This is a genomic window from Kitasatospora kazusensis, assembly GCF_039529945.1.
Classification (GTDB): domain Bacteria; phylum Actinomycetota; class Actinomycetes; order Streptomycetales; family Streptomycetaceae; genus Kitasatospora; species Kitasatospora kazusensis.
On the sequence record NZ_BAAANT010000033.1, the window covers coordinates 1 to 80,884 of the forward strand.

Below are 80,884 nucleotides of genomic sequence, written 5' to 3' on the forward strand. Positions count from 1 at the left end.
GTGCGGCGCCGCACCGACCGCCTCACGCCCCTTCGGCGCGCCGTCGGCTGGGCGGGCCGGGGCCTCAGGCGGTGAGGTAGCCGCCCGGGAGGGCGGTGAAGAGCGGGCCGGTGGGGCCGGTGACCGCCCAGGGCTCTTCGGTGGTGTCCGGGGGGACGGTGAGGGTCAGGCCGCAGTCGAAGGTGAGGTGGAGGCCGCCGGCCGGCGTGGTGGCGACCGCGGTGATCCGGGCACCGGGGAGCTTCAGCAGGCCGCCCCCGGCCTCCGAGGTGAGGCCGGGGAAGAAGTGCTCCACCAGGGCCGGGCCGGCGGCACCGGTTTCGGCGGTGGCGAGGCGGAAGTCGCTGCCGATCGTGACGGCGAGCCCGTCGGAGAGTTCCAGGACGAACCGGGACCCGCCCTGGACACAGGCGACCCGGCGGTCGCCGAGCACGGACGCGAGCGAGTGGGGCATGAGTCCTCCGGGAGTGCGCGGGTCCAGCGGACCCATTGTGGCCCGCTGACGTGCCCGGATCACGTAGTCCCCGATTCCCCGCGCGTCGACGGCCCCGCACCCTCGGGGCGTACGCCGCGTACCAGCTCGACCGGTGCGCCGCCCGCCGCGCGGGCCGTCAGGCAGGCGTGCAGGGTGGCCTGGTCCGGCTCCAGCAGCAGCGTGTGCACCTCGGCCGGGGCACAGAGCCGCGGGTCGGCCGGTCCGGGCCGGACCTCCGGCACGGCGCCCCCGTCGAAGACGTAGACGAGCCGGGCCGGGCCGTCGTCGGCGGGCCGCCAGTCGAGCCCGAGCAGCCGTCCCGGCGACCGCTCCGCACCCAGCGCCGCCAGCTCCCGCCGGGCCGTCTCGCGCGGCAGCTCCCGGTCGGCACGGACCACACCGCCGGGCAGCGTCCAGCCCGCGCGCGCGGCCCGGGCCGGGAGCAGGAGCACCCGGCCGTCCGGGTCGGTACAGACCAGCCGGACCTCGGCCCGGATCCGGGGCAGGCCGGCCAGGTACGCGGAGTGCTCCAGCGGGGGCCGGCGCTCCGGCGGACCGCCGCCCGGTGGCAGCCCGAGACCGGCGGTCCGGGTGTACGGCGGCGCGGGGGAGTGCCGGGGGAGATGGGCCAGCGAGTGGCCGGCCGGGAGACTGTCCTCCAGTTCCAACGGCGCGGCCGTGCGCGGGGCGGTCAGACAGGCCGTCACCCGCCGCGAGAGCTTGGGCGGCAGCGCCGAGGCCGCCCGGTCCGCGGGCAGGAACCCCCACCACCCGACCTCCTCGGCCTGCGGTCGCAGGGCCGCCAACTGCTCCGGCCGCAGCGGGGCGGCCCAGTACAGCAGTGCCGCGATCGGCGGCCGGACCGGATCGAGCGACCAGTCGACGCAGGCCAGCGGCCCGAGCTCCGGGGTCACCCCGAGCTCCTCGCGGATCTCACGGACGGCCGTGGCGCGCGGCGACCCGTCGGCGGGCTCCCACCCACCGCCGGGGATCGCGATCGGGTGCTTGCGGTCGTACGGCAGACGCACCACCAGCAGCCGCCCGGACCCGTCCAGGAACAGCACCCCCGCCGCCGCGAGCAAACCCCCGCCGTCGCCGTCCGTACCGCGCACGTCCCGCTCCTCTTCCTCGGCCACCGGGCGGATGCCCCGGACGGCGGACGGACGCGGCGTGGCGGATACGCGGTTCCCCGCGGTGCACGGGCGACGATCGGATCAGGCCACTCCCGCCGCCCGCCACCCCGAAGAGAATGGGGACCAGGATGCCCGTCCGGTACCGCAGGATCCACGCCGAACCCGGACCCGCCGAGGGCGTCCGCGTCCTGGTGGACCGGCTCTGGCCGCGCGGGCTGCGCAAGGAGGACGCGGGGTTCGACGAGTGGCTGCGGGAGGTCGCGCCGTCGACCGAACTGCGCCGCTGGTACGGCCACCAGCCCGAGCGGTACGCCGAGTTCCGGCGGCGCTACCTGGCCGAACTGGCCGCCGGACCGGCCGCCGAGGCACTCGGGCGGCTCCGGACCCTCGCGGCCGCCGGCCCGCTGACGCTGCTCACCGCGACCCACGACGCGGCGCTGAGCCACGCGGCCGTGCTCGCGGAACTGCTCGCGCGGCCCGCCGGACAGGCGGCGGGCCGGCCCCCGGCCGGAGCCGGGGAGCCGACCTGCGCGACGGCGGGGCTACGCCGGGGCGGTCGCGTGGTCCTGGACCTGCGCGTACGGCGCGAGCTTCCTGATCGACTCGATGCTCTTCAAGCACAGCTCCTTCGACTCGTGGGCGTCGCCGGTGACGACGACCGAGCCGTTGCTCGCCTTCAGCCGGAACCGGTGCATGCCCGACTCGTCGGTGTAGAGCTCGAACTTCCCTGCCATGGACTTTCACCTCTCGGATGTGGTCAGCCCCCTCCTGACGCACCGTAGGACTGAAACCCTTGCAGCGCATGCCAGATGGACTGTCTGGGCTAATCCGAAAGGATCACTGGGAGCCGCTGCGCGGTCGTAGGAAGGATCTCGATGGGGCTGTGATGGGGCTGAGGCTGCGGTGGGTGAAGCTCGCACGGGGAAGCCAAGAACGGAGAAGGGTGGTGACCGGCGCCGTGCCGTCACCACCCTCTGCGGCGCTTCACGCAGAGAGAGGCCGACCCAGCCGTCAACGAGTAGCTGATGAAGGTTGGCGAAACTCTGCGTGCAGGGAGAGAACTCGACCCAACACAACGTCAGTTCGGCAGGTCCACAAGGGGACGGGCTGGAATCACCTGCACAAGGATCAGGACTGGTAGGTGGGCTACGCTGACCTACCCCGGCTGCCCGACCAGGGCGAATCCGGGTGGAACATCGTGCGCGATGTGCCCCGTTGTTTTGAGGAGAGCACGATTAACCGACACTGGAAAACCACTGCGGGCGCCCTGCTGTCCGCAGTGCTCGGCTTCGGGTCGCTGACGCTGTCCGCGGCCGCCCCGGCGCACGCGGACAGCTCTATGAGCACCCCGTCATACGAAAGCCTGAGTTCCGCCACAGCGGGCTCGGACTGGATGAAGCGCGTTCCCGACGGCACGAATCTGGGTGCCATGTCCGTACCCGGGACCCACGAGTCGCTGGCCACCTTCGGCGGCGACACGACGCAGACGCAGGAAGGCGACTCCACCCAGGCCGGCAACCTGGCCGGGCAACTGGCGGCCGGCATCCGGGCTTTCGACATCCGGGTCCGGGTCGTCGGCGGGCAGACCAACTCGAACGGCGACTACCTCGCCGGCTCGTACGCTGTCCACCATGGAATCGTCTATCAGAACGCGATGCTGGGCGACGCCCTCAACCAGTTCCAGACGTTCTTGGCAAGCCATCCCGGCGAGACGCTCCTGCTCCGCCTGAAGGCCGAGTGCACCGGTTCAGGCACTTCGTGCACCGACGACCTCACGGAGACTGATGCACCCGGTCCCTCCGACGCCGTCAAAACCACCTACCGGCAGAATCTCTTCAGTCACTATCTGACGCTGTACCCCAATCTGTTCTACGGCCCTTCGGTCGCCTCGACGGCCACCACGACGAACCAGGCCGAGGTTCCGACACTCGGCGCCGCCCGCGGGAAGCTGGTGCTGACGGCGTTCTACGGCCCGGGGGGCGGCGATTACGGCTGGGGCCTGAAGCAGGTTTCCGGCCTGACGAACAATGCAGGCGCCAGCCTCGCCAACGGGGACTGCGGAGACAGGACCGACTCCAGCGACCACAGCTGCTTCGTCCAGGACCAGTACAACGTCCCCAACATGATGGCCATAGCCAGCAAGCGCGACTACGTGCGGCGGCAGCTGGACCGTCAGAACAGCGACCCCGACCAGGACAAGAAGCTGTACATCAACTACACCAGCGGAGCATCAGCCACGGCTTACCCCTACTCGGTCGCCAGCGGCTGCGCCGCCCAGATCTGCACGAGCCAGGGTGTCAACGACTTCCTGCTGACGTATCTCAACCAGGCCACGGGCACTCACGCCCCGGTGGTCCGCACCGGCGTCGTGATGATGGACTTCCCCGGCGGCGCCCTCATCGACAAGATCGTCGGCTATAACTTCTTCAACCCCGGCACGGGCAGCACCGCGTCCCCGAGCGGCTCGACGCGCAAGGCCGACTCCTTCCTGCTGAACGCCATCGACCAGCACGGCTCCCCGGACGCCCTGCGGGTCCCGCAGAGCTACACGGGCGGCTTCTTCGGGCCCGGAGCCACGTTCGGCCCGACCGGATACCAGTCGTCGTTCACCTACGACAACGCCGTGACCGTCACGGCGCTCCTGACGAACCACTCCGGTACCGACTTCACCCACGCCATCGCCCTCGGCGACAGCCTGTTGTACGCCCAGGATCACGACCCGGCGAACGACGGCCGGATCCGGGCTTCCTACCTGCCGACCCCGTTCATCACCACCCTCGGCCGGGACTACCCCGCCGGCACCCCCTACATCGCCGGCTGGTCGGTCTACACCGGGAACATGGCCTGGGCAGGGATGGCGTTCTGCCACCTGTACAAGGCCACCGGCGACAGCAGATACCTCAACGGCGCGCTGCGCGCAGCGAACTGGATCCAGGCCAACTCCGCCGATGCCCGCGGCGCCGGCGGTTACACCGGCGGCTTCGCCGACACCTCCGCCCTCGGGGACGGCAGCGCCATGGTCCAGCGGACCTGGAAGGCCACCGAGCACAACATCGACGTCGGCGCGTTCTTCACCATGCTGAACCAGCTCACCGGCGACCAGACCTGGAAGGGCCGGGCCGACAACGCCTTCGCGTTCGTCACAACCATGCGGGCCTCCAACGGCTCCCTGTGGACCGGCACCGGCCTGGACGGAGTCACCACCAACCAGGACGCCGTCCCCGAAGACGTCCAGACCTGGAGCTACCTGGCCACCCTGGACCCGGCCTCCGCGCCCTCCGTCGACTTCGCCGCCGGACGGATGGCCGCCACCGACGGGCCGTTCAGCGGCGTCAGCTTCAGCAGCGCCGACACCTCCAAGGTGTGGTTCGAAGGCAGTGCGCACCTGCTCGCCGCCTACAACCAGCGCAAGGCCCCCGGCGACGCCGCCAAGGCCGCCGCGCTGCTGTCCACACTGCAACTGGCGCAGGCCAGTGCGCCCAACGCCGACGGCAACGGCATCGTCGCGGCTTCCAGCGACGGCCTGGTCACCGGCGAGGGCGACACGTACTACGCGTCCCTGCACACCGGCGCGACCGCCTGGTACCTCATCGCCGCCCTGGGGGGGAACCCCTTCCGGCTCTGACCGGGGCGCTTCCACCCTGCGCGTGCCCGGCCCGGGAACGGATCCGGGGCCGGGCACGCGCAGGGGCACGGGAGGCCGGACGAATCCTCGGCCGACTCAGCCGGCCGCCAGGATCTCCACGCCGTGCGCGGCGAGCCGTTCGAGGACCGGGTGGCGGGGGTCGGCATCGGTGATCAGCCCGCTGACGTCCTCCCAGGGCAGTACCCGGAACCGGGAGGCCGTGCCGATCTTCTCGGACGAGGCGAGGACGTAGGTGTCCGCGGCCCGTGCGGCGAGGGCGCGCTTCATCGCGGCCTCCTCGGCGTCGCCGGTGGTCAGTCCCGCTTCCGGGTGGACACCGGTGACGCCGAGCAGGCAGAGGTCGGCGGAGATGTTCTGGGCGGCCTCGGCCGCGGCCGCGCCGCAGGTGACCGCGGAGTGCTTGAAGAGGCGGCCGCCGAGGAGGAAGACCTCGGCCCGGGGGTGGTCGAGCAGTGCGACCGCGATGGTCGGGCTGTGGGTGATCACGGTGCAGGCGAGGTCCGGCGGGAGCGCGTGGGCGACGGCGAGGGCCGTGGTGCCGCCGTCCAGGATCAGGGCGCTGCCGGGCCGTACGAGCGCGGCCGCCACCGCGGCGACCTGCCGTTTGCCGTCCGGGGTGACGGTCTGCCGGGCGCCGTAGTCGGCGACGGCCGGGGAGACGGGCAGGGCTCCGCCGTAGACCCGCTGGCACAGTCCTTCGGCGGCCAGGTCGCGCAGGTCGCGGCGCACGCTGTCCTCGGAGATGCCCAGGTCGGCGGCGACGTCCTTGGCGACGATCTTGCCCTCGCGGGAGAGCAGGCCCAGCAGGTGGTCACGTCTCTCGGCAGCCAGCATTCGTACTTTCTCCTGTTCTTGCACGTTTCTGCATGTATCGTAGCGCGCCATGACCGACAAGCCCATGCTCATCCTCATCGCCGGCCCCTACCGCTCCGGCACCGACGGCGACCCGCAGGCCATGGCCGACAACCTCGCCCGGCTCGAAGCCGCCGCCTGGCCCGTCTTCGCCGCCGGCCACCTGCCGATGATCGGGGAGTGGGTCGCGCTGCCCGTCCTGCGCTCGGCCGGCGCAGGGCTCGCCGACCCCCTCGCCGACCAGGTCCTCTACCCGGCCGCCGAGCGCCTGCTCGCCCACTGCGACGCCGTACTCCGGCTCCCCGGCGACTCCACCGGAGCCGACGGGGACGTCGCCACCGCCCGCCGCCGGGGCCTGCCCGTCTACCACGACGTCAGCGAGATCCCCCGCCGCATCCCGCAGGAGACCCGGTGAACACCCGCCCCGGCATCGACACCCCCGACCACCGCGGCCGTACCGGCCTCGACCGGGCCGGCCGGGACCTGGACCGCAACCCCGACGTCGTGGTCCGCGACGTCGAACTCACCTCCCAGGGCTGGCACGTCCTGCGCCGCACCACCTTCGACCACCGGCGCCGCGACGGAGGCTGGGTCACCCAGCAGCGCGAGACCTACGACCGCGGCAACGGCGCGGTCGTCCTGCCCTACGACGCCGAACGCGGCCATGTGCTGCTCACCCGTCAGTTCCGCTACCCGGCCTACGTCAACGACCACCCGGACGGCATGCTCGTCGAGGCCGCGGCCGGGCTGCTCGACGGTGACGACCCGCTCACCGCCATCCGGCGCGAGAGCGCCGAGGAACTCGGTGTCACGCTCGGCCCGCTCATCCATGTCCTCGACGCCTACATGAGCCCCGGCTCCGTCACCGAGCGCCTGCACTTCTACGCCGCCCCCTACACCCCGGCCGACCGGACCGGACACGGCGGCGGGGTCGAGGAGGAGGGCGAGGACATCCAGGTGCTCGAACTGCCCTTCGTCGAGGCCCTCGCCATGGTCCGCGACGGACGCATCGTCGACGGCAAGACCATCCTGCTCCTGCAGTGGGCTGTTCTGGACGGGCCTTTCGCCGCCGTGGGTACCCGCTGACAGTGTCCCGGCCCCTCGGGTCAACCGGCAGACGCAGAACGGGAGTACGGGCCGCACTCGCCGGTTCGGCGGGTGCGGCCCGTACTCCCGTTCCCATGGCCGAGAGCCGCGGCCGAGGGGGATGCCGGTGACCGGTTCATCCCCGTCCCGGCGGCCTCGGTGCGGGCTCCTGCGTCCAGGGCCCACTGAGAGGACGTGCGACGGACCGATGGACCGTCAGCAGGTGAAGTCGATCAGGTAGAACGAGGCGTAGTGGTCGGAGGTGTAGTAGTCCTCCTGGTCCCCGCTGCCGGTGATGATGCGGCGGGCGCCGCGGGTGGGGGAGTTCGGAGTGACCACCGTGTACTCGTGGTAGTACCCGTAGGACTCGCCCGGCAGGACGCCCTCGCGGTTCTGGAAGACCACGCCGTCCTGGGAGAACGGGAACGGGCCGCCGTTCGCGATCTCGTTGAGGGTGTCGTCGGCCTGGCTCGGCAGGGAGCTCTGGCAGATGCTGCCGCTCACGTCGGCGTGGGCGTCGGTGGCGACCAGCGCGGTGGGGGCCAGGGTGAGCAGGCCGACGGTCAGGGCAGTGGCGGTACGCGACTTCAACGCGCGTAGAAAAGTGTGCATGCCAGAAGTCTGAGGCTGGGCCGGGATTCCTGGGAAGAACCTGGGAGAGTCTTCGCTTCCGCTTAACCGGGTCGGCACGCGGGTGATTTGCAGTGGTTGCCGGCCGGTTGCGAAATGACCGGCGAAGGGCTTTCAGGTGACGGACGAGCCGCGCAGCATTTGTTCGGTGTTCATCAATTCATCGGATGTACCGTCACTTCGCGGTCGGGGCGGGAGCCGTGGGTGCGGTGGAGTGGCGGTGCGAGGGCCCGGCGCTCCTGGCTGGCCCCAGGTGCTCGCCCATGGACGACGACCTCACGACAGCGTTGCGTGCCAGGCTCCGAGCGCCAGCCAGGGCATCAGGGGTGCGGCCAGTGCGCAGCACCACCGGACCGCCCGGTCGCTGCGGTGGTGCCAGGCGGCGGTGAGGGCCAGCAGCACGAGTTCCAGCAGGAAGCCGATGCCCAGGAAGACGGCCGGCGGCCGGAGTTCGAATCCGCAGGATCCCGATGCGCAGGAATCGGCGGGCATGAGGGCGAAGAAGAAGGAGACGGCCGGGACGCCGGAACTGAGGAAGCCGACGACGGCGCCGGTGGCAAGGGCCCACCAGGCGGTCGGATCGTCGGGATCCGCCGACTCGTCGTCGTCGGTCCGGTCGGCCTCCGCTGCCCAGCCGGTCTCGTCGGCGGTGCCCGGCCTGCCGGCAGGGCCTTGCTCGTCGGCGGTGCCCGGCTCGTCCTGTCTGTCGGTGTCCATGCGCGCAAGTGTGGCCGATGTGCGGAGAGCCTGGCGATCCGGCCGGCCCCGACGCTTGCGGCCCGCCGTCGGCCCGTCGGCGGCAACTGGTGTCCGGTGACGCTCCGGTGGGCGTCGTCCCGCCACCGGCGGCCGAGCGGCCCGAGGCTGCCCGACATCGGGTTCCGCGAGGCTGCCCGGCGTCAGCTGCCGAGCCGGGCGGCGGCGTCGGTGAGTCGCCTCTCGATGTCCTCCAGGGTGCGCAGGGCGGCGGCCTGTTCGTCATCAGTGGTGTCGCCGACCGTGGCGTCTTCGAGCTGACGCCAGAGCTGTTCGACCTCCTTGCGCAGCGCCTGGCTGGCGGCGGTGGCCTCGATGCGGGAGGCGCGCTTGTCGTCCGCGCAGGGGGACCGCCGTACGAAGCCGGCGTGTTCGAGGCGTCGGACGGTGCGGGTCATGGTCGCGGCGTCGGAGTCGAGCAGGCGGACGAGGTCGATCTGGCGCTGTGGTCCGAGCTCCCAGAGCTGCATCATCACCAGTTCCTGGCCGGGGTGCAGGCCGACGCGGCGCAGGAGGTGTCCGGCGATCATGCGGTGGGTGCGGGCCACCCGGAAGATCGCGTGGCTGATGGGTCCTCCGCCGGCGGCCGCAGGCAGGGCGGCGGCGCCGCTTGTCCCGGCCGGGGGGCAGCTGTCGTTGCTGCTCGTGGACTCCGCCATGGTCTGCATGCTCCTGTCCCGCTGTGAATGTTGCTTGAACAGGATACTTGTTCGGTGTCGCAGCGCCGCCCGATCCGGCCCCTGGGTTGGGTCCGCAGCGGATCGGCAGGGCCAGAACTCCAAAGTGACGTGACGGGCGTCACATCGTTCGGGGAATGCCGCTGGACCTTTTACTGTTCGGACAGGTAATCCGGTTCGGGCCCAGCAAGGCCCGGCCGACAGGGGCCGCCGGCCTCTGCAGCACCCACTGTCCGAAAGGCTTCAGCCATGACCACCGCTTTCGATCCGATCGTCCTGGGCGGCCGCCGCCTGGCCAGCCGCGTCGTGATGGCGCCGATGACCCGCAGCCGCGCCTTCGGCCCCGGCGCGGAGCCGACCGAGCTGATGGCGACGTACTACGCGCAGCGCGCCGGCGCCGGGCTGATCGTCACGGAGGGCATCCAGCCCTCGCCGGTCGGCCAGGGCTACCCCGACACCCCCGGCCTGCACACGCCCGGACAGGTGGCGGCCTGGCGGACGGTGACCGACGCCGTGCACCGCGAGGGCGGCGTGATCTTCGCGCAGCTGATGCACACCGGCCGGATCGGCCACCCCGACCTGCTGCCCGACGGCCTGGTGCCGGTGGCGCCGTCGGCGGTGGCGGCCAAGGGCCAGGTCTTCACCCACGAGGGGCCGAAGGACTACGTGACCCCGAAGGAGCTGAGCGAGGCCGAGATCCGGCAGACCGTCGCCGACTTCGCCGCCGCGGCCCGGGGCGCCGTCGAGGCAGGGTTCGACGGTGTGGAGATCCACGGCGCCAACGGCTACCTGATCCACCAGTTCCTCGCCCCGAACAGCAACCGGCGCACCGACGCGTGGGGCGGCGACGTCGACGGCCGGATCCGCTTCGCCGTCGAGGTGGTCACCGCCGTGGCCGAGGCGATCGGCAGCCACCGGGTGGGCCTGCGGATCTCGCCTGGAAACCCGTACAACGACATCGCCGAGGACCAGCCGGCCGAGTCCTACGAAGCACTGATCGAGCGGCTCGCCGGCCTGGACCTGGCCTACCTGCACCTGCTGGAGGGCCCGGACCGCGAGCTGACCGGCCGGCTGCGCAAGGCCTGGCCCGGCGCGTTCGTCCTCAACCCGTTCACCCACCCCGCCGCCACCGGCCCCGAGGCCCTGGCGCTGGCCGAGGACGGCACCGCGGACCTCGTCGCCTTCGGCGCGCTGTTCCTCGCCAACCCCGATCTGCCGGCCCGCCTGGCCGCCGACGGTCCGTTCAACACGCCCGACCCGGCGACCTTCTACGGCGGCGACCACCGCGGTTACACCGACTACCCCACCCTCGACCGCTGACCGCTGACCGCTGACCGTCGGCCGCTGACGGCTCATCGCCGGCCGCCGCCGTCGACGGCTCACCCCTGACCGTGACGCCCGTACGGCACCCGGACCCACCTACGGCCTGCCGCCGGGCCGTCCCGCCGCTTCGACCTCATCCTGGTGGCACGGACCGCTTACCTCCCCCCATGCCTTCCTTCCTTCTGGAGTTCCCGATGTCCAACGCGATCACCTATTCGAGTTACGGCAACCCCGAGGTGCTGACCCTGACCGAGGTCGACGTCCCCGAGCCGGGGCCGGGCCAGGTCCGGATCAAGGTCCGGGCGGCCTCCGTGAACCCGCTCGACCTGAAGCTGCGCTCCGGGCTGATGGCCGCCGTCCGGCCGGCGGAGTTCCCGGTGCGGCCGGGCCTGGACGTGGCCGGCGTGGTCGACAAGACCGGGGAAGGCTCCGAGGCCTCGGCCGGCGAGGAGGTCTTCGGAGTCGCCGTGGGCGGCGGCTACGGGGAGTACGCGCTGCTGGGCCGGCCGATCGCCAAGCCGGAGCAGGTCTCGTTCGAGACCGCCGCCGCGCTGGTGACCGTGGGGGAGACCGCCTACCGCGGTCTGCACCACCTGGGTCCGGTGGCGGGCGAGACCCTGCTGGTGCACGGCGGTGGCGGCAGCGTCGGCATCATCGCCGTCCAACTCGCCGTCGCCCGTGGCATCACCGTGATCGCCACCGCCGGCGAGCGCGACCTCCAGCGGCTCACCGAACTCGGCGCCACCGCCGTGCGCTACGGCGACGACTGGTCGGAGCGGGTGCGGGCGGCCGCGCCGCAGGGTGTGGACCGCGTCTTCGACACGTCCGGCGCGGGCGTGCTGGCCGACTCCGTCGCCCTGACCGGCGATGCGGCCCGGGTGATCACCATCGCCGACCCGGCCGCCGCCCAGCACGGGGTGCGGTTCAGCGCCGGCGGCCCGGCCGACCGTTTCGAGCAAGCCCTGCCGGAGCTGGCGGCCCTCGCTGCCGCCGGGAAGCTCGACCTCCCGATCGGCGCCGACTACCCGCTGGCCGAGGCCGCCCGCGCCCACGCGGACATCGAGGCCCGCCGGGTCAGTGGCAAGGTCATCCTCCTGCCCTGACCCGACACCGCCGTCCCGCCGCCCGCTCCCGAGAGGTCGGCACCGCGACGACCCCGGCCGCGTGTCCGGGGTCGTTAGGGACGTCCGGAGACGGCGCGGCGCCGAACCGGTCGGCGACCAGGCGGCTCGCCCAGCGGCGGAGCAGGTCGTCCACGGGCGGGTGCCGCAACCCGGCGGCTGCGGCCAGCCGGTCGGCTGAGGCGGTGTCGTAGCGGTCCGAGGAGAGGAACGAGAGCGTTTCGGCCTCCACGCCGGTCAGCGCGCGGGGCAGCCGCCGGACCAGCCCGGCCGGCAGCAGCAGGCGGGGTGCCCGGACCTTCAGGTGGCGGGCCAGCAGGGCGACCAGTTCCGGCAGTTCGGGAGTGGCCGGGTCGAGGACGACGTGCCGCCGGACCGGCCCCTGGTCGTACTCGGGCGCGGCGACGGCCAGCCGGGCGAGGTGGTCGATCGCGACGACGGGGACGAACGTGCGCCGGCCGCCCGCGAGGGCCGGGAGCCGTCCGGTCCACAACTGTTCGACCAGGCGCGCCAGGCCGAGGTACTGGCCCGCCTCCCCGCTGACGGAGTGTCCGATCACCGTGCTCGGGCTCACCACCGTGAGCGGCACCCCGAGCCGGGGAGCCAGGACCCGGACGGCCGCATCGCCTTCGGTCTTGGAAGCCTCGTACGCGCCGACCGTCCGGTAGAGCCGGTCGGCCTCCGCGTCCGGCAGCGGGAAGACCGGGTCGGCCCGCTGCCCGACGCGGTAGCCGGAGAGGTGCACCAGCCGGCGCAGGGCCGGGCGGGTGGCGGCCCAGCGGACGGTGTGCACGGCGCCGGTCACGTTGGCCGCGACGGCGTCCGGCCGGGTGAGGCCGAAGCGGTACAGCGCGGCCGTGTTGTGGATGTCGCGGACGCCGCCGAGCAGTTCCTCGTCGGCGGGGGAGAGGCCGAGTCCGGGGCGGGTGACGTCGGCCGCGACGGTGGTGAGGGCGCGGTCGTCGGCGCCGTGGTCGCGCAGCCAGTGCCGCAGCTCCGCGTCGCGTGAGCCGCAGCCGCGCAGGCCGGCGGCCACCGTGCCGCCCTGGCCGAGGAGTTCGAGCACGAGCCAGCGTCCGACGAAGCCGTTGGCGCCGAGGACGAGTGTGCTGGGGTGGGGCGTGGGTGACACGAGTGACTCCTTAGCAATAGACCGGTCTGCATATTTTCTGAGGACGAAAGAGTGACGGAAGGGGGGCGTAGGGGCCCGCCGCCCGGTCAGGCGAGCAGGGCTGCCGCCGCCCGGGCCCCCTGGTCGAGCGGCGTGCGGCTGCGCTGGACTCGGGCCAGCAGGAGCGAGCCCTCCACCAGGGCCAGTACGGCACCGGCCGAGGCGTCGGCGCGCGCGGGGTCGTACCCCTCGTCCACGAGCAGCTCGGCCAGTGACTGCTGCCAGCCCGCGTAGCCGTCGGCGCAGGCGCGGCGGAGCGGTTCGTTGCTCGCGGAGACCTCCAGGGCCACGATCGCCAGCGGGCAGCCCTTGGTGTAGCCGGACTGCTCCATCCGGTCGCCGAGTGCCGTCATCAGCCGGCCGACCAGGGCCGCCGCGCCGTCGGTGCCGGTCATCGCGGCGGTCAGGGTGGCGATCAGTGTGCCGATCTCGCGCCCGGCCTCGGTGAGCGCCTCGCCGACCAGCTCGTCCTTGCCGCCGGGGAAGTGGAAGTAGAGCGAGCCGCGCGGTGCGCCGCTCTCGGTCAGCACCTGGTTGAGGCCGGTGCCGGAGTACCCCTGTGCCTCCATCAGGTCCCGGGTCGCCCGGACCAGCCGTGCCCGTGTCTCCTCGCCCTTGGCTCCCATGGGCGAAACGCTAGACCGACCGACATATTTTTGTCCAGTCCGCCGAGTCGGGCAGTCGGGCGGTGGTCCGAGGGGCTCGGGCGGCCGTTGCGGCCACTTCTGAAACGGACGGGAAACGGCCCCGGAATGCGGCGGCAGCAATCCGGGAGGAGTGTGGCGAAAAGCGATTTCCGGGGGCGGTTCGGGAGGGGATGCGACCGGGCAATTGTAAAGATTCTGTTCCTCATAAGAAGTGAACATCACCCCGCGCGTCGAGGTCTCTCCAGGTGACGGTGGGTGGACGGGGCCCGGCGGGTCCGGAAATCATTTGCCGTGGCAAAGTCATCCGCCACTTCCCCGGCGGTCGCGGGCAGTTGGGTAAAGAGTTGCCCGACACGCCTGGTGGGCACCCTGACGCGGGAAACACTCCGTCGGTTACGGTGTCCCCGAAATCCTCCAGCGTGCGGGCCGGAGGACGGCGCCGACGGGCCGTTCCTGCCGTCTGCCCCCACCTGTCCGCCAGGAATGCCGCGCGCTCGGGACCGCCCTGCGGCACATCGTCGTGCCCGCTCCGTGACCTACCACCAAGGTTCGCAGATGAGGCTCACCCCCCACGAGCAGGAGCGCCTGCTCATCCACGTCGCCGCTGACGTGGCCCGTGGCCGTCAGGCCCGTGGCCTGCGGCTCAACCACCCCGAGGCGGTCGCACTGATCACCTCGCACGTCCTGGAGGGAGCGCGCGACGGGCGGACCGTCGCCGAGCTGATGAAGTCCGGACGCCACGTCCTCACCCGTGCGGACGTGATGGACGGGGTGCCGGAGATGATCTCCGACGTCCAGGTCGAGGCGACCTTCCCGGACGGCACCAAGCTCGTCACCGTCCACGGGCCGATCCTGTGACGGCCGCCCAGTCCCCGGCGGCAGCGCCCGGCCCGTCCGCCGCGCCCACCTCGCCCGCCGCGCCCTTCACGCCCGGCGAGATCCTCTACGGCGACGGCGACATCGGCCTGAACGCGGGCCTGCCCGTCACCCGGCTGGCCGTCGTCAACGGCGCCGACCGCCCGGTGCAGGTCGGCTCGCACTACCACTTCGCCGAGGTCAATCCGGGTCTGGAGTTCGACCGGACGGCCGCGTACGGACTGCGGTTGAACGTCCCGGCCGGGACGGCCGTGCGCTTCGAGCCCGGCATCCCGGCCGAGGTCGAGCTCATTCCCATCAGAGGCCGCCGCGAGGTGGCCGGACTGCGCGGCGAGACCGGAGGCCCCCTCGATGCCTGAGACCGACCACCCGCTCACCGCAGCGTACCCGCTCACCGTCACCCGCCGCCGGTACGCCGCGCTCTACGGGCCGACCGCCGGGGACCGGATCCGGCTCGCCGACACCAACCTGCTGATCGAGGTCGAGGAGGACCGCTGCGCCGGCGGCGACGAGGTCGTCTTCGGCGGCGGCAAGGTGATCCGCGAGTCGATGGGCCAGGCGCGGACCAGCCGCGCCGAGGGTGCGCCCGACACCGTGATCACCGGCGCCGTGGTGCTCGACCACTGGGGCGTCGTCAAGGCCGACATCGGCATCCGCGACGGCCGGATCACCGCGCTCGGCAAGGCCGGCAACCCCGAGACCATGGACGGGATCCACCCCGAGCTGGTGATCGGACCGGAGACCGAGATCATCGCGGGCAACGGGAAGATCCTGACGGCCGGCGCGATCGACACCCACGTCCACTTCATCTGCCCGCAGTTGGTGGACGAGGCGCTCGCCTCCGGCATCACGACCCTGGTCGGCGGCGGCACCGGGCCCGCCGAGGGCTCCAAGGCCACCACCATCACGCCGGGAAGCTGGCACCTGGCCCGGATGTTCGCCTCGATGGACGACCTGCCGGTCAACATCGGCCTGACCGGCAAGGGCAACACCGTCAACACCGCAGCCATGCACGACCAACTGCGCGGTGGTGCCCTCGGGTTCAAGATCCACGAGGACTGGGGGGCGACCCCCGCCACGATCGACGCCTGCCTGCGGGTCTGCGACGAGACCGGCGCCCAACTGGCCATCCACACGGACACCTTGAACGAGGCCGGGTTCGTCGCGGACACCCTGGCCGCGATCGCCGGACGCGGCATCCACGCGTACCACACCGAGGGCGCTGGCGGCGGGCACGCACCGGACATCATCACCGTGGTCTCCGAGCTCAACGTGCTGCCCAGCTCCACCAATCCGACCCGCCCGCACACCGTCAACACCATCGAGGAACACCTCGACATGCTGATGGTCTGCCACCACCTCAGCCCGCACGTGCCCGAGGACCTGGCCTTCGCCGAGTCCCGGATCCGGCCCTCGACCATCGCGGCCGAGGACATCCTGCACGACCTCGGCGCCATCTCGATCATCAGCTCGGACGCCCAGGCGATGGGCCGGATCGGCGAGGTGGTGATGCGCACCTGGCAGACCGCGCACGTGATGAAGGCCCGCCGGGGCACGCTCCCGGGCGACGGCCGGGCCGACAACCACCGGGCCCGCCGCTACGTCGCGAAGTACACCATCAACCCCGCCACCGCCCAGGGTCTGGACGGCGAGGTCGGCTCGGTCGAACCCGGCAAGCTCGCCGACCTGGTGCTCTGGTCGCCGGCCTTCTTCGGGGTCAAGCCGGACGTGGTCGTCAAGGGCGGGCAGATCGCCTGGGCCCAGATCGGCGACGCCAACGCGTCCATCCCGACCCCGCAACCCGTGCTGCCGCGCCCGATGTTCGGCGCGATCGGCCGGGCGGCGGCGGGCAACTCGGTCAACTTCACCTCCGAGGCGGCCATCGCCGACGGACTGCCCGAGCGGCTCGGCCTCGGCAAGCCCTTCACCGCGATCCGCAACACCCGCGGCGTCACCAAGGACCGGATGGTCAACAACTGGGCCCGCCCCGACGTCCGGGTCGACCCCGACACCTTCACCGTCACCATCGACGGCGAGACCGTCACCCCCGCCCCCGTCTCCGAAGTACCGCTGGCACAGCGGTACTTCCTCTTCTGACCGTGATGTCGACCGCTGCGTTCCTGCTGCTCGCCGACGGTCGCTTCCCGGCCGGCGGCCACGCCCACTCCGGTGGCGCCGAGGCCGCCGTCAAGGCCGGCCGCATCCACGACGCCGCCACCATGGCGGCGTTCCTCGCCGGCCGCCTGCACACCACCGGGCTGACCTCCGCCGCCCTCGCGGCGGCCGCCGCGGCCGGCCACGACCTGGCCGCGCTCGACGAGGCGGCCGACGCCCGTACACCCTCACCCGCCCAGCGGGCGACCAGCCGCCGCCTGGGCCGGCAGCTGCTGCGCGCGGCCACCGCCGCCTGGCCGCACCCGCTGCTGGACGAGCTCCGCACGCGGTACCCCGGCGGCGCCCACCAGCCCGTCGTCCTCGGAACCGCCGCCCGTGCCGCCGGGCTCACCCCCGCCCAGGCGGCGGCCGTCGCCGCGTACGAGAGCGTCAACGGCCCGGCCACCGCCTGCGTCCGGCTGCTCGGCCTCGACCCGTACGAGGTCGCGGCCCGGCTCGCCGCGCTCGCCCCACAGCTCGACACCGTCGCCGCGCGCGCCGCCGAGGCGGCCCGCGCCGGACTCGACGAGCTGCCCGCCGCCTCGGCCCCCCTGCTCGACGTCTACGCCGAGCAGCACCACTCCTGGAAGGTGCGTCTCTTTGCATCGTGACCACGTCGACCCCTACGACGCCCCCGTCCACCACGCCTTCACCGCCCCGACCCGGGCCCGCGCGATGCGGATCGGGCTCGGCGGCCCGGTCGGCTCCGGCAAGACCGCGACCGTCGCGGCGCTCTGCCGGGCGCTGCGCGAGGAGCTCTCGCTCGCGGTCGTGACCAACGACATCTACACCACCGAGGACGCCGAATTCCTGCTGCGGCACGCCGTCCTGCCGCCCGAGCGGATCATCGCCGTCGAGACCGGCTGCTGCCCGCACACCGCGATCCGGGACGACATCTCCGCCAACCTCGAAGCCGTCGAGGAGTTGGAGGCCGCGCTCGGGCCGCTCGACCTGATCCTGGTCGAGTCCGGCGGCGACAACCTCACCGCCACCTTCAGCCGAGGTCTGGTGGACCACCAGATCTTCGTCATCGACGTCTCCGGCGGGGACAAGATCCCCCGCAAGGGCGGGCCGGGGGTCTCCACCTCCGACCTGCTGGTGGTCAACAAGACCGATCTGGCCCCGCTGGTCGGCGCCGACCTCGGCGTGATGGCCCGCGACGCGAAGGCCCAACGCGGCGAACTGCCCACGCTGTTCTGCTCGCTGGCCGCACCCGACGGGGTGGCGCCGATCGCGGCCTGGATCCGCGAACGCCTGTCCGCCTGGCAGGCGCGGTGACCGCCGGCGCCCTGTCGGCCACCGCCCGGATCACCGCCGTCCGGGACGGGCGGGGCGGCACCGCGCTGCCCGTCCTGGACGGCGCCGGGCCGCTCGCGCTGCGCCGCACCACCGGCGAGGGCGCGGCGGCCCGGGTCGTGGTGGTGGGCTCGATGGCCGCGCCGCTCGGCGGTGACCGGCTGGCGGTGCACGCCCGGGTCGCCGCCGGGGCGGACCTGCGGGTGACCAGCGCCGCCGCGACGATCAGCCTGCCCGGCCGCAGCGGCGGCCCCGCCCACTACGACCTCGACCTGACGGTGGAGGAGGACGCCCGGCTCGACTGGCTGCCCGAGCCGGTGGTCGCCGCCACCGGCAGCCACCTGGTCATGACCACCAGGATCACCCTCGGCCCCGGCGCCCGGCTGCGCTACCGCGAGGAGCAGGTCCTCGGCCGGCACCACGACTGGGCCCGCCAGGCACCGCCGGGCCGGCTCACCTCCCGGCTGACCGTCCGCCGGGCCGGCCGGTTGCTCCTCGACCAGCAGACCGACCTCGGCCCGGGCGCCCCCGCCTGGAACGGGCCGGCCGCTCTCGCCGAGCACCGCACGGCGGGACAGCTCCTCACGGTCGGCCTGCCCGCCGGGCCGCCGCCCCCGGCCGCCGACGCCGCCCTGCTCACCCTGCCGGGCGCCGCCGCCACCCTGCTGACCGCGCTCGCCCCGGACGCCCTGACGCTCCGCCGCCTGCTGGACGGCTCCGGAGCGGGTGCGGCCACGGCGGCGGGTGCGGACGCGGTGCGGGAGCCCCGCGAGGCGATGGTCTGAGGGCCGCGGTCCGACTGCCGGAGTCCGACGGCCGCGCGCTGCCGGCCGTGGCCGCACAGGCGCCAGGGCCCGGCGTCAGCGGGCCGGGGCCTTCGGGCGCCGACGGTGGACGAACACCGCGGAGGCGGCCACCGACACCAGACCGGACACACCGAGCGCCAGCGAGGCGGTGGAGCCGCTGCCGACCGCCGCGGCCCGCAGGGCCGGTGCGGGTGCGGCGGCGGGGACGTCGCCGCCGTGGCCGTGGTGGTTCACCGTGGACTTCGCGTAGCCCGCGGTGATCTGCCGGTCGCTCGGGGCGGCCGGGGCGGCCTGCGCGGCGGCCGCCGCCGGTGCGGCGCCCTGGCCGTACACGATGTCGGAGCAGCTGTAGAAGGCCTCGGGGCTGTCGGTGCGCTGCCAGACCAGGTAGAGCAGCTGACGGCCGGTGCGGTTCGGCAGGGTGCCGGTGAAGGTGTAGTGGCCGCTCGGCGCGGTGCTGGTCACCGAAGTCCGGGCGACCGGGGTGGCGAGGTCGAGGTCCGACCACTTCAGCGGCTGGGTGGGGTCGTAGCCCTGCTTGGTGATGTACGTGGTCATCACGCCCATGTGCGGGGCGGTGACGCGGAAGTCGAAGGTGTACGGGCCGGCGGCCACGGCGGTGGCGGGCCAGTCGGCGCGGGCCATGTCCAGGGCCCGGTACTTGTCGCGGTCGGCCGAGCAGAGGTGGCCGTCCGGGATCAGGCTCTGGCTCCGGCCGTCGGCGTTCGCGATGTTGACCTCGTTCCAGTCGTAGAGCGGCTGGGTGCCGCTGGACGCGACGAGGTCCTTGCACACCTGGGACTTGGGGTTCTCGGGGCCCTCGGCGTAGCAGGTGGCGACCCTGCTGACCGGGCCGTACATCGAGCCGTGGGCGCTCGCGCTGCCGACCGCCACGGAGGCGGTCAGCAGGACGGTGGCGCCGACGACACCGACGGCTGGGAGGCGGCGGATTGACGACATGGGGGTGTCTCCTCGACCGTACTGGGCGGGTCCGGGCGTGGGGGAGGACGGCCCGGGACGCCCCGGGCGAGGCCGCACGGACCCGTCGGCGCGGCCTCGCCCGAGCGTACGATTGGACTAGACCATACGGCAATACCGTTGCGGTGGAAGAAATCTGACGGATCGTCAGAAATGGCCTGTCACTGTCCGCGCTGGAGCTGCTCGCCGAGGACGGCCGGCAGCCCGGTCCAGTCGCAGGAGACGAACGAGGCGTGCGCGGCGGCCAGCCGGGCCACCCGGGCGGTGGCGTCGGCCAGGGCGGGGGCGGTGTCCGAGAGTGCCGGGGTGACGTTCTGGGCGTCGGTCATCACCAGGAGGTAGTGGTTGGTGTCGTACCAGGAGGTGTCGACACCCCCGTCGACGTAGGCGTGCGCGTCACCGTCGAAGACCACGAACCACTGCCGCAGCGAGGCGTCCGGGTAGCGCGTCCGGGGGTCACCGGCGGCCGCGCCCAGGACGGACGGGAAGATCTGGGCCTGCCCGATCGCTCCGGCGGCCTGCAGGCCGTTCAGGTACTGCGCGTACTCGGTGTCCGTCCACAGGTGGTCGAACGGGTTGCTCTGCTCGAACGTACCGGGGATGGCCTCCAGGATGACCTTGCCCGCGAGCGCGGCGCGGGACGGCCAGTTGCCCGCCCGGGCGGCGGCGTCCAGCGAGGGGTAGCCGCCCAGCAGGTCGGCCGGGCGGAAGACCGCACCGCCGAGGTGGGTGCGGACCAGCGCGTCGAGCTGCGCCGGGCCGAGGCCGACCGTGGCGTCGAAGCCCGCCTTCAGCTCCAGCTTCACCATCACCGGGGCGTGCCCGGGGTGGGCGCCGAGCCAGATCCGGAGGTCGTCCAGGCAGCTGCCGAGGTCCTTGTTGGTGCCGCCCCGGTAGAGGTCGGCGGGGCCGGCCGCGTCGACGCAGTTGTTCTTGTTCCCGAGCGGGTTCGCGTGGCTCACCTTCCACTCGTGGGTGAAGGGGTCGACCCAGGTGTCCAGCTCGATCAGGGAGGCGCCGGTGTCCAGGGCGTCGGCCAGGAAGGGGAACTGCGCGGTGTCGCCGTAGGTGTTGTGGATGCCGACCGAGGTCCCCTCGGCCAGCGACGGCCCGCCGGCGGCGGCGGCCGCCCGCGGGCCCGGCAGCAGGACGCCGACGGCGGCCGCCAACAGGACGGCCAGCACGCGGAAGGGGTGGTTCGCGGCAGCGCGGGGGAAGGACATCGGGCCTCCGTGATCGCCGGCGGACGGTCCGCCGGGTACACCGGGCAACGCTAGCCAGCATCGGTGACGTATACATGACGACCCATGAAACTGCTCAGGTACGCGCAGACTTCACCGCACACGAGTCGGGCCGCCCCCGGTGGCGTGGTGTCCGGCCCCGGCCCGCACTCGCTCCTAGACTCGCCGGATGACCGACCGTCAGCCCGTCGCGGCGCGCCGTCCGCGACACCGCCCGCTCTCCCCGCTGCGGGAGCACCTGCGGGAGGCGTTCTGGTTCGCGCCGCTGCTCGCCTGCCTGGGCGCGATGGCACTGGCGGTCGCGACCAGCTGGCTGGACACCGAACTGGTCAACGAGGCTTTCCGGGTGGAGGGGAACGCGGCCGGCCTGATCTCCTTCGCCGGGGCGGCCAAGAGCGTGGTCTCGACCGTCAGCTCGGCGATGCTCACCTTCATCGGTGTGGTCTTCTCCATCTCGCTGGTGTCCCTGCAGATGGCGGCCAGCCAGTTCAGCCCCCGGGTGCTGCGCCTGTACGTCCGCAGCCGCCTCACGAAGGCCACCTTCTCGGCCTGCCTGGCCACCTTCCTGTTCACCCTGCTGGTCCAGTTGAGCTACGAGGACACCACCGACCCCGCCCAGGTCACCTCCGTCCCGGTGGCCTCGACCCTGGTGGCCCTCCTGCTCGTCCTGCTCAGCCTCGGGCTGTTCGTGCTGTACGTGCAGGCGACGCTGCGCCTGCTGCGGGTGCCGCACGTGATCGACCGGGTCACCGGCGAGTCCCTGGCCGTCATCGCCCACTACCGCTGGATGGCCCCCGAGGCCGGCGCGCCGCCGGCCGGCCCCGGGGAGGCGGTGACCCTGCTGCACGAGGGGCGCTCCGGCGTCCTGCGGGACATCGACGTCGCGCGGCTGGTCCGGGTGGCGCGCCGCCACGGCACCGTGCTGCACCTGGTCCCGAGGATCGGCGACTTCGTCACCCCGGGCACCCCGACGGTACGGGTGGCCGGCGGCAGCCCGCCCCGGCCGCGCCGGATCGCCTCGGCCCTGAACATCGGGGTGGACCGCACCATGCACCAGGACCTCAGCTTCGGCTTCCGCCAGCTGGTCGACATCGCGATCCGGGCGCTCTCCCCGGCGGTCAACGACCCGACCACGGCCGTCCAGGCCCTCGACCGGATCCACCAGCTGCTGGCGATGCTGGTGCGGTACCCCTTCGGCGAACTGGTCTGCCGGGACCGGGACGGCGTCGTCCGGCTGGTCCAGCCGGTGCCTGACTGGCAGCGCGTCGTCGACCTCGCCTTCACCGAGATCCGGATCTGCGGCGCGGGCCAGCCCCAGGTCACCCGGCGGCTCACGGCGGCGCTGGACGACCTGCTGCGGCTCACCGAGGAGGACCGCCGCCCGGCCCTGCTGCTCCAGCGGGAGCTGCTGGCCCGCGCGGTCGCGGAGCACGTACCGGACCCGGAGAACCGGGCCTTCGCCCTCACCCCGGACCGCCAGGGCATCGGCTGAGCAGCCGCACGGAAAACGCCCGCCCCCCGGGAAGCGGGGAGTCGGGCGTTCTTGGTGCGGCTGCTCAGCCGGCGTCGGCGATCCGGCGGCCGCGTTGCTCCAGCGAGGCGAGGTAGGCGTTGTAGGCGTTCAGCTCGGCGTCGCCGTCGCGGTCGGCGGCCCGGTCCTGGCGGCGGGCCTGCCGCTCCTCCGACTTCGCCCACTGCAGGGTCAGCGCGATCAGCACGACGGCCGTCGGGATCTCGCCGAAGGCCCAGGTGATGCCGCCGGCCATCTTCTGGTCGTCGATCAGGCTGGTGCCGGCCGGGGCCGCAGCGGTGTTGAACGTGGTGACCAGCTGCCCGGTGGCCATCATGACCGCCACGCCGAAGAAGGCGTGGAACGGCATGCCCATGAACAGCTCCAGGATCCGCATCACGAAGCCCGGCCGGTTCGGACCGGGGTCGACACCCATGATCGGCCAGAAGAACAGCATCCCGGCGGCCAGGAAGTGCAGCATCATCGCGATGTGCCCGATCCGGTACTGCATCAGGAAGTCGAAGAGCGGCGTGAAGTACAGCCCGTACAGGCTCGCGATGAACAGCGGGATGGTGAAGGCCGCGTGCGAGACCACCTTGACGAACCGGCTGTGCAGCAGCGCCACCAGCAGCTCGCGCGGCCCCCGCCCCCGGCCCTTGCCCGCCGGGCGCAGCGCGCGCAGCGCCAGCGTGATCGGCGCGCCGAGCAGCAGCAGGATGGGGGAGAGCATCGAGAGCACCATGTGCTGCATCATGTGCGCGCTGAACAGGACCATGCCGTAGTCGTTCAGGCCGCTGCAGGTCACCGCGACGATGCTGCCCACCCCGGCCAGCCAGGCGACCACCCGGCCGATCGGCCAGCGGTCGCCGCGCCGCCACAGCCGGACCACGCCGGTGCCGTACAGCGCGAGCGCGACCAGGCAGCCGACCAGGAACGGCCAGTCCGGGGACCAGGTGAGCGCGGCGGAGGCGGAGAACGGTTCGAGCGCGCCCATACCCCCGTGGTGGTGCATCCCTGCCATGCCGTCGCCCATCGGCGCGTCCCGCTTTCCGTCGTCCGTCCGCACGTGCCGGGCCGCGCGGTCCGGTTCGTCCGTTTTGCTTCGGCTCTCAGGGTAGGCGCCGCTTATCCCGCCGACGCAGCCGACCCCGCCGAAGCCGGCCGCGCCCCGCCGCGCGTCGGCTCCGCCGGGCCGCCGGTTTCGGCTTCAACGGGCCGGATGGACTGCGTCTTCTGCGCGATCGTCGCCGGCACGGCCCCCCCGGGGAGCCCGGCCGGCCGGGTCCGGCACAGGCGGTCGGTCTAAGGTTGGTGATCATGCAGACCACACCTGACCGGACGTCACCCGTCCCCCCGGCCGAGCTCCTGGGCGACCCGTACGGCAGCTACGCGCTGCTGCGCCAGGACGGCCCCGCGCACCGGATCACCGGCCCGGACGGGCTGCCGGTCTGGCTGGTCAGCCGGTACGCCGACGTCCGGCAGGCGCTCGCCGACCCCCGGCTCTCGCTGGACAAGAGCCACTCCCTGCCCGGCAACTACCGCGGCTTCGCGCTGCCCGCCGCGCTGGACGCCAACCTGCTCAACATGGACCCGCCGGACCACACCCGGATCCGCCGCCTGGTCTCGCAGGCGTTCACCCCACGCCGGGTCGAGCGGCTGCGCGAGCCCGTCCAGCGGATCGCCGACCAGCTGCTCGACGCCGTCGCCCCGCTCGGGCGCGCGGACCTGATCGCCGACTACGCCGCGCCGCTGCCGATCACCGTGATCTGCGACCTGCTCGGCGTCCCGCCCGAGGACCGGCGCGACTTCCGCGCCTGGACGGACGAACTGGTCACCCCCGACCGGGCCCGGCCCGAGGCCGCGAAGGCCGCGGTGGCCGCGATCGTCGGGTTCTTCGCCCAGCTGATCGCCCGCAAGCGCGCCGAGCCCGCCGACGACCTGCTCTCCGCCCTGGTCGCCGTCCGCGACCAGGAGGACCGGCTGACCGAGGACGAGCTCACCTCGCTCGCCTTCCTGATCCTGTTCGCCGCGTACGAGAACACCGTCCACCTCATCGGCAACGCCGTGCTCGCACTCCTCGACCACCCGGAGCAGCTGGTCGCGCTGCGCGCCGAGCCCGCGCTGATCGGCTCCGCGATCGAGGAGTTCGCCCGCTACGACGGCCCGGCGCCGCTGGCGATCCGCCGCTTCCCGGTCGAGGACCTGGCGATCGGCGGCGTCACCGTCCCGGCGGGCGAGACCGTGCTGCTGGTGCTCGGCTCGGCCAACCGCGACCCCCAGCAGTTCACCGAGCCCGACCGCCTCGACCTCTCCCGCACCGAGAGCGGCCACCTCGCGCTCGGCCACGGCATCCACTACTGCCTCGGCGCGCCGCTGGCGCGCCTGGAGACCGAGATCGCCCTCGCCACCCTGCTGCGCCGCTTCCCCGCGCTCGCCCTGGACGTCCCCCGGGACGAGCTGCGCCACCGGCCCTCGCTGCGGGCACGCGGCCTGCTGGCCCTTCCCGTCCGGTACTGAACCCGTCCCGTCTGCCGTCCGTATGCGGAGTCACAGGGATTCCACAAGGTCGGCCGCTACCGTGCGCGCGGGTCTCGCCGCCGCCGAGGGGGTGGGGAGCGGAGAGGACGGGAAGGCATGGAGCACGCGCAGGCCGTCGGCGGCCGGTACCTGGTGGACGGGCTGCTCGGGCACGGCGGCATGGCGGAGGTCCACCGGGCGCGGGACCTGCGCCTGGACCGGGTCGTCGCGGTGAAGGTGCTGCGGCCCGAGCTGGCGGCCGACCCGGCCTACCGGGAACGCTTCGGCCGGGAGGCGAGATCGGCCGCCGCGCTGAACCACCCCGGCATCGTCGCGGTCTTCGACAGCGGCGAGGGCGCCGGGCCGGGCGCGGACCTCCCGTACATCGTGATGGAGCACCTGCGCGGCGAGACGCTCGCCGAGCTGGTCCGGGACGGCCGCGCCCCCGGACCGGAGGGCGCGCTGCTGATCTGCGCCGAGATCCTGGACGCGCTGGCGCACGCGCACCGCAGCGGCACCGTGCACCGCGACATCAAACCGGCGAACGTCATGGTCACCGACCGGGGCGTGGTCAAGGTGATGGACTTCGGCATCGCCCGCCCGCTCGACCCGGCCGCGGGAGTCACGCTGACCGGCACCGGCATGGTCCTGGGCACCGCCGAGTACCTCTCCCCGGAGCAGGCCCGCGGCAGGCAGGTCGACGCCCGGTCCGACCTGTACTCCACCGGCTGCCTGCTGTACGAACTCCTCACCAGCAGACCGCCGTTCAGGGCCGAAACCCCGCTGGCCACGGTCTGGCTGCACCTGGAGGAGGCCCCCGCGCCGCCCTCGCGGTACGTACCCGGGCTGCCCGCGGCCGTGGACGCCCTGGTCCTCACCGCCCTGGCCAAGGAACCGGACCGGCGCTTCGCCGACGCGGCCTCGATGCGCGCTGCCGTCGGCCGGGCCCTGCGCGAACTCCGGCAGGCGGTGCCCGCCCCCGGTACCGCCGCCGCGCCCACCGCTGCCACGCCCACCGCCGCCGCGCGCGCCGTCAGCGCCGCTCCCACGCTCGCCGCCGCCGTGCCCGCCCCGTCGCCCGCTCCGTCGCCCACCCCCGCGCGGCGGCGCCGGATGCCCCGGGTGGCGCTTGTCCTGCTCGGGTGCGCGGTGCTGGCCGGCGGCGGTGTGGCGATCGCGTCCGCCCGCGGCGGCGCCGCGGCCACCGTCCCCGCACCCGACCTGCGGGGCAAGACCCTCGCCGAGGCCCGCCGCACCCTGCAGGGAGCCGGCCTGCACGTCGGACGGATCGCCACCGGCGACTGCGCCGTGCCGGTCGCCGCCGGGCGGGCGGTCTGCGGGCAGCAGCCGGTCCCGGGCGCCGGCGTCACCCGGGGCGGCGCCGTCGCGCTGCGGATCCCGGCCGATCCGGCGGCGGTGCGCTGAGCCGCACGGGCGGCCCGGACGGGCCGCCCCGGCGTGGCCGCGACCACCCGCGCTGCGCGGCCCCCGGGCCGGGTGAAGACTGGGACCGGACCAGGCGGCGGTGAACCGCCGCCCCGACCGCCCAGGGGAAGCATGCTTCTCGGACTCGTCACCGCCCTGCTCGCCACCCTCTGCTACGGCTTCGCGTCCGTACTGCAGGCCCGTGGCGCCCGCGAACTGCCCGAACAGAACCGGCCCGGGCTGCGCCTGCTCGGCGGCGTCGCCCGCTCCCCGCAGTTCCTGCTCGGGACGGGTCTCGACATCGCCGGGTTCGGCCTGGTCGTGGTCGCACTGCTCAGACTGCCGCTCTTCCTGGTGCAGGCCGTCACCAGCGCCAGCCTGGCGGTGACCGCGGCGGCGGCCGGCTGGCTGCTCGGCGGCCGGCTCGGGCGGCGCGACGTCCGGGGCATCGTCACCGTCGTCGCGGGGCTGGCCATGCTGGCGCTCAGCGCCGGGCCGGAGGGACACCGGTCCGGCGGTGCCGGGTTCCACCTCGGACTGCTGGCCACCGGGGGAGCCGTCCTGCTGCTCACCCTCCCGCTCGCGCACCGGCGCGGGAACGCGGTGGCGGCCGCGCTCGGACTGCTCGCGGGCACCGGCTTCGGCGTGGTCAGCCTGGCGGTCCGGGTGCTCGACCACTCCTCCCCGGCGGCGCTGCTCACCGACATCGCCACCTACGCGCTGGTGGTCGGCGGCCTGGGCGGGTACCTCTGCTACGCGCTGGCCCTGCAACGCGGCTCGGTGACCGCCGCGACCGCTGCCATGGTCGTCGGCGAGACCCTGGCACCTGGGCTGGTCGGGGTGCTGCTGCTCGGCGACCGGGCCCGGGCGGGGGCCGGCTGGCTGGCGGTGCTGGGCTTCGCGGTCGCGGTCGGCGGCGCCTTCGTGCTCGCCCGGTTCGGCGAGATCGAACCGCCCCCGCCGCCGGGCGGACCCGCCGTGCGACCGGGCGGCCACCGTGCGACGGTGGGGCTACCTGCGGACGACGGCCCTCCCGGCCCGGCCCGTCCGGGGGGCCCGAGCCCGGATGAGGTGGAGCGCATGACGACGGACCCCGCAGCCCCAGGCGAGCCCGCGGCGCCCTGGACGGCAGGATGAACACCGCCCCGGCGGGCGCCGGGCGGCCGGTCGCGCTGGTGACCGGCGCGTCCTCCGGCATCGGCGCCGCGACGGCCGTCCGGCTGGCCCGGGCGGGCTGGTACCCGCTGCTCTCCGGCACCGACCCCGCCCGGCTCGACGCGGTGGCCAGGAAGACCGGCGGCACGGCGCTGCCCGGCGACCTGGCCGAGCCCGGCGGCCCGACGGAGCTGGCCCGCCAGGCGCTCGCGCTGTCCGGCCGGGTCGACGCGCTGATCGCCAACGCGGGCATCGGCTGGCGCGGGCCGTTCACCGGGATGCCGCTCGACCTGCTCGACCACATGGTCACGCTCAACCTGACGGCGCCGCTGCGGCTGGCCCGCCTGCTGCTGCCCGCGATGGTGGAGCGCGGCAGCGGGTGCCTCGTCCTGACCGGCTCGATCGCCGGCCGGGTCGGCGTCCGCGAGGAGGCCGTGTACGCGGCGACCAAGGCGGCGCTGGGCATGTTCGCGGAGAGCCTGCGCTACGAGCTGCACGGCACCGGGGTCCGGGTCCGGCTGGTGATACCGGGGGTGGTCGACACCGCGTTCTTCAGCCGGCGCGGCACCCCCTACCACCGCGACCGGCCCCGCCCGGTGTCACCCGAGCGGATCGCCGACACCGTGCACGCCCTGCTGACCGGACGCCGGGAGGAGGCGACGGTGCCCGGCTGGTTGCGACTGCCCGAACGGGTGCACGGCACCGTCCCCGCGCTGTTCCGGCGGATGGCCGGCCGGTTCGACTGATGGCCGCCCGCCTGCTGCTCGCCGGGGCGGGCGCCGCCACGGCGGTGCAGCTGCTGCACCTGGCCCCCGCCGCCGCCCGGCTCCCGCCGGTCCGCCGCACGCTCTGCCGGGGGCTGGCCGGGTACGGCACCCGTACCCACGTGGCGCTGACCTTCGACGACGGGCCCGATCCGCGCAGCACCCCGCGCTTCCTGGACACCCTGGACGCCCTGGAGGTCCGGGCCACCTTCTTCCTGCTCGGCAGCATGCTCGAACGCGCCCCGGAGCTCGGGCGCGAACTGGTCGGGCGCGGCCACGAGGTCGCGGTGCACGGCTGGGACCACCGGCCGCCGTGGTGGCCGGACCCGGCCCGCGACCTGGCCGAGCTGCGGCGCGCCACCGAGGCGGTCACCGACCTCTGCGGCGTCCGCCCGCTCTGGTACCGCCCCCCGTACGGGGTCCTCACCAGCGGGCTGCTGCGGGCCGCCCGGCGGTCGCGACTGCGGACGGTCCTCTGGACGGGCTGGGGCCGGGACTGGACGGCCCACGCCACCCCGGCCTCGGTCCACGCGACCCTGCGCCCCCACCTGCGCGGCGGCGCCACCCTCCTGCTGCACGACTCCGACTGCACCTCCGCCCCCGGCGCCTGGACCTCCGCCCTCGGCGCCCTCCCCCTGCTGGCAGCCCACTGCCACGCCGCAAACCTCCAGCTCGGCCCCCTACGCGACCACGGCCTGACCCCCTGACCCGCTCGTCAGGGGCGCGTGGGGGTACCTCCCGGCCGAAGGATGGGGGAGAACTGCGCGAATCCGGGAGCGACGGCGCCGCACTCACCGCAAAAGTGCACCAGGCACCCCCAGGGGCGTGAGCACTGCCGAGCCCCTACGGGAGGAGTTCTGCGAGCGCAGCGCCGAACGCTGAGGCCCAGGGCCCCCGGGACGGGGTCAGGTCGGGCGGGGGCGGTGTGCCGTCCAGGAGGGCGAGGGCGCTGCGGACCACGTCGGCCGGGTGGGCGGAGGTGACGGCGGCCCGGCCGAGTTCCAGTTCGTGCTGGAGGTTGTCCCGGCCGTGGCCCTGGACCACGTCGAGCAGCAGCAGCGGGCGGCCCAGGGCGCGGGCCTCGCTGCAGGTGTCGCCGGAGCTGGTGACCACCAGGTCGGCGGCGGCCATCAGCGTCGGGACGCGTTCGGTGTAGCCGATGGGGTGGAGTCTGGGGTCCCGCCGCGCCGCCGTCCGGAGCCGGGACTCCAACGCCCGGTTACGGCCCGCGACCGCGAGTACGTGTGTCCCGGCGGCGGCCAGCGCGCGGGCCGTCCCGGCGACTGGGCCGAGACCCCAGGCGCCCGACATCAGCAGCACGCAGCGGGCGTCCGCCGGGATGCCCAGCTCGGTGCGCGCCTCGGCCCGGGTGGGCGGGGTGTAGAAGCCGGCCCGCAGGGGGGCGGGGACGACGGCGATCCGGGCCCGCGGGCGGTAGCGCCGCACCGCACAGGCCGCGACCTCGGAGGTGACCAGGAAGAGGTCGGTGGCGTCCTGCACCCACAGCCGGTGCGGTGTGACGTCGGTGCAGAAGACCGCGTGGACCATCCCCGGCCACCGCCGCCGCAGCCGGTTCACGGCGGACGCGGCGGTGGGGAAGACGGACACGACCAGCTCGGCCGGGCGGTCGTCCAGCAGCCGGCCCACCTCCGGGACGAGCCGCCTGCGGGCGGCGGCCTCGGCGAGCAGCGCGAGCCGCGTCCCGGGCCGCAGCGCGGCGAAGTGGAAGGCGTCGTACAGGCCGGGCAGCGCGAGCATCCGGCGGAAGACCGCCTCCCCGGCGGCGGCGCCCGCCGATCCGAGCAGGGCCATCGCGTCGACCGTCGCGGTGGTCCAGCCCAGGTCGTGCAGGGTGTCGGCGCAGGCCCGGGCCATCACGTCGTGGCCCTGGCCGAGGGAGCCGGTGAGCAGCAGCGCGTGCGGCATGTCGTCAGCCGCGGCCGGCTTCGGTGGACCGGTACCAGTCGATGTAGCGGCCGACCCCGTCGGAGAACGGGGTCTTGGGTGACCAGCCCAGCAGCCGTTTGGCCTTCGCGTTGGAGATCGCCCGGCCCGCGTAGTCGGCCGCGCGGGCCGGGACGTGTTCGATGGTGACCGGGCCGAGCAGCCCGCTCACGGTGTCGGCGACCTCCCGGATCGACACCGCCGTGCCGCCCTCCAGGGCGAAGGTCTGGTCCTGCGCGGCCGGGGAGAGCGCCCGGACGTGGGCTTCGGCGAGGTCTTCCACGTAGACCCAGTTGCGGGTCTGGCCGCCGTCCCCGGCGATGGTGATCGGGCGGCCGGCCAGGGCGGCCTGGACGAACCGGGCGATCACCAGCTCGTCCCGCATCCTCGGTCCGTACGGGATGCCGTACCGCAGGATGGTGAAGTGCTGGCCGTACAGGTCGTGGTAGCTGTGCACCGCCAGCTCGGCGGCGAGTTTGCCCGCCACGTAGAGGTGGCCGGTGCGGCCGAGGTCGATCGGGGTGTCCTCGGTCAGCTCCACGTCGTCCGCGCCGGGCGGGTCGTACGCGGCGCCGTAGACCCAGACGGTGCTGGCCAGCACCACGCGGGCGGAGCCGGCCCGGCGGGCGGCCTCCAGCACGCTGACCGTGCCGTCGACGTTCATCCGGGTGGCCTGCACGGGGTCGGTGGCGACCTGGTCCACGTTGGCGGTGGCGGCGAGGTGGAAGACCACGTCGCTGCCGGCCAGCGCGGCGGTCAGGCCCGCCAGGTCGAGGATGTCGGTGCGGACGTACTCGGCGGAGGGGTTGGTCCGGACGGCCGGGCCGCCGGCCGGTGCGCTGTCGATCACCAGCACCTCGTGACCCGCACCCAGCAGCCGGTCCACCACGTGGGACCCGATGAATCCGCACCCGCCGGTGACCACGGCTCTCATGGCGTCCCCTCAGTTGATCAGATCGGCGTGGACGGCGGAGAGCGCGGAGAGCACCTGGTCGACCTCGTCGTCCCGCATGTCCGAGTGGACGGGCAGGCAGACGTGGCGGGCGCAGACGTCCTCGGCGACCGGCAGCGGACCGTCCGCGTACGCGGCCAGCACCGGTTGGTGGTGCAGCGGCAGGTCGTAGACCTCGCCGGGGAGCCGGACGCCGAACCGCTCGCGCATTTCGCTCTTGAAGAGCGCGCGGTCCACTCCTTCCGGCAGCAGCACCATGTACTTGTAGTAGTTGCTCCGGCAGCCGGGGGGCTCGGCCAGCGGCTGCAGGCCGGGCAGCCCGGCCAGTGCGACGTGGTAGCGGTCGGCCACCTCGCGGCGGGTCTCGATGAACTCCTTGAGGCGGCGCAGGTGCACCTCGCCGATCGCCGCGTGCACCTCGCTCAGCCGCCAGGAGTAGCCCTGGCGGACGTGGTGGTTGGTGAGGAAGGAGCCCTTGCCCTGGTCCCGGTAGATCCGGGCCTCGTCGCGCAGCCGGTCGGAGGCGGTGACCAGCATGCCGCCCTCGCCGCAGGTGGTGACCTTGGTGGCGTAGAACGAGAACGCCCCGGCGGCGCCGAAGGACCCGGCGAACCGGCCGTCGTAGCTGCAGCCGTGGGCGTGCGCCGCGTCCTCGATCAGCTGGATGCCGCGGTCGTCGCAGAGCCGCCGGATCGCGTCCACCTCCGGGGTGATCAGCCCGCCGATGTGGACCAGCAGGACGGCGGCGGTGGCGGGGGTGAGGGCCGCCTCCAGGGTGGCCGCGCTCAGCGCGAAGGTGTCGGCCGCGACGTCGGCGAAGACCGGCCGGCCGCCCGCGTGCAGCACGGCCGCCGCGGTGGCGTAGAAGGTGTTGGCGGGCACCACGACGTCCCGCCCGGCCACCTCCGTGATCCGCAGGGCGATCTCCAGGGCCGCCGTGCCGCTGGTGACCGCGACGGCGTACGGCACTTCGTGCGCGTCCGCGAAGGCGGCCTCGAAGCGCTCGGTGCGTGGCCCGAGGGTCATCGCACCGGTGGCCAGAATTTCCGTGACCGCGTCGGCGACCGCCGACCGGTCGTCCTCCGGGTACACGACTCGCGCGGCGGGAACATCCACGCGCCACCTCCGACACTCGGCGGGATCGGTCAGGGCCCAGGGCATCCGGGGCGCATGTCACGTTACCCGGGAAAGCCGACGAAGCATTGGATATGCGGCCAAAAGGGACAGTGCCGCTCCCGGTGTCGGACGGTCGGCGGGGCCGACATCGCGCCATCCCCGCGATGTGAGGGCGGCCACTGAAATCGCTCTCTGTCCGAACGATTTCCTGCATTTCGGGTGCCAGGGGCGCAAATCTCCTGCGAGATCCCCGATCCGCCGACGGGTGGAGGAGTTCCTTCGGTGACGATCGATCGGCTCCTCCGGCGGAACTGTCCGGAAATGTGGCCAACTCGTGGACCCCCGCCATTCGGCTGTTACGACCAGTGCACCGGCTCTGCAAACATGGATCCGGACGAGCCGATCATGAAATATGCCAGCGGCATAGTGGCCAACGCGGCTTCTCCCGCGTGGTTCTGACGGTCCGTCGAATCCTCAGACACATCTGTTCGCGCGCCCCGCCACCGGCGGGGCGCCAAAGGGGGGTAAAGCCATGTCCGAATCCAGCCGAGGATCCGACCTCACGCGCCGCCGCATGCTCCAGGGCGCGGCCGTCGCGCTCACCGCCGCCGCCGGGACGGCGCTGATCGGCCTGACCGGGCCCACCGACCGGCCCGCCGCGGCCGCCGGCCTCGCCGGGTCGGACGAGTTCGACGAGGTCTACCAGGGCCGCCGGATCCAGGGGCGGCCCGTGACGGACGGCGCCGCCGCGGGCCACCACCACGGCGGGGGCTACGCCGTGCTGATAGACGGCCGGCCGCTGCACATGATGCGCAACTCCGACGGGACGTGGATCAGCGTCGTCAACCACTACCAGACCTTCACCACGCCGCGCGGGCTGGCCCGCGCCGCCGTCAACGAGCTCCAGGGCGCCACGCTCGTCTGACCCGTCCGACCCGTCTAACCCGGCCGGTGCGACCGGCCACCGAAAAGCAGCTCATCCCACGAGGGGGACACATGGCAGTCCGCAAGAATCAGGCGACCCTGACGGCCAAGGAGAAGCGCGACTTCGTCAACGCCGTACTGGAGCTCAAGCGTGCCGGGGGGTACGACGACTTCGTCAGCACCCACGACTCCTTCATCAAGAGCGACTCGGACGACGGTCCGCGGACGGCCCACCACGCGCCGTCCTTCCTGCCGTGGCACCGCAGGTTCCTGCTCCAGTTCGAGCAGGCGCTGCAAGGCGTGAACCCGGACGTGACGCTGCCGTACTGGGACTGGACGGCCGACCGCACGCCGACCGCCTCCCTGTGGGGCAGCGACTTCCTGGGCGGCGACGGCCGCCGCAGCGACGGCCAGGTGACCACGGGTGCCTTCGCCTTCAGCGGCGGCAAGTGGCCGCTGAAGGTCAGCCCCGACAACCGGACCTTCCTGCGCCGGGCGATGGGCCGAGGCGTGGCCGAGCTGCCCACCCGGGCGGAGGTGAACTCGGTGCTCGCGCTCCCCGACTACGACGCGGCGCCGTGGAACGGCTCCTCCGAGGGCTTCCGGAACAACCTGGAGGGCTGGCGGGGCGTCAACCTGCACAACCGGGTGCACGTCTGGGTCGGGGGCCTGATGCTGACCGGCATGTCGCCCAACGACCCGGTGTTCTGGCTGCACCACTGCTTCGTCGACAAGCTGTGGGCCGAGTGGCAGAGCCGCCACCCCGGCCAGGGCTACCTGCCGGCCGACAGCACCGACAACGTGGTCGCGCTGGGCGACGCCATGAAGCCCTGGAACGACACCACCCCGGCCGACATGCTCGACCACACCGGCCACTACACCTACGACACCGGCTTCTGACAGCGGCCTGCCCCGGTCTCCGTGGGGGAGACCGGGGCAGGCGGCGCGGCTCAGGCCGACCGGCACATGGAGGTCGGCCTCAGATGACGGTCTCGGCCTCGATGTAGCGCTCGGCGGGGACGGTCTTCAGGTCGGCCACCGCCTCGGCCAGCGGCACCAGGTTGATCTGGGTGCCCTGCAGTGCGGTGATGTGCCCGAAGGCGCCCTTGTGGACGGCCTCGACGGCGTGCCAGCCGAAGCGGGTGGCGAGCACGCGGTCGTACGCGGTCGGGGTGCCGCCGCGCTGGGTGTGGCCGAGGATGACCGGCTTGGCCTCCTTGCCCAGGCGGTGCTCCAGCTCGCGGGAGAGTTGGTTGGCGACACCGGTGAAGCGCTCGTGGCCGTAGATGTCCTTGACGCCCTCCTCCCAGTGCATGGTGCCGGGCTCGGGCTTGGCGCCCTCGGCGCAGACCACGATGGCGAACTTCTTGTTCCGGTCGAAGCGCTCGCGGACGACCTCGGTCAGCCGGTCGATGTGGAACGGGCGTTCGGGCACCACGATCGCGTGCGCGCCGGCGGCCATCCCCGCGTGCAGCGCGATCCAGCCGGTGTGGCGGCCCATCAGCTCGACCACCATCACCCGCTGGTGCGACTCGGCGGTGGTCTTCAGCCGGTCCAGCGCCTCGGTGGCCACCGAGACGGCGGTGTCGAAGCCGAAGGTGACGTCGGTGCAGGCGATGTCGTTGTCGATGGTCTTCGGCACGCCGACCACCGGCAGGCCCGCGTCGCTCATCAGCTTCGCGGCCTTCAGGGTGCCCTCGCCGCCGATCGGGATCACCGCGTCGATGCCGAGGTCCGCGCAGTACTTCTTGGCGCGCTCGACGCCGTCCCGCAGATGGCTCGGCTGGACCCGGGACGAGCCCAGGATGGTGCCGCCCTGGGCCAGGATGCCGCTCACCGACTCGATGGTGAGGGGACGATGGACGCCTTCGAGCAGACCGCGCCAGCCGTCCTGGAACCCGATGATCTCGTCGCCGTGGTCGACCACCCCCCGGTGGACCACGGACCGGATCACGGCGTTCAGGCCGGGGCAGTCACCGCCGCTGGTCAGCACACCAATACGCATTGCTTTGCAACTCCCGAGCAGTACCGGACGGCCGGACTTCCACCTTGGTGCTTGCCCCTAAAGGACGGCTCGTATCAGACATAAGTCGTCGAATCGGGCCATAGAGCAGCATACGGCCCCTGCGTCCGGCCGGGCAGGCGCCAACGAGGGAGCGACGTCGTCGGCGCACCCGCGCGGAACTGCGGCTGGACACCGAGGAGGGTGTGCGTCCAGCTTCCGTATTGTCGTACGAAGAGTGGCCCCGGGGTACCGGGTGACCGCCATGCGGTCACCCGGCACCCGCGCGTGGGTCGGCCGTGGGTCAGGCGGGCTGGCGGGTGGCGGTGATCCGCTCGTTGCGCAGCGCGTCGTACCAGGTGGTGTCGGCCGGCGGCAGGGCGTTCACGTCCAGGGCCAGCTTGATCAGCATGTCCGCGACGGCGGGGTTGCGGGCCATCACCGGGCCGTGCAGGTAGGTGCCGAAGACGGTGTCCCGCCAGGCGCCCTCGGTGCCGTCGCCGGTGCCGTTGCCCCGGCCGGTCTGGACGGTGGCCAGCGGAGCCACGCCCTGGCCCAGGTGCGTGACGCCCTGGTGGTTCTCGAAACCGGTCAGCTGCGGCAGGTTCAGCCGGGGGTCGACCTCGGCGAGCACGTCGCCGACGCACCGGCCGCCCTCGCCCCGGGTCGACCAGACGTCGAGCAGGCCGAGGCCCGGCTCGCGCTCGCCCAGGTCGTTGACGAACTCGTGGCCGAGGATCTGGTAACCGGCGCAGACCGAGAAGATGATCGCACCGTTCTCGGCGGCCCGGACCAGCCCGGTGTCGGCCCGCAGCCGCTCGGCCGCCAGCCGCTGCGGACGGTCCTCGCCACCGCCGATCAGGTAGATGTCACCGCTGGTGGGGACCGCCTGGTCGGAGCGCACGTCGATCCGCGTCACCCCGAGACCGCGCTGGCGGGCCCGGCGCTCGACGACCAGCGCGTTGCCGCGGTCGCCGTAGGTGCTCAGCAGGTCCGGGTAGACCCAGACCAGCCGCAGGTTGCTGTCGCTCATCCGCGAGGCCCTTCCGTACGACTGCTGCGGCTGCTGCTGCGGCGGGGCGTACTGCTGGGAGTGGTCGAAGTGCGGCCCGCCCTCGGGACGGCCGTGCTGGGGCTGCGCGGCGAACGGCTGCCCGCCGTGCGGCTGCCCGTCGAAGGGACGGCCGCCGTGCGGCTGCGCGCCGAAGGGCTGGTCACCGTGGGGCTGGGGAGACTGGGGAGGGAACGACATCAGTTGGCCACCGCCTTTCGCAGCTGCTGGAACGCGGTGTAGTTGGCGATCGCCTCGATCCGTCCGGGCGGGGCCATCTGCACGGCCTGCTCCAGCGTGTCCACCACCTGGAACTGCAGGCCGGCGACCTCCAGCCGCACCGCGAGGTCCAGCTTGCGCTGGCCCATCACGAAGACCGGGTGACTGGCCAGCCGCTCGTAGTCGACGTCCCAGAGCCAGGAGGTGTCGGTGCCGTCCGCGTCCAGCGCGTTCACCGACAGGACGACCGGCGCGGGCGGGCCGTCGATCAGCGAGAAGGTCTCCAGCCAGCCGGCCGGGTTCTTGGCCAGCAGCAGGCGGACGTCCCGGCCCAGGTACGAGACCACGTCGTAGCGGCCGGCCACCGCGGTGACCGACTGCATCCGCTCCAGGGCGACCTGCGGGGCGACCCCGAAGACGGCGGCCACGGCGGCCGAGCTGGTGGCGTTGGCCAGGTTGGCGCGGCCCGGCAGCTGGAGCGAGATCGGCCAGGCGCCGCGCTGCGGGTCGATCACGTGGGTGCCCTGGAGCGCCCAGTGCGGCTGCGGACGGCGGAAGCCGCAGTCCTGGCAGAACCAGTCGTCGCCGGGGCGCTGCATCACACCGCCGCAGGACGGGCAGGACCAGGCGTCCTCCTTCCACGCCTGGCCGGCGGCCACCCAGACCACCTTCCGGCAGGAGGAGGCGGCCCAGGTCACCAGCGGGTCGTCCGCGTTGGCGATGATCACGGCCTCGGTGTCCTTGAGGCCCTCGCGCCACTTCTCGGCCATCATCCGCGTCTCGGCGGCGCGGTCCAGCTGGTCGCGCGAGAGGTTCAGCAGCGCTATGGCCTTGGGGTTGGTGTCGCGGGCGACCCCGGCCAGGTACTTCTCGTCGACCTCGATCACGCCGAACTTGGCGTCCGAGCCGCCCGCCAGCGCGGCGGTGATGCCGGCCGGCATGTTGGCGCCCAGCGCGTTGGAGACGACCGGGCCGGCGGCGCGCAGCGCCTCGGCGATCAGCCGGGTGGTGGTGGTCTTGCCGTTGGTCGCGCTGACCAGGACCACGTCGAGGTGTTCGGCGAGGGTCGCGAGCAGGTCGGGGTCCAGCTTGAGCGCGACCTTGCCGCCGATCACCGAGCCGCTGCCGCGGCCGGCCTTCTGCGAGAGGGCGGCGGCCACCCGGCCGGCCGTCACGGCGAGCTTGGCGCGGGCGGGCAGCGAGGCGTCGCGTACGGCCGCGGCTTCCGAATCGGTGCCTGGCATGCTCAGTGGTTCCTCCTTGCTGCGGCGCCCTCCGGGGGGTTCGCGAGAACTCCTCGGGGGCGGGGACGGGGGCCAGCCTACCCACTCCGCCCTCCAGCACCGATTTCCGGACCCTCGGTGGGACGGAAGTCGCGTGAACTGTGTGCTTACGGCAACCACAGCAGGGGCGCGGGGAACTGCGCGCGCAACCGTGCACGTACGTTGTGCCCTGGTCGCGCAGTTCCCCGCGCCCCTGGGGGTGCCCAGTTGCGTACGGCCACCCGGCGAGGGGCTACCGCGCCGGGCCGGTGGGCCAGGGGGTGGGGAGTTGGTCCGCGGCCTCGGCGAGGTGGGCGGTGATGGTGAGGACACCCGCCTCGATCTGGTGGTCGAGCGGGGCGCCGAGCCGCCGCATGGTGGCGATCAGGCCGGTGTTGGAGGCGTGCGTGACGGCGTAGACGGTCGGGACGCCCGCCTCCAGGGCCAGCGCGGCCATCCGCCGCAGCAGGTCGAAGCCGAGGCCGCGCCGCTGCCAGTCGTCCTCGACCAGCAGCGCGACCTCCGCGCTGTCGTCGTCCCAGATCAGGTGGGCCAGTGCGACGATCCGCCCGTTCGGCGCCTCCACCGCGAGGGTCTGCCCGTGCCGGGGGTCGAGCAGGTGCTCCAGGTAGCGGTCGGCGTCGTGGACCGGGCCGTGGTAGCGCTTGCGCAGGGCCTCCGGGGAGCAGCGGTGGTGCATGGCGACCGCTGCCGCGAGGTCGTCCCGGTCGGCCCGCCGGACGGTCAGGTCCGTCCCGGCGGGCAGACTGAGCCGGGCCTCGACCTTGGGGACGCGCGGGCCGAGCAGGGCGTCCAGCTCGACCAGCTTGCGCGCCCGGGCGAACTCCGTCGGGGTGAACGGCAGGTGCGGCCGGGTCAGTTCGATCAGGTCGCCGGACGGGGCCGGCAGCCGCATCACGTGTCCCTCGAACCCGGCGCCCGCCCGCGCCGCGCCGCCCGGGTACTGCCGGATGGTGCAGCGGCCGAACAGCTGCCGCAGCGCGACCGGCAGCTCGGCGGCGTCCAGCGCCGTCCGGGTGGCCAGCGCCAGCACGTGGGTGGGCTCGTCCACCAGGTCGTGCGCATCGGCCGGGTCGGTCCAGATGTCCTGGCCCCCGGCGGCGGCCACCGTGGCCGCCAGCTCGGCCCGGGTCAGCGCGAGGGGCGCGCGGACCAGGAACTCGTCGACGGTGCCGGCCGGCAGCGGGTGGGCCTGCAGCGAGATGATGTTGATCTCCCGCCCGGCGAAGGCGGTGCAGATCCGGGCCAGGCTGCCGGGGGAGTCGGCGACGGTGGTCCGGATCCGCCAGAGCGCGGTCTCCTGGTAGTCCCGCAGCGGTCCGCTCACCTCCGCCGCCCCGGGTGGTCCGGCCGGCTCGGGGCCGGGCGGTCCGTGCGGGTGGCGCTGCGCCCACCAGACGTGGAACAGCGCCGTGCCGATGAGCGCGAGCGCCGAGGCGACCAGCAGCACCGGTCCGTCGTGCCCGTGCACCACGACGTTGGCGACCAGGTCGGCCAGGGCGACGGCGACGAAGACCGCGCCGAGTTCGGTGGTGTCCCGGCGCCAGTGGTGGCCGCGGGCGCTGCGCCGCTGGGCGCGGGAGGGGGTGGCGGGCCGGTGGTCCGGGAATCTGTCCATAGGAGCATGGTGTCGCTCCGGTGTTTCGCGATCACGAATCCCCCGTGACCTGTTGGTAAATGTCTCAGGTTGGTCCCCGAACGACCTGAACGGGCCGTTCTGCGACCGTCGTCCGTCCGGTGGCAGGCGGTCAGTAGCCGGGGCGACATTCCATCAGACCCACTGCGGCGGTGCGTACTTCGCTCAGCAGCAGGTGGAGGTCGGCCTCGGTGGTGGCGGAGTTGAGCAGACAGGCCCGGAGCATTTCGCGGCCCTCGTGGACGGCACCCGTGACGAAGACCTTGCCTTGCAGCTGCACCCTGACCGGCAGTTGCCGGTTGAGGGCGTTCACGGTGTCCTCGTCCGCCCCGGCGGGCCGGTGGCGGAAGGCGACGATGGAGGTCTGCACCGGTGCGAGCAGCTCCAGGTCCGGCGCGGCGTCGATCAGCTCGCCGAGCCGCCGGGCCAGTGCGGTGCAGCGGGCGACGTCGGCGGCGAGGCCGTCCCGGCCGCGGTGGGCGATGGTCGCCCAGACCTTGAGCGAGCGGAACGGGCGGGTCTGCTCCATGCCGTACTCGGAGAACCAGCCGAGCGCGCCCGCCGCCTCGTCGCGCAGGTAGGAGGGGACCAGGCTGAAGGTGCCGCGCAGCTCGTCGGTGTCGCGGACCAGTGCGCACCCGCAGTCCACCGGCACCCCGAGCCACTTGTGCGGGTCCAGGGCGAGCGAGTCGGCGCGGTCCATCCCGGCGTAGCGGTGCGCGATGGCCGGGTCCAGCACGCCGAAGGCGCCGTACGCGCCGTCCACGTGCAGCCAGAGCCGCTCGGCGGCGCAGAGGTCGGCGATCGGGTCGAAGGCGTCCACCGCGCCGGTGCCGACCGTGCCGGCCGAGGCGACGACCAGGAAGGGCAGCAGCCCGGCGGCCCGGTCCTCGGCGACGGCGGCGGCCAGTGCGGTGACGTCGAGCCGGCCGTCGGCGTCACTGGCGACGGTCCGCAGGTGCCGGCTGCCGAGCCCGAGCAGTTCGACGGCCTTGCGGACGCAGGAGTGGGTCTCCTCGGTGGCGTACGCGGTCAGCGGCGGGAGGGCGGCCAGGCCGTCCGCGCGCAGGTCCACGCCGGCCAGCCGGGCGGCGCGGTTCCGGGCGGCGGCCAGGCACAGGATGGTGGCCATCGAGGTGCCGGAGGTAAGGATGCCGCCGCCGGGCGGATGGGGGAAGCCGACCAGCTCGGCGATCCAGCGGACCACGGCCCGCTCCAGGTGGACGTCGGCGTGGTCGCCGCCGGCCGAGCTGGGGTTCATCGCGGCGGCGGCCAGGGTGGCCAGCACCCCGGCCGGGGCGGGGGCCGAGTTGACCCAGCCGAAGAAGCGCGGGTGGCCGTTGCCCATCGGCGCGGTCATCACCTCGGCGGCGATCACGTCCAGCAGCCCGGCCAGCGGCGTGCCCCCGGCGGGCAGCGGCGCGTCCAGCAGTGCCTGCCGCCGGGCGGGGTCCATCGGCTGCCAGACCGGGCCGTCGGCCACCCCGTCCAGGTAGTCGCTGACCAGCGCGGCGGTGGCGTGGGCGGCGGTGCGGAAGTCGTCGGAGGGGGCGGCGGGCCGTGCGGCGGGTGCTGCGGCGGGCGGTACGGCGGAAGACGCGCTCATGGTGCTGCTCCAGCGGGTGGGCCGGGGTGCGGCGTCCTCGGCGCACCAGGTGCGACGATCCTAGGCCCTGGCCGGGTCCGGGCCCGGCCCGCCCGTTCCGGTGTCAGTCCAGGGTGGCGGGCAGACCGCCCGCCGCGCGGCAGTACCCGGCGATCTCCTGGTTGGTGATCTGGGCGCAGAGCCGGGCGGCCGCGCCGGAGTCGGTGTAGTTGACCGTCCAGTAGCTCATCAGGCCGTCCGTGCAGGCCCGGCGGTGTGCCGCGTCGGACCCGGTGGCGCACTGGTCGGCGGTCCAGTTCGCCCGGTCCAGGTTGTACTTCATGGTCCGCGAGCCGACCCCCCGGCTGCAGTCGATGTCGCCGCCGGTGGACTGGGCGTTCAGGCACCACTTCAGGGCGCCGGCGAAGACCTCGGGGTGGTTGGGGTAGTCGTGCGAGCTCAGGTAGAAGGTCGGGGCGTAGAAGTAGCAGGCCGACCGGAACAGCGCGGGCTGCTCGGGGCAGGGGTAGAGCGGTTCCTGCGCGAGCTTGTCGGCGGGGAGGTTGGCCTTCGCCTTCTCGTCCTCCTCGTCCGGCCCGAAGAGCTGCATGAACAGGCCTTCGGAGCAGGTGATCCGCCGGCTGTCGGTGGGGAACTCGTTGCAGAGCTCGCGGGCCTTCGCCACGTCCTGCTGGGCGACGAACATCGTGCCGTGGCCGACGCCGTGGATGCACGGGCCCTTGTTGGCGGGTGCGCAGAGCTTCAGCAGGTCGGCGGCCGGGTCCTTGGAGGCGTTGAGCATCTCCTCGACCGCGCCGTGCAGGTAGCCCGCCGCGCAGGTCTCGTGCGGGAAGGAGATGACCTTCTCGAAGTCCTCGTGGTAGCGCTTGACGGCGGCGTGGCCCAGCTCGTGCGCGATCGGGTGGCAGAACCGGACGGTGTACGGCTGCTTCTTGGTGATCGCGTCCAGGTCGGCGAGCGCCACGCCCGGGTCGGTGGCGGCCATCTCGGCCATCAGCTTGTTGCGCAGGGTGCTGCGGGTCCAGACCGCCGGGTCCCCGGTCGGGACGGCGGACGCGCTGCGGACGGCCACCGGTGCCGCCGCCGCGGACCCCGCCGGGGGAGTGCTCCCCGGCGGGGTCCACTGGGTCACCGCCACCGCGCCGAGCCCGAGGGCGCCGAGCAGGAAGGCGGTGATGATCGCGAAGACTCGCGGTTGCATGACGGTGGTCCCCAGCTCGCTTCGGACGGGTGGTCCTCCCATCCTGGCGGCAGTGGGCCGGAATGTACCGGTTTGCGCCCGCCATCCGGGAAGTGTCGGGCCCGCTGCGCGGTCGCCGACCCGTTCAACGAAGCCGGCGCCACCCGGTCACCGTTCCTCCCCGGAGTGGCCCCCCTTCCCGCTCGGAGGTCCGGTCAGATCTCCAGTGCCACGTCGTAGTCGGACAGCCAGGCGTCCAGGTCGAGCGCGACCTCCATCCCCAGCCGGGCCGCCTGCGGGTCGGCGTCCGGGCCGATCGCGTCGGCGACCGCGCGGCGGTTGAGCAGGTCGTGCACCGGGGAGTCCGGCCGGGCGGACAGCGCGGCCAGTTCGCGCTGGAGGATGCGGGCGTACCCCGGGTCCTGGGTGCTCGGGTACGGGCTCTTGACCCGGTCGGCCACCTCGGCGGGCAGCACGTCCCGGACGGCCGCGCGCAGCAGGCTCTTCTCCCGCCCGTCGAACGTCTTCATCGACCACGGGGTGTTGAAGACGTACTGCACCAGCCGGTGGTCGCAGAACGGCACCCGGACCTCCAGCCCGGTGGCCATGCTCAGCCGGTCCTTGCGGTCCAGCAGGACCCGGACGAACCGGGTCAGGTTGAGATAGCCGAGCTCGCGCATCCGCCGCTCCACCGGGTCGGCCCCGTCCAGGTGCGGGACCTCGGCTATCGCCTTGTGGTACTGCTCCCGCTGGTAGCCCGGCAGGTCGAGCTTGGCGAGCAGGTCGGGGGAGAGCAGCCCCTCCCGGGCCGAGACGCCGGGGCCGGCCAGCGAGGACATCGCCGCCACCCACGGGAACTCCTGGGCGGCCACGGCCACCGGGTCGTGGAACCAGCGGTAGCCGCCGAACAGCTCGTCCGAGGCCTCACCCGAGAGCGCGACCGTGGAGTGCTTCCGGATGCCCTTGAACAGCAGCAGCATCGAGGTGTCCATGTCGCCGAGGCCGCCCGGCAGGTCCCGGGCGTGCAGCACGGCCCGCCGGTACTCCGGGGACGACAGGGCGGCGCTGTCCAGCTCGATGGTGCTGTGGTCGGCCCCGACGTGGTCGGCCAGCAGCCGGGCGAACGGACCGTCCGGGGTGCCGCGCAGCTCGTCGGCGCGGAAGTTCTCGGTCTGTCCGGGGAAGTCGACGTCGAACGAGCGGACCGGGCCGTGGCCGCCCTCGCGCAGGCTCTTGGCGGCCAGCGCGGTGACGGCGCTGGAGTCCAGCCCGCCGGAGAGCAGCGAGCAGAGCGGCACGTCGGAGATCAGCTGGCGGCGCACGATGTCGTCCAGCAGCGAGCGGATGGTGCCGATGGTGGTGTCGAGGTCGTCGGTGTGCTCCCGGGCCTCCAGCGCCCAGTACCGGTGCTTGGTCAGCCCCTCGCGGCGGACCCGGACGAGGTGTCCGGGCTCCACCTCGGCCAGGCCCCGGTAGATCGCGTGCCCGGGTGCCTTGGTCATCGCCAGCAGCTCGCGCAGCCCGTCCAGGTCGACCCGGGCCCGCACGTCCGGGTGGGCCAGTACGGCCTTGGGCTCGGAGCCGAACAGCACGCCGTGCGGCGTCGGGTAGTAGTAGAGCGGCTTGACGCCCATCCGGTCGCGGACGAGCAGCAGCTCCTCCGCGCGGGCGTCCCAGATCGCGAAGGCGAACATCCCGTTCAGCCGGTCGACGAAGCCGCGCCCCCACTGGAGGTAGGCGTGCAGCACGACCTCGGTGTCGCTCCTGGTGCGGAAGCGGTGCCCGGCCGCCTCCAGCTCGCTGCGCAGCTCCAGGTAGTTGTAGACCTCGCCGGTGTAGGTGAGGGAGGCCAGCAGGCGGCCGTCCTCCTCCACCACCATCGGCTGCGCGCCGCCGTCGATGTCGATCACGGCGAGCCGGCGGTGCCCCAGCGCGGCGTGCGGCTGGAGGTGCACCCCGCCCGCGTCCGGCCCCCGGCAGGTCATCGTCTGCGTCATCGCGTCGAGTGTGGTGCGCTCGCCGGTCAGGTCACGATCGAACGCGACCCAGCCTGTCATTCCGCACATGTAACAGCCCCCACCGTTTCGTTTGTGTGTCGATATGATCACGCTACGCGTGCGTAGGGTCTGGATCAAGAGGGCCGAATGCCGGAACCCGTGCCCGATTTCGGGCAGGATTCTTGGTTTCATCGAGACCGGACGCCTAGGCTCCCCTCTCGTGTCCGCCTCACCGCACCCTCACGAAGACCTGCTCGCCCACCTCACCCGCATCAGCCCGCTGGGGCCGCGGGAGGCGGCGCGGGTGGTCGCGGAGGTGCTGGCGTACTTCTCCGAGTCCACCGAGGAGTACGTCCGGCGCCGCCACGGTGAGCTGCAGGCACGCGGCCTCACCAACGAAAAGATCTTCGCCCGGCTCGGCACCGAACTCGCCGCCCGCCGGGTCGCCGCGCCGGAGCTCTCCGCCCGCCAGCTGCGCCGGATCGTCTACGGCTGAGCCCGACCCGCCCGGTCCGTACCGGATCACCTGCCCGACCCGCCCGACCTGTACCGAGAACCTGAGGAGCAGCCCCCATGTGCGGAATCGTCGCCTACATCGGCCCCAAGGACGCGACCACCTTCCTGCTGGAGGGCCTGCAGAGGCTTGAGTACCGGGGCTACGACTCGGCGGGCGTCGCCGTCGCGGGCAAGGCCGGCACGCTCAAGGTCTGCAAGGTCAAGGGCCGGGTCGCCGATCTCGCGGCCGCCGTGCCCGCCAACTTCTTCTCCAAGCAGCGGGGCAAGGGCTCGACGGGCATCGGCCACACCCGCTGGGCCACCCACGGCGTGCCCAGCGACGCCAACGCCCACCCGCACACCGACACGTCCGGCCGGATCGCGGTCGTCCACAACGGCATCATCGAGAACGCCGACGAGCTGCGCGCCCGCCTGCTCGCCGACGGCGCCGTCTTCACCTCCGAGACCGACACCGAGGTGCTCGGCCACCTGATCGCCGCCCACGCGGTCGAGGGCACCGAGCTGGAGGACGCCGTCCGGGCCGCCCTCGGCCACGTGGTCGGCACCTACGGCATCGCCGTCCTGGACGCCGCCCAGCCGGACCGGATCGTGGTGGCCCGCAACGGCAGCCCGATCGTGCTCGGCCTCGGCGAGAAGGAGATGTTCGTCGCCTCCGACGTCGCCGCGCTGGTCCGCTACACCCGCCAGGTGGTCCACCTGGAGGACGGCGAGCTGGCCACCGTCCGCGCCGACGGCTTCCGCACCTTCACCGAGGACGCCCGCACCGTCACCCGCCAGCCGTCCACGGTCGACTGGGAGATCGCCTCCTACGACACCGCCGGGTACGAGCACTTCCTGCTCAAGGAGATCCACGAGCAGCCCGCCGCCGTCGAGCGCACCCTCAGCGGCCGGCTCGACGAGCGGTTCGCCACCGCCCACCTCGGCGGCCTCAACCTGGACGCCCGCGAGCTGCGCGAGATCCGCCGGGTCAAGATCCTCGGCTGTGGCTCCGCGTACTACGCCGGCGAGATGGGCGCCCAGCTGATCGAGGAGCTGGCCCGGATCCCCGCGCACAGCGAGCCGGCCTCCGAGTTCCGCTACCGCAACCCCGTCATCGAGGCCGACACCCTCTACGTCGCCGTCAGCCAGTCCGGCGAGACGTACGACACGCTCGCCGCCGTGCAGGAGATCAAGCGCAAGGGCGGACGCGTGCTGGGCGTGGTCAACACCGTCGGCAGCGCCATCGCCCGCGAGTGCGACGGCGGCATCTACCTGCACGCCGGGCCGGAGATCTCGGTCGCCTCCACCAAGGCGTTCACCTCCACCGTGATCGCCTTCGCCCTGCTCGCCCTGCACTTCGGCCGGATCAACGACCTCTCGCCCGCCGACGGCCGCCGGATCGTGGCCGGACTCAAGGCGCTGCCCGGGCAGATCCGCGAGGTCCTCGGCCAGGAGGCGGAGATCGCGAAGCTCGCCGCCGAGTACGCCGGGAGCGCGGGCATGATGTTCATCGGCCGGGTCCGCGGCTACCCCGTCGCCCGTGAGGGCGCGCAGAAGCTGAAGGAGATCTCCTACGTCCACGCCGAGGCGTACCCGGCGAGCGAGCTGAAGCACGGGCCGCTCGCCCTGATCAGCCCCGAACTGCCGACCGTCGCCCTCGTCCCGGACGACGAACTGCTCGACAAGAACCTCACCACCCTCGGCGAGATCAAGGCCCGCTCCGGCCGTGTCCTGGCCATCGGCCACCGGGCCCCCGAGGCCAAGCTCGCCGACCACGCGATCCTGGTCCCCAAGAGCGAGCCCGAGCTCGACCCGCTGCTGCTGAACATCCCGCTCCAGCTGCTCGCCTACTACGCGGCGGTCGCGCTGGAGCGCGACGTCGACAAGCCCCGCAACCTCGCCAAGAGCGTGACCGTCGAGTAGGGCCGGACGGCTGGACCTGCCGGGGGCCGGTCGGCGGGCCTGCCGTCCCGTGGGGCCCGCAGGCCCCACGGGCCCGGCCCGGTGAGGCCTCCCATGGAGCTGACCTTGCGTCAGTTAGCATGCGTGCACGAGCCCCCGCGCGCGAGCCCCGTGTGCGGGCCACGGTGAACGGGGAGAGCGATGCGATTCGGGATCATCGGGACGGGCACCGTCGGCCGCACGCTGGCGGGGAAGCTGGCCTCGCTGGGGCACGAGGTGGCCCTCGGGTCCCGTACCAAGGACAACCCCGCCGCGCTCGCCTGGGCCGAGCAGGCGGGCCCGTCCGGGCACAGCGGCACCTTCGCGGAGGCCGCCGAGTTCGGCGAGCTGGTGATCAACGCGACCTCCGGGACGGTCTCGCTCCAGGCGCTGCGCGCCGCGGGCGAGTCGCGGCTGGCCGGAAAGGTGCTGCTCGACGTGTCCAACCCGCTGGTCTTCTCGGCCACCGGCGAGGTGAGCCTGGACCCGGTGAACACCGACAGCATCGGCGAGCAGATCCAGCGCGAGTTCCCGGGCGCCCGGGTGGTCAAGGGCCTGAACACCGTCAACGCCATGGTGATGGTCGACCCGGGCCGGGTGCCCGGTGCGCACAACCTCTTCGTCGCGGGTGAGGACGTCGAGGCGAAGGCCCAGGTCACAGCGGTGCTGGAGCAGTTCGGCTGGCCGGCCGGCTCGGTGCTCGACCTCGGCGGGATCAAGGCGGCGCGCGGCATGGAGATGCTGATGCCGTTCTGGCTGCAGCTGATGGGTCACTTCGGACACGCCGACTTCAACTACTCGATCAGGACGGCGGGCTGACAGCCGTGGTGGCACCCGGAGCCGGCGGCGCGCACGGCCGCGCGGCGCCCGCTTCGGCGTCTTCCGGGGTCGGGCCGGTCAGTGCTGCTGCTGGCGTTCGATGACGGTGTCCGGTCCGGGGTAGATCAGCCCCTCGTGGCCGTCCTCGAACTGGACGAGGTACGGGGGTTCGCCGTCGGTGCCGCGCACCTCGGTGATCTCGCCCTTGCGGTCCGCCATGCCCACCGACCTGCCGTGGATGTGGATCTGGTCGCCTACCGTGGCTTGCATGTCTGCTCCTCGGAGCGTGAGGGCCGCGTCGGCGCACCTGCCGGCCGCCGCGCAGGAGGGTCGGTCCCGTCTCCACTGTGCGGCGCCGCCGCTCCGGCCGCAATGCGGTCGGCGAGGCGGCGGGGTGATGCGGCGGGTGATGCGGCCGTCAGGCCGTGGGCCGGTCGGCGAGGTAGCAGCGGAGCAGGCGCTTGCACTCGGCGATCATGGTCGGGTCCCCGTCCGGGTCGATCCGGAAGGCCAGTTTGAGGACGGCGTCGGCGCACTCCAGCGCCACCCGCAGCGTCAGCGGGACATCCTCTGAGCCGAACATCGCCCCGCCGAGGCCGCGTAGCCGGACGGCCACGGCCTCGTTGTTGTCGAGCTCCGCGTCGAGCAGGTGCTCATGGTCGCCCGGCTCCGACCCCTCGGCCGGGATGCGGTCCACCAGCCCGAAATCGACCTGCCCGAAGCCCGGCACGGTGCGCTTCATCGCGACGAACTCCTCGACGGCCAGGTCGGCGAAGCCGGCCACGCCCTGCGGGTGATCGGCGTCGATCCGGCGGGCCAGCCGGTCGAGGTAGCGGTCCAGGTTCCGCGCCGCGAGGGCGGCGAGCAGGCTCTCCTTGCCGGAGAAGAACTGGTAGAGCGTGCCGATCGGGACCTGCGCGCGCTGCGCCACCTCCTTGGTGGTGAGCGCGCCGGCCCCGACCTCGTCGAGCAGGCCCGCACTGGCGTCGAGGAGGCGTTCGTACCGCTCCAGGCTGCGCCGCTGCACCGGCCGGCGCCGGGGCGCACCGATGCCGACGGCCTGGTCGGTCCCGTCTGTCTCCGCCTTCATGCGCCCACTCTGCCGCATCCGGTGTTCCGGGGGCGAATCACCGACATGAGGGGAACTCATATCAGCTCGGGGCGTCATCCCGTACAGCGTCCGCAGCCGCAGCGAGACGTCCGAACGCCCGCCCGGAGCGGTCACTTCGGCGGAACGGGGATGTCCAGTCCCCGGACCGCCACGAGCCGCGCCGAGCCCTCGGAGAGCCGGTACGACAGGCCCACCACGGCCGCCCGGCCCGCGTCGACCTCCTCGGCCAGGGCGCGCGAGCGGTCCAGGAGCAGGTCGACGGTGTGCTGTACGTGGGTGTCCACGAGGTCGTCCATCTCCTCCAGGCCCGCCGCGCGGGCGGCCAGCACGCTGGGGGTGACCCGCTCCACGACATCGCGGACGTACCCCGACGGCGGCAGGCCCCCGTCCAGCGCCGCGCGGGCGGCCCCGACGGCCCCGCAGGAGTCGTGCCCGAGGACGACGACGAGCGGGCAGCCCAGCACGCTGACCCCGTACTCGACGCTGCCCAGGACCTCCGGGCCGAGCACGTGGCCCGCCGTCCGGATCACGAACAGATCGCCGAGGCCCCGGTCGAAGATGATCTCGGCGGCCAGCCGGGAGTCGGAGCAGCCGAAGAGCACCGCGAAGGGCTGCTGCTCGGGAGCGAGGGCGGTGCGGCGGGCCGCGTCCTGGTTCGGGTGTTCCGGCGTGCCGGAGACGAAGCGCAGGTTGCCGTCCAGCAGTATCTGGAAGGCCTCGGCGGGCGACGGAGTGCGCGGGTGGGACATGCTCCAACCCTACGGCCCGCGACGGGTCCACGTCCGCCCGGTCCCGGGCGGGCCGCTCCCGTCCTGTCCCGTCCGGGCCGGCGACCGCGGGGGTGTGGGGCTCCCTCGGTGCCGGAGTGCCGGAGTGCGGCGAGGCGGCTACCAGCGGTACCAGCGGTTGCGGCTGCCGGAGGAGTGGGTGCCGCGGGCGACGAAGCCGACCAGCCAGATGACCAGGACGACGACGGCCACCCACCAGAGGATCTTCAGCGCGAACCCGGCGCCGAACAGGATCAGAGCGAGAAGCAGAACGACAAGCAGGGGAATCAAGGTGACCTCCGTAGTCGATGTCGGTGAGCGCCTGCCCCGCCGTTCGGGGTCCATGCGTATCGGCCGCTTCTGCGTGCATCCGGGCTCTGGTGTTTCGGCGTCCAGTCACTAACATGAGTGGTCCTCATGTTAGTGAAGGAGTTGGGCATGGTGAACCGACTTGAGCTGCCGGCGGGGTTCCGGTGGGGTGTTTCGACGGCCTCGTACCAGATCGAGGGGGCGGTGGCGGAGGACGGCCGGGGGCGTTCGGTGTGGGACGTCTTCGCGGAGCGTCCGGGGGCGGTGAAGGACGGGCACACAGGGCGGGTGGCCTGCGACCACTATCACCGGTACGGCGAGGACGTCGCGCTGATGCGGGAGTTGGGGCTGGACGGGTACCGGTTCTCGGTGGCCTGGCCGCGGGTGGTGCCGGAGGGGAGCGGCGTCGTCAATGCGGCGGGCCTGGACTTCTACGACCGGCTGGTGGACGAGCTGTTGGAGGCGGGGATCACGCCGCTGCCCACGCTGTTCCACTGGGATCTGCCGCAGGCCTTGGAGGAGCGGGGCGGGTGGTTGGAGCGGGACACCGCCTACCGGTTCGCCGAGTACGCCGAGATCGTGGCCGACCGGCTGGGGGACCGGGTGTCGGCCTGGATCACGCTCAATGAGCCTTTCGTGCACATGGTGTACGGGTATGCGCTGGGGATCCACGCGCCGGGGCGCACGTTGATGCTGGACTCCCTGCCGGTGGCCCATCACCAGCTGCTGGGGCACGGGTTGGCGGCTTCGGTGCTCCGGGAGCGTGGGAGGGAGGTGTTGATCGCCAACAACCTCACTCCCGTGCAGCCGGCTTCGGCGGATCCGGCCGATGTGGCGGCGGCCGAGGCGTACGACGCGCTGCACAACCGGCTGTTCACCGACCCGCTGCTGCTCGGGCGCTACCCCGACCTGAGCGCGTACGGGGTCGGGGAGGACCTCGACGGGTGCGTCCGGGAAGGTGACCTGGAGCTGGTCTCGGGGCCTGGGCTGGACGGGCTCGGGGTCAACTTCTACAACCCGACCAGGATTTCGGCACCCGCCGAGCCGGGGCTGCCGTTCGCCGAGTCCCCGATCGAGGGCGTACCGCGGACGGCCTTCGGCTGGCCGGTGGTGCCGGACGGGCTGCGGGAGTTGCTGGTCGGCCTGCGGGAGCGGTACGGCGCGGCGCTTCCGCCGATCGTCATCACCGAGAACGGCTGCTCGGTGGCCGACGAAGTCGCCCCGGACGGCACTGTGGACGACCGGTTCCGGATCGACTACCTGGCGGGCCATCTGGACGCGGTGGCCCACGCGGTGGCCGAAGGGGTCGACGTGCGGGGATACTACACGTGGTCACTGCTCGACAACTATGAGTGGGCGGAGGGCTTCAGTCAGAGGTTCGGCCTCGTCCACGTGGACTTCGAGACCCAGCGTCGGACCCCGAAGGCGTCGTATGCCTGGTACCGCGACCTGATCGCCGCCCACCGGGCGCGGCACGGCGGGTAGTTGGGCTCGGGCCTGGGGGGTGCCCGTCAGGCCCGATGCAGGTTCGGCGGGGCTTTGCGTTGCAAGCCCATTGCCGCCACCGTGCTCGGGGAAGAGATGACAGGGTGTTCGACAGGTCCGATGGCCTTCGCCAGTGCTTCGTTGGTCGCGCCTGGCCGGGCGGGAGGCCGGCTCCCGGCGGAACGTTCAGGGGAGGAACTGGGCGAGGGTGGCGGTGACGGCGGCGAAGGCGGTGACGACGTGCATTGGGGTGGTGGGTGGGCGGCGCCGCCCAGGCGGGCGAGCCTACCCACAGCCGTGGCCGCCAGGAGCGCGAGGACGGCATGAGAGCGGCGGTGACTGATCAGACCGAGCGGAATCCGGGGTGGCGACGGTTCCGTCCAGCCGCAGTCCGTATCGGCTGAGTCCGGGCAGGGCTTCTCGACCACTGCGCGGCTCGCTGAGGAGCATGCGACTCGCCGCTTTCGTCGCGGAGGACACCGTCGGGCGGGCCGCCCGACGCGGGGAGGGGCGGGTCCGGCTCGGGGAGTCTCGGGGCTGGGGTAGCACCCGTCACGGAGATCAGGCTGCCCGTCGCGTGCGTTGCGGGCGATCCCCGCGCCGTCGGTGTCGACCAGCGCAGCGGACTGCGGTCTTGCCGCAGGTCACGCAGGGTGTGCATGGCATGCGTCCTTCGAACGCCTGCTGCTCGCAGTGCGGCGGCGGGGGTGCGCCGCCGAGTGTTCCGTTCGCCTGGCCGACGTCGGCTGTGCAACCAGCGGACCCGTGGTGTCTCTCCGATGCCCGAACAATCCTGTGTGCCGATTGGGCTAGCCCAATCGGCAGCCGTGCCGGACCCGTAGCTGGAAGGACGCCCCCGCCATGAGCCGAAGCCGATCCGCAGTACCGCACCCCCGCCGTGCCATGACAACCGCCGCCACTGTCGCCGTGGCCCTGGCCGCCCTGGTCGGCTCCGCCACAGCCGTCGCGCCACAGCCCGCGGCGGCCGCCACCCAGAGCACGAACCTGCTGCTCAACGCCGATGCCGAGACTTCGCAGTGCAGCCCGGGCGGCTGGGAGGAGACGACCGTGCCCGGCTGGCAGCTCGTCTCCGGTGACCCGGTGATCAACTGTTACGGCGTCCCGACCGGGGCCGCCACCACCACCCCGGGCTCGCCGACCAAGGGCGGCGCCTACTTCCAGGGCGGCTCGCGCGGCTCCTCCGAGATGACCCAGACCACCGACGTCTCCTCGGCCGCGAGCGCGATCGACGCGGGCGGCGTGCACTCCACCGTCTCCGGCTGGCTCGGCGGCGTCGGCAGCTACAACGACGCCGCCGCGGTCACCGTCACGTACCGCAGCGCGAGCGGCGCCTCGCTCGGCACCTCCTCGATCGCCCCGGTGCTGGCCGCCGACCGCGGCAGCGTCACGAAGTTCGTCCAGCGCGGAACGACCACCGCCGTGCCCGCCGGGACGCGGTCGATCGCCACCACCGTCGACTTCACCATGACGGGCACCCAGAACGACGGCATGGCCGACGACCTCGCCCTGACCCTGGACACCCCGGTCACCGCCCCGACGCTGACCGTCCCGGCCTCCACCGTCCCCTCCTACGACCACGTCTTCGTCGTGATGATGGAGAACAACAACTACTCGGCCGCCTCCAACACCGCCGACGGCGGCGCCGGCATCATCGGCAACGCGGCCGCACCGTACATCAACCACACCCTGGTGCCGATGGGGTCGCTCTTCACCAACTACCACGCGGGCACCCACAACTCGGACCCGAACTACGAGCAGATCGCCTTCGGCAACTCCTACGGCCGCAGCAACCAGGCCGTCGGCGGCGGCAATGCCAACTGCATCACCAGCACCGCCTGCACCGCGACCAACAACGGCCTGGGCGACAACCTGGACGCGATCGGCAAGAGCTGGAAGCAGTACACCCAGACCCAGACCAGCAACTGCCAGACCACCGGCAGCGGTGAGTACTCCCCGGACGACGTGCCGTTCTACTACGCGGCGAAGATGAAGAACGACAACGCCTACTGCCAGGCGCACTGGCAGCCGCTGCCGCAGTTGCTGAACACCGACCTCAAGTCCACCGCCACCACCCCGAACTTCGTCTGGTTCGACCCGGACTCCTGCTACGACATGGAGGACTGCGGCATCGGCCCGGGTGACACCTGGCTCGGCCAGACCCTGCCCGCCCTCTTCAACTCCCCGGCCTGGACGCAGCAGAAGTCCCTCCTGCTGCTCACCTTCGACGAGGACGGCGCCGGCTCGCCCGGCGGCTGGGGCCCCGGGCAGACCAACCAGGTGATGACACTGGCGATCGGCTCGCAGGGCACGGTGAAGGCCGGGTACCAGGACGCCAACCGGTACGACCACTACAGCAGCGCCCGGGTGATCGAGAGCGCGCTGGGCATCACCACCATGACGAACAACGACAAGTGGGCCACCCCGTTCAACGAGGTGTTCACCGGCTCCCAGACGGGCGGCAACACCGTCGCCGCCGCGAACCCGGGCACGCAGAGGGCGACCACCGGCGCCACCGCCTCGCTCCAGCTGACCGGCACCGACTCCGCCCCGGGCCAGACCCTCACCTGGACCGCTACCGGCCTGCCCGCCGGGCTGACCGTCAGCTCCACCGGCTTGATCTCGGGCACCCCGACCTCGGCCGGTACCTTCACCGTGACCGCCACGGCCACCGACAGCACCGGCGTCTTTGGCTCGGCCACCTTCACCTACACCGTGACCTCCGGCACGCTCTACACCGTCCAGCTCACCAACTCCACTGCGGAGACCGGCACATGTGGCACCGGATCCGGCGGCTACCCGGCCCAGGGCTGGACGGCCACCAGCAACCAGCCCCAGCAGGTCTGCTACGGTGCCCCGTCCTACCCCACCACCGCCCAGGGCCCGCAGGCCCCGGCCGCCCCCGGCGGCGCCTTCTTCGACGGCGGCCCGTACGCCTCCGCCCAGATGACCCAGAGCGTCGACGTCCGGAGCCAGTCCGCGCAGATCGCCACCGGCACCCTGCCGTACACCCTCTCCGGCTGGATCGGCGGCTACAGCTCGCAGGGTGACAACGCCGGTGTCGTGGCCACCTTCCTCGACGCCTCGGGCAGCGCCCTCGGCACCGCGACCCTCGCCCCGGTCACGCCCGCCCAGCGGAACAACCAGACCGTCCTGCTCCGTGAGCAGGCCACCGGCACCGTCCCGCAGGGCACGGTCTCGGTCCGTTTCGCCGTCTCCTTCACCCGCACGGGAGGGACGGACGACGACGGGTACGTCGACGACCTGGGCATGACCTTCGGCAGCTGAGCCCTCCTGAGCGTGGCCGAGGCCTGACCGGGCCTCGGCTACGCTCGCTACCGTGAGCAGTCTCCCCACGGACCCGATGCCCTCCCCGCCGCCGCTGGCAGCAGTCCGCGCCGGGGTGCCGGAGCACGGCGAGCCGCCGAAGTACTACCAGGTCAAGCGGAAGATCGACGCCGTCCTGGACGAGCTGGGCCCCGGCACGCCCCTCCCGACCGAGCGCGTGTTCGCCGACCGGTTCGGCGTCTCCCGGATGACGGTCCGCCAGGCCATTCGTGAGCTGCGCCTGGAGGGCCGCGTCCAGCGCAGTGGCCGCTCCTCGGTGGCGGGCCGGCCCAAACTGGTGCAGCCGCTGACCCTCGCCAGCTACACCGAGGGCGTCCGTCGGCAGGGCCACCGCCCAGGCCGCCGGCTCGTCGTCCTCGAACAGCTCCCGGCCACCCCCGCACTCGCAGCCGCCCTGCAGATCGCACCCGGCGCCCCCGTCTTCCACCTCGAACGCCTGCTGCTCGCCGACGACGAACAGGTCGGCCTGGAGAGCACCTACCTCTCCGCCGCCCGATTCCCCGCCCTGGGGGACGAGTTCGACCCGGCATCCTCGCTCTACGCCTACCTTCGCACCCACGGCGTGGCCTTCGCCGACGCCGACGAACGCATCGAGACCGTCCTCGCCTCCCCCCGCGAGGTCCAACTCATCGGGACCAGCCCGGCCCTTCCGATGCTTCTCCTCAACCGCATCACCCGCGACCACGCCGGCCGCCCGGTCGAGTGCGTCCGCTCCCTCTACCGCGGCGACCGCTTCAGCTTCACCGCCCACCTGACCGAAGGGCAGTGACCCGCCGCTCGGGTAGGCAGGGGTTGGCCCCGACCGGGGTCGGCGGTCGGGACCTTCGGTCAGCTGCCGCTGGAGACCGTGGTGGCCTTCTCCCCGCCCGCCGCAGCGGTGTCGGTCCGGGGTGCGTCGCCCGTCGCCGGGGCGGCGGGGACGGTGACGAAATCAGGCGTACCCGGCCGCTGGCCTGGAGTCGCGGACCCTGGCCCTCAGAGTAGTGACGCTCCGCAGGGGGCGGCCACGCTTCGCGGGAACGGGCCGCCCCAGCCGGTCGCCGATGGCATCGTGATCTTCACGGCCGGTCCAGCGTGATGGTTCTGCTGTCGGCGAGGTGGGCCTGCCAGTGTGTCAGGGCTGTTCGTGCGTCGAGCGTGATTGGATGGTCCACTCCGAAAATGCGCCTCGCGTCGGCGTAGAGGGCGAGATGCGCAGTGATCGCGTCCTCCGGGATGCCCTGATGGCTGTGCCACCACAGGTACTCCTGTTGCAGAGCAAGTGTGCGCGGGTGGTCCTCGCCCAGGACCGTCACGCATTCCTGGTGGAGCTCTCGCAGTAGAGCGGCGGCTTGGTTGGGCCGGCCACTCATACCGGCGGCGTGGGCGGCTCGTTGGCGCGCTTGGAAGGTACGCGGATGGCGGACTCCCACAGCAGCAGTGAGGTCGGTGATCAGGTCGTTCAGCACCTGGGTGCCGTGTGCCCACTCGCCGAAGGCTACGAGCCAGTGGGCATACTCTAGGCGGGTGTCGATGGTCTGCGGGTGGTCTCTTCCCAGGACGCGCTCAGTCTCGTGAAGTACGGTCCGCAGTTCGTCGACGGCCCAGTCGGCATCCCCGGATTTGCCCATCCAGTGGGCGTGCTCGCGACGGATGGTCAGGGTCTGGGGGTGGTAAGGGCTCAGGGCCTGCCGGCTCGCGGAGAAGAGGCCTCGCAGCAGGTGCACCGCGGTGAGTGGATCGCCTGCCGTTCCCTGCCAGTGGGCTGCCCGTGCGGCGATGGCCAGGGTCTGCGGCGCGTCTGGTCCGATGAGCTTGCGACTGACGTCTGCGAGTTGCCGCAGTGCTTGTGCTGCGGCGCGGGGCCGTCCCGCTTCGCCTTGCCAGTGGGCCAGACCGGCTAGCCGGACCAGGGTGTCGATCCCATGGGGCTGGGCGTTTGCCAACCGTCGTGCGATGTCCCTGTAGACGGTGGTGACGGTCGTGATGTCGCCGACCTTTCCGTGTTGCTCGGCCAGTGCTGCCCGCGCGGACAAGGTGACATGGTGGTTCGGTCCCAGTGTTCGGCGCATGTCGCCGAGTACATCCTCCAGGCTTCGGGCTGCGGCTCGGTCGTCTCCGGTCGCGTCCAGGCAGCGAGCGAGTTCGAAGCGGATCGTGAGGACGAGTAGGTGGTGAGGCTCCAAGCGGGTAGCAGCCTCCGCCGCCAACTGCTCGAAGTAGGTGATCGCGGCGCCGGTTTGACCGCTGTCTGCCAAGCTGATGCCTGCGCGGAGCATGACGGCACCAGCCGTGCCTGATGGATCGTTCCACAGGGACGGATCCGACCTTCGCAACGCGGCTGCGCAGCCGCGCAGGGCTTGGGCAAGGGCTTGGCCCGTGTCGACCGTGGGCCAGGCATCGTGGAGGGCATGGGCTGCGACTCGGGCTACGGCGGTGTGCTGCCCGGGGCCGAGGGTGTCACGGGCGGCGTGCTGGACAAGGGCATGCACACGTAGCAAACCGAAAGGGCGGCCAGGATTGTCCGGCAGGCGGTCGGCGATGCTGAGTCTGTGCAGGACCCCCAGGACGGTCCTGATGCGGTGCACGCTGACGTCCGACATCGGGTTCGGGGCGAGCTTGCGGGCCCATCGATGGATCAGCCGTGATTCGACGGCATGGGCGTCCTCGATGTTCCGGCGTGCTGTGAGCCGGACCTGCCTGCCCAGGAAAGCCCGCGCGCTGGAAGCGCACAGAACCTCCTCGGGAATGCCGTTCGGGTCGAAGTACGACGACAGCTGCAGCAGGGGCGTCGCCTGGCTGGCAGTGACTTGGTCTGCCCGTTCCAAGCTGAGAGGGCGATAAGAGCCAACTCGCCCTGGTTTATGTGATCGCCCCGGAGGGTTATAGGGGATTTACCGGACAGAGCTCCCTCCAGTGAGGCGGGAGTCACCGTTCGAAGCCTGCCGATGAGGCCGTCCACGCGAATTCCGCAGGAGATGGTCCGTCACCACGAGGAGCAGATCAGGACCAAGTTCGAGGAAACGGCTCTTATCGCCCTCTGAGAGCCAAGACGGCTGCGAGGGTGGAGGTCTGGTCGTCCGGCAATGATGTGGGAGCAAGTTCGGACAGCGGCCGCCGTTCTCGGAGCATCTCGCGGTAGTGACGGCTCGTCAGTCCAGAATCTGCAGCGTCGATCAGATAGGACGCCGCCTGGGCCAGCGCGAGCGGAAGATGGCCGAGTTCCTCGGCGAGCTCGGCGAGGTCCTCCTCGGGCTCGGTCGGCAACCTTCTGCTCAGGCGCCGGCGCAGATAGGCCAGCGACTCGGCGACAGTGAAGTGCCCGACATCGATCTGCGTCCGTCCGTCAGAGAGCCACAGCGGATCCCGCCGTCGCGTCGTGACGACCACTTGGCCGCAGGCCCGATGAGGCGGCCACAGCCGGTTCACGTCAGCGCTGTCCTGTACGTCGTCCAGGACGACCAGCCAGCGCTTCGACGTGGTGCTCAGCCACGCCAGGAACAGCTGTGGCCCCTCCTCGAAGTCCGACGGATCAACGCTGGCGACCTGCGCCGCAGCCTGGGTGTACGCCTGCCGGACAGCCTGTGCGCTGCTCGCGTTCACCCACACGAGCAAATCAAGCGCACCGCTCACGAGCAGACTGTTCGCATGATGGGCAGCCAACTGGGTTTTGCCCACACCGCCCATCCCCGCAAGTACCTGACACAGTACGACAGGCGTACCTGTACCGGCAGCCACCGACAACGCCAGTGCCGAATCGCGGTATTGGAACGCGTCCGCGACGGCCGGCACGACGCCGATCTGTAACGGCCAGGACTGCTGGACCGTCGTGAACGTGATCTGCCCACCCTGAATGACCGGCCCCACAACGGTGCTGCCGGAGAGCACGTTCACCACTTGGCCGTGTTCGCCGGCCACACACCCTCCCCGAACTCACTGGATGGACCATCATGCCCTACCGAAGCGGCCCAGGAAGGGTGTTGTCGCCCATGTGGAGCCGCGACCGTGCTTCGCAGTTCCGGGTGCACTCGCGGCGGACTTCGGAGCTACGCGGACTTCGGAGCTACCCGGAACCGGCCGCCGGAACGGTAGCTGTGTGGGTGGCCGTCGGCCGACGGGGCCCGTGCAGGTGAGGCCTGCTGGCGGAAGGGGAGGTTCGGTTCACGGTCGGCGGGCTTCCACCGCGTCCAGCCACCGGTGGACGGATCCCGGCACCACGCACCTACCGTTCGGCGGTGATCCCGGTGTAGACGGGGACGCCGAAGGCGTTGAGTACGAGGTTGGAGACCCTGGTGGAATAGCCGGCCGTGCCGTTGCGGTACCACAGGGGGATGGCGGGCAGGTCGGGGACGAGGAGCTTCTCGGCGGTCCGGAAGTCGGTGACGGCTCTCTTCGGGTCGGCGTCGGCATTGGCCTTGTCGACCTGGGCGTCGAAGTTCGCGTTGCTGTAGTGGGAGATGTTCGCGGAGCCTCCGACGGTGTACAGGGGCTGGAGGAAGTCCTGGATGAGCGGGTAGTCCATCTGCCAGAAGGCGATGAACGCTCCGGTGGTCCGCCGGCTGAAGATCTGGTCCAGGAACTCGGCGAAGGTGCCGACCGGGCGGCCGACGCAGGCACTGGTCGAGCCGAGGGTGTTGTTGATGCTGTTGCAGATGGCGTCGACCCACAGCTTGTTGGGCTGATCGGCGTTGTAGCTGATGGTCAGTTGGCCGCCGGGGATGCCACCGCCTTGCTGGATGAGCGAGCGGGCCTTGTCCGTGTCGAGCACGCAGACGGCGCCGCACAGGCCGGTCTGATAGCCGCCGGCGGCGCCGAGGACGGGAGAGGTGAAGTCGGTGGCGGGGGTCCGGGTGTTGTTGAAGATGGCCTGGGTGACGGCGGGCCGGTCGATGGCCATGGAGATGCCCTGACGGACCAGCTTGGCCGCGTCCGTGTTCCACTCCGGGCGGTAGAGGGGGAAGTTGAGAGTGTCGATGATGCCGGCCGGCTGGTTGAGGTAGCGGCCGCCGAGGTCGCTTGCGACGGTCTTCAGCGCGCTGGTGGGCAGGTTGTTGTCGACGTCGAGGTTGGCGGCTTGCAGGTCGGCGTAGGCGGCGTTGGGGTCGGTGTAGACCTTGAGGTCCACGCCGCCGTTCCTGGGCTTGTCGGTGCCCTTGTAGCGGGCGTTGGGCCGAAGCCGCATCTGCCGGGTGCGTTGCCAACTGTCGATGACGTACGGGCCGTTGCCGATCGGCTTGTCCAGATAGGCGGCGTGGTCGGTGAAGAAGGCTCTGGGCAGCGGGTAGTAGGCGACGTAGCCGAGGGTCTGCGGCCAGGTGGAGAACCTCTGGGTCAGGGCGACGGTGAAGGTGGTGTCGTCGACGACCTTCAGGCCGGACATGCTCCGGGCTGTGGGCGTACCGGAGGTGGGGGCGACGTCGCCGTAGCCCTGGACATAGGAGTAGAAGCTGGCGTTGACCTGCTTGTTGGTGGCGAGGGCTCCGTAGTTCCAGGCGTCCACGTACGAGCCGGACGTCACCGGGGTGCCGTCGCTGAACGTCCATCCCGGTCTGAGTCTGACGGTCCAGTTCTGCTGGTCCGCAGAGGTGATCGACTCGGCCATCGCATTGCGGGCCTGAGCGGTCTTCGGGTCGTACGCCACCAGGCCGGTGAAGATCATGTTGAGGGCGGCGACACCGTTGACCTCGTTGGTGTCCGCCGGTTCCAGCGGGTTCTGCGGGTCGGCCCAGGTCGCCCTTACGATGCCGCCGCCCCCGCCCGTGCCGGTGCCGCCGGCGCAGCCGGTGGCGATCACGGCCATCGATGCCGCGGCGATCACGGCCAAGCGCACTCGGGTGGCTGCGGGCACGGGTGATCCTCCTCGTCGGCCGCACCATTACACCTGCTGGGCGGCGGGGTGGACGCGCGGCGCGCGGGCTGCACCGCCGGATGGGCGACGAAGTGGTCCGGCGCTCCGCACCGGAACGGTCTTGCCGATCAGGGTTTCGGGTGGGGAGTTCCTGGCGAAATACTCCAACCATGGGCTTATCGCCGGTTGCCGGTCATCCTGCTGTCGCTGTCTTCCGTGAGCCCCGAGGCGGGCGGCCCGTCCCGGTGCTGGGTGCGCGGGTCGGTGCCGAGGCGAGACGGACGGGGTGCGTGCTGGCCGGCGTGGCGACCCATGCCGGACCTGTCGTGCGGACCCTCGCGCTGCGCCAGGCCGCCGCCGTCGCCGGTGAGTTGGCGGCCGCACTGTCGGCGCTGGCTCCGGCCGTGGCCGGTGAGGCGCTGCCGCCGGAGTCGACCAGTCAGTCGTTCTTCCGGGTCCGTGAAGTGGAACTGTCGGACCAGCAGGCTGCCCTGCACGGTGTCCTGGTCGTCCACCGCGGTCTGGAGGATCTGTGTGATGCTCCGCTGTCGGGTGCCGACCTGGCGCTGGAGGTGGCCGGGATGCGGCAGTCGGTGCTCGACCTCACCGGTGCCGGGCCGGGCGCCGGCCCTGACCCCGTCCCGCCGGTGGCCGTCCCCGAGCCCGGTGCGGGGGCGTCGCCCGAGAGCGAGTGGAGTGCCCGGTGGCTCGTCGGGCACCAGGTCCATGTCCTGTTCAACGTCTGCGCCGCGGTCGCCGTGGCCGACGCCACCCGCCATCTGCGGCACGGCGACGGCGATGCCGCGCTGCTGCGGCTGGCGGACGCGACGGTGTACGTGCGGGGCTTCCCGGCGGCCATGGCCCACGCCAGTGCGATCCCGGCCGACCACTACATGGCGGAGATACGTCACACCATGGCACCTCCGTCGGTGGACGTCCCGTTGAGCGGGCGCCAGCATCGCGGATACCGGCTGTTCCGGGCGGCGATGAAGGACCTGCTGTCGGAGGTTCCCGACTCCTACGAGCAACTTGCCTCTCGCGCACCTGAGTTGGCCGAGGCGCGGGGAGCTCTCCTGGAGGCCGACATCGTGGACGGTGAACGGCACGTCACCCTGGCCTACTCGATGGTGCATCTGCGCCGTTCCATCGCCCAGAAACCCGAGGGCCCCGACAACGCCGTCGCCGAACTACGGCTCATGCGCCACCGCCGCGCGGCCCAGTACGCCTCCCTGATCCGATTCGGCGACCACTACATCGCCGACGCCGTGGCCGGCCTGCGCCACTCGTGAGTCCGCGCGTCCGTCCGCCCGCCCGACCCCCGGCAGGAGACCCTGATGCCCGAGACGACGCCCGGCACCACTCGAACCACCGCCGCCGACTGGGAACTTGACCCGGCCGATGCCGACGCCTGCGAACGGCTGGCCCGTACCCTGTGCACCGGCGGGCCCGTCCAGGTCGACAGCCCCGAGTGGGTGGCCCGGGCCCGGGACGCCTGGGAGGCCCTCCCCCTGCCGCTGCGCCGCGGGGTGCGCCGGTTCCGAAGGCACTCCGGCCCGCACGGCACCCTGGTGATCGGCGGCCTGCCCGTCGATCAGGCGGCCCTGCCCCCGACGCCGGCCGTGCCCGGCTCGGTCCAGCGCCGGGCCGCCGTCCCGGCCGCGCTGCTCACCATGGTGGCCTGCGGGCTCGGCGAGCCGCTCGCCTACCTGGCCGAGAAGTCCGGCGCCCTCGTGCAGGACGTCGTGCCCGTGCCCGGGCAGGAGACCTTCCACGGTAACGCCGGATCGGTGCCGCTGTCCTTCCACACCGAGAACGGCTTCCACCCCCACCCACCCGACTACGTGGTTTTCCTGTGCCTGCGCGCCGACCACGACCGGGTCGCCGGCATGCGCGTCGCCGGCCTCCGCCAGGCACTCCCGCTCGTCACCGCAGCTGGCCGCCAGGTGCTGTTCGCACCGGAGTTCGTCACCACCCCGCCGCCCTCCTTCGGCCTCGGCGCGGCCGACCCCGATGCCGAGCCCCGGCCGGTGCTGTCGGGGGCGGCCGATGATCCCGACATCCGGATGGCCCAACTCGTGACCACTCCGCTCACCCCTCGGGCCGGTGCGGCCCTGGCCGAATTCGGCCGGGCCTGCGAGGCGACCGCCCGTACCCTGCGGCTGACCCCCGGCGACCTCGTCATCCTCGACAACCGCGTCACCGTCCACGGCCGCACCGCCTTCCAGCCCCGGTACGACGGAGCGGACCGCTGGCTGCAACGCACCTACGTCACCACCGACCTGCGCCGCTCCCGCGACCACCGCCCCCAGGACGGCCACGTACTCGCCACCGGAGGCCGCCCGTAGGCTGCGGACACCCGGTGGTACGCTCTACTCCGGTGCCCGGAAGCCGCCGATCCTCTGTTCGAGCAGTTCGGCCAGCCGCAGCGGGGTGCGGTCCTCGAACATCGGACCGATGAGCTGCACTCCCACCGGCAGGCCCTCGGGGGACCGGCCCGCCGGTACGGCGGTGGCGGGCAGGCCGGGCATGGTGGCCACACCGGCCCAGACGAGCTGGTCGAAGTACGGGTACTCGACGCCGTCGATGTCGATCCGGCGTCCCAGCGGATCGGGGTTGTGGTCGTGCGGGAACGCGGGAGTGGGCGTGATCGGACACACCACGGCGTCGAACTCGGCGAAGAGCCGCCGCCAGCCCTGACGGTGGAGCTCGCGACGGCCGTTCGCCTCGATCCAGTCGCGGTGGCTGAGCACCATGCCGCGCAGCAGCGACGCTTCGAGGCTCCGGTCGTCCGCGCTCAGTCCGGCGGCGCGGGCCCGCAGCTGCTCGTGCTCCTCGACGGGGAAACGCGCAGCGGACCCCGAGAACAGGAACTGCCGGTAGAGCATGGCGGCTTCGGCCGGATCGGGCAGCAGCGGACTGTGCCGTTCGACGCGGGCGCCGCCGTCGGCGAGCGCGTCGGCCACCCGGTTCACGCCCGCCCGCACCGCGGCCCCGGTCGGAATGAACGGATGCTCGTCGAGGACGAGGACCCGGAAGTCGCAGAGCCGCTCGTGGCGCGCGGGCGGCAGCGTCAAGTCGTACGCCACACCGTGCGTCAGCGGGTCCGGTCCGGCCATGACGTCGAGCAGGAGCGTGAGGTCGCGGGCACTGCGCGCCATCGGACCGACGACGGCGAGGTCGTGGTCGGCCGGCAGGGCCGGCGTGGCCGGCGGGGCCATGCCGCGGGTCGCCGCCAGTCCGAGTGTCGGCTTGTGCGCGTAGATGCCGCAGAAGTGCGCGGGGGTGCGCAGCGAACCGGCGAGGTCGGACCCGATGGACAGTGCGCCGAATCCGGACGCCAGGGCCGCCGCCGATCCGCCGGAGGATCCGCCCGACGTGCGACCGTGGTCCCACGGGTTGTTGGTGGTGCCGTGGATCTCGTTGAAGGTCTGGATGTCCTGCAGCCCCAAGGGCACATTGGTCTTACCGAGCACCACCGCGCCCGCGGCCCTGAGCCGCGACACCTGCACCGCGTCCTCGGCCGGCCGGTGGTCCCGGTGTTGCGGCATGCCCCAGCTCGTGGGCAGCCCGGCGATGTCGTAGGACTCCTTGACCGTCACCGGAATGCCGAGCAGCGGCCGGTCCTCACCGCGGGCGCGCGCCCGGTCGGCATCGCGCGCGGCGGCCCGCGCACGGTCGAAGTCCGGCACGCAGATCGCGTTGATCGCTCTGTCGTCCCGCTCGATACGGGCGATCGCCTCGTCGGTCAGTTCCGCCGAGGTCACGTCACCGGCACGCAGGGCAGTCGCAAGTTCTTCGGCCGTCTTAAAGTTCCACTCCATGAAACCGACCGTAGCGGCCTCGGGAACAGGCCACGAAATGCCGCTTCGCGCAACGGAACAGGTGTCCCGGTACTCGTCGGCTTCCGCCCCGGCGGCTGAGAAACCGCCCTCACGTCACGATCTGCGGCCAGCCAGCCAGCCAGCCAGCCCGCTCGCCTCGCACCGGACAGCAACCGTGGGCTCGCCGATCTCGGCGAAGGGACCGGCCCCGAGCACACGACGGACGGACAGCGGCCCGGACAGCGGCCCGGACAGCGGCTCGGACGTCGGCTGGGACATCGGCTCGGACATCGGACAACCCCTCCTGAAGAGCGTCGGTATCCTCGCACGCTGCCCCGCCGGCGGACGAACGGATTCCGCAGGAGCCCCCGGTCGCAGGGTGGCACGGAGTGGGGGAGCTGCGTGCTGCCCACTTCCCGAGGTCACACGGGCGGCGTCAGGTCGCTGTCGCTGACGGTGTACGTCAGCAGGGGGTAGGTGAAGTCCGTTTCGTGGTTCTCACGGCGTCGCAGTCGGTAGAACTCGTGCCGCTGCTCCTCGTCGGCCGGCCGGAGGCGCGGACCTTGCGGCAGGTGCGCATGTCCGTCGCGAAAGCGGACGAAGGTCTTCGACGTTCGAAAGGTCACGCCCAGCCATTGGTTGTCCGCCGCCCGGGCGGGCGTGTCCAGGACGATTCGGTGCCTGAGCCGCCGATTCGAGCTGACGGAGAACGCGACGATGCTGTGGTGGGCGAGGGGGATCTCGAACTTCTCGCCGTCGCCCTCCTTTGATTCGAAGATCAACTTTCTGGGCGGGCCCGCTTCGGGATTCTCGTAGCAGGAGAAGACGGCGATGAACGACTCGTCGGCCAGATCCAGGGCCTGGTCGGAATGGCCGCCCATGGTCCGGTAGGCGTTCGTGTAGATCTCGATGAGGGCGTTGTTGAAGCCGACCGGGAGCGCCGTGCATTCCTGAACCTGCCGTGCAAGCCGGTCATGTGCTGCGCGGAAGTGCTGTGCCGGGCTGCCGTAGCGAGTGGTGGTACGTACCAGAGGTACGCCGCCCGCCTCGTCGGCCCTGACGAGTACGGCGCCTCGCCGGCCCTTCCCGGTGTCCTCCAGGCGAGCCGACGTGGACAGCTCCGCGAAGAGGTTCTCCCTGATCGGCAGAGTGCACGAGAGGACCTCGTCCCGGATCCTAGATTCGGGGCGCAAGGTAGTCTCCCGTGTTCATGCTGAAGAGAAGTTCGTCGCCGTAGTCGATGAAGGACGAGGTCCGGTTCTCCTCGGCGTACAGCCTGCGCAGCTCGTCCATGCCCTCCGGTGTGGGTGGCCCCAGCTCCACCAGATCTCCGGCCACCTTGAGGAACGTCCGGCCGTGCCTGTGGACGGCTTCGGCGTCCGAGCAGCGCACCACGTACCCCAGGCGGGTCGGGAGCAGCTCGGCGTCCAGTGCCGAGGGCCGGATCTCGTGGGAGTACAGACGGTTGGTGGAGAGCGGCATGAAGAACACGGAACCGGGATAGAGGGTCACGGTGAACTGCGGGGGCAGCACGACACCGTCGCGCTCCTCGACCGGCTCCTTGAGGCGGAAGTGGAGCCTGGTCAGCCCGCTGGCACTCTTCACGCCGTAGTCGAAGGCGTCCTCGGCCAGGGGCCGCAGCCCATCGAGCCGGTCGTAGAAGGTGCAGAAGGCCATGATGCCGTTGGCCGGCATGTCCTTGGTCTTGTCGGCGTGGGCCGAGATCCTGGCCTTGGACTGCTTGCGTTCAGGCGTGGCAAGGGTGTTGTGGTACGTCTGGGCGAGGACGTGATTGAGCGGCGCCTGGTCCCGGAAGACGGTGGCGGCCTCGCGGTTCAGGGCGTCGGCGATGTCCGTGTCGGTCGGGCCGAAGCCCTCGGTCGGCCCCGAGAGGTTCGTCGAGCACCGGAGCAGGCGGAAATGCAGGTCGTCGCCGCTGCGTGTGACGGGCGTCAGATAGATTCCGCTGCGATGGGCCGCGCCGGGCTTGGTGGACTCCGTCAGGGACTGGAACGCATGCTCCGCACGGATCCGCCCGAAGTGACCGGCGTCGAGCCCGAAGAAGCGGCGGTAGTACACGCCGACGCCGTGCACCCGGACGGGCACGCGGCCCAGGTCGACGAGGGGCCAAGGCCGGCCGGCGTCCCCGCAGTGACCGTGCGACAGCTCCCGGACGACGAACACCCGGTCAGCCGCCTGCAGTTGGCTGCTGCTGATCCCTGATGTGTCACCACACAGGTAGACGGTCCTCCGGGCGAGGTCGGGCGAGCCGGAAGCAAGGTCCTCCGGCGTGATCACGGACCCGAAGAAGTCCCTGACCAGGTCGTTGTCCTGCAACGTCGCAGGCGCGACCAAGAGGCTGCCCGCATCCTCGATACGGGCTTCTGTCGGCTCTGTTGCGCGCATCAAACGGTACCTGCCCTTCGCGGACCTCGGCGGACTGCTCAAAAGCCCTGATGCTCTCACGGGGCTCGACGACGGGCAACGGTACTGTGGTGCCCGTTGGCAGGTTGGTGACTCCGGGGAGGGGAGCCGTTGCGCAGGGTGCCGCCGGAGATGTTCCGGTTCACGACGGGGGAGAGGGCCGAGCTCTACGGAGCGATCCTGCAGGCCTTCGGCGCGGCCAACGAGCGGCTGGAGACCGCACTGGGGCTGGAGGAGGTCCGCACCCGGCTGCGGACGGTCGGCTGGCTCGACGCGGTCCACGACGACGATCTCCAGGAGGCGCTGCGCAAGCTCAGGGAGTGGCAGCTGCTGGACGTCGTCCAGAACCACGCGGAGAACTACCGCACCGCCGAGGAGTACGAGCGCCGCAACCTCCAGTACTCGCTCACCCGGCGTGGTGAGGCCGCGTTCGCCGGGGTCGAGCACGCCCTGTCCGTACTCGCCTCGACGGGAGCGCTCCAGACGGCGGTGCTGGAGGCGATCACGGACCGCCTCGACGAACTGTACGTCCTGCTGGGTGATCCCACGTCGTCGGACCGCCGGGTCTTCACCACCTTGCAGGAGCTGGAGGGCCACCTGGAGGCGCTGCTGGCCAACATGAAGGCCTTCAACGGCGAGCTGCAGCGACTGCTGCGCGCCGAGGGCGCGGACCTGGCGACCTTTCGCGAGGTGAAAGCCGCGACGGTGGCCTATCTCCAGGAGTTCCTCGTCAACCTCGACCAGCGGGCGCAGACGGTGGCCACCGCCGTGGAGCGCGTCGAGCACCGCGGGGTGAGCCTGCTGCACGAGCGGGCGCTGCGGGGAGCCGAGCTGCCGCCGGTCGCCGACGGCGATCCCGCGCCGGCCTGGCTGGAGCGGCGCCGGGCGCGCTGGGAGGGGCTGCGGGCCTGGTTCCGGCCGGTGGACGGGGCGCGCCCCCGGGTGGACCAGCTGCACGACGTGGCGCGGCGGGCGATCGTGACGCTCCTCCAGGTCCTCGACCGGATCACCGAGTCACGGCGCCGCTCGTCCAGCGCCGTCCAGGACTTCCGGGAGCTGGCCCGCTGGTTCGCCGCAGCGCCCGGCGAGGACGACCTGCACCGCCTGTGGTCGGCCGCCTTCGGCCTCGGCCCGGCCCGCCACGCCCATCTCGCGCACCCCGACCCGGAGTTGGTGCCCTCCTCGGGCAGATGGGCCGAGACGCCGCCGGTACAGGTGTCGGCCCTGCTGCGCACCAGCGGCCGCACCGAGCGGTTCACACGGACCGGAAGGGTACGCGACATCGGCGGCATCAGAGCGGCCCGGGCCGAGCGGGCCCGGAAGGAGCGCGCCGAACTCGAAACGGCCTGGGAGGTCCTGGGCACCGACGGCCCGGTGCGGCTCTCCGGCTTCGGCACGCTGGACCGCACCGTCTTCGACCGGTTGCTCGACCTCCTCGGCCGGGCGCTGGCCGTGCGTCCGGACGCCGGCGGAGCGCGTCGGGCGGTGACCTCCGACGGCCGCGTCGAGATCGTGCTCCGGGCGCTTCCCGACGGTAGTCGGGCCGTCCTGCACACTTCCCGAGGCCGGCTGGAGGGGCCCGACTACCTGGTGGAGATCCGCAGCCCGGGCTCCCCACGGGTGGCCACCCGGGAGGACATCGCATGAGCCGGCCGAGCGCGGTCACCGTCAGGAGGGGCGCATGAGCACCCTCGCCAACCAGCTGGTCCTGGCGGAACGGCAGGACGTCGCCCGGGGTATCAGGCTGCTCCTCGGCCGGCCACTGATCACCGAGCGCGGCGACCCGCCCGCCTTCGAGCTGATCCGTCGCCGGCAGGCCCCGTTGACGAAGTGGTTCGACTACCACTGCGGCTGGCAGCTGGCGGTGGAGCCGCGCCTGGGGTACGCGCGCCTGCTCAAGATCCGGGCGGTCCCCGACGCCTCACGCCCCGCCCGCCGGCCACGGTCCGGCAAGGCTCCGTTCGACCGCCGCCGCTACACGCTGCTGTGCGTCGTCGCCGCCGAGCTGCTCCCGGTCCCGGTGACGACGGTCGGCCTGCTCGCCGACCGGGTCGTCCAGGCCTGTGCCACCGACGAGGCGCTGCCGCCCTTCGACACGGCGAGCAGATCCGAGCGGATGGCCTTCGTGGACGTCCTCAAGCTGCTGGAGGCGTACGGCGCACTCCTCACCGTGGACGGCGTCACCGAGAGCTTCGCCGACTCGGCGAAGGCCAAGGTCCTCTACCGGGTGGACGCCACCGTACTGGTGCGCCTGCTCGCCGCGCCCGTCGGGCCGTCCCGGCTGGCCGTTCCGGTGGAGGACGTACCACTGCGTTTCGACGAACTCCTGCGCGGCACGGTGCGCGAGAGCCGGTACGGCGGTGCCGACGCCTCCGACGCGCAGCGCAATCTCCGGCTGCGGCACTCGGTGCTGCGCCGGCTCTTCGACGATCCCGTCCTCCACCACGACGAGCTCGGCGCCGACGAACTGGCCTACCTCACCTCGCCGACCGGGCGCCAGATCGTCCGGCGCGCCGCCGAGCAGGGCGGCTTCGTGCTGGAGGAACGGGCCGACGGCCTGCTGCTCGTCGACCCGGACGGGATCGCCACCGACAGCCGCTTCCCGGACGACTCCGCGACGGCCCGCGTCGCCGCCCTGCTCCTGCTGGAACCGCTGACGGCCGCGCCGGACGGGCTGACACCGGAACAGCTCACCGTCGAGGCGGAGGAACTCCTGCGCCGCTTCCCCCAGTGGGCGAAGAGCTACCAGTCGGAGGACGGCGCGCAGCGCCTCGCGGCCGATGCCGTCTGCGTCCTCGGCGACTTCGGCCTGGCCCGCCGGGTCGGCGACCGCACCGTCCCCCGGCCCGCGGCGTTCCGCTACCGGACCACCGTGACCGACGGTCCCGCAACCTGACCAGGGAAGACCTCCGATGACCGTGACACAGCTCCCGCCGGGCCCGGCACTCCCGACGGCGGCCGCGCGCTGGCTGCCCGCCAGGGCCGGCATCCTCAACGTCTGGCGCTACTACGACGAGACCTTCACCTTCCACCAGGGCCGGCTGCTCCTGCGGGGGCAGAACGGCACCGGCAAGTCCAAGGCCCTGGAGGTACTCCTGCCGTTCCTGCTCGACGCCAGCCTGCGCCCCAACCGGCTGTCCACCTTCGGGGGCTCCGAGCGCACCATGCACTGGAACCTGATGGGCGAGGGCACCTCGGGCAAGACCCGGGTCGGCTACGTGTGGCTGGAGTTCGTCCGTGGCGACGGCGGCCCTGTCCGGTTCACCTGCGGCGCCAGACTCCAGGCCAGCGTGCACACCACCGGCGTCACCGTCGACTACTTCACCACCGGCGCGCGGATCGACCGCCCCGGCGGCCTCTCCCTGGGGTCGAGCCAAGATGCCTGCGAAACCCACATTGAGATGATCTTGCAGAGCTGATCCCAGGCGGGATGACTCGCTGTCAGTCGGCCTGGAGGGTTGCGAAGTCGGCGTGGGCTCGCTCGACGGCTTCGGGGTACGCCTGGCGCTTCTCGTGCTCGGCGAGCGCCCGGTAGATGCTGGCCAGGCCGGGGTTGTGGCCCTTGCGCTTGCCGGTGGGGATGATCAGGTCGGTGCGGATCTTCTCGACGGACTCGCCGTTCGCCCGGCGCCGCAGCACGGTGTGCAGCATGTCGTCGGTGATGACGGGGGGCCGGCCGCCGTGCTTGCCCTTGCGGGCGGCGGCGTCGAGTCCTTCGAGGGTGGCTTCACGGATGCTCTCGCGCTCGGTCTCGGCCATCGCGGCGAAGAACCCGAAGAGCATCCGGCCGGGGCCGGACGGGTCGTAGATGCCGGGCAGCGGGCCGGCCAGCATCTCCAGGACCAGGCCGTGGGCGGTCAGGTGGTCGGCCAGCGCGGTGAGCTCGGCGGCGTCGCGGCCGAGCCGCTTCATCTCGTAGACGGTGAACAGCACGCGGCAGTGCGGGGCGTGGGCCTTGATCTCGCGGGCCAGGGTGAGCGCGGCCTCGAACTGAGGGCGGACCCGGATGCGGGTGCTGATCTTCTCGGAGAAGATCTTGTCGCGCGGGATGCCGTGCGCGCTGAGGGCGTCCAGCTGCGACTGCAGCTCTTGGGTGAGGTGGCTGCAGCGGGCGTACCCGATGCGGATGTCCGCGCCCGGGGTGTCCGTCTCGGGCGCGGTCGGCGGCGGGGTGCCGGGCCGCCAGGGCTGGCCGGGGCCGCGGCCGGTCGGGGTCGGCACCCGCAGCAGCTTGGCGAGCCGGGCGACCTTCTTGAAGCGGCCGGTGTGGTAGATCCCGGCGACCGCGCCCGAGCGCGAGCGGCAGGGCGATCCCGGCTGGACGCCGCAGCGCGGGCAGTCGTGGCGCTCGACGTCGTCGGCGTCGCTCTCGATGGTGTCCTGAGGGTCCGTCACGCCCGAAATCCTCTCACAAACCATTCCCAGAACGAGGGTCCGCCGTCACTTGAGTGAGAACGAGTTCTGAGAACCGATCGGGCATCCGGACCGACTCCGGCGGCCGTTTCCGATCTTGCTCCCGGAAAGGGTCATTTGTGGGATCCACGAGGCGTTTGGGCTTGAGCGCCGCCCGACTAGGATCATCAGATGACCGATCTCTGGGAGCAGGATCTGACGGCAGCGTTCTCTGTGCTGCTCGGCAGGCCAGTGGACAGCTTCGACCCCGAAGCCAAGTACGCCCTGTACTACATCAACAAGGCACTCATCGAGCAATGGGTGTGGGGAACGCTCGATGACGCCGACTCGCTGAGGCGAACGTGGGGGCCGGGCGACGACGGCGACCGGCCCGCGCTGCTGCAGATCTGTCTCGCCCTCGACTGGAGCCTGGACCTCGCCCGGTCCGTCTTCGACTTCGACTTCACCGCGGAATCGGCTCTCTCGCGGGCGTTCGGCGCACGGCCCGAGTCCAACAAGGTCGCCGAGTCATGCCGCACGGTCACCGGCGATGAGCTGGCCACCGTACTCACCGAGCACGGCCTGGGTCCGGCCGACGTCGTGTCTGGTCTCGAAGACGACACGTTCACCGTCTGCGTGTCTTTCCGCGTCGTCACCGACGGCACCCTCCGGGACGCACTGCTGACCGCGATCCGCGGGAAGCAGGGCCCCGACCGGCTGCGGCCCGGCCCTGACGAAGCAGCGATCCTGGCGCTTCCGCCGGACCTGTTTTCGAGCGAGCGGGAACTGCCGACTGAGACGGCGAACGAGCGGGACCGCCTCCTCGCCCCGGTCCGTGATCCCCGGCTTCGTGCGCACATCTGGTCGCCGTACCTGGACCGGCCGTGGGATCGGCCTGGCATCTCCTCCGGAGGACCCAACCAGCCCGGCACCACCTGCGTCGCAGCCTGGGACTTGGCCTACTTCGGTGATGTCCAACTCGCCGTCACGCAGACGGAGGGGGCGCTCTCAGGAGAGTAGCCCGCTGTCGGTGTCCGGGCCGAGCCTGGTGAAGTCGACGTCCAGGCGCGGCTCGTACGCCTCCGGCGCCAGGTCGAGCTCGTGGGTTGAGTACTCGCCGAACCGCATGATCTTCTCGGTCAGGTACGGCGAGACCTCGGCCAGGTCCTCGGGCTCGACCTTCCAGCCCTCGGCCTGCAGTTCGCGCACCGCCTCGGCGATGTCCAGGGTGTTGTGGAAGATTAGGCAGTTGGTGAGCAGGGCGTTGAACTTCACCGCCTTTTCCTGCTCAACGGGGTCGTTGTCGGTGATGACGCCCCGGTTGCCGAAGCGCACCCACTCGGAGAATCCGTTGTACGCCTCGACCTTGTTGGTGGCGGCCGTCACGCGGCGGCGCATCTGCGGGTCGGTGAGGTACCGCAGCAGCTGGATCGTGCGGATCACGCGGCCGACCTCGCGGAACGCCGTGTAGTGCGCGTTCTTGCGCGAGCCCGAGCGCAGACGCCGCAGCAGCAGCACGGAGGAGACCTTGCCCGCGCGCACCGACAGCGCGACCCGCATGAGGTCCTTGAAGTGGGACTCGATCAGGTCCCAGTCGATGACGTTGCGCCCGGCCTCGCCGAAGAGCGCGTCGATGTGCACGTAAGAGGTCTGCTTGGTCGGGCGGAAGAACACCAGGTCCTTCCAGTTCCTGATCCTCGGCATCAGCTCAAACCCCAACAAATGGGCCAAACTGAATACCGGGAAGCTCTGGCCCTGCGTGTCCGCGTGGATCGTGGTCGGCTGCAGTTCGGACTCGTTCTTCAGCAGCCCCTCGATGATGTAGACGGCCTCCCACACCCCGCACGGGATGAAGTGGGTGAACAGCGCGATGTAGGTGTCGGCGATGTGGTGGTAGGCGATCCCGCCGGGCCGGCCATAGCGGACCGAGGTCTCGGCGACCAGGTTGTTCAGGTAGGTGTCCATGTGGGTGCCGTCGGCGGCCACCGCCGTGCCGTCGCCCCAGGCTCGGGCCATGTCGAGCTGGGCGTGGGCGTTAACGACGTCGGTGATCGCCTGGTTCAGCTTGGCGATGGAGAAGTGCCGGTTCGCCGTGGCGGACAGCTCGTGCCCGCTCACCCCGTTGATGTGCCGAGCCGCGTCGTAGGGGCCCATGTTGGTGCCGTTGACGAAGGTCGTGATGACGTAGCGGCCGAACGGGTCCTTGAGCTTCGGGTCGTGTCCGGAGGCCGGCCCGAAGCGCCTCCACCACTCGATCCAGTACGCGGTGCGGGCCAGGATGCCGAGCAGGGACCGTTCGGGCAGGCGGGACTTGATGGCCTGCTCCAGCTTCACCGCGCTCGGGCGCCGCTCGTCCGCCTTGTACCTCTCCAGCGTCGGCACCCCGGTCTTCGGGTCGATGAACAGGCCCTCGTTGTCCGGGTAACCGGAGTCGGCGGCTGCCGCCGCGGCGGTGAGGCGGTCCTGCAGCTGGGTGCGGAAGGCCGCCGCGTCGAACGGGCTGTCGTCGCCGGGCTCCCGGAACCCGACCTCCACCAGGTAGTCCGGCAATGCAGCCTCCACCTGTGGCCACTCCAGCAGCTGCTGGCTCCAGTCGGCGTACTCCTCCGAGCCGGTGACCGCGATGTCGCCGCACCGCAGCTCTTCGGCGAGGTTGACAAACACCATCGCCTCGAAGTGCCGGCGCACGTACGAGCTCGGCCGAGTGCGGTCGCGGACGATCTTCTGCCAGTTCTGGGTGGCAAAGCGGATGTCGACCACCCCGGTGTCGCGGCCCTCGTCGTCCTGGCCCTGCTTCGGGATGTAGTCGCGGGAGTTCCTGAACCGCAGCAGGTGCTTGAAGGCGTCCAGCACCCGGCTGTCCTCGCTGGTGGCCACCAGGTCCAGGCTCTCCAGCAGGTTCAGCATCACCGCCCGGTCCGCCTTCAGGTGCCCGTGCAGCAGCACCTCCCAGTTGTCGCCGTGGTGCGCGGAGACCTTCTCGATCTGCTCGTACTGGGCGCCGAACCCGCCGAAGTCGTCCACCACCGACGTCACGCTGAACAGGCCGTTGGACTGCACCATCAGCCCCTCGGCCAGCTTGAGGAACGACGTCGCGACCCGACGCTTGAGGCGCCGGTTCACCTCCGAGGCCCCCGACTCCTCGTCCAGGCCCTCCAGCGCGTCCAGCGTCTCCTTGGTCAGCGCGCCGGCCTTCGCCCGCGCCGTCTGCGCGGGCCCGTCGGTGTCGACCTGCCGCAGCAAGGTGCGGTAGTTGGCGACCAGGCCCTCCACGATCGCCTGCTGCTGGCCGCGGATCTCTTCCAGCTCGGTGCGGGCCCGCTTCGACTTGATCGCCACCCGCTTGGTGAACATCGTCGTCAGGTCGTCGCGCACCCGCATCCGGGCCTTGTGGACCAGACACGCGATCAACGTGATCCGCTTGGCCTCGGCGTAGTCCTGCATCACGCCCGCGTCCGCCGCCTCCGCCTCCCCGGCGAAGTCCGCGATCTTCGCCGCTGCCAGGCCCGCCAGCCACGCGCCGGTGTCGCCCAGCCCATCCACCCACTTCCGGTGCTCAGCCAGCTTCTTCATGTTCGACCAGGTCGCTCGCTGAGCGGGCTTCTTCAGCTGGTTGAACATGGTCTTGCGGTCCAGCCCCAGCACGGTGACCAGCCGCAGCAGGCCGGCGCGCTCGTCCTCCTCGATCCGCCCGGCGACCAGGGTGAAGATGTCGCCGTTCACCTCCGCGCGGATGCTCATCGCCATCCGGTCCAACGTCGAGAACCCCGGCAGCTCCAGCCCCTTCTGGACGAGCTGTTCCAGCGCCACGTTGATCAGGTCCGCCGGGTTGTTCTTCGACGCGGCCTCCGCCCGGATCACTTCCTCCGCCACCTGGCGGGCGCCGGCCGCATCGAAGCGCACCCCCTCCACCCGGCCGCGCACCAGGACGCGGTGAGCCTCCGCCGTGCGGACCGAGGCGTACCGCCCCGCCACGGTGCCCTCCGGCAGCTCCACCGCCTTGCGGACGAAGTCGACCACCATCTCGGGTACCTCGTCCCACCTCGGGAACCGGGCCATCCGCTGGTAGGACTTGAGCAGCAGCAGAAGCGACAGCTGATGGTCCTCGCTGGCCGCCCGCTCCTGGGACCACAGCACCTCCTCGCGGCTCGGCGAGAAGAACAGATGCAGCTCACGCGCGGTGATCAGCCGCTTGAACCGCGGATACGCCGTCCGCTCGATCGACGTCATTTCCCGTCGCCCCACCCAATCCCCATGCCGACATGACCACGGGAGACCTACGCCCGCGCGGGCATCTTCACCGGCGATCATCAAACGGGGAGAAAGTACCCCCCAAGCCAGGACAGGACCGGCGGTCGGATGATATTGATCCCGCTCCCCACCGACACCGCAGCCCAACGCCAGCGGCTCACGCTCCATGATCATCTCAATGTGGGTTTCGCAGGCATCTTGGCTCGACCCCTCCCTGGTCAACGACGCGGGCCAGCCGCTCACCCGCGCCGCCCTGGCCGAAGCCCTCCAAGGCCGGGGCGAGTTGCACGGATCACCGACCGACTACCGCAACACGGTCCGCAGCACTCTCTTCCCCGGGCTGAGCGAGCAGCGTTACGACGCCCTGATCACCGCACTGCTCCAGCTCCGCACCCCCAAGCTCTCCGAGCGCCTCGACCCCTCGCTGCTGTCATCCCTCCTCTCGCGGGCCCTCCCTCCGCTCGGCGAGGGCGAGATCACCGAACTGGCCGAGGGCTTCGAACGCCTCGACCGCCAACGCGAACACCTGAAGACCCTGGACGACGAGGTGGCCGCGGCCACCGCCGTCGCGAACCAGCAACGCGGCTACGCCCAGCGCGTCCTGCGCGCCGGGGCGGCGGCGCTCATCTCCGCGACCACCGAGACGGACAACCTCGCCCGCATCGCCAGGAGGAGCGAGGAGGAGCACACCGCGGCCCTGGGCCGGCGCGAGGAGAGCAGGCGGGCACAGGAGGAGCTCGAACACCGACGGCAGGAGATCGACGGCGCCGTCGAAGGACTGCTCGGCTCCGAGGTCTACCGGCAGGGGCAGGAACTCGACCAGCTCCGCAGCCGGGCCGACCAGGCCGGCCGCACCGCCGCCCGGGCCCGCGCCGCCGCCGACCGGAAGGTCTCGGCGGCCACCGAGGACGCCGAGCGTGCCGACACCGCGCGGCTGCGCTCCGAGCAGCGGGCCGAACACACCCGCGCCGCCCGGGAGGAGACACGGGGCGCAGCGAGGCGAGCAGCCATGGAGTCCGTCTGCACCGAGGTGCAGACGCTGCTCGGCACCGCACCGGATCCGTCCGGGGGCACCGAGGAGCAGGGGCGCCGGGCACGCCGCCTGCTGCGCGGCGCGGTCGTCTCGCGGCACGGCCGGATCGCCGAGGTCCGCACCGCCGTCGAGCGCCACGAGCGCTCCGTCGCGGACCGGACGACGGCGGAGCAGTACCTCGACACGGCGCGCGGACATCTGAGCGGCGCGACCTCGCGGCTCACGGAGAACGCCCAGGCGTACGAGACCGCCGTCGACGTCCAAGCCGAGCTGCTGCGCCGGTGGGCGACGGCCGACTGCACCGAACTCGCCATCGACGACCCCGAGGAACTCGCGTGCCGCGCCGCCGTCGAGACGGATGTCGTCGCACTGGTCGAGGCCGCCGCCCGGGCGGCGGAGAGCGCCGTCACCGCCGAGGAGACGACCGCCCGCGCCGGCCGGGACGACGCCCGCGCCCGGCGTGACCGGGTCGTCGGGGAACTGGAACGCACTGCGGCCGCGGCCGGTCTCCGGCCGGTCCCGCCGCGCACCCGCACGGCCGACCGGTCGGTACTGCCGGGGGCGCCGCTGTGGAGCCTGGTGGACTTTCGGCCGGAGGTGCCGCCCGCCGACCAGGCAGGCATCGAAGCGGCCCTGGAAGCGGCCGGCCTGCTCGACGCCTGGATGACCCCCGACAGCGGCCTCGTCGTCGGCCACGACACCTTGGCCGACCCGGCGTCCGCCGTACCCGCCCCCGGCCGCTCGCTGCTCGACGTCCTCTCGCCCGACCCCGACGGCCCGGTGCCGCCCGGCCGGGTGGAGCGGCTGCTCGCCGGTATCGCCTACGGCCCCGCACTCCCGGCCGGCCACCCGGCCGCTGTGGCCGCCGACGGAAGCTGGCGGTTGGCGCTGGCGATCGGCTCCTGGACCAAGGAGGAGTCCGGCCACATCGGCGCCGCTGCCCGGGAACGCGCCAGAGCACGGCGGATCGCGGAGCTCACCGCCGAACTGACCGAGGCGGACGCCACCGTCACCGGGTTCGAGACGCGGCTGCGCGCCCTCGCCGACCGCCGGACGCGTCTGGGCAACGACCTCCGCTCCCGGCCGCAGCACCGGGAGGTGGAGCAGGCCAAGCGTGCCTGGGAAGGGTCCGAGTCCGAGGTGGACGCCCGCGAGGACGCCGTACGCGAGGCGGTCGAACGGCTCGCGCGGCAGGAGGACGCGGTCGGGGCCGCGCTGCGGGCGCTCGCCGTCGCTTCGGCGGAGCACGCCCTGCCGACGGAGCGCGCCGCCCTGGACGCGACCGCCGCGGCGGCCGACGCGCTGCGCGAACAGGCCGACGTCTGGCTCGACGCCCACCTCGCCTGGACGGCCGCCCGGCAGGCCTGGGACACCGCCCGCGGCCACGCCGAGGCGTCCCACGGCGCGGCGGCCGAGAGCCAGGGCGAGGCCGCGGACGCCGAGGCCGCCGCCCGCGGGCTCCGGTCCGCGCTCCTGGCGGTCGAGAGCACCGTCGGGGAGGACTACCGCCAAGTGGCCGTCCGGATCGGCGACTTCCGGGCATCACTCGACCGGACCCGCCGTGAGATCGACAGCGGCAACCGGACGCTCCTGGAACTCGCAGGCCGGATCGGCGCACTGGGCGCCACCATGGCCGAGGACAAGGCCCGGCACGACGCCGCCGTGGCCGCCCGCAACGAGGCCGCCGACGGCTTCCGGCGCCTGTGCGTCCTCGGATTCCCCGGGGACGCCGGACTCGGCCTGGTCCTCACCCCCGGGGACGGCACCCGGGCCACCCTCGAAGCGGCGCGCGAGACGGCCGCCGCCTGGCCCGCCCTGCCGCACGGCACCAGGAACCTCGGCGACTCCCTGAACCGCCTCTCCGAGGCCGTCCACCGAGCCCGCCAGAGCCTCAGCAGTCGTGCGGACCTCGAACTCGAAGCCGAGGAGGACATCCACGTCCTCACCGCCACCATCGACGGCATCCGGGTCGGTGCCACCGGCCTCCTCACGATCCTCACCGGCGACCGGGACCGCAGCCGGGACGACATCACCGCCGCCGAACGCAGCCTCTTCGACCGGACGCTCACCGGCGACACCCGCCGCCACCTCGCCTCCCGCATCCGCCAGGCCGGTGAACTCGTCGAGCGGATGAACGGTCACCTCGAACGGGTCCGCACCGCGTCGCGGGTGGCCGTCCGCCTGGTGTGGCAGATCCACCCCGACCTGCCGGCCGGCACCCGGACGGCCCGTGAACTGCTGCTCAAGGACCCGGCCCGGATCACCGAAGCCGACCGCGAGGCCCTGCACGCCTTCTTCCGGGGCCGCATCGACGAGGCCAAGACCCGCAACACGGCGGCGACCTGGGAGGAACAGCTCGCCGAGGTCCTCGACTACACGGCCTGGCACCAGTTCGTCGTCAAGCTGGACCGCGCCAACGGCGGCGGGTGGCAGCTGCTCACCAAGAAGCTGCACGGCGCGCTCTCGGGCGGAGAGAAGGCCATCGCCCTCCACCTGCCGCTGTTCGCCGCGGTGGCCGCCCACTACGAGGCGGTACCGGAGTCCCCGCGGCTGATCCTGCTCGACGAGGTCTTCGTCGGCGTCGACACGGTCAACCGCGGGCAGGTCTTCGGCCTCCTCGCGGCGCTCGACCTCGACCTGGTGCTCACCTCCGACCACGAGTGGTGCACCTACCGGGAGCTCTCCGGCATCGCCGTCCACCAGCTGATCACCGGAGGCGACGGCGACGACGCCGTCACCAGCGCCCGTTTCACCTGGACGGGCACCGATCTGCTGTCCGACGAAACGGACCCGGACGAAACGGACCCGGACGAAGCCGACCCGGACGGACCGGCATGACGGACCGCCACCCCCTGGACCTCCCCGGGCTCCGGCCGCTCTGGTCGGCCGTCCACGACCGCCTGTCAACTGGCCGCCCCGTCAGCCGGGTGCGGTCCGGGCCGCTCGACGAGGCGGGCCGCGAGGCCCTGGCCGACCTCCTCGGGCTCGACCGGCTGCCCGGCGCCGAACCGGCGATCCCCCTCGCCGCACTCGACGGTGCCGTGCGGGACGCCTGCGGCCGGCCCCTCCGGGACGTGGTGGCCGTGATCCTCGGCCCGATCCACGACCGGGCCGCCGAGCGCGAGCGCAAGACCGGCCAACGCGACGCCCTGTGGGGGTGGCTGGCCGGTCACGAGGTGGTCACCGCCCAGCCCGCTCTCCTGGAGTGGGTCGGCCAGCTGCGGACCAACGGCCTCGCCGAGGGCTCACCCGACCGGACCCGGGACCTGCTGGCCGCCGCGCTGAGGGTCCTCGCCGCACTCCCGGCCGGCGGCGAGCCACTGCCGGTCCTCGCCGCCCGCCTGCTCGACGGCGACTCCCACGCCCTCGACGACGGCACCCGGCTGTCCTCCCTCGTCCTGCGCGCCCTGGCGGCGCTGTACGGCACCGACGTGCCCGACGGCGCCGAGGGGCGACGCGCACTGTGGGGCCGGGCCGGCGTGGCCGACGACGAACTGTCCGCCACCGTGCTCGTCGTGGGTCTGCGCCCCGGGGGAGACGGCCCGGTCGCCAGGATCTCCCGCATCTGCGCCGGAGCCGGCCACCCCGTCAGCCTCACCCTGGCCCAACTGCGCGCACCCGGTGAGTTCAGCGGCTCCCCTGGGCCGGTGCACGTCACCGAGAACCCCAGCGTGCTCGCCCTGGCCCTCCAGCGCTTCGGCCGCCACTGCCCGCCGCTGGTCTGCACCTCCGGCTGGCCCAACACCGCCGTGATCCACCTGCTGCGCCGACTCGCCGACGAAGGCGCCTCCCTGCGCTACCACGGCGACTTCGACGGCGAGGGCATCCGGATCGCGGCCCACGTCCTGGCCAGGACCGGGGCTGCCCCCTGGCGGATGGCGACGGACGACTACCGGGCCGCCGCGCCCCGCGTCCCGGCCGGCCCCGATCCGGGGCGCCTCACGCCCGCACCGTGGGACCGGGCGCTCGCCGACGCCATGGCCGAACTGCGTACCGCAGTCGTCGAGGAGGTGGTCGCCGACCTCCTCCTCGACGACCTGGCGGAGCACCGGCACGGAGTGCAGTGACAATCCGTCCGATGGCCTGAGGGCTACCGTCGGCCTTGGGCGTAGCCCCGTCCGGGCCGGCGTGCCGGGCGGATCGGACGCCACCGGGTCCTATTGTTCGGCTGTGATCCCGGTGTGGACGGGCGCCGCGGGTGACCTTGGTGCGGAGCTTGACGCTGGAGCGTGCGGAGCATCCACCCGACGGCCTTGAGATCCCGGCACAGCCGGGAGTGAGCGAGGTCTGTGGCTTGCCACTCGGACTCGGCCCACGCCCGGCGGCCGTTGTGGTTGCCCGGGACCGGCCGGCGTACCGCGGCAACCAGGCGGATGCCGGTGTCGATGACGACCTGGTGGGGTCGGTGGAGTACCCGGCGTACAGGCCGGCTCGACCCGCCGGCACCAGGTAGTCATCAACGCCGGAACGTCCTCCGAGGGCTCGCTGTCGATCGCGGGCACGGACACCCTGGACCTCGGCTGTCTGTCCCGTCTGCGTGAACCGGCGGATGGCTGCGGTGCCCGCCGGGTCCCGGACAAGTCTCCCCGTAGTGTGGCGGATGCTCCTATAGACGTCAAGCCGCAGGAGCAAGGTCGGTTTGCGTGATTCGTTCGGTTGGTGTGCTGGTGAGCGTGCGGTAGACCTCGCGGGCG

67 protein-coding genes and 1 pseudogene are annotated in these 80,884 nt (G+C 72.4%); 34 read left to right on the top strand and 34 right to left on the bottom strand.

The features are described 5' to 3' along the window. Positions 1-64: 64 nt before the first annotated feature. Both ABD330_RS23675 and ABD330_RS23680 read right to left on the bottom strand, forming a co-directional pair. Complete coding sequence (locus tag ABD330_RS23675; RefSeq protein ID WP_344467977.1) at positions 65-454, bottom strand: DUF6188 family protein; 390 nt, start codon at positions 452-454, stop codon at positions 65-67. Between the two features lie 59 nt (positions 455-513). Continuing rightward, entirely contained in the window at positions 514-1,587 is a 1,074-nt protein-coding gene (locus tag ABD330_RS23680) for an NUDIX domain-containing protein (RefSeq protein ID WP_344467978.1), read from the bottom strand. A 149-nt stretch (positions 1,588-1,736) separates the two neighbouring features. Here ABD330_RS23680 and ABD330_RS23685 point away from each other — a divergent pair. Next, positions 1,737-2,090: pseudogene (locus ABD330_RS23685) on the top strand (DUF488 domain-containing protein); the annotation flags it as partial. A gap of 60 nt (positions 2,091-2,150) precedes the next feature. On the opposite strand, the gene ABD330_RS23690 reads toward ABD330_RS23685, so the two are convergent. Further along, entirely contained in the window at positions 2,151-2,342 is a 192-nt protein-coding gene (locus tag ABD330_RS23690; protein WP_344467979.1) for a YegP family protein, read from the bottom strand. A 695-nt stretch (positions 2,343-3,037) separates the two neighbouring features. Here ABD330_RS23690 and ABD330_RS23695 point away from each other — a divergent pair. Next, positions 3,038-5,233: a hypothetical protein gene (locus ABD330_RS23695; protein WP_344467980.1), complete on the top strand. Its 2,196-nt coding sequence runs from the start codon at positions 3,038-3,040 to the stop codon at positions 5,231-5,233. 96 nt (positions 5,234-5,329) lie between these two features. Here the strand turns inward: ABD330_RS23695 and ABD330_RS23700 are convergent, their stop codons facing one another. Then, positions 5,330-6,088: a DeoR/GlpR family DNA-binding transcription regulator gene (locus ABD330_RS23700; RefSeq protein WP_344467981.1), complete on the bottom strand. Its 759-nt coding sequence runs from the start codon at positions 6,086-6,088 to the stop codon at positions 5,330-5,332. Between the two features lie 49 nt (positions 6,089-6,137). On the opposite strand from ABD330_RS23700, the gene ABD330_RS23705 reads away from it, so the two are divergent. Continuing rightward, a complete protein-coding gene (locus ABD330_RS23705) occupies positions 6,138-6,521 on the top strand; it encodes a DUF4406 domain-containing protein (protein ID WP_344467982.1) in 384 nt (127 codons plus the stop codon). Then, the gene (locus tag ABD330_RS23710; protein WP_344467983.1) at positions 6,518-7,192 is read left to right on the top strand and encodes an NUDIX domain-containing protein; all 675 of its coding nucleotides are present in this window, start codon (positions 6,518-6,520) and stop codon (positions 7,190-7,192) included. The genes ABD330_RS23705 and ABD330_RS23710 overlap by 4 nt, the downstream gene beginning before the upstream one ends. Positions 7,193-7,408: 216 nt before the next feature. Here ABD330_RS23710 and ABD330_RS23715 read toward each other — a convergent pair whose 3' ends face one another. The 3 genes from ABD330_RS23715 to ABD330_RS23725 form a co-directional block, all read right to left on the bottom strand. After that, positions 7,409-7,804, bottom strand: coding sequence for a guanyl-specific ribonuclease (locus tag ABD330_RS23715; RefSeq protein WP_344467984.1), 396 nt, complete (start codon positions 7,802-7,804; stop codon positions 7,409-7,411). A gap of 294 nt (positions 7,805-8,098) precedes the next feature. Then, entirely contained in the window at positions 8,099-8,539 is a 441-nt protein-coding gene (locus tag ABD330_RS23720) for a hypothetical protein (RefSeq protein ID WP_344467985.1), read from the bottom strand. Between the two features lie 182 nt (positions 8,540-8,721). Then, a complete protein-coding gene (locus ABD330_RS23725; RefSeq protein WP_344467986.1) occupies positions 8,722-9,237 on the bottom strand; it encodes a MarR family winged helix-turn-helix transcriptional regulator in 516 nt (171 codons plus the stop codon). 267 nt (positions 9,238-9,504) lie between these two features. On the opposite strand from ABD330_RS23725, the gene ABD330_RS23730 reads away from it, so the two are divergent. Together ABD330_RS23730 and ABD330_RS23735 are read left to right on the top strand one after the other, a co-directional pair. Beyond that, positions 9,505-10,575 carry an alkene reductase gene (locus tag ABD330_RS23730; RefSeq protein ID WP_344467987.1) on the top strand — a complete coding sequence of 357 codons (1,071 nt, stop codon included), beginning with the start codon at positions 9,505-9,507 and terminating at the stop codon, positions 10,573-10,575. A gap of 197 nt (positions 10,576-10,772) precedes the next feature. Further along, positions 10,773-11,681: a quinone oxidoreductase family protein gene (locus ABD330_RS23735; protein WP_344468038.1), complete on the top strand. Its 909-nt coding sequence runs from the start codon at positions 10,773-10,775 to the stop codon at positions 11,679-11,681. On the opposite strand, the gene ABD330_RS23740 is transcribed toward ABD330_RS23735, so the two are convergent. Further along, positions 11,665-12,831: an SDR family oxidoreductase gene (locus ABD330_RS23740; protein ID WP_344467988.1), complete on the bottom strand. Its 1,167-nt coding sequence runs from the start codon at positions 12,829-12,831 to the stop codon at positions 11,665-11,667. The two genes, ABD330_RS23735 and ABD330_RS23740, sit on opposite strands and share 17 nt — an antisense overlap. Before the next feature lie 86 nt (positions 12,832-12,917). Beyond that, on the bottom strand, positions 12,918-13,496 hold the full coding sequence (locus ABD330_RS23745; RefSeq protein WP_344467989.1) for a TetR/AcrR family transcriptional regulator: 579 nt from the start codon (positions 13,494-13,496) through the stop codon (positions 12,918-12,920). A 576-nt stretch (positions 13,497-14,072) separates the two neighbouring features. Between ABD330_RS23745 and ABD330_RS23750 the strand changes: the two genes are divergently transcribed. From ABD330_RS23750 to ABD330_RS23775, 6 genes are all read left to right on the top strand, one after another. Beyond that, complete coding sequence (locus ABD330_RS23750; RefSeq protein WP_344467990.1) at positions 14,073-14,375, top strand: urease subunit gamma; 303 nt, start codon at positions 14,073-14,075, stop codon at positions 14,373-14,375. An 80-nt stretch (positions 14,376-14,455) separates the two neighbouring features. Continuing rightward, positions 14,456-14,752 carry an urease subunit beta gene (locus tag ABD330_RS23755; RefSeq protein ID WP_344468039.1) on the top strand — a complete coding sequence of 99 codons (297 nt, stop codon included), beginning with the start codon at positions 14,456-14,458 and terminating at the stop codon, positions 14,750-14,752. Continuing rightward, the gene (locus ABD330_RS23760; RefSeq protein ID WP_344467991.1) at positions 14,745-16,490 is read left to right on the top strand and encodes an urease subunit alpha; all 1,746 of its coding nucleotides are present in this window, start codon (positions 14,745-14,747) and stop codon (positions 16,488-16,490) included. Before ABD330_RS23755 ends, ABD330_RS23760 begins: the two co-directional genes overlap by 8 nt. Before the next feature lie 5 nt (positions 16,491-16,495). Then, a complete protein-coding gene (locus tag ABD330_RS23765) occupies positions 16,496-17,158 on the top strand; it encodes an urease accessory protein UreF (protein WP_344467992.1) in 663 nt (220 codons plus the stop codon). Continuing rightward, positions 17,148-17,825 (top strand): urease accessory protein UreG, encoded by a 678-nt coding sequence (gene ureG, locus ABD330_RS23770; RefSeq protein ID WP_344467993.1) that lies wholly within the window; start codon positions 17,148-17,150, stop codon positions 17,823-17,825. Before ABD330_RS23765 ends, ureG begins: the two co-directional genes overlap by 11 nt. Then, entirely contained in the window at positions 17,822-18,628 is an 807-nt protein-coding gene (locus ABD330_RS23775; RefSeq protein WP_344467994.1) for an urease accessory protein UreD, read from the top strand. The genes ureG and ABD330_RS23775 overlap by 4 nt, the downstream gene beginning before the upstream one ends. A gap of 75 nt (positions 18,629-18,703) precedes the next feature. Here ABD330_RS23775 and ABD330_RS23780 read toward each other — a convergent pair whose 3' ends face one another. After that, positions 18,704-19,609: a lytic polysaccharide monooxygenase auxiliary activity family 9 protein gene (locus ABD330_RS23780; RefSeq protein WP_344467995.1), complete on the bottom strand. Its 906-nt coding sequence runs from the start codon at positions 19,607-19,609 to the stop codon at positions 18,704-18,706. A 179-nt stretch (positions 19,610-19,788) separates the two neighbouring features. Then, positions 19,789-20,850: a phosphatidylinositol-specific phospholipase C domain-containing protein gene (locus ABD330_RS23785; RefSeq protein ID WP_344467996.1), complete on the bottom strand. Its 1,062-nt coding sequence runs from the start codon at positions 20,848-20,850 to the stop codon at positions 19,789-19,791. Between the two features lie 187 nt (positions 20,851-21,037). Here ABD330_RS23785 and ABD330_RS23790 point away from each other — a divergent pair, with 187 nt between their 5' ends. Then, complete coding sequence (locus tag ABD330_RS23790) at positions 21,038-22,360, top strand: DUF2254 domain-containing protein (RefSeq protein WP_344467997.1); 1,323 nt, start codon at positions 21,038-21,040, stop codon at positions 22,358-22,360. A gap of 64 nt (positions 22,361-22,424) precedes the next feature. Here ABD330_RS23790 and ABD330_RS23795 read toward each other — a convergent pair whose 3' ends face one another. After that, entirely contained in the window at positions 22,425-23,390 is a 966-nt protein-coding gene (locus tag ABD330_RS23795) for a cytochrome c oxidase assembly protein (protein WP_344468040.1), read from the bottom strand. Positions 23,391-23,695: 305 nt separating this feature from the next. On the opposite strand from ABD330_RS23795, the gene ABD330_RS23800 reads away from it, so the two are divergent. The 5 genes from ABD330_RS23800 (at position 23,696) to ABD330_RS23820 (ending at position 28,946) form a co-directional block, all read left to right on the top strand. Beyond that, the gene (locus tag ABD330_RS23800) at positions 23,696-24,895 is read left to right on the top strand and encodes a cytochrome P450 family protein (protein ID WP_344467998.1); all 1,200 of its coding nucleotides are present in this window, start codon (positions 23,696-23,698) and stop codon (positions 24,893-24,895) included. A 117-nt stretch (positions 24,896-25,012) separates the two neighbouring features. After that, entirely contained in the window at positions 25,013-26,320 is a 1,308-nt protein-coding gene (locus ABD330_RS23805; RefSeq protein ID WP_344467999.1) for a protein kinase domain-containing protein, read from the top strand. A 132-nt stretch (positions 26,321-26,452) separates the two neighbouring features. Continuing rightward, positions 26,453-27,457 carry a DMT family protein gene (locus tag ABD330_RS23810; protein ID WP_344468000.1) on the top strand — a complete coding sequence of 335 codons (1,005 nt, stop codon included), beginning with the start codon at positions 26,453-26,455 and terminating at the stop codon, positions 27,455-27,457. Continuing rightward, a complete protein-coding gene (locus ABD330_RS23815; RefSeq protein WP_344468001.1) occupies positions 27,454-28,221 on the top strand; it encodes an SDR family NAD(P)-dependent oxidoreductase in 768 nt (255 codons plus the stop codon). Before ABD330_RS23810 ends, ABD330_RS23815 begins: the two co-directional genes overlap by 4 nt. Next, the gene (locus ABD330_RS23820; RefSeq protein ID WP_344468002.1) at positions 28,221-28,946 is read left to right on the top strand and encodes a polysaccharide deacetylase family protein; all 726 of its coding nucleotides are present in this window, start codon (positions 28,221-28,223) and stop codon (positions 28,944-28,946) included. The genes ABD330_RS23815 and ABD330_RS23820 overlap by 1 nt, the downstream gene beginning before the upstream one ends. 136 nt (positions 28,947-29,082) lie before the next feature. On the opposite strand, the gene ABD330_RS23825 is transcribed toward ABD330_RS23820, so the two are convergent. Genes ABD330_RS23825 through ABD330_RS23835 form a run of 3 tightly spaced genes read right to left on the bottom strand, consistent with a single transcriptional unit; the run spans position 29,083 to position 32,251 of the window. Next, on the bottom strand, positions 29,083-30,165 hold the full coding sequence (locus ABD330_RS23825; RefSeq protein WP_344468003.1) for a glycosyltransferase family protein: 1,083 nt from the start codon (positions 30,163-30,165) through the stop codon (positions 29,083-29,085). A gap of 4 nt (positions 30,166-30,169) precedes the next feature. Then, positions 30,170-31,117: an NAD-dependent epimerase/dehydratase family protein gene (locus ABD330_RS23830; protein ID WP_344468004.1), complete on the bottom strand. Its 948-nt coding sequence runs from the start codon at positions 31,115-31,117 to the stop codon at positions 30,170-30,172. Positions 31,118-31,126: 9 nt separating this feature from the next. Continuing rightward, positions 31,127-32,251, bottom strand: a complete 1,125-nt coding sequence (locus ABD330_RS23835; protein ID WP_344468005.1) for a DegT/DnrJ/EryC1/StrS family aminotransferase — start codon at positions 32,249-32,251, stop codon at positions 31,127-31,129. A 532-nt stretch (positions 32,252-32,783) separates the two neighbouring features. Here ABD330_RS23835 and melC1 point away from each other — a divergent pair. Next, the gene (melC1, locus tag ABD330_RS23840) at positions 32,784-33,176 is read left to right on the top strand and encodes an apotyrosinase chaperone MelC1 (protein ID WP_344468006.1); all 393 of its coding nucleotides are present in this window, start codon (positions 32,784-32,786) and stop codon (positions 33,174-33,176) included. A 71-nt stretch (positions 33,177-33,247) separates the two neighbouring features. Then, the gene (gene melC2 / locus ABD330_RS23845; protein WP_344468007.1) at positions 33,248-34,075 is read left to right on the top strand and encodes a tyrosinase MelC2; all 828 of its coding nucleotides are present in this window, start codon (positions 33,248-33,250) and stop codon (positions 34,073-34,075) included. A gap of 79 nt (positions 34,076-34,154) precedes the next feature. Here melC2 and ABD330_RS23850 read toward each other — a convergent pair whose 3' ends face one another. The 7 genes from ABD330_RS23850 to asnB all read right to left on the bottom strand — a co-directional run bounded on the left by ABD330_RS23850 (position 34,155) and on the right by asnB (position 44,218). Continuing rightward, positions 34,155-35,180 (bottom strand): 6-phosphofructokinase, encoded by a 1,026-nt coding sequence (locus ABD330_RS23850; RefSeq protein ID WP_344468008.1) that lies wholly within the window; start codon positions 35,178-35,180, stop codon positions 34,155-34,157. 301 nt (positions 35,181-35,481) lie between these two features. Next, positions 35,482-36,210, bottom strand: coding sequence for a type 1 glutamine amidotransferase (locus tag ABD330_RS23855; protein ID WP_344468041.1), 729 nt, complete (start codon positions 36,208-36,210; stop codon positions 35,482-35,484). Positions 36,211-36,428: 218 nt separating this feature from the next. Continuing rightward, on the bottom strand, positions 36,429-37,691 hold the full coding sequence (locus ABD330_RS23860) for a MurT ligase domain-containing protein (protein ID WP_344468009.1): 1,263 nt from the start codon (positions 37,689-37,691) through the stop codon (positions 36,429-36,431). 271 nt (positions 37,692-37,962) lie between these two features. Then, the gene (locus ABD330_RS23865) at positions 37,963-39,348 is read right to left on the bottom strand and encodes a GNAT family N-acetyltransferase (RefSeq protein WP_344468010.1); all 1,386 of its coding nucleotides are present in this window, start codon (positions 39,346-39,348) and stop codon (positions 37,963-37,965) included. 130 nt (positions 39,349-39,478) lie between these two features. Further along, complete coding sequence (locus ABD330_RS23870) at positions 39,479-40,972, bottom strand: pyridoxal phosphate-dependent decarboxylase family protein (RefSeq protein ID WP_344468011.1); 1,494 nt, start codon at positions 40,970-40,972, stop codon at positions 39,479-39,481. Positions 40,973-41,075: 103 nt separating this feature from the next. After that, positions 41,076-42,173, bottom strand: a complete 1,098-nt coding sequence (locus ABD330_RS23875) for a hypothetical protein (RefSeq protein WP_344468012.1) — start codon at positions 42,171-42,173, stop codon at positions 41,076-41,078. Positions 42,174-42,367: 194 nt separating this feature from the next. After that, positions 42,368-44,218, bottom strand: coding sequence for an asparagine synthase (glutamine-hydrolyzing) (gene asnB / locus ABD330_RS23880; protein WP_344468013.1), 1,851 nt, complete (start codon positions 44,216-44,218; stop codon positions 42,368-42,370). Between the two features lie 151 nt (positions 44,219-44,369). Here asnB and ABD330_RS23885 point away from each other — a divergent pair, with 151 nt between their 5' ends. The 3 genes from ABD330_RS23885 (at position 44,370) to ABD330_RS23895 (ending at position 47,404) form a co-directional block, all read left to right on the top strand. Beyond that, positions 44,370-44,645, top strand: coding sequence for a hypothetical protein (locus ABD330_RS23885; protein ID WP_344468014.1), 276 nt, complete (start codon positions 44,370-44,372; stop codon positions 44,643-44,645). Between the two features lie 77 nt (positions 44,646-44,722). Next, positions 44,723-46,567, top strand: a complete 1,845-nt coding sequence (gene glmS / locus ABD330_RS23890; RefSeq protein ID WP_344468015.1) for a glutamine--fructose-6-phosphate transaminase (isomerizing) — start codon at positions 44,723-44,725, stop codon at positions 46,565-46,567. A 180-nt stretch (positions 46,568-46,747) separates the two neighbouring features. Next, on the top strand, positions 46,748-47,404 hold the full coding sequence (locus ABD330_RS23895) for an NADPH-dependent F420 reductase (protein WP_344468016.1): 657 nt from the start codon (positions 46,748-46,750) through the stop codon (positions 47,402-47,404). A 78-nt stretch (positions 47,405-47,482) separates the two neighbouring features. Here the strand turns inward: ABD330_RS23895 and ABD330_RS23900 are convergent, their stop codons facing one another. The 4 genes from ABD330_RS23900 to ABD330_RS23915 form a co-directional block, all read right to left on the bottom strand. After that, positions 47,483-47,674: a DUF1918 domain-containing protein gene (locus ABD330_RS23900; protein ID WP_344468017.1), complete on the bottom strand. Its 192-nt coding sequence runs from the start codon at positions 47,672-47,674 to the stop codon at positions 47,483-47,485. 148 nt (positions 47,675-47,822) lie between these two features. Next, a complete protein-coding gene (locus tag ABD330_RS23905) occupies positions 47,823-48,494 on the bottom strand; it encodes a TetR/AcrR family transcriptional regulator (protein WP_344468018.1) in 672 nt (223 codons plus the stop codon). 131 nt (positions 48,495-48,625) lie between these two features. Then, positions 48,626-49,264 (bottom strand): carbonic anhydrase, encoded by a 639-nt coding sequence (locus ABD330_RS23910; protein ID WP_344468019.1) that lies wholly within the window; start codon positions 49,262-49,264, stop codon positions 48,626-48,628. A 138-nt stretch (positions 49,265-49,402) separates the two neighbouring features. Further along, positions 49,403-49,573 carry a hydrophobic protein gene (locus ABD330_RS23915; protein WP_344468020.1) on the bottom strand — a complete coding sequence of 57 codons (171 nt, stop codon included), beginning with the start codon at positions 49,571-49,573 and terminating at the stop codon, positions 49,403-49,405. 147 nt (positions 49,574-49,720) lie between these two features. On the opposite strand from ABD330_RS23915, the gene ABD330_RS23920 reads away from it, so the two are divergent. From ABD330_RS23920 to ABD330_RS23930, 3 genes are all read left to right on the top strand, one after another. Then, positions 49,721-51,076, top strand: a complete 1,356-nt coding sequence (locus tag ABD330_RS23920; RefSeq protein ID WP_344468021.1) for a GH1 family beta-glucosidase — start codon at positions 49,721-49,723, stop codon at positions 51,074-51,076. A 903-nt stretch (positions 51,077-51,979) separates the two neighbouring features. Then, complete coding sequence (locus ABD330_RS23925) at positions 51,980-54,382, top strand: alkaline phosphatase family protein (protein ID WP_344468022.1); 2,403 nt, start codon at positions 51,980-51,982, stop codon at positions 54,380-54,382. Positions 54,383-54,458: 76 nt separating this feature from the next. Further along, positions 54,459-55,211 carry a GntR family transcriptional regulator gene (locus ABD330_RS23930; protein ID WP_344468042.1) on the top strand — a complete coding sequence of 251 codons (753 nt, stop codon included), beginning with the start codon at positions 54,459-54,461 and terminating at the stop codon, positions 55,209-55,211. A gap of 289 nt (positions 55,212-55,500) precedes the next feature. On the opposite strand, the gene ABD330_RS23935 is transcribed toward ABD330_RS23930, so the two are convergent. From ABD330_RS23935 to ABD330_RS23945, 3 genes are all read right to left on the bottom strand, one after another. Beyond that, positions 55,501-57,249, bottom strand: coding sequence for a tetratricopeptide repeat protein (locus ABD330_RS23935; protein ID WP_344468023.1), 1,749 nt, complete (start codon positions 57,247-57,249; stop codon positions 55,501-55,503). 202 nt (positions 57,250-57,451) lie between these two features. Further along, entirely contained in the window at positions 57,452-58,339 is an 888-nt protein-coding gene (locus tag ABD330_RS23940; protein WP_344468024.1) for an NB-ARC domain-containing protein, read from the bottom strand. Positions 58,340-58,643: 304 nt separating this feature from the next. Beyond that, entirely contained in the window at positions 58,644-60,269 is a 1,626-nt protein-coding gene (locus ABD330_RS23945; protein ID WP_344468025.1) for a peptide ABC transporter substrate-binding protein, read from the bottom strand. Positions 60,270-60,595: 326 nt separating this feature from the next. On the opposite strand from ABD330_RS23945, the gene ABD330_RS23950 reads away from it, so the two are divergent. Further along, positions 60,596-61,558, top strand: coding sequence for a hypothetical protein (locus ABD330_RS23950; protein WP_344468026.1), 963 nt, complete (start codon positions 60,596-60,598; stop codon positions 61,556-61,558). Between the two features lie 45 nt (positions 61,559-61,603). Continuing rightward, positions 61,604-62,614, top strand: a complete 1,011-nt coding sequence (locus ABD330_RS23955; protein ID WP_344468027.1) for a TauD/TfdA family dioxygenase — start codon at positions 61,604-61,606, stop codon at positions 62,612-62,614. Positions 62,615-62,638: 24 nt separating this feature from the next. Here ABD330_RS23955 and ABD330_RS23960 read toward each other — a convergent pair whose 3' ends face one another. From ABD330_RS23960 to ABD330_RS23970, 3 genes are all read right to left on the bottom strand, one after another. Then, on the bottom strand, positions 62,639-64,090 hold the full coding sequence (locus ABD330_RS23960) for an amidase (RefSeq protein WP_344468028.1): 1,452 nt from the start codon (positions 64,088-64,090) through the stop codon (positions 62,639-62,641). Between the two features lie 422 nt (positions 64,091-64,512). Then, complete coding sequence (locus tag ABD330_RS23965; RefSeq protein ID WP_344468029.1) at positions 64,513-65,283, bottom strand: hypothetical protein; 771 nt, start codon at positions 65,281-65,283, stop codon at positions 64,513-64,515. Next, entirely contained in the window at positions 65,267-66,496 is a 1,230-nt protein-coding gene (locus tag ABD330_RS23970; protein ID WP_344468030.1) for a hypothetical protein, read from the bottom strand. The genes ABD330_RS23965 and ABD330_RS23970 overlap by 17 nt, the downstream gene beginning before the upstream one ends. Before the next feature lie 150 nt (positions 66,497-66,646). On the opposite strand from ABD330_RS23970, the gene ABD330_RS23975 reads away from it, so the two are divergent. The 3 genes from ABD330_RS23975 to ABD330_RS23985 are packed head-to-tail and all read left to right on the top strand — an operon-like array spanning position 66,647 to position 69,933. Next, positions 66,647-68,161, top strand: a complete 1,515-nt coding sequence (locus ABD330_RS23975) for a TIGR02677 family protein (RefSeq protein WP_344468031.1) — start codon at positions 66,647-66,649, stop codon at positions 68,159-68,161. A gap of 34 nt (positions 68,162-68,195) precedes the next feature. Next, positions 68,196-69,410: a TIGR02678 family protein gene (locus ABD330_RS23980; RefSeq protein WP_344468032.1), complete on the top strand. Its 1,215-nt coding sequence runs from the start codon at positions 68,196-68,198 to the stop codon at positions 69,408-69,410. Positions 69,411-69,426: 16 nt separating this feature from the next. Continuing rightward, complete coding sequence (locus ABD330_RS23985; RefSeq protein WP_425555622.1) at positions 69,427-69,933, top strand: hypothetical protein; 507 nt, start codon at positions 69,427-69,429, stop codon at positions 69,931-69,933. A gap of 22 nt (positions 69,934-69,955) precedes the next feature. Here ABD330_RS23985 and ABD330_RS23990 read toward each other — a convergent pair whose 3' ends face one another. Then, positions 69,956-70,909, bottom strand: a complete 954-nt coding sequence (locus ABD330_RS23990; RefSeq protein ID WP_344468033.1) for a recombinase family protein — start codon at positions 70,907-70,909, stop codon at positions 69,956-69,958. 189 nt (positions 70,910-71,098) lie between these two features. Here ABD330_RS23990 and ABD330_RS23995 point away from each other — a divergent pair, with 189 nt between their 5' ends. Then, positions 71,099-71,926, top strand: coding sequence for a hypothetical protein (locus ABD330_RS23995; protein ID WP_344468034.1), 828 nt, complete (start codon positions 71,099-71,101; stop codon positions 71,924-71,926). Here ABD330_RS23995 and ABD330_RS24000 read toward each other — a convergent pair. Beyond that, entirely contained in the window at positions 71,915-75,136 is a 3,222-nt protein-coding gene (locus tag ABD330_RS24000; protein ID WP_344468035.1) for a Tn3 family transposase, read from the bottom strand. The two genes, ABD330_RS23995 and ABD330_RS24000, sit on opposite strands and share 12 nt — an antisense overlap. 199 nt (positions 75,137-75,335) lie before the next feature. Between ABD330_RS24000 and ABD330_RS24005 the strand changes: the two genes are divergently transcribed. Both ABD330_RS24005 and ABD330_RS24010 read left to right on the top strand, forming a co-directional pair. Beyond that, positions 75,336-79,028, top strand: coding sequence for a TIGR02680 family protein (locus tag ABD330_RS24005; RefSeq protein WP_344468036.1), 3,693 nt, complete (start codon positions 75,336-75,338; stop codon positions 79,026-79,028). Further along, positions 79,025-80,257 carry a TIGR02679 family protein gene (locus ABD330_RS24010; protein WP_344468037.1) on the top strand — a complete coding sequence of 411 codons (1,233 nt, stop codon included), beginning with the start codon at positions 79,025-79,027 and terminating at the stop codon, positions 80,255-80,257. Before ABD330_RS24005 ends, ABD330_RS24010 begins: the two co-directional genes overlap by 4 nt. The last annotated feature ends 627 nt before the right edge of the window (positions 80,258-80,884 follow it).

Excerpts from the sequence above, each read along its gene's own strand:
- ABD330_RS23905 (WP_344468018.1), bottom strand. The coding sequence starts at position 48,494 with ATGAAGGCGGAGACAGACGGGACCGACCAGGCCGTCGGCATCGGTGCG.
- ABD330_RS23675 (WP_344467977.1), bottom strand. The coding sequence starts at position 454 with ATGCCCCACTCGCTCGCGTCCGTGCTCGGCGACCGCCGGGTCGCCTGT.
- ABD330_RS24010 (WP_344468037.1), top strand. The coding sequence starts at position 79,025 with ATGACGGACCGCCACCCCCTGGACCTCCCCGGGCTCCGGCCGCTCTGG.
- ABD330_RS23855 (WP_344468041.1), bottom strand. The coding sequence starts at position 36,210 with ATGAGCGACAGCAACCTGCGGCTGGTCTGGGTCTACCCGGACCTGCTG.
- ABD330_RS23895 (WP_344468016.1), top strand. The coding sequence starts at position 46,748 with ATGCGATTCGGGATCATCGGGACGGGCACCGTCGGCCGCACGCTGGCG.
- ABD330_RS23760 (WP_344467991.1), top strand. The coding sequence starts at position 14,745 with ATGCCTGAGACCGACCACCCGCTCACCGCAGCGTACCCGCTCACCGTC.
- ABD330_RS23995 (WP_344468034.1), top strand. The coding sequence starts at position 71,099 with ATGACCGATCTCTGGGAGCAGGATCTGACGGCAGCGTTCTCTGTGCTG.
- ABD330_RS23700 (WP_344467981.1), bottom strand. The coding sequence starts at position 6,088 with ATGCTGGCTGCCGAGAGACGTGACCACCTGCTGGGCCTGCTCTCCCGC.
- ABD330_RS23980 (WP_344468032.1), top strand. The coding sequence starts at position 68,196 with ATGAGCACCCTCGCCAACCAGCTGGTCCTGGCGGAACGGCAGGACGTC.
- ABD330_RS23780 (WP_344467995.1), bottom strand. The coding sequence starts at position 19,609 with ATGTCGTCAATCCGCCGCCTCCCAGCCGTCGGTGTCGTCGGCGCCACC.
- ABD330_RS23705 (WP_344467982.1), top strand. The coding sequence starts at position 6,138 with ATGACCGACAAGCCCATGCTCATCCTCATCGCCGGCCCCTACCGCTCC.
- ABD330_RS23785 (WP_344467996.1), bottom strand. The coding sequence starts at position 20,850 with ATGTCCTTCCCCCGCGCTGCCGCGAACCACCCCTTCCGCGTGCTGGCC.
- ABD330_RS23765 (WP_344467992.1), top strand. The coding sequence starts at position 16,496 with ATGTCGACCGCTGCGTTCCTGCTGCTCGCCGACGGTCGCTTCCCGGCC.
- ABD330_RS23830 (WP_344468004.1), bottom strand. The coding sequence starts at position 31,117 with ATGAGAGCCGTGGTCACCGGCGGGTGCGGATTCATCGGGTCCCACGTG.
- ABD330_RS23825 (WP_344468003.1), bottom strand. The coding sequence starts at position 30,165 with ATGCCGCACGCGCTGCTGCTCACCGGCTCCCTCGGCCAGGGCCACGAC.
- ABD330_RS23975 (WP_344468031.1), top strand. The coding sequence starts at position 66,647 with ATGTTCCGGTTCACGACGGGGGAGAGGGCCGAGCTCTACGGAGCGATC.
- ABD330_RS23695 (WP_344467980.1), top strand. The coding sequence starts at position 3,038 with ATGTCCGTACCCGGGACCCACGAGTCGCTGGCCACCTTCGGCGGCGAC.
- ABD330_RS23800 (WP_344467998.1), top strand. The coding sequence starts at position 23,696 with ATGCAGACCACACCTGACCGGACGTCACCCGTCCCCCCGGCCGAGCTC.
- asnB (WP_344468013.1), bottom strand. The coding sequence starts at position 44,218 with ATGTGCGGAATGACAGGCTGGGTCGCGTTCGATCGTGACCTGACCGGC.
- ABD330_RS23750 (WP_344467990.1), top strand. The coding sequence starts at position 14,073 with ATGAGGCTCACCCCCCACGAGCAGGAGCGCCTGCTCATCCACGTCGCC.
- ABD330_RS23900 (WP_344468017.1), bottom strand. The coding sequence starts at position 47,674 with ATGCAAGCCACGGTAGGCGACCAGATCCACATCCACGGCAGGTCGGTG.
- ABD330_RS23860 (WP_344468009.1), bottom strand. The coding sequence starts at position 37,691 with ATGCCAGGCACCGATTCGGAAGCCGCGGCCGTACGCGACGCCTCGCTG.
- ABD330_RS23920 (WP_344468021.1), top strand. The coding sequence starts at position 49,721 with ATGGTGAACCGACTTGAGCTGCCGGCGGGGTTCCGGTGGGGTGTTTCG.
- ABD330_RS23805 (WP_344467999.1), top strand. The coding sequence starts at position 25,013 with ATGGAGCACGCGCAGGCCGTCGGCGGCCGGTACCTGGTGGACGGGCTG.
- ABD330_RS23735 (WP_344468038.1), top strand. The coding sequence starts at position 10,773 with ATGTCCAACGCGATCACCTATTCGAGTTACGGCAACCCCGAGGTGCTG.
- ABD330_RS23745 (WP_344467989.1), bottom strand. The coding sequence starts at position 13,496 with ATGGGAGCCAAGGGCGAGGAGACACGGGCACGGCTGGTCCGGGCGACC.
- ABD330_RS23815 (WP_344468001.1), top strand. The coding sequence starts at position 27,454 with ATGAACACCGCCCCGGCGGGCGCCGGGCGGCCGGTCGCGCTGGTGACC.
- ABD330_RS23910 (WP_344468019.1), bottom strand. The coding sequence starts at position 49,264 with ATGTCCCACCCGCGCACTCCGTCGCCCGCCGAGGCCTTCCAGATACTG.
- ABD330_RS23795 (WP_344468040.1), bottom strand. The coding sequence starts at position 23,390 with ATGCACCACCACGGGGGTATGGGCGCGCTCGAACCGTTCTCCGCCTCC.
- ABD330_RS23970 (WP_344468030.1), bottom strand. The coding sequence starts at position 66,496 with ATGCGCGCAACAGAGCCGACAGAAGCCCGTATCGAGGATGCGGGCAGC.
- ABD330_RS23960 (WP_344468028.1), bottom strand. The coding sequence starts at position 64,090 with ATGGAGTGGAACTTTAAGACGGCCGAAGAACTTGCGACTGCCCTGCGT.
- ABD330_RS23730 (WP_344467987.1), top strand. The coding sequence starts at position 9,505 with ATGACCACCGCTTTCGATCCGATCGTCCTGGGCGGCCGCCGCCTGGCC.
- ABD330_RS23810 (WP_344468000.1), top strand. The coding sequence starts at position 26,453 with ATGCTTCTCGGACTCGTCACCGCCCTGCTCGCCACCCTCTGCTACGGC.
- ABD330_RS23930 (WP_344468042.1), top strand. The coding sequence starts at position 54,459 with ATGCCCTCCCCGCCGCCGCTGGCAGCAGTCCGCGCCGGGGTGCCGGAG.
- melC1 (WP_344468006.1), top strand. The coding sequence starts at position 32,784 with ATGTCCGAATCCAGCCGAGGATCCGACCTCACGCGCCGCCGCATGCTC.
- ABD330_RS23985 (WP_425555622.1), top strand. The coding sequence starts at position 69,427 with ATGACCGTGACACAGCTCCCGCCGGGCCCGGCACTCCCGACGGCGGCC.
- ABD330_RS23715 (WP_344467984.1), bottom strand. The coding sequence starts at position 7,804 with ATGCACACTTTTCTACGCGCGTTGAAGTCGCGTACCGCCACTGCCCTG.
- ABD330_RS23925 (WP_344468022.1), top strand. The coding sequence starts at position 51,980 with ATGACAACCGCCGCCACTGTCGCCGTGGCCCTGGCCGCCCTGGTCGGC.
- glmS (WP_344468015.1), top strand. The coding sequence starts at position 44,723 with ATGTGCGGAATCGTCGCCTACATCGGCCCCAAGGACGCGACCACCTTC.
- ABD330_RS23820 (WP_344468002.1), top strand. The coding sequence starts at position 28,221 with ATGGCCGCCCGCCTGCTGCTCGCCGGGGCGGGCGCCGCCACGGCGGTG.
- ABD330_RS23790 (WP_344467997.1), top strand. The coding sequence starts at position 21,038 with ATGACCGACCGTCAGCCCGTCGCGGCGCGCCGTCCGCGACACCGCCCG.
- ABD330_RS23690 (WP_344467979.1), bottom strand. The coding sequence starts at position 2,342 with ATGGCAGGGAAGTTCGAGCTCTACACCGACGAGTCGGGCATGCACCGG.
- ABD330_RS24005 (WP_344468036.1), top strand. The coding sequence starts at position 75,336 with ATGTGGGTTTCGCAGGCATCTTGGCTCGACCCCTCCCTGGTCAACGAC.
- ABD330_RS23955 (WP_344468027.1), top strand. The coding sequence starts at position 61,604 with ATGCCCGAGACGACGCCCGGCACCACTCGAACCACCGCCGCCGACTGG.
- ABD330_RS23875 (WP_344468012.1), bottom strand. The coding sequence starts at position 42,173 with ATGCAACCGCGAGTCTTCGCGATCATCACCGCCTTCCTGCTCGGCGCC.
- ABD330_RS23870 (WP_344468011.1), bottom strand. The coding sequence starts at position 40,972 with ATGAGCGCGTCTTCCGCCGTACCGCCCGCCGCAGCACCCGCCGCACGG.
- melC2 (WP_344468007.1), top strand. The coding sequence starts at position 33,248 with ATGGCAGTCCGCAAGAATCAGGCGACCCTGACGGCCAAGGAGAAGCGC.
- ABD330_RS23725 (WP_344467986.1), bottom strand. The coding sequence starts at position 9,237 with ATGGCGGAGTCCACGAGCAGCAACGACAGCTGCCCCCCGGCCGGGACA.
- ABD330_RS24000 (WP_344468035.1), bottom strand. The coding sequence starts at position 75,136 with ATGACGTCGATCGAGCGGACGGCGTATCCGCGGTTCAAGCGGCTGATC.
- ABD330_RS23720 (WP_344467985.1), bottom strand. The coding sequence starts at position 8,539 with ATGGACACCGACAGACAGGACGAGCCGGGCACCGCCGACGAGCAAGGC.
- ABD330_RS23850 (WP_344468008.1), bottom strand. The coding sequence starts at position 35,180 with ATGCGTATTGGTGTGCTGACCAGCGGCGGTGACTGCCCCGGCCTGAAC.
- ABD330_RS23865 (WP_344468010.1), bottom strand. The coding sequence starts at position 39,348 with ATGGACAGATTCCCGGACCACCGGCCCGCCACCCCCTCCCGCGCCCAG.